Source organism: Serratia sp. BFP-2025 (genome assembly GCF_050880365.1).
Lineage (GTDB): Bacteria > Pseudomonadota > Gammaproteobacteria > Enterobacterales > Enterobacteriaceae > Serratia > Serratia surfactantfaciens.
In genome coordinates this window covers 2,394,000-2,508,902 of sequence record NZ_JBPAFV010000001.1, presented here as the reverse complement: position 1 = coordinate 2,508,902, position 114,903 = coordinate 2,394,000, and the positions used below count along the sequence as shown (strand labels likewise).

At 57.3% G+C, this 114,903-nt stretch carries 104 protein-coding genes, 1 pseudogene and 1 other annotated feature (2 of these 106 running past the window's edge); of the genes and pseudogenes, 58 read left to right on the top strand and 47 right to left on the bottom strand.

What is annotated here, in order from left to right:
* From ACRAWE_RS11975 to ACRAWE_RS11895, 17 genes and pseudogenes are all read left to right on the top strand, one after another.
* Positions 1-37, top strand: partial view of a glycosyltransferase family 4 protein gene (locus ACRAWE_RS11975; protein ID WP_432525388.1) — the end only. The gene continues 1,121 nt to the left of window position 1, outside the view; the window shows 37 of its 1,158 coding nt (coding positions 1,122-1,158); its start codon lies beyond the left edge, outside the window; the stop codon is at positions 35-37.
* A 72-nt stretch (positions 38-109) separates the two neighbouring features.
* The gene (wbaP, locus tag ACRAWE_RS11970) at positions 110-1,543 is read left to right on the top strand and encodes an undecaprenyl-phosphate galactose phosphotransferase WbaP (RefSeq protein WP_432525387.1); all 1,434 of its coding nucleotides are present in this window, start codon (positions 110-112) and stop codon (positions 1,541-1,543) included.
* An 800-nt stretch (positions 1,544-2,343) separates the two neighbouring features.
* Positions 2,344-5,340, top strand: a complete 2,997-nt coding sequence (locus tag ACRAWE_RS11965) for a beta strand repeat-containing protein (protein ID WP_432525386.1) — start codon at positions 2,344-2,346, stop codon at positions 5,338-5,340.
* 380 nt (positions 5,341-5,720) lie between these two features.
* A complete protein-coding gene (locus ACRAWE_RS11960; protein ID WP_432525385.1) occupies positions 5,721-7,487 on the top strand; it encodes a type I secretion system permease/ATPase in 1,767 nt (588 codons plus the stop codon).
* A gap of 54 nt (positions 7,488-7,541) precedes the next feature.
* Positions 7,542-8,873 (top strand): HlyD family type I secretion periplasmic adaptor subunit, encoded by a 1,332-nt coding sequence (locus ACRAWE_RS11955; RefSeq protein WP_154746826.1) that lies wholly within the window; start codon positions 7,542-7,544, stop codon positions 8,871-8,873.
* Positions 8,874-8,875: 2 nt separating this feature from the next.
* The gene (locus ACRAWE_RS11950; protein ID WP_432525384.1) at positions 8,876-10,252 is read left to right on the top strand and encodes a TolC family outer membrane protein; all 1,377 of its coding nucleotides are present in this window, start codon (positions 8,876-8,878) and stop codon (positions 10,250-10,252) included.
* Positions 10,253-10,420: 168 nt separating this feature from the next.
* Positions 10,421-11,522 (top strand): annotated as a pseudogene (locus ACRAWE_RS11945) (IS3 family transposase).
* A 187-nt stretch (positions 11,523-11,709) separates the two neighbouring features.
* A complete protein-coding gene (galE, locus tag ACRAWE_RS11940; protein ID WP_432525383.1) occupies positions 11,710-12,729 on the top strand; it encodes a UDP-glucose 4-epimerase GalE in 1,020 nt (339 codons plus the stop codon).
* A gap of 371 nt (positions 12,730-13,100) precedes the next feature.
* Positions 13,101-13,634, top strand: coding sequence for a dTDP-4-dehydrorhamnose 3,5-epimerase (gene rfbC / locus ACRAWE_RS11935; RefSeq protein ID WP_432525382.1), 534 nt, complete (start codon positions 13,101-13,103; stop codon positions 13,632-13,634).
* Positions 13,634-14,494: a dTDP-4-dehydrorhamnose reductase gene (rfbD, locus tag ACRAWE_RS11930; protein ID WP_432525381.1), complete on the top strand. Its 861-nt coding sequence runs from the start codon at positions 13,634-13,636 to the stop codon at positions 14,492-14,494. The genes rfbC and rfbD overlap by 1 nt, the downstream gene beginning before the upstream one ends.
* A 165-nt stretch (positions 14,495-14,659) precedes the next feature.
* Positions 14,660-15,502, top strand: a complete 843-nt coding sequence (locus ACRAWE_RS11925; protein WP_432525380.1) for a glycosyltransferase — start codon at positions 14,660-14,662, stop codon at positions 15,500-15,502.
* Between the two features lie 121 nt (positions 15,503-15,623).
* Positions 15,624-16,457: an ABC transporter permease gene (locus ACRAWE_RS11920; RefSeq protein ID WP_049205867.1), complete on the top strand. Its 834-nt coding sequence runs from the start codon at positions 15,624-15,626 to the stop codon at positions 16,455-16,457.
* Positions 16,447-17,763, top strand: a complete 1,317-nt coding sequence (locus ACRAWE_RS11915; protein WP_432525379.1) for an ABC transporter ATP-binding protein — start codon at positions 16,447-16,449, stop codon at positions 17,761-17,763. The genes ACRAWE_RS11920 and ACRAWE_RS11915 overlap by 11 nt, the downstream gene beginning before the upstream one ends.
* An 8-nt stretch (positions 17,764-17,771) precedes the next feature.
* Positions 17,772-21,146 carry a GT99 family glycosyltransferase N-terminal domain-containing protein gene (locus ACRAWE_RS11910; RefSeq protein ID WP_432525378.1) on the top strand — a complete coding sequence of 1,125 codons (3,375 nt, stop codon included), beginning with the start codon at positions 17,772-17,774 and terminating at the stop codon, positions 21,144-21,146.
* 221 nt (positions 21,147-21,367) lie between these two features.
* Positions 21,368-22,774, top strand: coding sequence for an NADP-dependent phosphogluconate dehydrogenase (gndA, locus tag ACRAWE_RS11905; protein ID WP_004938815.1), 1,407 nt, complete (start codon positions 21,368-21,370; stop codon positions 22,772-22,774).
* A 515-nt stretch (positions 22,775-23,289) separates the two neighbouring features.
* A complete protein-coding gene (locus ACRAWE_RS11900) occupies positions 23,290-24,366 on the top strand; it encodes a mannose-1-phosphate guanylyltransferase/mannose-6-phosphate isomerase (RefSeq protein WP_432525377.1) in 1,077 nt (358 codons plus the stop codon).
* 161 nt (positions 24,367-24,527) lie between these two features.
* The gene (locus tag ACRAWE_RS11895) at positions 24,528-25,901 is read left to right on the top strand and encodes a phosphomannomutase CpsG (RefSeq protein ID WP_432525376.1); all 1,374 of its coding nucleotides are present in this window, start codon (positions 24,528-24,530) and stop codon (positions 25,899-25,901) included.
* 31 nt (positions 25,902-25,932) lie between these two features.
* Here ACRAWE_RS11895 and hisIE read toward each other — a convergent pair whose 3' ends face one another.
* From hisIE to hisL, 9 genes are all read right to left on the bottom strand, one after another.
* A complete protein-coding gene (hisIE, locus tag ACRAWE_RS11890; protein WP_072627992.1) occupies positions 25,933-26,547 on the bottom strand; it encodes a bifunctional phosphoribosyl-AMP cyclohydrolase/phosphoribosyl-ATP diphosphatase HisIE in 615 nt (204 codons plus the stop codon).
* Positions 26,541-27,317 (bottom strand): imidazole glycerol phosphate synthase subunit HisF, encoded by a 777-nt coding sequence (gene hisF, locus ACRAWE_RS11885; protein ID WP_019454372.1) that lies wholly within the window; start codon positions 27,315-27,317, stop codon positions 26,541-26,543. Before hisF ends, hisIE begins: the two co-directional genes overlap by 7 nt.
* Positions 27,299-28,036: a 1-(5-phosphoribosyl)-5-[(5-phosphoribosylamino)methylideneamino]imidazole-4-carboxamide isomerase gene (gene hisA / locus ACRAWE_RS11880; protein WP_432525375.1), complete on the bottom strand. Its 738-nt coding sequence runs from the start codon at positions 28,034-28,036 to the stop codon at positions 27,299-27,301. Before hisA ends, hisF begins: the two co-directional genes overlap by 19 nt.
* Positions 28,037-28,041: 5 nt before the next feature.
* Positions 28,042-28,632 carry an imidazole glycerol phosphate synthase subunit HisH gene (hisH, locus tag ACRAWE_RS11875; protein WP_063919082.1) on the bottom strand — a complete coding sequence of 197 codons (591 nt, stop codon included), beginning with the start codon at positions 28,630-28,632 and terminating at the stop codon, positions 28,042-28,044.
* The gene (hisB, locus tag ACRAWE_RS11870) at positions 28,632-29,699 is read right to left on the bottom strand and encodes a bifunctional histidinol-phosphatase/imidazoleglycerol-phosphate dehydratase HisB (RefSeq protein ID WP_019454369.1); all 1,068 of its coding nucleotides are present in this window, start codon (positions 29,697-29,699) and stop codon (positions 28,632-28,634) included. Before hisB ends, hisH begins: the two co-directional genes overlap by 1 nt.
* Positions 29,696-30,784 carry a histidinol-phosphate transaminase gene (hisC, locus tag ACRAWE_RS11865; protein WP_432525374.1) on the bottom strand — a complete coding sequence of 363 codons (1,089 nt, stop codon included), beginning with the start codon at positions 30,782-30,784 and terminating at the stop codon, positions 29,696-29,698. The genes hisB and hisC overlap by 4 nt, the downstream gene beginning before the upstream one ends.
* Complete coding sequence (hisD, locus tag ACRAWE_RS11860; protein WP_063919083.1) at positions 30,781-32,088, bottom strand: histidinol dehydrogenase; 1,308 nt, start codon at positions 32,086-32,088, stop codon at positions 30,781-30,783. Before hisD ends, hisC begins: the two co-directional genes overlap by 4 nt.
* 4 nt (positions 32,089-32,092) lie before the next feature.
* Positions 32,093-32,992 (bottom strand): ATP phosphoribosyltransferase, encoded by a 900-nt coding sequence (gene hisG, locus ACRAWE_RS11855; protein ID WP_015377256.1) that lies wholly within the window; start codon positions 32,990-32,992, stop codon positions 32,093-32,095.
* A 71-nt stretch (positions 32,993-33,063) separates the two neighbouring features.
* Positions 33,064-33,190 (bottom strand) — a sequence feature (His leader region).
* Positions 33,166-33,213 carry a his operon leader peptide gene (gene hisL / locus ACRAWE_RS11850; protein WP_100396937.1) on the bottom strand — a complete coding sequence of 16 codons (48 nt, stop codon included), beginning with the start codon at positions 33,211-33,213 and terminating at the stop codon, positions 33,166-33,168. Its footprint overlaps the feature before it by 25 nt.
* Before the next feature lie 229 nt (positions 33,214-33,442).
* On the opposite strand from hisL, the gene ACRAWE_RS11845 reads away from it, so the two are divergent.
* Positions 33,443-34,267, top strand: a complete 825-nt coding sequence (locus tag ACRAWE_RS11845) for an SDR family oxidoreductase (RefSeq protein WP_019454365.1) — start codon at positions 33,443-33,445, stop codon at positions 34,265-34,267.
* Here the strand turns inward: ACRAWE_RS11845 and ACRAWE_RS11840 are convergent.
* Positions 34,264-35,187, bottom strand: a complete 924-nt coding sequence (locus ACRAWE_RS11840; RefSeq protein ID WP_019454364.1) for a LysR family transcriptional regulator — start codon at positions 35,185-35,187, stop codon at positions 34,264-34,266. The genes ACRAWE_RS11845 and ACRAWE_RS11840 overlap by 4 nt on opposite strands.
* 248 nt (positions 35,188-35,435) lie before the next feature.
* On the opposite strand from ACRAWE_RS11840, the gene speB reads away from it, so the two are divergent.
* From speB to ACRAWE_RS11825, 3 genes are all read left to right on the top strand, one after another.
* The gene (gene speB / locus ACRAWE_RS11835) at positions 35,436-36,368 is read left to right on the top strand and encodes an agmatinase (protein ID WP_019454363.1); all 933 of its coding nucleotides are present in this window, start codon (positions 35,436-35,438) and stop codon (positions 36,366-36,368) included.
* Positions 36,369-36,445: 77 nt separating this feature from the next.
* Complete coding sequence (locus ACRAWE_RS11830; RefSeq protein WP_154746841.1) at positions 36,446-37,831, top strand: sodium:solute symporter; 1,386 nt, start codon at positions 36,446-36,448, stop codon at positions 37,829-37,831.
* 104 nt (positions 37,832-37,935) lie between these two features.
* A complete protein-coding gene (locus ACRAWE_RS11825) occupies positions 37,936-38,745 on the top strand; it encodes a nitrilase family protein (protein WP_198635503.1) in 810 nt (269 codons plus the stop codon).
* A 63-nt stretch (positions 38,746-38,808) separates the two neighbouring features.
* On the opposite strand, the gene corA is transcribed toward ACRAWE_RS11825, so the two are convergent.
* Both corA and ACRAWE_RS11815 read right to left on the bottom strand, forming a co-directional pair.
* Positions 38,809-39,792: a magnesium/cobalt transporter CorA gene (corA, locus tag ACRAWE_RS11820; protein WP_025920995.1), complete on the bottom strand. Its 984-nt coding sequence runs from the start codon at positions 39,790-39,792 to the stop codon at positions 38,809-38,811.
* Between the two features lie 11 nt (positions 39,793-39,803).
* On the bottom strand, positions 39,804-40,223 hold the full coding sequence (locus tag ACRAWE_RS11815; protein WP_432525373.1) for a GNAT family N-acetyltransferase: 420 nt from the start codon (positions 40,221-40,223) through the stop codon (positions 39,804-39,806).
* A 131-nt stretch (positions 40,224-40,354) separates the two neighbouring features.
* Here ACRAWE_RS11815 and ACRAWE_RS11810 point away from each other — a divergent pair, with 131 nt between their 5' ends.
* Complete coding sequence (locus ACRAWE_RS11810) at positions 40,355-41,455, top strand: PQQ-dependent sugar dehydrogenase (protein ID WP_432525372.1); 1,101 nt, start codon at positions 40,355-40,357, stop codon at positions 41,453-41,455.
* Between the two features lie 13 nt (positions 41,456-41,468).
* Here the strand turns inward: ACRAWE_RS11810 and ACRAWE_RS11805 are convergent, their stop codons facing one another.
* Positions 41,469-42,089 (bottom strand): glutathione S-transferase family protein, encoded by a 621-nt coding sequence (locus ACRAWE_RS11805; RefSeq protein WP_432525371.1) that lies wholly within the window; start codon positions 42,087-42,089, stop codon positions 41,469-41,471.
* Positions 42,090-42,178: 89 nt separating this feature from the next.
* A complete protein-coding gene (locus ACRAWE_RS11800; protein WP_019454614.1) occupies positions 42,179-42,835 on the bottom strand; it encodes an HAD family hydrolase in 657 nt (218 codons plus the stop codon).
* A 290-nt stretch (positions 42,836-43,125) separates the two neighbouring features.
* Between ACRAWE_RS11800 and ACRAWE_RS11795 the strand changes: the two genes are divergently transcribed.
* The gene (locus tag ACRAWE_RS11795; protein ID WP_432525370.1) at positions 43,126-44,148 is read left to right on the top strand and encodes an isopenicillin N synthase family dioxygenase; all 1,023 of its coding nucleotides are present in this window, start codon (positions 43,126-43,128) and stop codon (positions 44,146-44,148) included.
* Positions 44,149-44,208: 60 nt separating this feature from the next.
* On the opposite strand, the gene ACRAWE_RS11790 is transcribed toward ACRAWE_RS11795, so the two are convergent.
* Both ACRAWE_RS11790 and ACRAWE_RS11785 read right to left on the bottom strand, forming a co-directional pair.
* Positions 44,209-45,354: a trans-sulfuration enzyme family protein gene (locus ACRAWE_RS11790; RefSeq protein ID WP_432525369.1), complete on the bottom strand. Its 1,146-nt coding sequence runs from the start codon at positions 45,352-45,354 to the stop codon at positions 44,209-44,211.
* Positions 45,355-45,366: 12 nt separating this feature from the next.
* Positions 45,367-46,734, bottom strand: a complete 1,368-nt coding sequence (locus tag ACRAWE_RS11785; protein ID WP_211129951.1) for a pyridoxal-phosphate dependent enzyme — start codon at positions 46,732-46,734, stop codon at positions 45,367-45,369.
* Positions 46,735-47,200: 466 nt separating this feature from the next.
* On the opposite strand from ACRAWE_RS11785, the gene ACRAWE_RS11780 reads away from it, so the two are divergent.
* On the top strand, positions 47,201-48,406 hold the full coding sequence (locus ACRAWE_RS11780) for a serine hydrolase (RefSeq protein ID WP_074054639.1): 1,206 nt from the start codon (positions 47,201-47,203) through the stop codon (positions 48,404-48,406).
* A gap of 101 nt (positions 48,407-48,507) precedes the next feature.
* On the opposite strand, the gene ACRAWE_RS11775 is transcribed toward ACRAWE_RS11780, so the two are convergent.
* The 3 genes from ACRAWE_RS11775 to ACRAWE_RS11765 form a co-directional block, all read right to left on the bottom strand.
* Positions 48,508-48,999, bottom strand: coding sequence for a fimbrial protein (locus ACRAWE_RS11775; RefSeq protein WP_232094020.1), 492 nt, complete (start codon positions 48,997-48,999; stop codon positions 48,508-48,510).
* Positions 49,000-49,018: 19 nt separating this feature from the next.
* The gene (locus ACRAWE_RS11770) at positions 49,019-49,837 is read right to left on the bottom strand and encodes a fimbrial protein (protein ID WP_060421857.1); all 819 of its coding nucleotides are present in this window, start codon (positions 49,835-49,837) and stop codon (positions 49,019-49,021) included.
* 233 nt (positions 49,838-50,070) lie between these two features.
* On the bottom strand, positions 50,071-50,400 hold the full coding sequence (locus tag ACRAWE_RS11765) for a hypothetical protein (protein ID WP_019454607.1): 330 nt from the start codon (positions 50,398-50,400) through the stop codon (positions 50,071-50,073).
* A gap of 665 nt (positions 50,401-51,065) precedes the next feature.
* On the opposite strand from ACRAWE_RS11765, the gene ACRAWE_RS11760 reads away from it, so the two are divergent.
* The 9 genes from ACRAWE_RS11760 (at position 51,066) to ACRAWE_RS11720 (ending at position 59,444) form a co-directional block, all read left to right on the top strand.
* On the top strand, positions 51,066-51,587 hold the full coding sequence (locus ACRAWE_RS11760; RefSeq protein ID WP_019454606.1) for a fimbrial protein: 522 nt from the start codon (positions 51,066-51,068) through the stop codon (positions 51,585-51,587).
* A 78-nt stretch (positions 51,588-51,665) separates the two neighbouring features.
* Positions 51,666-52,202, top strand: coding sequence for a fimbrial protein (locus ACRAWE_RS11755; RefSeq protein ID WP_019454605.1), 537 nt, complete (start codon positions 51,666-51,668; stop codon positions 52,200-52,202).
* Positions 52,203-52,248: 46 nt separating this feature from the next.
* Complete coding sequence (locus ACRAWE_RS11750; RefSeq protein ID WP_084799120.1) at positions 52,249-54,783, top strand: outer membrane usher protein; 2,535 nt, start codon at positions 52,249-52,251, stop codon at positions 54,781-54,783.
* A gap of 81 nt (positions 54,784-54,864) precedes the next feature.
* Positions 54,865-55,629, top strand: a complete 765-nt coding sequence (locus tag ACRAWE_RS11745; protein WP_063919096.1) for a fimbria/pilus periplasmic chaperone — start codon at positions 54,865-54,867, stop codon at positions 55,627-55,629.
* Between the two features lie 74 nt (positions 55,630-55,703).
* Positions 55,704-56,342: a fimbrial protein gene (locus ACRAWE_RS11740; protein ID WP_019454602.1), complete on the top strand. Its 639-nt coding sequence runs from the start codon at positions 55,704-55,706 to the stop codon at positions 56,340-56,342.
* A 50-nt stretch (positions 56,343-56,392) separates the two neighbouring features.
* Positions 56,393-56,947, top strand: a complete 555-nt coding sequence (locus tag ACRAWE_RS11735; protein WP_432525368.1) for a fimbrial protein — start codon at positions 56,393-56,395, stop codon at positions 56,945-56,947.
* Between the two features lie 24 nt (positions 56,948-56,971).
* The gene (locus ACRAWE_RS11730; RefSeq protein ID WP_019454600.1) at positions 56,972-57,394 is read left to right on the top strand and encodes a hypothetical protein; all 423 of its coding nucleotides are present in this window, start codon (positions 56,972-56,974) and stop codon (positions 57,392-57,394) included.
* The gene (locus ACRAWE_RS11725) at positions 57,391-58,782 is read left to right on the top strand and encodes an FKBP-type peptidyl-prolyl cis-trans isomerase N-terminal domain-containing protein (RefSeq protein WP_432525367.1); all 1,392 of its coding nucleotides are present in this window, start codon (positions 57,391-57,393) and stop codon (positions 58,780-58,782) included. The genes ACRAWE_RS11730 and ACRAWE_RS11725 overlap by 4 nt, the downstream gene beginning before the upstream one ends.
* Complete coding sequence (locus ACRAWE_RS11720) at positions 58,779-59,444, top strand: LuxR C-terminal-related transcriptional regulator (protein ID WP_432525365.1); 666 nt, start codon at positions 58,779-58,781, stop codon at positions 59,442-59,444. The genes ACRAWE_RS11725 and ACRAWE_RS11720 overlap by 4 nt, the downstream gene beginning before the upstream one ends.
* A gap of 55 nt (positions 59,445-59,499) precedes the next feature.
* Here ACRAWE_RS11720 and ACRAWE_RS11715 read toward each other — a convergent pair whose 3' ends face one another.
* The 4 genes from ACRAWE_RS11715 to deoC all read right to left on the bottom strand — a co-directional run bounded on the left by ACRAWE_RS11715 (position 59,500) and on the right by deoC (position 64,837).
* On the bottom strand, positions 59,500-60,867 hold the full coding sequence (locus ACRAWE_RS11715) for an L-serine ammonia-lyase (RefSeq protein WP_004938700.1): 1,368 nt from the start codon (positions 60,865-60,867) through the stop codon (positions 59,500-59,502).
* Positions 60,868-60,960: 93 nt separating this feature from the next.
* Positions 60,961-62,259 carry an HAAAP family serine/threonine permease gene (locus ACRAWE_RS11710; RefSeq protein WP_004938697.1) on the bottom strand — a complete coding sequence of 433 codons (1,299 nt, stop codon included), beginning with the start codon at positions 62,257-62,259 and terminating at the stop codon, positions 60,961-60,963.
* Between the two features lie 980 nt (positions 62,260-63,239).
* On the bottom strand, positions 63,240-64,004 hold the full coding sequence (gene deoR / locus ACRAWE_RS11705) for a DNA-binding transcriptional repressor DeoR (protein WP_019454597.1): 765 nt from the start codon (positions 64,002-64,004) through the stop codon (positions 63,240-63,242).
* Positions 64,005-64,156: 152 nt separating this feature from the next.
* Entirely contained in the window at positions 64,157-64,837 is a 681-nt protein-coding gene (deoC, locus tag ACRAWE_RS11700) for a deoxyribose-phosphate aldolase (protein WP_019454596.1), read from the bottom strand.
* A gap of 216 nt (positions 64,838-65,053) precedes the next feature.
* Here deoC and ACRAWE_RS11695 point away from each other — a divergent pair, with 216 nt between their 5' ends.
* A complete protein-coding gene (locus ACRAWE_RS11695) occupies positions 65,054-65,890 on the top strand; it encodes a hypothetical protein (RefSeq protein WP_019454595.1) in 837 nt (278 codons plus the stop codon).
* A gap of 39 nt (positions 65,891-65,929) precedes the next feature.
* Here ACRAWE_RS11695 and ybjG read toward each other — a convergent pair whose 3' ends face one another.
* Both ybjG and ACRAWE_RS11685 read right to left on the bottom strand, forming a co-directional pair.
* Positions 65,930-66,535 carry an undecaprenyl-diphosphate phosphatase gene (ybjG, locus tag ACRAWE_RS11690; RefSeq protein ID WP_197667416.1) on the bottom strand — a complete coding sequence of 202 codons (606 nt, stop codon included), beginning with the start codon at positions 66,533-66,535 and terminating at the stop codon, positions 65,930-65,932.
* A gap of 5 nt (positions 66,536-66,540) precedes the next feature.
* A complete protein-coding gene (locus ACRAWE_RS11685; protein WP_211129956.1) occupies positions 66,541-67,275 on the bottom strand; it encodes a phosphatase PAP2 family protein in 735 nt (244 codons plus the stop codon).
* 145 nt (positions 67,276-67,420) lie between these two features.
* On the opposite strand from ACRAWE_RS11685, the gene ACRAWE_RS11680 reads away from it, so the two are divergent.
* The 6 genes from ACRAWE_RS11680 to ACRAWE_RS11655 all read left to right on the top strand — a co-directional run bounded on the left by ACRAWE_RS11680 (position 67,421) and on the right by ACRAWE_RS11655 (position 72,807).
* Positions 67,421-68,266, top strand: coding sequence for a 5'-methylthioadenosine/S-adenosylhomocysteine nucleosidase (locus tag ACRAWE_RS11680; protein ID WP_432525583.1), 846 nt, complete (start codon positions 67,421-67,423; stop codon positions 68,264-68,266).
* 141 nt (positions 68,267-68,407) lie between these two features.
* Positions 68,408-68,920 (top strand): serine protease inhibitor ecotin, encoded by a 513-nt coding sequence (gene eco / locus ACRAWE_RS11675; protein WP_004938683.1) that lies wholly within the window; start codon positions 68,408-68,410, stop codon positions 68,918-68,920.
* Between the two features lie 414 nt (positions 68,921-69,334).
* Entirely contained in the window at positions 69,335-70,816 is a 1,482-nt protein-coding gene (locus tag ACRAWE_RS11670; protein ID WP_211129957.1) for a phospholipase, read from the top strand.
* On the top strand, positions 70,813-71,586 hold the full coding sequence (locus ACRAWE_RS11665; protein WP_211129958.1) for an ankyrin repeat domain-containing protein: 774 nt from the start codon (positions 70,813-70,815) through the stop codon (positions 71,584-71,586). Before ACRAWE_RS11670 ends, ACRAWE_RS11665 begins: the two co-directional genes overlap by 4 nt.
* An 89-nt stretch (positions 71,587-71,675) precedes the next feature.
* A complete protein-coding gene (locus ACRAWE_RS11660) occupies positions 71,676-72,419 on the top strand; it encodes an ankyrin repeat domain-containing protein (protein WP_432525364.1) in 744 nt (247 codons plus the stop codon).
* A 253-nt stretch (positions 72,420-72,672) separates the two neighbouring features.
* Positions 72,673-72,807 (top strand): hypothetical protein, encoded by a 135-nt coding sequence (locus ACRAWE_RS11655; protein WP_258165302.1) that lies wholly within the window; start codon positions 72,673-72,675, stop codon positions 72,805-72,807.
* An 88-nt stretch (positions 72,808-72,895) separates the two neighbouring features.
* Here the strand turns inward: ACRAWE_RS11655 and ACRAWE_RS11650 are convergent, their stop codons facing one another.
* Entirely contained in the window at positions 72,896-74,584 is a 1,689-nt protein-coding gene (locus tag ACRAWE_RS11650; RefSeq protein ID WP_004938680.1) for an aspartate:alanine antiporter, read from the bottom strand.
* A gap of 294 nt (positions 74,585-74,878) precedes the next feature.
* On the opposite strand from ACRAWE_RS11650, the gene ACRAWE_RS11645 reads away from it, so the two are divergent.
* On the top strand, positions 74,879-75,268 hold the full coding sequence (locus tag ACRAWE_RS11645; RefSeq protein ID WP_063919105.1) for an inner membrane protein YbjM: 390 nt from the start codon (positions 74,879-74,881) through the stop codon (positions 75,266-75,268).
* A gap of 39 nt (positions 75,269-75,307) precedes the next feature.
* Here the strand turns inward: ACRAWE_RS11645 and ACRAWE_RS11640 are convergent, their stop codons facing one another.
* The gene (locus ACRAWE_RS11640) at positions 75,308-75,571 is read right to left on the bottom strand and encodes a GrxA family glutaredoxin (protein WP_004938676.1); all 264 of its coding nucleotides are present in this window, start codon (positions 75,569-75,571) and stop codon (positions 75,308-75,310) included.
* A gap of 231 nt (positions 75,572-75,802) precedes the next feature.
* Here ACRAWE_RS11640 and ACRAWE_RS11635 point away from each other — a divergent pair, with 231 nt between their 5' ends.
* The 9 genes from ACRAWE_RS11635 to rlmC all read left to right on the top strand — a co-directional run bounded on the left by ACRAWE_RS11635 (position 75,803) and on the right by rlmC (position 84,077).
* Positions 75,803-76,117, top strand: a complete 315-nt coding sequence (locus tag ACRAWE_RS11635) for a YbjC family protein (RefSeq protein ID WP_074054628.1) — start codon at positions 75,803-75,805, stop codon at positions 76,115-76,117.
* A gap of 56 nt (positions 76,118-76,173) precedes the next feature.
* Positions 76,174-77,076 (top strand): 30S ribosomal protein S6--L-glutamate ligase, encoded by a 903-nt coding sequence (rimK, locus tag ACRAWE_RS11630; RefSeq protein WP_063919107.1) that lies wholly within the window; start codon positions 76,174-76,176, stop codon positions 77,074-77,076.
* A gap of 135 nt (positions 77,077-77,211) precedes the next feature.
* Entirely contained in the window at positions 77,212-77,691 is a 480-nt protein-coding gene (locus tag ACRAWE_RS11625) for a YbjN domain-containing protein (protein WP_019454584.1), read from the top strand.
* Positions 77,692-78,098: 407 nt separating this feature from the next.
* Positions 78,099-79,208: a spermidine/putrescine ABC transporter substrate-binding protein PotF gene (gene potF / locus ACRAWE_RS11620; RefSeq protein WP_432525363.1), complete on the top strand. Its 1,110-nt coding sequence runs from the start codon at positions 78,099-78,101 to the stop codon at positions 79,206-79,208.
* A 122-nt stretch (positions 79,209-79,330) separates the two neighbouring features.
* On the top strand, positions 79,331-80,464 hold the full coding sequence (gene potG, locus ACRAWE_RS11615) for a putrescine ABC transporter ATP-binding subunit PotG (protein ID WP_063919108.1): 1,134 nt from the start codon (positions 79,331-79,333) through the stop codon (positions 80,462-80,464).
* A 24-nt stretch (positions 80,465-80,488) separates the two neighbouring features.
* Positions 80,489-81,451 carry a putrescine ABC transporter permease PotH gene (gene potH, locus ACRAWE_RS11610; RefSeq protein ID WP_019454581.1) on the top strand — a complete coding sequence of 321 codons (963 nt, stop codon included), beginning with the start codon at positions 80,489-80,491 and terminating at the stop codon, positions 81,449-81,451.
* Positions 81,448-82,293, top strand: a complete 846-nt coding sequence (potI, locus tag ACRAWE_RS11605; RefSeq protein WP_019454580.1) for a putrescine ABC transporter permease PotI — start codon at positions 81,448-81,450, stop codon at positions 82,291-82,293. Before potH ends, potI begins: the two co-directional genes overlap by 4 nt.
* Positions 82,294-82,397: 104 nt before the next feature.
* Positions 82,398-82,877 (top strand): YbjO family protein, encoded by a 480-nt coding sequence (locus ACRAWE_RS11600; RefSeq protein WP_025159686.1) that lies wholly within the window; start codon positions 82,398-82,400, stop codon positions 82,875-82,877.
* 69 nt (positions 82,878-82,946) lie between these two features.
* Positions 82,947-84,077 (top strand): 23S rRNA (uracil(747)-C(5))-methyltransferase RlmC, encoded by a 1,131-nt coding sequence (gene rlmC / locus ACRAWE_RS11595; protein WP_025159685.1) that lies wholly within the window; start codon positions 82,947-82,949, stop codon positions 84,075-84,077.
* Positions 84,078-84,108: 31 nt separating this feature from the next.
* On the opposite strand, the gene artJ (ACRAWE_RS11590) is transcribed toward rlmC, so the two are convergent.
* The 6 genes from artJ (ACRAWE_RS11590) to ACRAWE_RS11565 form a co-directional block, all read right to left on the bottom strand.
* Entirely contained in the window at positions 84,109-84,843 is a 735-nt protein-coding gene (artJ, locus tag ACRAWE_RS11590) for an arginine ABC transporter substrate-binding protein (RefSeq protein ID WP_015377297.1), read from the bottom strand.
* A 199-nt stretch (positions 84,844-85,042) separates the two neighbouring features.
* Positions 85,043-85,711 (bottom strand): arginine ABC transporter permease ArtM, encoded by a 669-nt coding sequence (gene artM, locus ACRAWE_RS11585; RefSeq protein WP_019454577.1) that lies wholly within the window; start codon positions 85,709-85,711, stop codon positions 85,043-85,045.
* The gene (artQ, locus tag ACRAWE_RS11580) at positions 85,711-86,427 is read right to left on the bottom strand and encodes an arginine ABC transporter permease ArtQ (RefSeq protein ID WP_025159684.1); all 717 of its coding nucleotides are present in this window, start codon (positions 86,425-86,427) and stop codon (positions 85,711-85,713) included. Before artQ ends, artM begins: the two co-directional genes overlap by 1 nt.
* 9 nt (positions 86,428-86,436) lie before the next feature.
* On the bottom strand, positions 86,437-87,168 hold the full coding sequence (gene artJ / locus ACRAWE_RS11575) for an arginine ABC transporter substrate-binding protein (RefSeq protein WP_004928409.1): 732 nt from the start codon (positions 87,166-87,168) through the stop codon (positions 86,437-86,439).
* A gap of 32 nt (positions 87,169-87,200) precedes the next feature.
* Positions 87,201-87,929, bottom strand: coding sequence for an arginine ABC transporter ATP-binding protein ArtP (gene artP, locus ACRAWE_RS11570; protein ID WP_139285539.1), 729 nt, complete (start codon positions 87,927-87,929; stop codon positions 87,201-87,203).
* Positions 87,930-88,192: 263 nt separating this feature from the next.
* Positions 88,193-88,735, bottom strand: coding sequence for a lipoprotein (locus ACRAWE_RS11565; RefSeq protein WP_019454574.1), 543 nt, complete (start codon positions 88,733-88,735; stop codon positions 88,193-88,195).
* A gap of 159 nt (positions 88,736-88,894) precedes the next feature.
* Between ACRAWE_RS11565 and ACRAWE_RS11560 the strand changes: the two genes are divergently transcribed.
* Positions 88,895-89,218, top strand: coding sequence for a heavy metal-binding domain-containing protein (locus tag ACRAWE_RS11560; RefSeq protein WP_004928400.1), 324 nt, complete (start codon positions 88,895-88,897; stop codon positions 89,216-89,218).
* Positions 89,219-89,267: 49 nt separating this feature from the next.
* Here the strand turns inward: ACRAWE_RS11560 and ACRAWE_RS11555 are convergent, their stop codons facing one another.
* Entirely contained in the window at positions 89,268-90,794 is a 1,527-nt protein-coding gene (locus tag ACRAWE_RS11555; RefSeq protein ID WP_432525362.1) for a DUF3300 domain-containing protein, read from the bottom strand.
* A 187-nt stretch (positions 90,795-90,981) separates the two neighbouring features.
* On the opposite strand from ACRAWE_RS11555, the gene ACRAWE_RS11550 reads away from it, so the two are divergent.
* Entirely contained in the window at positions 90,982-91,818 is an 837-nt protein-coding gene (locus ACRAWE_RS11550) for an N-acetylmuramoyl-L-alanine amidase (RefSeq protein WP_432525361.1), read from the top strand.
* On the opposite strand, the gene ACRAWE_RS11545 is transcribed toward ACRAWE_RS11550, so the two are convergent.
* Both ACRAWE_RS11545 and ACRAWE_RS11540 read right to left on the bottom strand, forming a co-directional pair.
* A complete protein-coding gene (locus ACRAWE_RS11545) occupies positions 91,819-92,829 on the bottom strand; it encodes an NAD-dependent epimerase/dehydratase family protein (protein WP_004928393.1) in 1,011 nt (336 codons plus the stop codon). It lies immediately after the preceding gene.
* Between the two features lie 158 nt (positions 92,830-92,987).
* Positions 92,988-94,427, bottom strand: coding sequence for a DUF2867 domain-containing protein (locus tag ACRAWE_RS11540; RefSeq protein ID WP_211130023.1), 1,440 nt, complete (start codon positions 94,425-94,427; stop codon positions 92,988-92,990).
* Positions 94,428-94,577: 150 nt separating this feature from the next.
* Between ACRAWE_RS11540 and ACRAWE_RS11535 the strand changes: the two genes are divergently transcribed.
* On the top strand, positions 94,578-94,925 hold the full coding sequence (locus ACRAWE_RS11535; RefSeq protein ID WP_019454570.1) for a DUF1294 domain-containing protein: 348 nt from the start codon (positions 94,578-94,580) through the stop codon (positions 94,923-94,925).
* 28 nt (positions 94,926-94,953) lie between these two features.
* Here ACRAWE_RS11535 and ltaE read toward each other — a convergent pair whose 3' ends face one another.
* The 5 genes from ltaE to ACRAWE_RS11510 form a co-directional block, all read right to left on the bottom strand.
* Positions 94,954-95,970 (bottom strand): low-specificity L-threonine aldolase, encoded by a 1,017-nt coding sequence (gene ltaE, locus ACRAWE_RS11530; RefSeq protein WP_063919114.1) that lies wholly within the window; start codon positions 95,968-95,970, stop codon positions 94,954-94,956.
* Positions 95,971-96,045: 75 nt separating this feature from the next.
* Complete coding sequence (gene poxB / locus ACRAWE_RS11525) at positions 96,046-97,767, bottom strand: ubiquinone-dependent pyruvate dehydrogenase (RefSeq protein ID WP_019454568.1); 1,722 nt, start codon at positions 97,765-97,767, stop codon at positions 96,046-96,048.
* Between the two features lie 199 nt (positions 97,768-97,966).
* The gene (gene hcr, locus ACRAWE_RS11520; protein ID WP_432525360.1) at positions 97,967-98,968 is read right to left on the bottom strand and encodes an NADH oxidoreductase; all 1,002 of its coding nucleotides are present in this window, start codon (positions 98,966-98,968) and stop codon (positions 97,967-97,969) included.
* Positions 98,969-99,023: 55 nt separating this feature from the next.
* Positions 99,024-100,673 carry a hydroxylamine reductase gene (gene hcp, locus ACRAWE_RS11515; protein WP_197667423.1) on the bottom strand — a complete coding sequence of 550 codons (1,650 nt, stop codon included), beginning with the start codon at positions 100,671-100,673 and terminating at the stop codon, positions 99,024-99,026.
* Between the two features lie 180 nt (positions 100,674-100,853).
* Positions 100,854-101,750, bottom strand: a complete 897-nt coding sequence (locus tag ACRAWE_RS11510; RefSeq protein WP_211130021.1) for a lysine exporter LysO family protein — start codon at positions 101,748-101,750, stop codon at positions 100,854-100,856.
* Positions 101,751-101,937: 187 nt separating this feature from the next.
* Here ACRAWE_RS11510 and ACRAWE_RS11505 point away from each other — a divergent pair, with 187 nt between their 5' ends.
* Positions 101,938-103,596, top strand: a complete 1,659-nt coding sequence (locus ACRAWE_RS11505; RefSeq protein WP_019454564.1) for an ATP-dependent endonuclease — start codon at positions 101,938-101,940, stop codon at positions 103,594-103,596.
* A 14-nt stretch (positions 103,597-103,610) separates the two neighbouring features.
* Here ACRAWE_RS11505 and ACRAWE_RS11500 read toward each other — a convergent pair whose 3' ends face one another.
* Together ACRAWE_RS11500 and ACRAWE_RS11495 are read right to left on the bottom strand one after the other, a co-directional pair.
* The gene (locus ACRAWE_RS11500; RefSeq protein ID WP_432525359.1) at positions 103,611-104,564 is read right to left on the bottom strand and encodes a VirK/YbjX family protein; all 954 of its coding nucleotides are present in this window, start codon (positions 104,562-104,564) and stop codon (positions 103,611-103,613) included.
* A 237-nt stretch (positions 104,565-104,801) separates the two neighbouring features.
* Positions 104,802-105,779, bottom strand: coding sequence for an acyltransferase family protein (locus tag ACRAWE_RS11495; protein WP_432525358.1), 978 nt, complete (start codon positions 105,777-105,779; stop codon positions 104,802-104,804).
* Between the two features lie 183 nt (positions 105,780-105,962).
* Between ACRAWE_RS11495 and macA the strand changes: the two genes are divergently transcribed.
* Both macA and macB read left to right on the top strand, forming a co-directional pair.
* The gene (gene macA / locus ACRAWE_RS11490; protein ID WP_432525357.1) at positions 105,963-107,072 is read left to right on the top strand and encodes a macrolide transporter subunit MacA; all 1,110 of its coding nucleotides are present in this window, start codon (positions 105,963-105,965) and stop codon (positions 107,070-107,072) included.
* Positions 107,072-109,018 carry a macrolide ABC transporter ATP-binding protein/permease MacB gene (macB, locus tag ACRAWE_RS11485; protein WP_309531075.1) on the top strand — a complete coding sequence of 649 codons (1,947 nt, stop codon included), beginning with the start codon at positions 107,072-107,074 and terminating at the stop codon, positions 109,016-109,018. Before macA ends, macB begins: the two co-directional genes overlap by 1 nt.
* Before the next feature lie 87 nt (positions 109,019-109,105).
* Here the strand turns inward: macB and cspD are convergent, their stop codons facing one another.
* Positions 109,106-109,327, bottom strand: coding sequence for a cold shock-like protein CspD (gene cspD, locus ACRAWE_RS11480; protein ID WP_004928349.1), 222 nt, complete (start codon positions 109,325-109,327; stop codon positions 109,106-109,108).
* Positions 109,328-109,682: 355 nt separating this feature from the next.
* Here cspD and clpS point away from each other — a divergent pair, with 355 nt between their 5' ends.
* Both clpS and clpA read left to right on the top strand, forming a co-directional pair.
* On the top strand, positions 109,683-110,003 hold the full coding sequence (gene clpS / locus ACRAWE_RS11475) for an ATP-dependent Clp protease adapter ClpS (RefSeq protein ID WP_004928347.1): 321 nt from the start codon (positions 109,683-109,685) through the stop codon (positions 110,001-110,003).
* 27 nt (positions 110,004-110,030) lie between these two features.
* Positions 110,031-112,310, top strand: coding sequence for an ATP-dependent Clp protease ATP-binding subunit ClpA (clpA, locus tag ACRAWE_RS11470; RefSeq protein ID WP_004928343.1), 2,280 nt, complete (start codon positions 110,031-110,033; stop codon positions 112,308-112,310).
* Between the two features lie 205 nt (positions 112,311-112,515).
* Here clpA and infA read toward each other — a convergent pair whose 3' ends face one another.
* From infA to cydC, 3 genes are all read right to left on the bottom strand, one after another.
* The gene (gene infA, locus ACRAWE_RS11465; RefSeq protein ID WP_002211347.1) at positions 112,516-112,734 is read right to left on the bottom strand and encodes a translation initiation factor IF-1; all 219 of its coding nucleotides are present in this window, start codon (positions 112,732-112,734) and stop codon (positions 112,516-112,518) included.
* Between the two features lie 105 nt (positions 112,735-112,839).
* Positions 112,840-113,565: a leucyl/phenylalanyl-tRNA--protein transferase gene (gene aat / locus ACRAWE_RS11460; RefSeq protein ID WP_019454560.1), complete on the bottom strand. Its 726-nt coding sequence runs from the start codon at positions 113,563-113,565 to the stop codon at positions 112,840-112,842.
* Positions 113,566-113,594: 29 nt separating this feature from the next.
* Positions 113,595-114,903, bottom strand: partial view of a heme ABC transporter ATP-binding protein/permease CydC gene (gene cydC, locus ACRAWE_RS11455; protein WP_211130018.1) — the 3' portion only. It continues 431 nt past the right edge of the window; only the last 1,309 of its 1,740 coding nucleotides appear in the window; the start codon falls outside the window, past its right edge — the gene reads right to left on this strand; the stop codon is at positions 113,595-113,597.

Below are 114,903 nucleotides of genomic sequence, written 5' to 3'. Positions count from 1 at the left end.
GCTATTATTTAATGAAAATAAAATGATTGTTTACTAATGGTTTTGGTTAAAGATTCTTATTAATAGCGAATAAGATTGTTTTTCAAATTAGTTATGGATGGAAAACCCAATGTCAAATAGCCATGGGAATGTTAAAGGTTTTATTTCTAAGTTTGCATTAATTTTATCTGATTTGATTTTTTTTAATGTTTCAATATATATCTCTTACTTTCTTATCTATAGATTTTTAGATGATCCAGGTATTTATCTTTTATCTGATGGATATGGCGTTAGAGTCCTGGTACATTTTATTCTCTCTCTGATTTGTATTTTTTGGTTCCTGACTAGATTACGGCATTATACCTACAGAAAACCTTTTTGGTTTGAATTGAAAGAAACTGTTCGTACGTTGCTTATCTTTGCAGTTTTAGATCTTTCATTAGTTGCTTTCTCTAAGTGGAATTTCTCGCGTTATATCTGGATGTCTACCTGGCTACTGATTATCTTCCTTGTTCCATTAGGTCGAATCATAACTAAGCACTTGTTGAATAAGCTTAATTTATGGAAAAAGAATACTATCATTATAGGCTCTGGAAAGAATGCCATGGAGGCTTATGCAGCATTGCAAAGTGAAGAGGTACTTGGATTTGATGTGACTGCTTTTTATTGTACTGATGTCTCAAACAATAATATCGCAGTAAATGTTCCTGTAATTGAAACGGAAGAAAGGTTGTGGGAGATTGCTGATGTTGAAAATACGCAGTTTATTGTGGCACTTGAATATGAGCAAAATACGCTTCGTGACTGGTGGTTGAAGAATCTTGTTAAACACAATTGTCGATCTGTCTCGGTTATTCCTACGTTGAGAGGTGTCCCATTATATGGGACAGATATGTCATTTATTTTTAGCCATGAAGTTATGATTTTGCGTGTTAATAATAACCTTGCTAAACGCTCATCAAGAATCGTTAAGCGCCTCTTTGATATAGTTGGTTCATTTTCTATTATTCTCGCATTGTCACCGGTTTTAATTTTTCTTGCTTATAAAGTATCTCGAGATGGTGGGAAGGCTATTTATGGGCATGAACGTATTGGACAATATGGCGTTAAATTTAAATGCTTGAAGTTTAGATCAATGGTCGTAAATTCTCAGGAGGTTTTGAAAAATCTCTTGGAAAATGATGCCGATGCTCGCGCAGAATGGGATAAAGATTTTAAATTAAAAAATGATCCTAGAATTACAAAAATAGGTCATTTTATTAGGAAGACAAGCTTGGATGAATTACCGCAGTTGTGGAATGTGTTAAAGGGAGAAATGAGTTTAGTTGGCCCACGGCCGGTTATTGAAGCGGAGCTTGAACGCTACGCTGGTGACGTAGATTATTACTTAATGGCAAAGCCTGGTATGACAGGGCTTTGGCAGGTTAGCGGACGTAATGATATTGATTATGATACGAGGGTATATTTCGATGCTTGGTATGTGAAAAATTGGGCATTATGGAATGATATTGCTATTCTTTTTAAGACTATAGGTGTAGTTTTGAAGCGAGATGGTGCTTACTAATCAATTTCTTTTCATTTTATCTATGCTTGAAGAAGGCCAGCTTTAAAAGTTTTTCAGTCAAAGCTGGCTCTTAATCATGCTGTCGTTTTGCTTGAGTGCATTTGACGCAACGTTGAATATAAAGCGTTGCGTCCTCCTTTCTATGATCTTTATTCCCCTATCCTATCCTATCCTATCCTATCCTATCCTATCCTATCCTATCCTATTCTTTTCTCTATATCCCTTCTTGATTTTTACTTTTCGATATGATGAATTTTATTCATATGGCTTATTTAAAATTTTATTCACTATCTCTTGGTTTGTAGCTCCACGAGTTTTAAAGCATTAAAATAAATTTTCTCCTCGTGATAAAGTTTTTTGGAGGCTTTAGGGTCTTCCTATCTGATGGCTTATAACTCCTTGTGTTTTATCGAGTTACTGAGTTTGAACTGCTGTCTAAGTAGTATCGGATTGACTGATATATCTGTTGATAATCGGATGTGCTCTATATTCTAATTATGGCTTAGTATTAATAAACTTTAGATGTTGAAATGCGAATTGTTTGCACCCTAACGTTAATTTTTTTTATTTATATCTTTTGATTCCTTGCTAATTCTTTGTTCTTATTGGCTTTTTGTTTTTCTAATAAAATTCCTATTCACTTGACAGTATCGTGTTTTTGAACTTTTCTTTATATGCGAAGTAAGGGGGTTTTCGCACGTTATTCAATTATGCGGTTACAATTTATCGCTAACGCCAGGTTTTAAATCGGGTTTTGATTTTGCCTAGCTAAAACCATTTTATTTTTTAAGGATACGATTATGGCTTCTCTAGTGTACCAGAAAGAGGCGGCAGCGCTTCTTTTAGCTGTGCTTGGACAAAATGCATCGCCAAGCGTGTTTGACACTGTTGGTAATCAAATAGAGAAAGGGCAAACTACCGCTCAAGCATACATCTCCAGTCTTTTATCCTCCAGTGCTGGACAGGCACTCTATGCATCAAAAACAGACGTTGAAATTTTACAGAGTATCTACACAGCAGCTTATGGTAGCTCACCGACGACCGCGCAGCTACAGGCGATTCTTGCTGGGAGCACCTTGAATGATGCCATATCAAACGCCGTTAACTCTTTGCTGAATTACAGTGGTTTTGATAGCGGAACGCTGGCGTCCCAGAGCAACTTCGATGCGCAACTCAATAATGTGCTATTCCCGGGTACCAGCGCAGCTGGGTCCGGTCCTGGCGTGTCGGATGCATTGGCACTCTATTATCTGGCCGGCATTGATCCTGTCACCAGTACGGTTATTACACTGGCTACTCAGATAAATACGTCTGCGCAATCCTTCTCGCAAGTAGCCAATAAATTTGTTACCGACCGAGCAGCGCTCAATTCGTTATCAAACACAGATTTTATCAATAAGGTGTTTAATGAAGCCTACGAACGAGCGCCAAGTAACAGTGAGTTCTCCGCTCTGAGTGCAATTCTTAGCGGGGGCGGCACTAAAGGTGATGTGCTAGTCAGTATCATTACTGGATTGCGCGGCACCGTAGGTTCCGGTGATACTACGGCGCAGCAATTCTTCCTGAATGAAACTCAGCCTGATGGTGCCGGCCAACTGGCTGGTTTGGCTGCTCGTGAACAGGTTGCTTCCATCTATCTTGCTGTACCTCAACGTGATGTTGATGCGCAAGGCTTGGACGACTGGAGCAATTATCTGGGTAAGCACGGTAACACTTTTACTTCACTGACCACAAAACTGTTGACCTCTGTTGAGTTCCAGAAGAAAGGTGCTCAATTGACCGGCACTGACTTCATTCAGCACGTATATACTGGCGTTCACGGTGTTGCTGCTACACCAGCGCAAATTGCACTGTATAGCGGGTTAACCGACAAAGGCGCGATTACGACTGCGATCATTAATGACCTGCGCAACTCAACTGCCACTGACGCCACTACTGTAACTCAGCAGCATGGCTTCGAATATGACATCGGTACTAGCCTGCTGTATAAAACCGCTGCATCTCTGACTGCAACGGCTGCTGGCGGCAACGCGACAGGAACTGTCAACACTGGCGCTTCCCACCAAATTAGCAACGCCGAAACCGCAGTACTGACGAATGTTCAACTGAACGCCAATGCTGCCAGCCTGGTCAACCTGAAGTTCGCCGATCATCTGGCTAACCTGACCATTAACGGCACCAGCGCTGCAACGGTCAACCTGTCTGACAACGGCGTCAACCCAGGGGTTGCTGTCACCGTTAACAACGGCAATGTGATTCTGAACGCCAGTTCGGGTGCAGATAACGTGGTTGTTACTTCGGCGGCTAACATCGCGACCGGTACCGCACAGTTTAACCTCGGCGCCGGCAACGACAGCCTGCACTGGGCGGGTAATGGGGTTGCCGGCGGGGCGAACACCGTTGCCAATACCGTCAAGGCAGACGGCGGTACCGGCACCGATTCTATCTCTGCCAACTTCATCACCAAGACCGTAGTAACCAACCAGAACGCCCTGGGCGTGCGTACCAGTACGGTGACCAGCAACGCCAACAACTTCTCGAACTTCGAGCAGATTGATCTGACCGGCTACATCGGTAAGTCTGTCGGTACGCTGATTACGACACCGCTGATTGGTTCGCCGACTACCACTACCGTCACTACGCCAACCAACACCTTCGACTTCGGCCTGACCAACGGCACGTCCACGGTGGAAGGCACTACCGGCGGTACGGTCACCCAAAACGCGGCGGCGACCAACCTGGGGGCGCAAGGTTTCGTGATTTCCGGGCTGGCTAACGTCAACGTCATCAACGCCGCCGGCGGTAACGCCGCGCAGCTGGAAGTGAAAGGGGACGCGACCTCCGCCAGTACGCTGAACTTCACCTTCGTGCAGAACGCCACCGATCACTTCAACATCAACTTCGATGCGGTGAGTTCGGCCAACGTGAATGCCGGCGCCATCAGCCTGAACAGCAGCAGCAGCGCCCTGCTGGGCACTGCGCTGACAACGGTGAACGTGGCTTCCGGCGGTACAGGTTCGTTTAACAACATTCTGTCTCTGGCCGGTACCAATGCGCAGGTTCAGACTGTTAATGTGACTGGCGATCATGCGTTGAATCTGACGCTGGGCAGCGGTTTCAGTAACGTGCGTGATGTTAACGCTTCGACCAATACCGGCGGTTTGAACCTGGATTCAAGCCATGCGGGTACTGGTGACGGTATCATCGTGCAGCTGTTGAACGCCTTGCCATTGAGCGCGGTTACCACCGCGTTGCTGACCCCGTTGTTGAACACCTTGGGCCTGAACGGTTATCAACTGACGGTTGAAGGGACGTCGACAGCCGACAGCTTCAACGTACTGGGCAACACCACGTTGACCGGCGGTGCCGGGGCGAATATCTACGATCTGAAATCCAGTAACACGCAGGCGGGGGTCACCATCACCGACTTTAGCACCGCGAAGGACAAGATCGTTGATGCTGCTTCCGGGCTGACCCTGTCCAATACCGGTACTGCGGTGGCGGATTACGGTACTCGCGCTTCAGATACGTTGGATGCACTGTTGGGCTCGTTGGTTGGCGGTCTGACCACCGGCGTTGTCGGCCTGTTGGGCGGCATCCTGGGCCTGAGCAATCCAAACTCGCTGACGGCGAAGGTGGGCGTGGCTTCGGTGGTGTTCAGCGGTACCGGTAACAATGCTGACTCCTATGTGATTATTGATAACAACAATAACCACACGCTGGATGCCAACGACACGGTTATTTACCTGACTGGCCAGAACCACCAGCAATTGGTGGATACTCTGCACTACGCCTAAGGGTAAAGTTGCAATAACCAATAATTCCCCATGGGACTATTGGGGATTAAATAATGCGGGGGCGTAACCCCCCGCATGTTTAATTTTGTGAGCGGCATCATCCTCTCTAAGTTATTCCATTTCGTTATCTTCCTCTCTTATTTTTGATCTCCTGTATCTCATTGTTTTGTCATGGTTTATTTCATCTTTTTGACCGTCTTTTTTTTTATGGCCAACCTTGCCGATTTTCACTTTCTCAACCTATAGTTAACGAAAGTATCTGCAGTCTCGGGCATTTTTTTGGGGTGAGTCTTCCCGGGGTAAATTCTTTTTTAGGAATTTCTTTAGGGGAGGGGTCAATGCGGATTGGACTGACAGTGCACATGATGTAAGGGCAGAACGTGAATCAATTTATCCCGCGCAACGAAATTGCGGATGTTATACGGACGCGCAGTAAAGTCTTCTGGACCGTTGGTATTTTCACGGCGTTTATTAACCTGTTAATGCTGGTTCCTTCCATTTACATGCTCCAGGTTTATGACCGGGTGCTCCCTTCGCGTAATGAAATCACGCTGTTAATGCTGACGCTGATCATGCTGGGTATGTTTGGCATGATGTCCTTGCTTGAATACGTGCGCAGCATGGTGGTGATCCGCATCGGCAGCCAGCTGGATATGCGCCTCAATACGCGCATCTATACGGCGGCTTACGAGGCGAATCTAAAGAACGGCTCTTCCGATGCCGGCCAGATGTTGAGCGATCTGACCAACGTGCGCCAGTTTTTGACCGGAAGCGCGCTATTTGCCTTCTTCGATGCGCCCTGGTTCCCGATCTATCTGCTGGTGATTTTCCTGTTTAACCCTTGGCTGGGGTTGTTCGCCCTGGTGGGTTCCTTGCTGTTGATCGCCCTGGCGGTGATCAACGAAGTGGTGTCGAAGAAGCCGTTGGCGGATGCCAGCCGCCTTTCTATTATGTCGAGCAGTCTGGCCAGCACCAACCTGCGCAATGCCGAAGTGATCGAAGCGCTGGGCATGTTGCCTAATCTGAAAGGACGCTGGTTCGGTCTGCATCAGCGCTTCCTGAACAGCCAACGCATCGCCAGCGAGCGGGCGTCGCGGGTGACGTCGATCACCAAGTTTGTGCGTCTGTCGCTCCAGTCGTTGGTTTTGGGGCTTGGGGGCTGGCTGGCGATCGATGGGCACATCACGCCGGGCATGATGATCGCCGGTTCGATTTTGATGGGGCGCACGCTGGCGCCGATCGAGCAGGTGATCAACGTTTGGAAAAGTTGGAGTTCCGCCAAGCTGGCATACCAGCGCCTGGTGCGCTTGCTGGAGCAGCATCCTCCGCGCGGTACCGGCATGTCGTTGCCGCGTCCGGAAGGGGTGATCTCCGTTGAAGGGGTGACCGCCACGCCGCCCGGTTCGAAGGGAAGTGCGGTGTTGCATAACGTCAGCTTTGCCATTCAGCCGGGAGACGTGCTGGGGATTATTGGGCCAAGCGCCTCCGGCAAGTCAACGCTGGCGCGCCTGTTGGTCGGTATCTGGCCAGTCAGCGAAGGCATTGTGCGGCTCGACAACGCCGATATCTATCAGTGGAACAAGGACGAACTGGGGCCTTTCATCGGTTATCTGCCGCAAGATATTGAACTGTTCGCCGGCAGCATCGCAGAGAACATCGCCCGCTTCAACGAACTGGACTCGGAGAAAGTGATCGAGGCCGCCAAGTTGGCTGGGGTGCATGAGCTGATTCTGCGCTTCCCTAATGGCTATGATTCGGTGATCGGCAGCGGTGGCGCCGGGCTTTCCGGTGGTCAGAAACAGCGTATCGGTTTGGCGCGCGCGCTGTATGGCGATCCTTCTCTTATCGTGCTGGATGAACCCAACTCCAATCTGGACGATGCCGGCGAGCGGGCGTTGAACCAGGCCATTACGTTCCTTAAACAGCGGAATAAGACGGTGATTCTGATTACTCACCGTACCAATCTACTGGCGATGACCAATAAGCTGTTGCTGTTGGTTAACGGGAACGTCAATGCGTTTGGCCCTACGCAGCAAGTACTGCAGGCGTTGGCGAATGCGCAAAAAGCGCAGGTGCCTCCGCAGGCGGTGCGCGCGGTGAACTCCGAGCCGGATGAAGGCGATATTCCTAAAACTCAAATTAATTAAGCCGTGAACTTGTCTGGCGGCGCCGTTGCGTCGCCGACAGTCAAAGGAGTTGGTATGTCTACGCATATTGGCGAGCCGAATGACTCGTACTCAGAACAGATCCCGCTGGATGAGCGTCGTTATACCCGCCTCGGGTGGTTGGCGCTGGGAGTGGGCGTGTTCGGCTTCTTAGCCTGGGCGGCGTTTGCGCCTCTGGATAAAGGGGTCGCTTCGCCGGGATCGGTAACCGTTTCCGGCAACCGTAAAACGGTGCAGGCGCCGGCCAGTGGCATCATCAAAAATATCGTGGTGAAAGACGGCGATAAGGTGAAAGCCGGCGAAGTCCTGGTGCAGTTGAGCCAGGTGCAGGCGCAGGCGCAGGTCGATTCTCTGCGCGATCAGTACTACACCACGCTGGCGACCGAAGGGCGTTTGCTCGCTGAACGGGATGGTCTGAGCACGGTCACTTTTTCCCCCATCTTCACCAAGATCAAGGATCAGCCGCGCGTCGCGGAGATCATCGCGCTGCAGACGCAGCTGTTCGCCTCCCGCCGCCAAGGGCTGCAGAGTGAAATCGACGGTTACAAGCAGTCGATGGACGGGATCCGTTTCCAGTTGAAAGGTCTGCAGGATTCGCGCGCCAACAAACAGATCCAACTCTCCAGCCTGCGTGAGCAGATGAACAGCATGAAACAACTGGCGGCGGACGGTTACCTGCCGCGTAACCGCTACCTGGAAATTCAGCGCCAGTTCGCCGAGGTGAACAGCAGCATCGATGAAACCGTCGGGCGAATTGGCCAATTGCAAAAGCAGCTGCAGGAATCTCAACAGCGTATCGATCAGCGTTTCGCCGACTATCAGCGCGAGGTCAGAACGCAGCTGGCGCAAACCCAAATGGACGCCAGCGAGTTCCGCAACAAACTGCAAATGGCCGATTTCGATCTGGGCAACACCGCCATCACCTCACCGGTGGACGGCACCGTGGTCGGATTGAATATCTTCACTCAGGGGGGCGTCGTGGGAGCGGGTGACCACCTGATGGACGTGGTACCCAGTCAGGCGACATTGGTGGTGGATTCTCGTCTGAAAGTCGACCTGATCGACAAGGTGTACAACGGGTTGCCGGTGGATCTGATGTTTACCGCCTTCAACCAAAATAAAACCCCGAAAATTCCGGGAACGGTCACCTTGGTTTCCGCCGACCGTCTGGTCGACAAAACCAATGGCGAACCTTACTACCAGATGCAGGTCACGGTCTCGCCGGAGGGCATGAAAATGCTCAGCGGTGAGGACATCAAGCCGGGGATGCCGGTGGAGGTGTTCGTGAAAACGGGGTCGCGCTCGCTGCTGAGCTATCTGTTTAAACCTATTTTGGATCGCGCTCATACTTCATTAACCGAGGAATAATTTTGATTCAATCAAAACGACAGGCTGCCGGTCTGGTTATCGGCACCCTATTGTTTGCGATGTCTGCGCCGGTTTATTCGATAGGGATTTTAGACGCATATTCGCTGGCATTAGAAAAGGACCCGACCTTCCGGGCGGCTATAAAAGAGAAAGAAGCGGGAGATGAAAACGAAAATATCGGCAGGGCGGGGTTGCTGCCGAAGGTATCGCTGAACTACCAGAATTCGCCGCGCAACTGGCAAACGCAGAAGTACCCGCAGAGCGACTTCTTTGGCAACATTACTGAAGCGACGCGGCGTCAGCAGTACCGCAGCTATTCCAGCTCGGTGACGTTGACGCAGCCGTTGTTCGATTACGAAGCCTATGCGCGCTATAAAGGCGGCGTGGCGCAGACGCTGATGTCGGACGAACGCTATCGCGGCAAACTGCTCGATCTGGCAGTGAGGGTGGTCAATGCCTATGTCGAAGTGGCCTATTCCAAAGATCAGATTGCCTTGGCCGAGGCGCAAAAGGCGGCTTATAAAGAGCAGTTGGCGTTGAACGACCGGCTGATGAGCGCGGGTGAGGGGACGCTGACCGACGTTTCCGAAACGCAGGCGCGCTACAGCCTGGCTGAAGCGCAGGTGATCGAAGCGCGCGATGCGTTGGATGCCGCGCAGCGTGAGTTGGAAGTGATCATCGGGGTACCGCTGAATCAACTGGATGAGCTGCAGGCCTTGCGGCCGGGCAAATTCCAGGTGGCACCGCTGATCCCGTCGAAGTTCGACGAGTGGCAAAAGATAGCTCTGGAGAATAACCCGATACTGGCCGCGTCGCGACACGGCGTCGATGCGGCGAAATACGAGGTAGAGAGAAACCGCGCCGGCTTTATGCCGAACGTGCAACTCTATGCTTCGCATTCGGAGAACGATTCCAGCAGCGACAACACGGTTAACCAGAAATACCGCACCGACAGCATCGGGGTACAGGTGAGTCTGCCGATTTACTCCGGCGGCGGCGTGGCGGCCTCAACGCGGCAGGCGGCGGCACGTTACGGCCAGGCGATGGCCGAGATGGATACGCAAGTGGGGTCGACGCTGAACGATCTGCGCAAGCAGTTCAATCTGTGCATCAGCAGCCGTGCCAAGCTGGCGGCCTACGAGCTGGCGGTGAAGTCGGCGACTACCCAGGTGACGGCGACCCGGCAGAGCGTATTGGCGGGGCAGCGCGTCAACGTCGATGTGCTCAACGCCGAACAGCAGCTCTATAGCGCCCAGCGCGATCTGGCTTCTGCCAAGTACACCTACATCAAGTCCTGGATTACCCTGCTGAGCGATTCCGGTACGCTGGACGAGAAGGATGTATTGCGTGTGGCGCAGTATTTCGCCCGCAGTCGCTAACAACATATTCACTATGAGCATTAATCTGAAAGAGCAGCACTACGCTGCTCTTTTTTGCGTTAATACCTTATGTTATCGACCGGTGCTTCTGTAAGCATCCCGGTAAAGCGGGCCATTCACTTTTAGAGATCTTCCGACATACTGATTATGTCCTCTGAGGAGATCACCGTGCGTAAAGCCCGATTCACCGAACACCAGATCATTGCTGTTCTGAAGTCCGTCGAGGCCGGACTTACCGTTAAGGATGTCTGCCGCAAGGCCGGGGTCTCTGAGGCCTCGTATTACAACTGGAAAGCGAAGTTTGGAGGTATGTAAGCCTCCGATATCAAAAGATGAAAGATCTGGAGGATGAAAACCGTCGGCTGAAACAGATGTTTGCGGACCTGAGTCTCGAGAGCCGTACACTGAAAGACGTTATTGAAAAAAAGCTTTAAAACCAGCGATAAAGCGTGAGCTGGTCAGCTATCTGACCGCGCAGTTTGCCATGAGCTTACGTTAGGCATGCAGGATATTGTCGCTGAGCAGGACGGTATTTCGTTATCAGCCGGATACGCGACGTGATGGGCCTGTCATTATGGCACTGACCGTGGCGGCTGAACGCTATCCGCGATACGGATTTAAAACGCTTTTTCAGGTGCTGCGCAGGCAAGGCAACAAACAGTTGGAACCATAAGCGCGTTCACCGGATTTACTGCCTGCTGAAACTGAATTTTCGCCATAAGAGAAAACAGCGCCTGCCGGTGCATAATCCTGTTCCACTGGCGACGCCAGAGGCGATGGACCAGAGCTGGTCCATCGATTTTATGCACGATGCGCTGGTGTGCGGCAGACGCTTCCGGACTTTCAACGTGGTGGATGATTTTAACCGCGAAGCATTGGCGATCGAAATTGACCTGAATATTCCGGCGCCGCGGGTCGTGAGAGTGCTGGAGAGGATCGTGGTAAACCGCGGATATCCGCTGAAGCTCGCTCGGAGCTGGTCTTGCCGACGCTGGCACAATGGGCAGAAGAGCATGGAGTGATGCTGGAATTTATCAGGCCCGGCAAGCCAACGCAGAATGCCTTTATCGAACGGTTCAACCGAACATACAGAACAGAAATACTGGATTTTTATCTGTTCAGAACACTGAATGAAGCACGGGAAATTACAGAGTGCTGGCAGGCTGAATATAGCGGCGAGTGCCCCCATGAATCCCTGAATAACCTGACACCGGAAGAGTGCCGGCTGATGGCTGAACCCCCGGAAACCTCAAAAAGTGCGTGGAACTAAAACAGGTGTACTTGCGGACTGTTTACTTACCAGCCAAAACCAAGTGCACCAAGGGAACTCTGGGGACAAATAGATGGTCAATTATGATTGAAAAGGCGTGCGTGAGTCCAAGTTTCATTTAGAATCAATTGATTGCTTAAAGAAGACGGTTCATCTTTAGCGCCAGGGGCGCGAGTAAGGAGTTTTTATGGCGGTTTTAGTCACCGGTGGCGCCGGCTACATCGGTTCTCACACTGTTCTGGCTTTGTTGGAACACGGCGAAAATGTTGTGGTGTTAGATAATTTATCGAACTCTTCTGATGAGTCTCTGCGTCGTGTTGAGAAACTCGCGGGCAGAAGTGCTCAGTTCTACCAAGGTGATATCTTGGATGCTGAGTGTCTGCATCATATCTTTGAGGCTCACGACATCTCGGCCGTGATCCATTTTGCTGGGCTAAAGGCTGTCGGAGAGTCGACGCGCAAGCCGCTAGAGTATTATCAGAACAATGTCACTGGCACGTTGATATTGTTGGAGGAGATGCGTCGTGCGGGGGTCCATAAGTTTATCTTTAGTTCTTCTGCCACGGTGTACGGTACTCCAGAAGAAGTTCCTTTGACTGAGACGTCACGCGTTGGCGGTACAACGAATCCTTACGGCACGTCTAAGTTGATGGTAGAACAAATTCTGCAAGACTTTGCTAAAGCAGAACCGCAATTCTCCATTACCGCCTTACGTTACTTCAATCCGGTCGGTGCGCACGAATCTGGCATGATCGGTGAAGATCCAAATGGTATACCTAACAATCTGATGCCTTATATTGCTCAGGTGGCGATTGGAAAACTGGAAAAACTGTCAATCTTTGGTGACGACTATCCGACTCAGGATGGCACGGGCGTCAGAGACTATATTCATGTCATGGATTTAGCTGAAGGTCACCTCAAGGCAATTGAACACATCGATGAACACCAGGGCTTTAAGGTCTATAATCTGGGGACTGGGGTAGGGTATTCGGTGTTGGAGATGCTACGCGCGTTTGAAAAGGCTTCGGGACGCAATGTGGCTTATCAAATCGTACCACGGCGAGAGGGGGACATTGCAGAGTGCTGGTCCGCTCCAGGATTGGCGTTCAAAGATTTGGGGTGGAAGGCTACCCGCGATTTGGATGCCATGATGCGTGATGCGTGGAATTGGCAGAAGAATAATCCTCAGGGCTATCGGCACGGTTGATAGCGAAGTTCGTTAATGACAAAATATGGCATAATGTAAATTAATTGTAACCAACGAGGGCTCAGTTGGCCGTTTATATGTTGGTTGCAATTTAAATGTGTTTAATAACAATGCATTGCCATGGTTTTACCTTCAATGAACCACATAAATTTTGACTATTTTTTGTGGATGAGTGTCGGATATTTTGATTAATTGTGCTAATCTCCGATACCTTCGTCAACGGTGCGTTCATTGAACTATCCATAATTTATTCTCGTTTAGTTTCTGTTCGAAAACTGGGCGAGTGGGTAGTGATAGACTGCCGGAGAGGCATGTTCAGATGGCCATCCTTTGGGCCTCTGAGGTGAGCGTATTAGTTAGCAGGTTACCTAATGAAAGTGATTGAGACACCAGTCGCAGGTGTGAAGTTGATTGAGCCGAAAGTGTTCGGTGATCATCGTGGTTTTTTCGTCGAAACGTTTCAAAAAAACCGCTATCAAGCAATGTTAGATATCGATGTGGATTTTGTTCAGGACAACCATTCGCGTTCTTCTAAAGGAGTATTGCGTGGTTTGCATTTCCAGCGAACCAAACCCCAAGGCAAGCTAGTCCGAGTTGTGCGTGGAGAGGTCTATGATGTTGTAGTGGATATCAGGGGCGATTCGCCGACGTTCAAAAAGTGGGTTGGTGTTCACTTGTCGGAACATAACCACCACCAACTTTGGGTTCCGCCAGGTCTTGCACATGGTTTCTTAGTGATTTCAGACATTGCTGATTTCGAATACAAGTGCACAGAGTACTATGATCCTGCTAGCGAAGCATGCTTGCTTTGGAATGATCCCGAAATTGGCATTGATTGGCCAGTCGATGAGCCGTTGCTATCGCCAAAGGATCTACAAGGTAAATTACTTAGAGAGCTTTTTTAATGCGTGTACTTTTGACAGGTTCTATGGGGCAACTGGGGCGCTGTTTCAGCGATAGGTTTCCTACCGATTGGAGCCTGCTAGCACTGGACAGCAAGCAACTTGACATCAGTGATTCTGATGCGATTGAGCAAGCGGTGACAGAATTTGGGCCCGATGTTATTGTGAACGCCGCTGCTTACACTGCCGTTGATAAGGCTGAATCTGAACCAGATGCAGCTAAAGCAATCAATACATACGGCCCTGGCTACCTGGCATCTGCTGCCGCTGCACGAAATATTCCTTTTGTACATGTATCAACCGACTATGTTTTTGATGGCCGTTCGGAGGAGCCTTACTGCGAAGATGCGCCCTGCTCGCCACAAAATATTTATGGTAAAACCAAGCTTGAAGGTGAGATGGCCGCGTTGAAGGCTAACCCAAAAACTATTGTAATAAGAACGGCTTGGGTATTCAGCGAGTACGGCAATAACTTTGTTAAAACGATGTTGCGCGTGGGGACGCAAAGGGATGAACTTGGCGTGGTAAGCGATCAGCTAGGCTGCCCGACTTATGCCGGTGATATCGCTGATGTCATTATCGCCATGCTGCAAGAACCAGGTGAATACGGTGTCTATCACTTTTGTGGGGATTCTGTGGTTTCTTGGTATGAGTTTGCGCAGATAATTTTCCAACAGGCCACTGAGAGTGGGCTATACCCACATCAGGTTAGAGTGAATCCGATTACTACGCAAGAGTATCCTACACCTGCGTCCCGGCCCGTATACTCTGTTCTTAACACTGATAAGATCTGCGCGTTGAATCTTAAACCTAGCGCTTGGCGCCAGCAGCTACATGCTGTGATCCACAAACTGTTGCAGTAGTGGAACTTGGTTTGCATGGAACCAAAGGGGATAATTTTATCCCCTTTGATGTTTTTGTTTTTTGGTGACGGTTTTCGTTCCAATTGACGAATGATAAAACATCAGCCATTAGCGTATTGTAACCACCTGTTTTTAAATGATTATTGGTTAGGAACTTCATACGGCATGTTTTCAAAACAAAAACAATACCAAATTGTTGCTTCAATCGTATTGTATAACCATAGCTATGCCCAACTAGAAGATACGTTACTTTCTCTACTTAGCGAAAAATGTGTTCAAAAAATAGTTTTGGTTGATAACGGTGGTTGCGAATGGGCTGCAAAACTAGATAATCATCGCATTAGTTATATTTGTGCGGAAGCCAATAACGGTTTTGGCTACGGCCATAATCTGGCAATGAAGCGTTATCTGAATGAATGTGAATATTTTTTGATTTGTAATCCAGATATCAGTTTTATCTCGGGGGCGCTCGAGAGCCTCTACAATTTTGCGCGGGACCAAAAACACCGCTTTGTTTCCCCTCGCATTCAATATAGCGATGGGCGATTTCAATACAGTTGCCGCTTGCTGCCTACACCTGCAAATTTGTTTCTTCGGCGTTTTTTCCCTAAATGGGGAGCAAAACTGGATGTCACTTATGAAATCCAGCGTGCTGATTATACTAAATCCTTCGCAGTTCCTTCTGTTTCTGGTTGTTTTATGCTGGTTGAATCCACTTTGTTAGCGAACTTGGGGGGATTTGATGAACGGTATTTTATGTATTTAGAAGATGTGGATTTGTGCCGCCGGGCTTTGTCAATGAGCGATATTGTCTACTTCCCTGGCGCTACGATCATCCATGTTTTTGGTAAAGGTTCTTATAAAAACCTTAATTTGTTCATTTATCACATGAAATCAGTTGTCTCATATTTCAATAAATGGGGATGGTGGCACGACCCACAAAGATCCAAGGTGAATGCTGGCTGTTTGAAGACGATTCCCATGACTTCTCCTGAAATCAAGCGGTAATATGGTTGAAGATGAGGTCTACGTTTTATGAGTTCAATTACATCTAAGGTATTGATTATGTTTGTTATGACTGGATGCAATTTCGAAGCGCAAAGTGTTGGTATGGCAGCGGGGTGGGGCAATGAGTAACCCTCATAAATCGCAACCCCTGTCACCCCTGGCTCTGATCCGTAACATTTGGGGATTCAAATCGCTGATCTTGCAAATGACAAAACGTGAGGTTGTTGGGCGATACAAAGGTTCCACGATGGGACTAGCATGGTCGTTTCTCAATCCTCTGTTTATGTTGACGGTCTATACATTTGTTTTTTCAGTTGTTTTTAAAGCCCGTTGGTCCGTCGGTGGAGATGAAAGCCGTACGCAGTTTGCCGTGATCCTCTTTGTTGGTATGATTGTGCATGGTTTTTTTGCCGAGGTGGTTAATCGGGCACCGCAGATTATCCTGGGGAATACCAACTATGTGAAGAAAGTGGTTTTTCCTTTGGAAACGTTGCCTGTGATTGGGTTATGCGCTGCGTTGTTCCATACTCTGATCAGCTTGGTCGTTCTGCTATGTGCATTCTTTTTGTTTAACGGCTTTCTGCACTGGACCGTCGTTTTTATACCGTTAGTTTTCTTGCCGCTGGTCGTTTTTTGCCTTGGATTGGCGTGGATATTGGCATCCCTTGGTGTTTTTATACGCGATGTTGGGCAGACGACTGTAATTATCACGACGGTTATGATGTTTTTGTCACCAGTCTTTTTCCCTATCACGTCCTTACCGGAAAAATATCGCATTTGGATAATGCTTAATCCCTTAACATTTATTATTGAGCAATCACGGAATGTCTTAATTTGGGGGCGTTTGCCGGAATGGCAAGGTTTGGCTGTTTACACCCTGGCGGCATCATTGGTTGCATGGTTCGGTTTTGTATTCTTCCAGAAAACCAGAAAGGGGTTTGCTGATGTCCTCTAATGAAATCGCGATCCAAGTGACTGCATTGAGCAAATGTTATCAGATTTATGATCGCCCGCGAGATCGTTTAAAACAGTTTTTTGCTCCAAGGTTACAACGTGTAGTGCGACGTGAGTCTCGCCGCTATTTCCGCGAGTTTTGGGCACTTCGCGATGTCTCATTCTCTATTAAGAAAGGTGAGACCGTAGGTATTATCGGGCGAAATGGTGCAGGTAAGTCAACGTTATTACAGATGATATGCGGAACGCTGACGCCAACTCAGGGAGAAATACAAGTCAATGGCCGTATTGCGGCCCTACTTGAGTTAGGTGCAGGGTTCAATCCTGAGTTTACGGGGCGCGATAATGTCTACCTTAATGGTTCTGTTCTAGGTTTTTCCCGTGAACAGATCGATGAGCGTTTCCAGGAAATTACGGACTTTGCAGATATTGGCGAATTTATAGATCAACCCGTTAAAACATACTCAAGCGGAATGTACATTCGCCTGGCTTTTGCTGTCCAAGCCTGTGTCGAACCTGAAATTCTTATCGTGGACGAGGCGTTAGCCGTAGGCGATATCGGTTTTCAATATAAATGCTATAAACGCATGGAGGCCCTTCGTGCTAAGGGCGTCACTATTATCATGGTGACTCACTCTACCGGTAGTATTCTGGAATACGCTGACCGTTGTTTGGTTATGAACAATGGGGAGTTAGTAGGCGACACCTATGATGTGCTGGCTGCTGTTCTGGCTTATGAGAAAGGAATGCTGTTGTCGCAAGCCGTGAAACGAGAGAATACGGGCAAGATCTCCTCGTCTGTTGTGATGAATCAATCTGACTTACAGAGTTTGCAACAGGGGCAGCTGAATGCCGAAGTAGGAGAAAAGCGATTTGGCAGTGCTCGAGCGATTATTCAAAATCTCGAAGTGATAAAATCGGATGGTACTTCGCTCTCTGATAAGCCTTTGGTACGTTCTGGTGATGAACTGACCTTAGATTTTACCATCCTTGCTTCAGAAGAGATTCGAGATGTGGCTTTGGGCATTTCCATTTCTAAAGCGCAGGGTGGGGATATTTGGGGTGACAGCAACATTGGAGCGGGTAAACCTTTAATCCTCAAGGCTGGTGAGCAGCATGTGATTTATAAGGTTAAATTACCAATTAACTCAGGAGATTATCTGGTTCATTGCGGCTTGGCATCCCTGCAAGGCGGCGAGCGAGAAGAGTTGGATCAACGCAGACCAATGATGAGATTGAAATTTTGGTCCTCTCGTGAACTCGGGGGAGTTGTTTATGCCCCTCTCAGCGTTTTAAGCGAGGAGTAATTAGAGCAATGATTGCTGTATTCTTACCGCCATATCCGTTTAGGGGAGTGAAAGCGCCCTATTTATGGATATTTTATCGCCTGCTTAACTCATTGCAGGAACGTTCACTTTTTATCGCCGGTAATGATTACTTGTTGTCTCCGGAAGAGTGGCGTCAGTCAGAACGATGGGAATTTGATGTACCTACAATGAATAATTTGGGTTACAGCATTCCGTCTGACGAGTTATTGGCCAGCCATGATTATTGCCATTTGAGAGATAGTGTATTTGAGAGTTTATTAGACTCTTCAAACCACAATCCGATGTTGGCGTTCAAGAAAATGCTGACCCAGCGAATCCCCGAGCTTGAAGCTGAGTTGCTAAACCACCTGCAGGGCTACGAGCCTGGAAAAATAGAGGGAATATTGTCAATCTGCAATTGCCCTTCTCTGGAGGCCGTTGCCGAGTCTTTGTCTATTCCTGTTATGCACTTTGAAGTGGGGCCGTTGAGAATGCCCTCTTATTATAGTACAGGGTATTTGGATTTCTCAGGTGTCAACGGTCACACAGAAGCAGAGAAACGCTATTTGGCGGTTCAGGAACAGTGCCAGGTCGATCTTTCCATAGAGGAGTTGCATCGTTATTTCCTACGTGTGCCGTATACTCATGAGCAGCAGTGTGATGCCGATCTGGGCATCGCATTACAGGTTGAGGATGATTCAAATCTTGTTGCTTATGGCGAGGAATTCACTAATCTGACGTTGCTTTCATATGCGCGTACACGTTATCCAAAGAAAAAATTATTAATTCGCACTCATCCTGGTAGTAAGTTCCAGCTCAAGGAAGGGGACTACGAAATCGACACTTCGCCGACCAGCCTGTCTTTTGTTCAGCGTTGTCGCGAGATTTTAACGATTAATTCTAGTGTGGGATTAGAAGGGATTTTCGCTGGTATACCAACGACAGTCGTTGGTGATAGTTCATATAAGTATGTAACCTTGGCTGACGATGAACGAGAAAGAACCAATCGTTTGGCATTCTATCTATTCTCATACTTAGTTCCATTCGAATTGATTTTTGATATCGATTATCTGCGATTCCGTTTATCTCGGCCAAGTGAAGAGGCGATAGTCGGTCGCCATATTGAATATTATTCTACTGAGAAGGAAGGATTGATAAAAATGCAGGGGTTGACTCTGGGTGAGTTGTTATCAAAGCAGGTTAAGCAAGAAAATGAGAAGCAGGATGATATGCAACAAAAAATTCGTGTTGCGGAACATCATCTGATGATCGATAACGAAGAAAAACAGGCGATGATTTCTTCAATGCAAGAGCAATTGCTGTTGCTTCAGGAAACGCTTATAAAACAGCGAGAGCAACAGCTGGTTACTCAGCAATTGCTGGAGAATGCGCAGAAAGAAGTTCTTCTTTTAAATGATAATAATGTTGAAGACGAACCTCTTAAATTAAAAGTTGAAGAACTGAGTCAACAGCTTAGTGAAAGTCAGTCCGACATGAATAATATGAGAAAAAGTCTGTCGTGGCGACTAACGGTACCTGTCCGCATGCTTGGCCGAGCCATTCGCGGTGAGTTTGGGGTAATCAGGGATATATCCAGACACTATATGCGACAGCATACAGGGACAAAGCCGACCTCATTGCTTGGGAAAAGTTGGCAAGCGTTTCGTGCAAGCCCGCATCCTTATAAGGCTTTGCTGCGCAAAACTAAAGTGGCAGGTAAATTATTGCTAACTGGCCGTTTCGGTGAGTTGCGCAGCAGTCTTCTGCGTGTGGCGAAGAATACCGCTAATACGCCGATGCCGTTAGTAAATATAGATACCGACCATATTGTTATTCTCACTACCAGACATACATTGTTTGTGGCTCATTTGCTTGAGAAAACGCTTGTAGAGGTGGGGCGTGGTGTTACCATAATTGAAGCCTACTCAGCGGCGGCAGACAGTGGACAACTGCATATTGTTATTTGCCCTCAGATTTTTGCTGAGTTGCCGCAAAATTTCGTAGCGTTCCAAATGGAACAGTCTATTAATCCGCGCTGGTTTACTCCAGAATATTTTGCGATTCTCGAACGAGCAATGGCAATATTTGACTATTCTCTGACTAATATTAACTATCTATTAGAACATGGTATCCCTTATCAGAAATTGTTTTACCTTCCAATTGCTTCATTTGCAGATTATAGCTCGAAATTGACTCAAAAAGGTCATAAGTTGAACGGCAATGAGAAGCAAATTGACGTTCTGTTCTATGGTGATACGAATTGTGAGCGTCGTCGTCATTATCTTGAACAATTGGGACAACGTTTTAATATTCATATTGCCTCAGGTGTATTCGGCGATGAGCTGACCCGGCTGGTGAAAAATGCCAAACTGGTTATTAACCTGCATTACTATGAGAATGCTTTGCTTGAGACCACGCGTATTTACGAAGTGCTATCACTAGGAACGCCGATTGTTAGTGAAGAAAGTGTGGATATTGCGGAGCACACATCGCTCTTTGATGTTATTGACTTTGCGCCTATTGGCGATATTGACGCCATGGCGAAAAAAATTGATCGTCTCTTGAACGATCAAGAATATCATGCTACTCGTAAGAAAAATATTGCGTTGTTCACTCATAGCGACAACAACTTTGAAGGTTATTTCAAGCGCTATCTTTTGGCGAATGATTTGATTGACTTCGAAACTTATAAAAATGGCGTTGACTTTATCCCGGCGATAGAGGCGGATATTCCAAAACTCTGCCTTTCGCTGACGGAAACACCGGTACGGAAGCAAGATTTCCTCAGTAAACCTACCCATGGCTTCAAGGTCATCGAGGGGGTTCGACACCGTATTGGCTGGATCGGATGTGGCATGAGCTATAAATACATGTTGTCCGTGCTTGCCGATCGCAATACCGAAATGGCTATGATCTGCGAGGACGATGCGTTATTCCCTGACGATTTTGACATTAAACTTGAGAAGATTGTTGCTTATCTGGAACGCAGCGATTGGGATTGGCACATTTTCTCGGGCATCATTGCGCATTTGAATGAAGATACGGAGATTCTGGCTGTCGAGGAGGTCGATGGTATTGAGTATATTTATATCAATCGCATGACAAGCACTGTGATGAATATTTACTCACGCCGTGGGATCGAGGCCGTTAGCCTTTGGGATGAACGTAACGTTGATGCTCAAACCAATACCATCGATCGCTATTTGGAGTCGGTGCCAAATCTGGTTGTGGTGACCACTCTACCTTTCCAGGTTGGGCATGCTGAGGATCAAACCTCCACGTTGTGGGGGTTCGTAAATACTCAATATCTGGATATGATCAGCGAAAGTGAGCGTTTATTGAAGGAAAAAGTCGACGCGTTCAAGGCGGCCAAGGCACAGTGATTAACGCCCTGTTTTTTGTACTGATTGACTGATCCGCAGACCACGGCACCTTAGGGTGTCGTGGTTTTTTGTGGGGAGGATATCAATATATTGCGACATAATGTGACCTATCGCACCAATCACTACCCACCCGGCTCAATCCTGAGTTAACATGTGTGCCACATCACAAAACCTGCTGGCCGACGTTGCCGGCAGGGTCATCCTCAGACAGGAGTTCCTAAATGTCCAAGCAACAAATCGGCGTTGTCGGCATGGCGGTAATGGGCCGCAACCTCGCGCTGAACATCGAGAGCCGTGGTTACACCGTTTCCATTTTCAACCGTTCTGGCGACAAAACTGACGAAGTGATCGCTGAGAACCCAGGCAAGAATCTGGCGCCGTATTACACCGTTGAAGAGTTTGTTGAATCGCTGGAAAAACCGCGCCGCATCCTGCTGATGGTGAAAGCGGGCGAAGCAACGGATAAAACCATTGCCTCGCTGACTCCGCACCTGGACAAGGGCGATATCCTGATCGACGGCGGCAACACCTACTATCAGGACACCATCCGTCGTAACCGCGAACTGTCCGACCAGGGCTTCAACTTCATCGGCACCGGCGTTTCCGGCGGTGAAGAGGGCGCGCTGAAAGGGCCTTCCATCATGCCTGGCGGCCAGAAAGAAGCGTACGAGCTGGTGGCGCCAATCCTGGAGAAAATCGCGGCGGTCGCGGAAGGCGAGCCTTGCGTAACCTACATCGGCGCAGACGGTGCCGGCCACTATGTGAAGATGGTGCACAACGGCATCGAATACGGCGACATGCAGCTGATTGCTGAAGCCTATTCTCTGCTGAAGCAGGCGCTGAATCTGAGCAACGAACAGCTGGCCGAAACCTTCGCCGAGTGGAACAAGGGTGAGCTGAACAGCTACCTGATCGACATCACCAAAGACATCTTCACCAAGAAAGACGAAGAGGGTAAATACCTGGTCGATGTGATCTTGGACGAAGCCGCTAATAAAGGCACCGGCAAGTGGACCAGCCAGAGCTCGCTGGATCTGGGCGAACCGCTGTCGCTGATCACCGAGTCGGTGTTCGCGCGCTACCTGTCCTCGCTGAAAGACCAGCGCGTTGCCGCCTCTAAAGTGCTGACCGGCCCGAAAGTGGCGCCGTTCACCGGCGACAAGGCCGAGTTCATCGAGAAAGTGCGTCGTGCGCTGTATCTGGGCAAGATCGTGTCCTACGCGCAGGGCTTCTCTCAACTGAAAGCCGCCTCTAAAGAGAACAACTGGGATCTGCACTACGGCGAAATCGCCAAGATCTTCCGCGCCGGCTGCATCATCCGCGCCCAGTTCCTGCAGAAGATCACCGACGCCTACGCGGCGGACGCCGATATCGCCAACCTGTTGCTGGCGCCATACTTCAAGCAAATTGCCGACGAGTACCAGCAGGCACTGCGTGACGTGGTGGCTTACGCCGTACAGAACGGTATCCCTACGCCGACCTTCTCCGCCGCGATCGCCTACTACGACAGCTACCGCTCCGCAGTGCTGCCGGCGAACCTGATCCAGGCGCAGCGCGACTACTTCGGTGCGCATACCTACAAACGTATCGACAAGGAAGGCGTGTTCCATACCGAATGGATGGAGTAATCCCTTCTCGTTTCTGAAAAAGCCGCCGTCAGGCGGCTTTTTTTTTTGCTAAGACATCGAAAAATATGCATAACGCCCTCTCTACGCTGGGATGCGCGATCCCTTCCTTTAATCTGGCACTATTCTTAATTTTTATTTTTTCATAATAAGATCCGTATCGTATTATTTAGAATGATGAAGGTGTTTTTTTTGATTGAGCTTGCCGAAACACTTATCTTTGCTAATATAATTCCTAATCATGTTTCTCGATTTTTTTAGCTCATTCCATCTACGTTTTTGCTAATCGCCTTTGTGTTGATTTATTTGGTTTTTTTTGTCTCTTTGACTACTTGTAGACATAGGGGGAAACATAGGTCGCTAAACTTCTATGAGGCTATTAAGTTCATAGTGGGGTTTGATTTTTCTTGTAAAGAATAAGGAAATTCTTAATTTTCGGCAATCTGCTAGCAATAGGCATTGGGTACTTAACCTGATCACTATGCGCAATGCATCTGTTTCTGGGGTAATCCTAGTTTATGGTGAACTTAATCCCTGTCATTCTGGCCGGTGGGAACGGCAGCCGCCTATGGCCTTTATCAAGAGAAGCATTCCCCAAGCAATTTCTTACGCTTGACGGTAGCAAGCATAGTCTGCTGCAGCAAACGCTACTGCGTTTAGATGGGTTACAAGGGGTTGAGATCGCGGCACCGATTGTCATTTGCAATGAAGAGCACCGTTTTTTGGTGGCGGAACAACTGCAAGAGATCGATTGTTTGGACTCGCGCATCATTCTGGAGCCCGCCGGACGTAATACAGCGCCCGCGGTTGCTTTGGCTGCTCAGTATGTTCTACAAAATGAACCAGATAGTATGTTGCTGGTGTTGGCTGCCGATCACCTGATTACACAATTGGGCGCTTTTCATGATGCGTTGAACAGGGCAATCGAGTTTTCATTATGCGGCCGTTTGGTGACTTTTGGTATCATTCCTCAGCACCCTGAAACGGGCTACGGATATATCAAGCGTGGAGCGCCGCTCTCCCCTTACTGTTTTAACGTCGAGCGTTTTGTCGAGAAACCCGGTTTTCAAAAAGCGCAAACATACTTAGAAAGTGGCGATTACTGCTGGAATAGCGGCATGTTCATGTTTACAGCTAAGAAGTATTTGTGTGAACTGAATCGCTTTCGTCCTGATATTTTTCAAAAGTCACTGTTCGCGATGCAAGCCAGTCGACTTGAGCTCAACTTCATCCACATTGACGAAGAAACGTTTCTCCGTTGCCCCTGTGAGTCTATCGATTATGCGGTGATGGAGAATACTGCTGATGCGGTAGTTATGCCGGTTGATATCGGTTGGAGTGATGTCGGCTCTTGGGGAACTCTATGGGATTTGACTGAAAAAGATGCTCAAGGTAATGTCCATCGTGGCAATGTTATCGCGATTAACTCATTGAATAACTACGTTTCTTCAGGTAATAAACTGGTCGCCACGCTAGGAATAAACAACTTGGTTATAATACAAACTGACGATGCGTTATTGGTTGCCGCTCGTGAAGCAGTGCAAGACGTCAAACAGCTAGTGGGTGAGCTAAAGGCGCGAAAACTGCCGTTTTGATACCCGTGTAAAAATTTCGGGCATGAACCCATAGCAAAGATTCCCCCATAAGCGAGATAGTGATAAATGTAAGCAAGGCCGTACCAGTAATTGCGACCCCATCGCATTAAGCTCCAAGAAGGCGACAGAGCGTAAAGATACAAATAACAGAAGAATGTGACATGACTGAGTTAACTTGTTTTAAGGCTTACGATATTCGTGGTCAGTTGGGGAGTGAGCTGAATGATGAAATCGCTTATCGAATTGGCAGAGCTTATGGTGAGTATTTACTACCTAAAGCCGTAGTTTTGGGGCACGATGCCCGTTTGAGCAGTGAAAGCCTCAAACAATCATTGGCCAATGGCTTGCGAGATGCTGGTGCCAGTGTGATTGATATCGGTCAGTGTGGGGCAGAAGAACTCTATTTTGCTACCGCCTTTTTGTCTGCTGACGGAGGGATTGAAGTCACGGGTAGCCATAACCCTAAAAATTATAATGGTATGAAGTTGGTGTGTAAAGATGCGCGACCAATCAGCAGTGATTCAGGGTTGCTGGATATTAAGGCGTTAGCGGAAAAAGAATCTTTCCCACGCACTGAGCTTGCTCGCGGCGGCTATCAACAAGCAGATATCTTGGATAGCTACGTCGACCATATTTTGTCTTTTGTTGACTTCGCGCATTTCAAACCGCTGAAGCTATTGGTGAACTCAGGGCATGGTACTGCCGGTCGAGTCATAGATGCTATTGAACTTCGTTTTCAGCAGCATAAGGTACCGCTGGAATTCATCAAGATTCAACATGAGCCCGATGGCAATTTTCCGCGAGGGGTTCCTAATCCGCTTTTACCTGAGCGCCGCCAAGACACGGTGGAGGCGATACTGCGCTATGGTGTGGATATGGGGATCGCTTTTGATGGCGATGCGGATCGCTGTTTTCTGTTTGATAGCAAAGGTCATTTTATCGAGGGTTACTATATTGTCGGTTTGTTGGCTGAGGCGTTTCTAGCCAGGCGGACAGGAGAGAAAGTCGTTCACGATCCGCGACTAAGTTGGAATACCGTGGAGATCGTTGAGAAAGCTGGCGGTATTCCTGTGATGTCGAAAACTGGGCACGCTTTCATCAAAGAACGAATGCGGGCTGAAGATGCAGTCTATGGTGGTGAGATGAGTGCCCACCATTATTTCCGCGACTTCTATTACTGCGATAGCGGCATGATCCCTTGGTTAATGGTCGCCGAGATCATGTCTCTGAAAGGTCGCTCGTTGGAACAGCTGGTTGCGGAACGTATCCGTGCCTATCCTTCTTCGGGTGAAATTAACATCGTCCGAGTTCCTGCGACATCCGCGCTTGATATGATCGAGCGACATTATCGAGATCAGGCCTTAGAGGTTGATAAGACGGATGGGATCAGCATGACCTTTGCCGACTGGCGGTTCAATTTGCGAGCGTCAAACACCGAACCTTTGCTTCGCCTCAACGTTGAATCGCGAGGTAACCGAGGCTTAATGGAGAGTAAAACAGAGGAAATTCTCGCGCTAGTAAACAGCCGAATATAAGGCTTCCCATTATCAGGGAAGCCTGTGTGCACTATTTCTGATGCCGCTCGCGCAGCCGGCCGATCACCGCGCTCAGATCCAGATCCTGGTCCTGCAGCAGCACCAGCAGGTGATAGATCAGGTCCGAGGCTTCGTTGGTCAGCTCTTCGCGATCATTGACCGTGGCGGCCAGCGCGGTTTCCACGCCTTCCTCCCCAACCTTCTGCGCGATGCGCTTGGTGCCGCTGGCGTACAGGCTGGCGGTGTACGAGCTGTCCGGGCTGGCGTGCTTGCGCTCCGCCAGCAGCTGTTCCAGCTGATAGAGGAACGTCCAGTCGCTGGCAGCCGGGTGGAAGCAGCTGCTGTTGCCCAGGTGGCAGGTCGGGCCGATCGGGTTGGCCAATACCAGCAGCGTGTCGTTATCGCAGTCCGGCGTGATGCTGACCACCTTGAGGAAGTGGCCGGAGCTTTCACCCTTGGTCCACAGGCGCTGCTTGGTGCGTGAGAAGAAGGTGACGTTGCCGCTCTGCTCGGTGGTCGCCAGCGCTTCCGGCGTCATGTAGCCCAGCATCAGCACTTCGCCGGAAACGGCATGTTGCACGATGGCGGGCATCAGGCCGTCGGTTTTTTCCCAGTCCAGCTGGTTTCTTTGTTGTTCTGTCAGCACACGCGAATCTCCACGCCTTGTTCAACCAGGAACCTTTTCAGTTCGCCGATATTGATGATTTGTTTGTGGAACACCGACGCTGCCAGCGCGCCGTCGACGTCCGCATCGCGGAACGCCTCAAGGAAGTGTTCCATGGTGCCCGCGCCGCCGGAGGCGATCAGCGGCACCTTGCAAGCCTCGCGTACCAGGCGCAGTTGCTGCAGATCGTAACCGTTGCGCACGCCGTCCTGATTCATCATGTTCAGCACGATCTCACCGGCGCCGCGGCGCTGCACTTCCTGCACCCAGTCGAGGGTTTCCCACTGGGTGATGCGGGTGCGGCTCTCATCGCCGGTATATTGGTTGACGTGATACTTGCCGGTTTCACTGTCAAACCAGGTATCGATGCCCACCACGATGCACTGCACGCCGAAGCGATCCGCCAGGCGGCTAATCAGCTCGGGATCGGCCAGTGCCGGGGAGTTGATGGAAATCTTGTCGGCGCCGAAAGACAGGATCTGGCTGGCATCCTCGGCGCTTTTAATGCCGCCGGCGACGCAGAACGGAATATCAATCACCTCCGCCACGCGCGATACCCAGCTTTTGTCCACCACCCGGCCGTCGCTCGAGGCGGTGATATCGTAAAATACCAGCTCGTCCGCACCTTCTTGCGCATAGCGCTGCGCCAGCGGCACGATGTCGCCGATGATTTCGTGGTTGCGGAACTGCACGCCTTTCACCACTTGCCCGTCTTTAACATCCAGGCACGGGATTATCCGTTTTGCCAGCATGCGATCGCCTCCTCAACGCTAAATTTACCTTCCAGCAGGGCGCGCCCCACGATCACGCCGGCAACGCCGCTGCCGCGCAGTTGGGCGATGTCGTCCAGATTGCCGATGCCGCCCGAAGCCTGAAAGGCCACTTGCGGATAGCGGCGGCTAATCTCCTGATACAGAGCCACGTTGGAGCCGGCCAGCGTGCCATCGCGCGAAATGTCGGTGCACAGCACGTGCTTAAGGCCGTAGGGCAGGAACTGCTCCACCACCTGTTCCAGCGTGGCGTTGGAATCTTCCTGCCAGCCGCTGATGGCCACGCGTTTTACGCCCTGCGCATCGATGCGCACATCCAGCGCCAGCACCAGTGCGTCGGCGCCATAGCGCTCGAACCAGCTTTGCACCAACTGCGGCTGTTTCACCGCGGTGGAGCCGATCACCACGCGCGTGGCGCCGGCCTCCAGCAGAGCGCTGACGTCCTGCTCGTTGCGGATGCCGCCGCCGACCTGCACCGGCACGTCAACCCCCGCCAGCAGCTTGCGCAGCAGCGGGATCTGGCGCGCGGCCGGATCCTTGGCGCCGGTCAGATCGACCAGGTGCAGCACCTGCGCGCCCTGTTGTTGATAGTCCTGCAGGCGCAGCAGCGGATCGTTGCCGTAGTCGCGCTGTTGGCCGTAATCGCCCTGGTGCAAACGCACCACGTTGCCGTCGATCAAATCCAAAGCCGGAATAATCATGCTGCCTACATCTCCAGAAAGTTTTTCAACAGTTGCGCACCGGCCGCTCCAGAACGTTCTGGATGAAACTGCACGCCGAAGAAGTTGTCTTTTTGCACGGCGGCGGTGAAGGGCTCGCCGTAGTTCGCCTGAGCGATGGTGCTGGAGCATATCGGCATCGCATAGCTGTGAACGAAATAGAAGTAGGCACCGTCATCGATGCCGCGGAACAGATGGTGGCCCGCCTGCGCAGACACCTGGTTCCAGCCCATGTGCGGCAGCGGCAGGCCGAAGTCGGTCATCTGCTTCACCGGCGTATCGATGAGGCCGAGCGTGGTTACGCCGCCGTTCTCCTCGCTGCTGGTCGCCAGCAGCTGCATGCCGAGACAAATGCCCAGCACCGGCTGAGTGCAGGCCTTGATCAGCTCGATCAGATCGCGCTCGCGCAGCTGATCCATCGCCGCCTGCGCGGTGCCGACGCCCGGCAGGAACAGCTTGTCGGCGCGCAGTACGATCTCCGGATCGCGGCTCACCTCCGGCTGATAACCCAGGCGCCGCACCGCGTAGGTGACGGAGGCCAGGTTGGCGCAGCCGGTATCCAAAATCACCACGTTCATCACAGCACTCCTTTCGAGCTCGGCAGGGTATTGCCTTCGACGCGGATCGCCTGGCGCAGCGTGCGGCCAAACACTTTGAACAGGCTCTCGACCCGGTGGTGGTCGTTTTTGCCCTTGGTCTTCAGGTGCAGAGTACAGCCCATGGTATAGGAGAGCGAACGGAAGAAGTGCTCGACCATTTCAGTGCTGAGATCGCCGACGCGCTGATAGTTGAACTCGGCCTTGTACTCCAGGTGCGGGCGGCCGGAGATATCCAGCGCGCAGCGCGCCAGGCATTCGTCCATCGGCAGCACGAAGCCGAAGCGGGCGATGCCGCGCTTGTCGCCCAGCGCCTTGTTCAGCGCTTCACCCAGCGCCAGACCGGTGTCCTCTACCGTGTGGTGATCGTCGATATACAGGTCGCCTTTGACGTCGATCTCCATGCGAAATCCGCCGTGGGTGGCGATCTGATCCAGCATGTGGTCGAAGAAGCCGACGCCGGTTTTGATCTTGCTGCCGCCTTCGCGATCCAGCCAGACGTTGACGTCGATTTGCGTCTCTTTGGTCACGCGGTTAACCCGCGCGTGACGATCGCGCAGGGTCAGCTGGCGCACGATCTCTTTCCAGCCCAGCACGCCGCGCTGGTAGCGCAGCCCCTGAATGCCCATGTTTTCCGCCAGCTGCACGTCGGTCGGCCGATCGCCGATCACGTAGCTGCGGGCGGCATCCAACACGCCGGGTTCGAGATATCCCTTCACCAGCGCGGTTTTCGGCTTGCGGCAGTCGCAGTTGTCCGCCGGCAGGTGCGGGCAGATCAGCACATCGGCGAACTGAATGCCCTGCGAGCTGAGGATCTGCATCATCAGGTTGTGCGGCGGATCGAAGGTTTCCTGCGGGAAACTGGCGGTGCCGAGCCCATCCTGATTGGTGATCATCACCAGCTGATACCCCGCCTGCTGTAGCGCCAGCAGAGAAGGGATCACGTCCGGCTCGAGCGCCAGCTTGTCCAGGCGGTCAACCTGGAAATCTTCCGGTGGCTCGGCGATCAGCGTGCCGTCACGATCGATAAAGAGGATTTTTTGGCTCACATTGGCTCCTGGCGAGTCTGGTTGGCGCCGGGCAGGGCGGACAAGGCGTCCACCACGCGTTGACATTCGTCGCGGGTGCCTATGGTGATGCGCAGGCAGCCGGACAACCCGGGCTGTTTGTTTTGGTCTCGTAAGATAATGCCCTGATCCCACAAGCTTTTAAACACATTACTTGAGGCGGTGAAGCGGGCCAGCAGGTAATTGCTGTCGCTGGCGAAAACCTGCTCGACGCAGGCGCATTTTTCCAGCTGTTGCTGCAGCCAGCTGCGGGTGGCTGCGATGTCGGTGACGCGCTGACGCATGGTGCGGATGCCCTCTTCGCTCAGCGCCTGTGCGGCGATATCCGCCACCGGCGTCGAAAGCGGGTAAGGCGCGATCACCTTCAGCAGCAGGGCGATCAGATCTTCGTTGGCGAGCGTAAAGCCGCAGCGCAGGCCGGCCAGCGCAAAGGCTTTCGACAGCGTGCGCAGGATCGCCAGGTGCGGATAGTCGCTCAGCCAGCCGGTCACCGAAGCCTGCGGACAAAATTCGATATAGGCTTCGTCCACCGCGACGATCGCCTTGCCTTTGGCCAGCTCCAGCAGGCTGCGCAGAGAGTCCGGGTCGATTAGGTTGCCGGTCGGGTTGTTCGGGCTGCAGACGTAGATCAACTTCACGTTGTCCAGGCTGTCTGCGATGGCCGGCAGATCCAGCTGCCAGTCCTCTTTGGCGGCCACGGTACGGCGCTCCACGCCAAAGGTTTCGGCGCTGACGGCGTACATGCCGTAGGTCGGTGGGCAGAACAGAATGGCGTCTTTACCCGGCTCGCAGAAGGCGCGGATCAGCAGCTCAATGCCCTCGTCGGCGCCGCGGCTGACCAGCACCTGTTCTTTCTTCACCCCGGCGTAGGCGGCGTAGCGTTCGATCACCTGCGCCGGCTGGCACTCCGGATAGCGGTTGAAGGTTTGCGCGGTCAGCTGGAATTCCGGCGCGATCGGGTATTCGTTGGCGTTGAGCCACACATCGCCCTTACCGCCGAGGCGGCGCGCCGATTGATAAGGGGTCAGCTCGCGAACGTTAGCGCGCGCCAGTTTTTCGATGCTCATGCTTGCTCCTTCAGGGCGGCGACGCGCAGGGTCACGGCGTTCTTGTGGGCGATCAGCTGCTCGGCGGCAGCCAGCGTTTCAATGGTGGCGGCCAGGTTGCTGAAACCCTGCGGCGTCAGCTCCTGCACCGTCATGCGTTTTTGGAAGTCGGCCAGTCCCAGGCTGGAGCAGGTGGCGGTGTAGCCGTAGGTCGGCAGCACGTGGTTGGTGCCGGAGGCGTAATCGCCGGCGGACTCCGGCGACCAGTCGCCGAGGAACACCGAACCGGCGCTGGTGATGCCGTCCACCAACTCGCGTGCATTGCGGGTCTGAATGATCAGGTGCTCCGGGCCGTAGCGATTGCTGATTGTTACGCACTCTGCCAGATCGCGTGCCACGATCAGGCGGCTGCTTGCCAGCGCCTGGCGGGCGGTGTCGGCGCGCGGCAGCTCGGCCAGCTGGCTTTCCACCGCTTCGGCTACCGCCTGCGCCATCGCCGCGTCCGGCGTCAGCAAGATCACCTGAGAATCCGGGCCGTGTTCGGCCTGCGACAGCAGATCCGAAGCGACGAACGCCGGGGTGGCGCCGGCGTCGGCGATCACCAGCACTTCCGAAGGGCCGGCCGGCATGTCGATGGCCGCACCGTCGAGGCGTTGGCTGATCTGCCGCTTGGCTTCGGTCACGAAGGCGTTGCCCGGCCCGAAGATCTTCGCCACGCGCGGCACGCTTTCGGTGCCGAACGCCAGGGCGGCGATCGCCTGCGCGCCCCCGACCTGAAACACTTCCTGCACGCCGCACAGCTGCGCCGCATACAGGATCTCATCGGCGATCGGCGGCGGCGAGCACAGCACCACCCGGCGGCAACCGGCGATGCGCGCCGGCGTCGCCAGCATCAGCACGGTGGAGAACAGCGGCGCCGATCCGCCGGGAATATACAGGCCGACCGAGTCGATGGGGCGGGTCACCTGTTGGCAGCGCACGCCAGGCTGCGTTTCGACGTCTACCGGCGGCAACCGTTGCGCGTTGTGGAAGGTTTCCACGTTGGCGACGGCCACTGCCATCGCCTGTTTGATGTCATCGCCCAGTCGGGCGCAGGCGGCGGCGATCTGCTCGTCGCTGACGCGCAGCGCGGCGACCTGCGCCTTGTCGAAACGGGCGCTGTAGTCGCGCAGCGCCCGATCGCCGTTGGCCTTCACGTTGTCGAGGATCTCACTCACCGTGCGGGTGATGCTGTCGGAAGCGGCGATGGCCGGGCGCATCAGCAGCTCGGCCTGGCGTTCGGCACTGCACGTTGCCCAATCGATCGGCGTGTTGAAGGTCGACATGGCGTTACTCCATCATCTTTTCAATCGGCAGCACCAGAATCGAGCTGGCGCCGAGCGCTTTCAGTTTTTCCATGGTTTCCCAGAACAGGGTTTCGCTGCTGACCATGTGCATCGCCACGCGGTTCTGCGCACCGGCCAGCGGCAGAATGGTCGGGCGTTCGGCACCCGGCAGCAGCGCGACGATCTCGTCCAGCTTCTCGCTCGGCGCGTGCAGCATGATGTATTTGGATTCGCGCGCCTGGATCACGCCCTGAATACGGGTCATCAGGCGGTCGATCAGCTGCTGTTTGGCTTCCGGCATTTCGCCGTCGCGCTGGATAAGACAAGCTTTGGAGCGGTAGATCACCTCCACTTCGCGCAGGCCGTTGGCTTCCAGCGTGGCGCCGGTAGAGACCAGATCGCAGATGGCGTCGGCCAGACCGGCGCGCGGCGCCACCTCTACCGAGCCGTTCAACAGACAGGATTTGAAGCGCACGCCCTGTTTGTCGAGGTATTGCTTCAGCAGGTGTGGGTAAGAGGTGGCGATGCGGGCGTCCTGCAGGCTTTGCGGGCCGGCGTATTCGGCGTCGAGCGGGGTGGCCAGCGACAGGCGGCAGCCGCCGAAATCGAGGCGGCGCAGGGTGAAGTAACGCGGGTCTTCACCCTGGGCGCGGCGGCTGAGCAGCTCTTCTTCCAGCACGTTCTCGCCGATGATGCCCAGATCGACCACGCCGTCCATCACCAGGCCTGGAATGTCGTCGTCGCGCACGCGCAGGATGTCGATCGGCATGTTCTCGGCGAAGGCGATCAGACGCTGCTGCTGCAGGTTGATCTTGATGCCGCAGCGCGCCAGCAGCTCCTGGGATTCATCGCTCAGGCGGCCCGACTTCTGCATTGCGATCCGTAAACGTGTCTTGTCCAGCATGGTAACCTCTGTTTAATCTGTAATTTTATGAATTTATTGTAAAAACTATTCTTTTCTGTCTGTCCGGAGCCAAAAAAAAACCCTCGGAAGAAATCTTCCGAGGGCTCTCTCTTGCGTTCTGCGCGCCACTGGAAGATTAACAAACCGTCTTCCAGCACTCATCGCCTGAAAGACTAGTCAGGGTGATGGTGATGATGGTGGTTGAACTGAACGCGTGTCATGGTGTTTTCTCTCAGCAAAAGTCGGTAAAAAACCGTATGCCAATTAAGCTAAACTATCCGCTGTCCGCCGTGCAACTCTTTTTTATCGTCATAAATTTAATTTATTGAAACAGGTTGGGTTATTAGCCATAGACGGCTTTACCTAACCTTAAGCCGGGCAGATTGTATCGCCGCGCGCAGTGGCGTAGCCTTAGAAGTAGAGCGCTGCATTCTTCAGGAGAGGAAGAGGATGAAAAAGGTAGCCATTATTGGCCTGGGTTGGTTGGGCATGCCGCTGGCGTTGTCGCTGATGGGCCGCGGGTACGATGTGGTCGGCAGCAAAACCACGCCGGACGGCGTCGAGGCCGCGCGCATGAGCGGTATCGAATGTTATCAGTTGGAGCTGACGCCGGAGTTGGTCTGCGATGCGGACGATCTGGAATCGCTGTTGCGCGTGGATGCGCTGGTGGTGACGCTGCCCGCGCGCCGCACCGTCGAAGGCAGCGAGAACTATTTCAATGCGGTGCGCATGCTGGTGGACAGCGCGATGGCCTTCGGCGTGCCGCGGGTAATCTTCACCAGTTCCACCTCGGTATACGGCGAAACGGCCGGCACGCTGCGCGAAGAGTCGCCGCTGCGGCCGGTCTCGCCGTCGGGCCGGGTCTTGGCCGAATTGGAACGTTGGCTGCATGAGTTGCCGAACACCTCGGTGGACATTCTGCGGCTGGCGGGGCTGGTGGGCGCCGATCGTCACCCCGGCCGCTTCCTGGCGGGTAAACTCGACGTGAAGGGCGGTTCGCAGGGGGTGAATCTGGTGCATCAGGACGACGTGATCGCCGCTATCCAACTGCTGCTGAAGCTGCCGAAGGGCGGCCATGTGTACAACCTGTGTGCACCGCGTCATCCGGCCAAACGCGAGTTCTATCCGGCGCTGGCCGAGCAGCTGCACCTGGAGCCGCCACAATTCGCCGATGAAGCGGAGCAGGATGAGCGGCTGGTGGACGGCAATCGCATCTGCAATGAGCTGGGCTTCGAGTACCAGTATCCCGACCCGGCGCGCATGCCGGTCAGTTAAACGTCATCATGCCCCGCAAATGCGGGGTTTTTTTCGCCAGCGCGCACCAAATCCTCCAGCAGCGCGTTCAGCGCCTCGTCGGGCTCGACGGGGCGGCTGACCAGGCTGAGTACGGCGCGGTATGAGAGCGCCGCGCCGCCCAGCTGCCGCAGCAGCCCCTGTTCCACCCAGCGCGCCGCGTAGTGGGTGGGCAGATAGCCAAGACAGGTGCCGCTCAACACCAGATGGGCGACGCTCTCCATATGATGAGCCACCGCAGCCAGGTGGGGCGGCGCGATCGGGCATAACTGCTGCGCCAGCAGGTAGCCACGCTTAACCCAGCGCGCGTTTTCGATCTGCTCCCGCTCGGGGCTTTCCACTGCGAACAGCGGGTGATCCGCGCTGCAATAGATCGCCTGCGTCTCCTCCAGCCACGGCTGATAGCGCAGCGCCTCCAACTGCTGACCGAAGTAGCCGATGCCCAGATCGAGCTGCCGGTGCAGCAGCCCCTGTTCAATCTCGCTCGGTGAACAGATGCGGCACTGCAGCTGCACGTCCTGATGCCGGCGTTGAAAGTGTTTGATGGCCTGGCTGAACGGATTGCCCGGTAGCGAGACCAGATTATCCACCAGCCCAATCTGCAGATCGCCGGTCAACAGGCCGTTCAGCGACTGGCTGACCCGGGTGAAGTCGCGGGCGGCGTTGAACAACGAGCGGCAGGCGATCAGCATGCGTTCGCCCTTGGGCGTCAGCCGGAAGCCGGAGCGGCCGCGCTGGCACAGGCGAAAACCCAGCCGGGTTTCCAACGAAGCCAGGTGAGTGCTGATGGTGGACTGATTCATCATCAGCGTTTCCTGCGCGGCGCTGACGCCCTGGGCTTCCGCCACCGCAACAAACACCCGCAGCAGTTTCAGATCGATATCGCTTAGGTTGGTGAGCATCTGCCCTCCGCAGAGCATCTGCCGGTTAACTCATTTTTAACATTGCAAAAATGGGTACGGCGCTGAAGGTATGGCCTTCCTTATGGCATGAAGTTGAAATAAAAATCAATACTTCAATAGGTTAGTTACATCGCGTTTTTCGATGTTTACATGCAAAAGCGGGAATGGTAGTCGAGGCGGCCAACGGGGTAGTCTGCGAATGTTGCTTAAATGTTTCAATCTATCGCAGACTACGACAAGGAAACGCCATGCTGAACCAACCCCAAAGCGGCAACGACATGCCGCGCTTTGCCGGTATCCCCACCATGATGCGCCTGCCCGCCGCCGAACAGGCGCGCGGTCTGAACGCCGCCTTTGTCGGCATTCCGCTGGATATCGGCACCTCCAACCGCAGCGGTACCCGCTATGGCCCGCGCCAGATCCGCCAGGAGTCGGTAATGATCCGCCCCTACAACATGGGCACCGGCTCCGCCCCGTTCGAACGGCTGCAGGTGGCCGATCTGGGGGATGTCGCCATCAACCCCTACAGCCTGGCGGACAGCGTGCAGCGCATCGAGGCGGCTTATCACGAGATCCTGGCGCACGGTTGCACGCCGTTGACGCTCGGCGGCGATCACACCCTGACGCTGCCGGTGCTGCGCGCCATTGCCCGTCGGCATGGCCCGGTGGGGCTGATCCACGTCGATGCGCATTCCGACACCAACGAGGAGATGTTCGGCGAGCGGCTGGCGCACGGCACCACCTTCCGCCGCGCGTTTGAGGAAGGACTCTTGGCGCCGGAAAAGGTGGTGCAGATCGGTCTGCGCGGCAGCGGCTATGCGGCCGACGACTTCGACTGGTCGCGTCGCCAGGGCTTCCGCGTCGTGCCGGCCGAAGCCTGTTGGCACCGGTCGCTGACGCCGCTGATGGCCGAGATCCGCGAACAGATGGGCGACGCGCCGGTTTACCTCAGCTTCGATATCGACGGGCTGGATCCGGCCTTTGCACCGGGCACCGGCACGCCGGAGGTCGGCGGGCTGTCGGTCTGGCAGGGGCTGGAGATCGTGCGCGGCTGCCATGGGCTGAACCTGATCGGCGGCGATGTCGTGGAGGTGTCGCCGCCTTACGATCGCTCCGGCAACACCGCGCTGCTGGCGGCCAACCTGCTGTTTGAAATGCTGTGCGTGCTGCCGGTCCGCTGAGGCCGGCGCACTGACCCTACCGGCGGAGCGGTTGCGTCGGGCCCCCTGATAACAATAACAACGGTGTGGAGGTACCCATGAATCTCGATCTGCTGGTTGTGGTGTTTTACTTTCTGGTGATAGGCGCGGTGGGGTGGATGGGCATTCGCCGCGCCAATTCCAAAGAGGCGTATCTGGTCGCCGGGCGCAACCTGGGGCCAGGACTGTATCTGGGCACGCTGTCGGCGGTGGTGCTCGGCGGCGCGTCGACCATCGGCAGCGTCAAACTCGGCTACACCTACGGCATCTCCGGCGTCTGGCTGTGCGGCGCGCTCGGGCTGGGCATCGTGGTGCTGAGCCTGGTGCTGGCCAAGCCGCTGCTCAAGCTGAAGCTATATACCGTCAGCCAGGTGCTGTCGCGGCGCTATCATCCGGCGGCGCGCGTCACCAGCGGCGCGATCATGCTGGCATATGACCTGATGGTGGCGGTGACTTCGATCATCGCCATCGGCAGCGTGATGCAGGTGATGTTCGGCCTGTCGTTCGCCGCGTCGATTCTGCTCGGCGGCGGGCTGGTGGTGCTGTATTCGACGCTGGGCGGTATGTGGTCGCTGACGCTGACCGACATCATTCAGTTCATCATCATGACCGTCGGCATGATGCTGGTGCTGATGCCGATGAGCATCGTCAAGGCCGGCGGCTGGGAAGCGTTCGCCAGCCAACTGCCCGCCGGTTACTACCAGCTGTCGTCGATCGGGCTGGACACCATTCTGGTGTTCTTTCTGATCTACTTCTTCGGCATTCTGATCGGCCAGGACATCTGGCAGCGGGTGTTCACTGCCCGCAGCGCCAACGTGGCGCGCTTCGCCGGGCTGGGGGCGGGCGTCTACTGCGTGCTGTACGGCGTGACCGGCGCGCTGATCGGCATGGCCGGCAAGATCGTGCTGCCGTCGCTCAGCAATACCGATGGCGCCTTTGCCGCCATCGCGCAAGCGGTGTTGCCGGTCGGCGTCAGCGGGCTGGTGGCCGCGGCGGCACTGGCGGCGCTGATGTCCACCGCCAGCGCTTGCCTGCTGGCATCCTCCACCATCGCGCTGGAAGACGTGCTGCCGGCCATTCGCCGCAAACCGTCCGGCGGGCTGGCCGCCGGGCGCTTTGCCACGCTTTTCATGGGCGCGGTCATGCTGGGGCTGGCGTTTGTGGTGCGCGACGTGCTGGCGGCGCTGACGCTGGCTTATAACCTGCTGGTGGGCGGCATGCTAATCCCGCTGGTGGGGGCGATCTTCTGGCCGCGAGCCACCAGCGTCGGCGCCATCGCCAGCATGCTGACCGGCAGCCTGTGTGTGGTGGGGCTGATGGTCTGGCATGGCATCGACGCCAACAGCCCGATCTACGGCGGCCTGTTGGGCGGCGGCGTCGCCTTTGTGCTGGGCAGCCTGCTGAGCCGCCCTGCGCCGCAGCTGCAGGCTCAAACTGAACGCTGAGGCGCGATCCGGGCTTTTATCACGGCGCCTTTACTGATTTACTGAAGAGCAGGGCGCATCGCCGCCCTGTCGGTATAACGGTGAGGGTAAGGAGAAGGTGAGTCATGGGTAAAATCAGCGTCGCATGCTGCCAGTTAGCGCTGCGGGTAGGGGAAGCAGAGCATAATCGGGCGCTGTCCGCTCAGGCGATCCGTCATGCGGCGCAGCGCGGCGCCAACGTCATCGTGCTGCCGGAGCTGGTGAACAGCGGTTATGTGTTTCGCGATAAGGCGGAGGCGCTGACGTTGGCCGAGGCCGACGACGGGCCAAGCGTCAGCTTGTGGGCTGCCCTGGCGTGCGAATGGGATGTGGCGATCGTCGCCGGTTTCTGCGAGCGGCTGCCCGATGGCGGGGTGGCCAACAGCGCGGCGTTGATCGATGCGCAAGGCGTGAGGGCGATTTATCGCAAGGTTCACCTGTGGCATGAGGAGAGCACGATCTTTACCCCCGGCGATCGGCCGCCGCCGGTCGTCGAGACGCGCTTTGGCCGGTTGGCGGTGATGATCTGCTACGATCTTGAATTCCCTGAGTGGGTGCGGCTGCCGGCGCTGGCCGGTGCTCAGCTGCTGTGCGCACCGGTCAACTGGCCGCTGGCGCCGCGGCCACAGGGCGAACGGCCGGCGGAGATGGTGAAGGCGCAGGCCAACGCCGCCGTCAATCGGCTGTTCATCGCGGTGTGCGATCGCTGCGAAACGGAACGCGGCGTCGAGTGGATCGGCGGCTCGGCGATCGTCGACGCCGACGGTTACCCGTTGACGCAGAGCCTGGCTGGCGAAGGTATGGTGCTGGCGGAAATGGATATCAGTACGGCTGATGACAAGCGCATCGGCCGCTACAATCATGTGCATTGCGATCGGCGGCCGCTACTGTATTGAAGCGGCGGGGCGGGCTGCCCCGCCGAGGTTTTTGGCCGACGGGAACCGCCGCTGTTTTGGCGCTTACAGCCAGCCTGATTTCTTCAGCTTCTGATACAGGAAAATGCAGCCGACGGCGGTCACTCCCAGCGTGGCGTGATAGGCCCACGGGAATTTCAGTTCCGGCATGTCGGCGAAGTTCATCCCGTACAGGCTGAAGATCACCGTCGGGATAGCCAAAATCGCCCCCCAGCCCGCCAGCCGTTTCACCACTTCGTTCTGTTTGACCGTCACCAGCGCCAGATTGACGTGCATGGCGTTGGTCAGCATTTCGCGCATGTCGTCGATGTTGCTGACCACCTGATGCGCATGATCCTGCACGTCGCGCACGTAGGCGCGCAGCTCTTTCGGGATCACTTCTTCGTGCAGACGGATCAGCTGGTTGCAGATTTCATCCATCGGCAGCGCGGCGTTGCGCAGCGCCAGCAGGTGGCGGCGCAGAGTATAGACGTTCTCAATCGCCGCCTGATCGAACTCCGACTGGAACATGTTGGCTTCGATGTTCTCGATGGTGCTCTCGAAGCGCGCCACCACACTGCGGTAGTTATCCACCACGAAGTCCAGCACCGAATAAAGCGCGAAGCCCGGCCCGCGGCACATCTGCTTGTGATTCTCTTCCGCCTTGGCGCGGATCGGCGCATAGCTGGGCGAAGCGCCGTGGCGCACCGTCACCAGAAAGTTTTTGCCGACGAAGAAGTGCGTCTCGCCGTATTCGATTTCGTCGTTCTCGCCCCATTGCGCGGTTTTCACCACGATGAACAGCGAGTCGCCATAGGTCTCCAGCTTCGGCCGCTGGTGTGCGCACAGCGCGTCTTCGATCGCCAGGTCATGAAGCCCGAACTCTTCCTGCACCTTGCGCATAAACGCCGGCTCCGGCTGCCGGAGCCCCAGCCAGATGAAAGTGTCCGGTTGTTTGACCACCTCGCTGATATCGTCGATGGTCACTTCGCCCAGCCGTTGGCCGGCTTTGTACGCCACGCAGTTCACCACCATGCTTTTGCTGTCCATCGGTCCGTCCATTAATCAGTCAGGGTTTTGGTGAGAAAATAGCACTCATGTTCCACCGGATAATCTTTCAACGTCATTTGCAGTTGATAGCCGAGCTTTTCGTAAAACGGTCGCGCCTGGAAGCTGAAGGTGTCCAGACGGGCGTAGCGGCAGCCGCGCGCCTTCGCCTCTTGTTCGGCGGCGCGCATCAATCGGCCGCCCAGGCCGCTGCCGCGTTGGGAGTCCGCCACCCACAGCCACTCGACGCTCAGCCAGTTGCCCCAGGTTTCGGCGGTCAGCCCGCCGATCACCGTGCCGGCCTCGTCGCGCGCATAGACGCTGAGCGGCTTGCGGTGACGGGCATCGATATGCGGCAGGTTGTAAGCGCGCAGGCCTTGCCTGATCGCATCAAGGGTTTGTTCGTCGATCGCGTCGGTAACGGTAATGTCCATTTTTCCTCCTGGGTGATGCGTTAACTTAAGCACACTACGGCTAAAAGGCAACCTGTTGAAATGTAATGTAAACGACCATTCCGACTGGGTGAGCTACACTAAACGGGTCATTTTATCCTCAGGAGGACGCCATGCCCCGATTGACTCTGCTGGCCGGGTTGCTGCTGTGCAGCGGCCTGCTGCACGCCGCGCCGACGGTCAGCCAACTGCAGGACGGCCTGGAACACCCGTGGTCGCTGGCCTTTTTGCCGGCGGAGCAAGGTCTGCTTATCACCGAACGGCCCGGCCGTCTGCGGCTGTGGCAGCAGGGCAAGGGCCTGTCGCCGCCGATCGTCGGCGTGCCGCAGGTCTACGCCGAGGGGCAGGGCGGCCTGCTTGAAGTGTTGCCGGCCCCCGACTTCAGCGCCAGTCGCCGGGTATATCTCAGCTTCGCCGAACCGGGCGAGGGCGGCAAAGCCGGTACGGCGGTCGGCTATGGCCGCCTGAGCGACGATGGCCGGCGGCTGGAAAACTTTAAGGTGATCTTCCGTCAGCAGCCCAAGCTGTCGGTCGGCAATCATTTTGGCGGCAAGCTGGCGTTCGACAGGCAGGGCTATCTGTTCATCGCGCTGGGTGAAAACAACCAGCGGCCGACGGCGCAAGAGACCGGCAAATTGCAGGGCAAACTGGTGCGGCTGACCGCCGAAGGCGCGGTACCGCCGGATAACCCCTGGGTCGGCCAGGCCGGCAAACGGCCGGAGGTTTGGTCTTACGGCCACCGCAATCCGCAAGGGCTGGCGTTGAACCCGTGGAGCGGCGCGATCTGGGAACATGAGCACGGCCCGCGCGGCGGCGATGAGCTCAATATCCCGCTGCCGGGTAAAAACTACGGCTGGCCGCTGGCCACCTACGGCATCAACTATTCCGGCCAACCGATACCGGAGGCCAAAGGGGAACGGGTGCCCGGCACCGAACAGCCGCTGCACTACTGGCGAGTCTCGCCCGGCCTCAGCGGCATGGCGTTTTATGACGGCCAACGCTTCCCCGCCTGGCGGCACTCGCTGTTCATCGGCGCGCTGGCGCAAAAGGAACTGATTCGCCTGACGCTGGAGGGCGACCAGGTGGTGGCGGAAGAGCGGCTGTTGGGCGATCGCGGCGAACGCATCCGCGAGGTGCGCAGCGGGCCGGATGGCTACCTGTATCTGCTGACGGACGAACGGAATGGCAAGCTGCTGAAGGTCGGGGCGTCGTAGCGCCCCGCATCGATTAGGTGAGCGCGCTCATTACGCCACGCTGATAGGCCGGGCGAGCGCGCAGCTGCTGATACCAGCGCTCCATGTTCGGCCGTGAGCGACGGGCGATCGGCATTTCGAACCAGGCGTAGGCGAAGCTGCCGAGCGGAATATCGCCGAAGCCGAACGCTTCGCCGGAGAGGTAGGGCTGGCGCGCCAGCGTCTGTTCGATGACGTCGAAGTGTTTTTCCAGCGTGGCGATCGCCGCATCGATTTTCGCCATGTCGCGCAGCTCGGGCGCGGTGCGCACCAGGCCCCAAAAGACGATGGTGAAGGCCGGGACGATGGTTGAGGTGGTCCAGTCCATCCATTTCTCGGCGGCGGCGCGCGCCTGCAGATCCTGCGGATAGAACGTCGCATCGCCGAATTTCGCCGCCAGGTAGCGCACGATGGTGTTGGATTCCCACAGTACGAAGTCATCGTCCTGCAGCAGCGGCACCAGGCCGTTCGGGTTCAGCGCGCGGTAGCTCTCTTCGTTTACCTTACCGAACGCGCCGCCGGCGTTGATGTGGGTGAAGCTCAGCTCCAGTTCGGCGGCGCACCACAGCACCTTCCTGACGTTGTTCGAATTCTCACGACCCCAAATGGTCAGCATTGGATAGCTCCGTTAGCGGATTAAGGACCCTTAATACCTACGCCACAACGCGCTTTTTGTCACACCGCAGGGCACTTTTTGTCTGCCGTTCAGCGTTCCCAACGGCACACTTCCCAGCCGCGTTCCACCGCCAGCGCGTTCAACTCGCTGTCGGGGTTGATTACCGTGGCGCTATCGACGAATTGCAGCATCGCCTTGTCGTTGAGGGAGTCGCTGTAGCCGTGGCTGTGCTCGAATTTCAGATGTGGATGCTGCGCCAGCCAGTGCTGCAGGCGGATCACCTTGCCCTGCTGATAGGTCATGGTGCCGTAAGTGTTGCCGGTAAAGCGGCCATCGCTGATTTCCACGCCAATCGCCAGCGCATCGTCGGCGCCGAGCTGTTCGGCTATCGGCGCCACCAGATGCTCGCCGGTGGCGGAGATCACCAGAATGCAGTCGCCGCGCTCGCGGTGCCACTGCAGGCGTTCACGGGCGGCGGGGTAGACGCGCGGCAGGATGTCGCGCCGGATGTAACGCTGCACCCAGCCGGCCACGGTTTGCACGCTCAGGCCGGTCAACGGTGCCAGCGTAGCCTGCATATAGTCCTCCATCGACAGCTTGCCCTGATAATAGAGCTGCATCAGCTGCTGCTCCTGCAGTTCAAGCTCCGCCGGCGCGAATCCCTGGCCGACCAGCCAGCGGATCCACAGGCTGGCGCTGTCATCGTCAATCAGGGTTTCATCCAGGTCGAATAAGGCTAAATCCATCAGTATTTCTCCGGCAGGCAGGGTATGAGGTCGTTTACAGGATAGCGGATAGCGCACGTCGCCAGCCAGCGGCGTCGGCGAAATTGCGCAGAGCATAAGAAACATTGATGACGCTTTTGCGACAGTTTGTTGAACGTTTGCATAACTTAGAACGCAACAATATTGGCCGCCCCGGCGAACGCGGTGCTAACTAGAAGACCAATGCAGCCACCCGCTGGGGGGAGTGACCATGTTGATTATTCGCCTGTATGGCAGCCCGATCGTGATCGGGGAAGACGAGGAACCGCAAGATGACGCACCTGACGACGCTGAAAACGCTGCCGCTGCTGGATCTTTCGCAGCTTGACGGCGATGCGCGCCAGCGGCGCGCCTTTCTTGACGATTTGCGCGCGGCGGCGCGCGACGTCGGTTTTTTCTATCTGCGTGGTCACGGCGTGGACGGCGCGTTGAATGCGCGGTTGCAGCACGCCGCGCGGCAATTTTTCGCCCTGCCGGAAGCCGACAAGCTGGCGGTGCAGATGGTGCGCTCACCGCATTTTCGCGGTTATAACCGGGCGGCGGCGGAGCTCACGCTCGGCCAGCCGGACTGGCGCGAGCAGTTCGATATCGGCGCCGAACGTCCGGCGCTGACGCTGGCTGACGACACCCCGCGTTGGGCGCGCCTGCAGGGGCCAAATCAGTGGCCGGCGGCGCTGCCGGCGCTGAAACCGCTGCTGCTGCAGTGGCAGCAGGCGATGACCGCCATGTCGTTGCGGCTGCTGCGCGCTTTCGCGCTGGCGCTGTCACTGCCGGAGCAGGCTTTCGATCGCTTGTACGGCGATAAGCCCAACGAACACATCAAACTGATTCGCTACCCGGGGCGGGACGCTACCGGCAGCGCACAGGGCGTCGGCGCACACAAGGACTCGGGTTTTCTCAGCTTCTTGCTGCAGGATGCGCAAAAAGGGCTGCAGGTGGAGGTCAGTGAGGGGCGATGGATAGACGCACAGCCGCGTGAAGACACTTTCGTGGTGAACATCGGCGAGCTGCTGGAACTGGCGACCAACGGTTATCTGCGCGCCACGGTGCACCGGGTGGAAACGCCGCCGGCGGGGCGTGACAGATTATCGATCGCGTTCTTCCTCGGCGCGCGTCTGGACGCGGTGGTGCCGCTGTATCAACTGCCGCCGCAGCTGGCGGCGCAGGCGCGCGGCCCGGCCAGCGATCCGCTCAACCCGCTGCTGCGCGATGTCGGTTACAACTACCTGAAAGAGCGCATCCGCTCCCACCCCGATGTAGCGCATCGCTTTTATCAGGACGTTATCGGCCTCTGAATATCAGGCATAAAAAAGCCCGGCATGGCGGCCGGGCTGAGAGGTGCGCTGATGCAGCGGTTATTCCGCCAGCGCTTGCTGCAGATCGGCGATCAGATCTTCCACATCTTCAATCCCTACCGACAGGCGTACCAGCTGTGGCGTGATGCCGGTTTGCAGGCGCTGTTCCAGCGGAATGGAGGCGTGCGTCATGCTGAATGGCTGGCTGATCAGGCTTTCCACGCCGCCCAGGCTTTCCGCCAGGGTGAACAGGCGCGAACGCTTGATGACCCGGCGCGCATAGGCGTCGTCGCCTTTCAACCGTACCGAGATCATGCCGCCGAAGCGCGTCATCTGGCGCGCCGCCAGCTCGTGCTGCGGATGGCTCGGCAGGCCGGGATAGTAGACGTTTTCCACCTGCGGCTGGCTCTCCAGCCATTGAGCGATGCGCAGCGCGCTGTCGCTGTGGCGCTGCATGCGCAGCGCCAGGGTACGAATGCCGCGCAGCGTCAGGAAGCTGCTGAACGGATCGAGAATACCGCCGACCGCGTTTTGCAGGAAGCCGAGCTGTTCCGCCAGCGCCGGGTTATCGCCCACCGCCGCGACGCCGGCCACCACGTCGGAGTGGCCGTTGAGGTATTTGGTGGCGGAGTGCACCACCACGTCAAAGCCCAGATCCAGCGGGCGTTGCAGATACGGCGAGGCGAAGGTGTTGTCCGCCACGCTGATAAGTTGATGCTTTTTGGCGATCGCGGCGATGGCGCTCAGATCCGCCAGTTTCAGCAATGGGTTGGTCGGGGTTTCCACCCAGATCATTTTGGTATCCGGTTCGATCGCCTGTTCCAGCCCGGCGAGATCCGCCGGTGACACGTAGGTGACGCGCAGGCCGGCGGTGCGGCTGCGCACCTTTTCCAGCAGGCGATAGGTGCCGCCGTACAGGTCGTCCACCGCGATCAGGTGGCTGTCCTTGTCGAGCAGCTCCAGCACCGTGGAGCAGGCCGACAGACCGGAGGCGAAGGCGTAACCGCGGCTGCCGCCTTCCAGTTCGGCGATGGCGCTTTCCAGCGCGGTGCGCGTCGGGTTGGCGCTGCGGGAATACTCATAGCCGGTATGCTCGCCCGGCGCCGGTTGGGCGTAGGTAGAGGTGGCGTAAATCGCCGGCATCACTGCGCCGGTCGCATCCGGGGTGTAACCGGCGTGAACGGTCAACGTATCAAACTTGGCCATAATGGGTCCTTATTAACGTAATTTTTGGCGCCAGGCGTTAAGCACGTCTGTGCGGGTAATCAGGCCGAGGAAGCGCTCGCCGTCGAGCACCACCGCGACGTGGCCATGGTTGAAGGTGGCCTGCAGTTCCTGATAGCCGGCTTCCTTTTGCAGCGTATTGACCCGCTTGGTCATCGCGCTGCTGGCCGGCAGGCTGAAGTGGGCGGCGTCGGCCTGGACGGCATTCAGCAGATCCCACTCATCGATCAAACCGACCACCCGATCGCCTTCCAGCACCGGCAGCTGCGAGATGTCGTACAGCCGCATGCGGGCGTGTACGATCGCCAGCGTGTCGTCCGGCGCGGCGGAAACGGCGGCGCCCTCGTCGTGGCGGTAGGCGATCAGATCGCGCAGATCGCCGTGCTGCGGCTTGCTCAGTAAGCCCTGTTCCAGCATCCAGTGATCGTTATACATTTTAGACAGATATTTGTTGCCGCTGTCGCAGACGAAGGTCACCACTCGCTTGGGTTCGGTCTGTGCGCGGCAGTAACGCAATGCGGCGGCCAGCAGGGTGCCGGTGGACGATCCTGCCAGCACGCCTTCCTTGCGCAGCAGGTCGCGCGCGGTGGTGAAGGCTTCGGCGTCGCCGATGCGGTAAGCGTTGCGCACCTGGTTAAAGTCGCTGAGCGGTGGGACGAAGTCTTCGCCGATGCCTTCCACCAGCCAACTGCCCGCTTCGCCGACTTGGCCGTTGTCGAGATAGTCCGCCAGAATAGAGCCGGCAGGGTCGGCCAGCACGAATTCCGTCTGCGGCGATACTTCGGCGAAATAGCGGCTCAGCCCGCCCAGTGTGCCGCCGGAACCGACTCCGACCACGATGGCGTCTACGTCATGTTCCATCTGTCGCCACAGTTCGGGCGCCGTGGTGGTGGTATGGGCCGCCGGGTTGGCCGGATTATTGAACTGGTCGATATAAAAAGCGCCGGGGATCTCTTCCGCCAGGCGTTTAGCGTAATCCTGATAGTAAGCCGGATGCCCCTTGCCGACGTCCGAGCGGGTCAACAGCACTTCCACGCCCAGCGCGCGCAGGTGGAAGATCTTCTCGCGGCTCATCTTGTCCGGCACCACCAGCAGTAGCTTATAGCCTTTCAATGCCGCCACCAGCGCCAATCCCAGGCCGGTATTGCCGGCGGTGGCTTCGATGATGGTGCCGCCCGGCTGCAGTTTGCCGTCGCGCTCGGCCTGTTCGATCATCGACAGCGCCACGCGGTCTTTGATCGAACCGCCGGGGTTTTGATTCTCCAGCTTGACGAACAGCCGGCACGGGCCGGTATCGAACTGGGTCAGTTCCAGCATCGGGGTATTGCCAATCATCTCGATGACGGAATGGGGGATCGCCATGACTCATCTCCAGGATTATTCGGTATAAAAGTCTCTGTGTGGATGATAGCGCTGAGGATAAGCGCTTTAAAAAGAACAAATAACGGTTTTATATGCCATTATGGAATATATTAATCTTTTTTAGACGTATGGATGCGCAGATGTTTAGCGGTGCAGATGCTTGGCCGTGTAGCCGTGAGTAGGCGGAGAAATAGACGGTGCGGCGCTTTTTTGAGCGATAAGCGGGGGCCTGCGTACAGTTATGTAAAAATGCTGAAAATTCACGCTAAACCCTGCAAAAATAAGATAAATCACATAAACTCACAGCAAGGGCATTTTCGGTGCGTTGCGTTACCCATTACGGGCGCCGCAGGGGGTTGCGGCCGGCACGCGCGCACCGGGCCACTCTCGCTGGTTGGCTTAAAACGTGAACATGTTTGAAAGTTAACGCTATTTCAATGGTTTGAATGGACACTCTGGCGACGTCATGATGAAAAAAAACTTATCCACTTCCCTGAAAAAACTGACCTTCAGCGTAGGCATCCTGTTGCTGGCCGCACCGGCCGTGCACGCGGCCGAGCCGCCGGCGCCGCCGCAGGTAGACGCCAAGGCCTTCATTCTGATGGATTACAACAGTGGCAAGGTGCTGACCGAAGGTAACTCCGACACCCGCCTCGATCCCGCCAGCCTGACCAAGATCATGTCCAGCTACGTGATCGGGCAGGCGATCAAGGCCGGCAAGATCAAGCCGGAAGACATGGTCACCGTCGGCAAAGACGCCTGGGCGCCCGGTAACCCGGCGCTGCGCGGTTCTTCGCTGATGTTCATCAAGCCGGGCGATCAGGTGCCGGTGCTGGAGCTGAATAAGGGCATCGTGATTCAGTCGGGCAACGACGCCAGCATCGCGCTGGCGGACTACGTGGCGGGCAGCCAGGATTCGTTCGTCGGCCTGATGAACAACTACGCCAAGTCTCTGGGCCTGCAGAATACCCACTTCCTGACGGTGCATGGCCTGGATGCGGAAGGGCAGTACAGCACCGCGCGCGACATGGCGCTGCTGAGCCAGGCGCTGATCCGCGACGTGCCGGACGAATACGCGCTGCATAAAGAGAAAGAGTTCACCTTTAACAAGATCCGCCAGATTAACCGCAACCGTCTGCTGTGGAGCAGCAACCTGAACGTCGACGGTATCAAGACCGGTTACACCAGCGGCGCCGGTCACAACCTGGTGGCGTCGGCCACCGACGGCCCGATGCGCCTGATCTCGGTCGTGCTGGGCGCGCCGAGCGATCGCGTGCGCTTCAGCGAAAGCGAAAAGCTGCTGACCTGGGGCTTCCGCTTCTATGAAACCGCAACGCCGATCAAGGCCGATAAACCGTTCGTTACCCAGAAGGTATGGTTCGGCGACGTCAGCGAAGTGCCGCTCGGCGTGGCGAAAGACGCCTCGGTCACCATTCCGAAAGGACAGATGAAAAACCTGAAGGCCAGCTACAAACTGACCCAACCGACGCTGGAAGCGCCGCTGGCGAAAAATCAGGTGGTCGGCACCATCGACTTCCAACTGGACGGAAAAACCATCGAGCAGCACCCGCTGGTGGTGATGCAAGAGGTGAAAGAGGGCAACTTCTTCAGCCGCATCTGGGATATGGTGATGATGAAGCTGAGCCAGTGGTTCGGCGGGATCTTCGGCTAAATACCCTGATGTGAGGAGCGCGCCTCAGGCGCACGATCCTTGACCAAGCCGCAACGGAGACGTTGCGGCTTTTTTTTCGCGAGTTGCTGAGATGCGGGTGTTTAAAAGTAGTCCACCAGCATGGTGGCGCCGCTGGTGAAATCACCTTCTGCCAGGGAGACGGCGCTGTTTTTTACCGGCACCGCATCAAGCGTCGGTGGATTGGCGTAATCGATGTTCAGCGGTGTATTGATGGCGAAGGCCTTGCCGTTGGCCAACAGCTTGATGCCCAAGCCATTAACGCTGCTGGTTAACACGCTGCCATCGAAGGCCGCCGCGCTGCCCATGATCTTCATTTTCAGCTGGCGGCTGTTATCCAGAAACTCGCATTTGATGCTGTAATCGATGCGTTGCATATAGCGAGTGCCGTCGATGCGCTTGATGCCGACCTTGCCGAAGTCGATATCGATGGTGCGACCGTCGTTGATCACGCAAGGCGGGGGCGCCACCACGGTGGCGGTGATGTTGACCTTGGTACCTTGGTCGGCGGCCTGAGCGGCGGCGCTCATCAGGCTTAGCGCCCACAGCAGAGCGCAGCTCTTTTTCCTCGTCATGTTCATCCTGGCTCCCGTCTCAAGGTGCGCTGAAAATCAGCGTGGCCGAACCCGACAGCGGGCCGGTGGCGATGCTGGTGTAAGGAACATTGTTCTTCACCGGCACAAAGGTCACGGTATCGTTGCCCAGACCGTTGACGATACGCGTTCTGAAGGCATTATTGGGCTTTACCACCGCGCCGTTGTACACCATGGCCACGCCGACGTTGGGGTTGCTGGTCTTGATAAAATCGCTGGAGAAACCGCTGGCGTCGCTGACCATGCGGATCAGAATATCCTGCGTCGCGCTCTGATCGTCGCATTGGTAGCTGAGCGCTTTGTCCTGTTTTATCTGGGCGTCGCTGGCGCTTTGAGTCAGAAAGTCCTGGCGGATCTGACCAAAGTCGACATTAATTTGCTGGCCGTTGTTGATGGTGCAACTGGTGGTGACGAAGTAGGCGTCGTTGTCGGCGATCAGGCGCCAGCGATAAACGCCGCACTGCGGGCAACCCGGCTGATCGTTGGTCTGAATAAAGTTGATTTGGCCGATGACGTCGCCCTTGTTCACCTTGATGTCCGGCGTTGGGAAACGGTTCAACACGATATAGACCCGGATGGCGACCGACTGGGTCTGTAACCCGGTAAGGCTGAGTACGCTGATACCTGATGGCACCGGAGAGTTGTAATCGCTGCCGTTGATGGTGGTACCGCTGCCGATGGTGCCAAAAATCGCACTGTTCATCGACAGCGCCGGACTGTCGGTTTTGAGATAGTCATACCAGCTCGCGACGTCGTTTTTACAGGTGACCTGGCTGACGTTGACGATTTCGTTTTTGCCATAAGAAAGCTGTGGCCCGATGCGTACCCGGACGTCAACCGGCGTGGTCGAGCCCCCGGGTGGAATCAGTCCGCCATCGGACGTGCGGCAGGTAAATGCGTTGGCATTGCCAAGCAGCAGGAAGAAAGATAATGCCAGGCAGCAGCGTAAAAATAGCAGGGCTGTTTTTATCACGATAATATCCCAATATATATAAATAGTGTGCGGCGTTACTCCGCAATGAAATATTGCCAATCAGGCCGGCTACGCCATATTTATTCCGTTAAAGAAGAATGGGGTGTATCTCTGTTGGATCTGTCGTCGTTATCCCCGCTCAACAATGCGGTGGGATACCACCTCAATGAGTTGTTGATGGAACCGTCCGTCACAATCACTTTTTGCCGGGCGACAAGATCCAGCAGCAGCCGCCGAGCCCGGTAAACACCGACGTTGACGGCATTGGCCAGTTGCCGCGTCGACAGCCATTGCTGCTGTGGCGGCAGCCCGGCGACGGGGCACTTGCGGGGTGACTGTGCGAATAATGTTTGCAGCAGATCATGCTGCAATTGCCGTATTTCCTTTTGTTTCGGAGATAACGCTTCCATAGCACTTCCTCTGTATTCCGATTGCCGTATTCCTAAGAAAAAACAAACTTTCGCTGCCTACCAACAACGAGGTAAAACGCGAACAAAGAAAATTCCTATCTATTTATCAGGATTGAAAAAAAAGGCGTTGCCCGCCCCGTTTTTACCTATGCCTAGGCAGGGGTGGCGTCACGCTGAAACCTAAAATTTTGGTTTATTATATTCACAAAGCGCCACTTTGCGATCTGATTACTTGGGAATCAGAGAAAAACAGGATATTGCTCTATAAAAGTATCTTTTACGATCTATGAGCCTAAAAATAACAGTAAATTAACTTCAATTAGGAAATAAATTGCGAATGTTCGCCTTGATCAAAAAAAGCCTTTTTTTGCTGAGAGGCATTTGCCAGAATATTCATCGCCGAACAAGAAGGGCGGATTAGAAAGTATTGGCCTCGGCTTGTTGTGATTTCGTTTATTTTTGAATGGCGATCTCATTAATGAGTGGGCTGCTGCGAACTTGCCGTTATCGACGAGTTTATTGTCGGTTTCCTTGGGTTTTGGCAGTTAACCAACCAGCAAGATGCTAAAGAATCAGGGCTGCGCACATATAAGCGCGAGCGGGTTTCCTGTTGCTCTTTTTCTTGATTGGAATATGCATTTTTTCTTATAAGGAATATAGGTTCTATGAAACTTAACAAAATCATGATGGCTGCAGTGATTGCATTTGGCGCAAGTTCTTTTGCACAGGCAGCCGATCAGGGACACGGTAAGGTCACCTTCACGGGCTCTATTATTGATGCGCCATGCTCTATTGCGCCTGAGTCGATCGATCAGACCGTAGATCTGGGCCAGGTTTCCAACGTGGCGTTGAAAAACGGCGGCAAATCCAACCCGCGTCCGTTTGAAATCAAACTGGAGCAGTGCGACATCACCACGCTGAAAACCGTTAAAACCACCTTCAGCGGCGTAGCGTCGTCTACCGACAAGGATCTGCTGGGTATCGCGGGCACCGCCAGCGGCGCCGGCGTCGCTATCACTTACGGTGGTCAGCCGATCAAACTGGGTGAGGCAACGACCGCGCAAACCCTGAACACCGGCAACAACACCCTGCATTTCGCTGCCTACCTGCAGGGCGAAGGCGCTTCCGCCGCCATCGTTCCGGGCGACTTCACTGCCGTAGCCGATTTCACCCTGGCTTATCAGTAAGTGAGTCTGAAGGCTTAATCAACCAGGCATGGGGTGCGCCGCATGCCTGGTGAATCTCCCTGTCAAAGGAATGTCGCGATGTTTTTACCAAGGAATCGAGCGGGTGCCGTTCTTTTGGCGTCGTTGGCGTTTGCGCCCGGCTATGCAACTTCCGCCGCGCAGGGGTGGGGCAAAGTCAACATGCACGGCGCCATTATCGACACCGCCTGCGCCATTGCCGCCGGCAGCCGCGATCAGACGATCGATATGGACACTATTCCTCTCGGGCAGATCATTCGTGACGGCCAGGGGATGACCAAACCTTTCAGTATCGAATTGGTCAATTGCATTTTGGAACGGCCGGAAAACAAGCCTGATTGGAAATTCTTTCAGGTCACGTTTGATGGTTATGCGGAAGGCGCTCTGTTTGGCGTACAGGGCGATGCGCGCGGCATCGCATTAAAGATAAAAGACAGCAGCGGCACGGTGGTTATTCCAGGGAAACCTTTGCCGATGGAGGGAGTAATACCGGGAAACCGAGTGCTGAATTATTCCATGACCTTGATGCCGAATCACCAGCCGTTGAAGGTGGGAGCGTATTTTTCCACAGTGCGTTTTAAGCTGGATTATTTTTGATTTTTTCTCGTACTGACGGTTAATTCGTTATTGAAAGGACTTTATTATGCTTTCACCGGCAGGGAAGTTATTTCGTCTTCAGGCCTTGGGGCTTTGCGTTGCCCTTTCTCTGGGAAATCCCATCGCGTTGGTTTATGCCGCCGACGTTATTCAATTCAATACCGACGTATTGGACATCAACGATCGTAAAAATATCGATCTGAGCCAATTCACGCGCAGCGGCTACATCATGCCGGGCGTTTATACCATGGTGGTGCACGTCAATAAGAACGATCTGGCGGAACAGCCGGTGACGTTTATGGCGCCCGAGAACGATCCTAAAGGCAGCGAAGCCTGTCTTTCGCCTGAGCTGGTCAACCAACTGGGGCTGAAAGAAAAGCTGCTGGGCTCGCTGAACTGGACGCACGGCGGCCGCTGTCTCGATGCCTCCAGCTTGTCTGGCATGGAGGCGCGCGGCGATCTTGCCAGCTCCTCGCTGTATCTCAATATTCCTCAGGCCTATCTGGAGTACAGCTCGGAAAACTGGGATCCGCCTTCGCGTTGGGATGACGGTATTCCCGGGCTGCTGTTTGACTATAACGTCAACGCCCAAACGCAAAAACATCAGAAAGGCGGCAGCAGTTACAGCCTGAGCGGCAACGGCACCGGCGGCGCCAACCTGGGCGCCTGGCGTCTGCGCGCCGACTGGCAGGCCAACCTTAACCATCAGACCGGCTCATCTGAGCCGACCGACAAACAGTTCGACTGGAGCCGCTATTACGCCTACCGGGCGATCCCGGCGCTGCGTTCGCGGTTGACGATGGGTGAGGATTACCTGAACTCCGACATTTTCGACAGCTTGCGCTTTACCGGTGTCAGTCTGCGATCCGACGACAGCATGTTGCCGCCCAACCTGCGCGGCTATGCGCCGGAAGTGACGGGCGTGGCGAAGACCAACGCCAAGGTAGTGGTCAGCCAGCAGGGGCGCGTGCTGTATGAAACGCAGGTGGCGGCGGGGCCGTTCCGCATTCAGGACATCAACGATGCGGTTTCCGGCGAGCTGGACGTGCGCGTCGAAGAGCAAGACGGCAGCGTGCAGGAGTTCAAGATGAACACCGCCAACATCCCTTATCTGACGCGGCCGGGTACGGTGCGCTACAAGCTGGCGACGGGCAAGCCCTCGGAGTGGGGCCACCATCTGCGCGGGCCGATGTTCGGCACCGGCGAGTTCTCCTGGGGGATCAGCAACGGCTGGTCGCTGTACGGCGGGGGCATCGCCGGCGGCGATTACAACGCACTGTCGCTGGGGATTGGGCGCGATCTGATGGCGCTGGGGGCGCTGTCGTTCGACGCCACGCAGTCGCGTGCGCGTTTGCCGCAGGATGGCACGTTGACCGGCGGTTCGTACCGGCTGAGCTATTCGAAGAACTTCGATGAATACGACAGCCAGGTCACCTTCGCCGGTTACCGCTTCTCCCAGGAAGACTTCATGAGCATGGGAGACTACCTGGATGCGCGTTACGAGGGCGGCCGCAGCGGCAAGAGCAAGGAGATGTACACCATCACCTTCAACAAGCAGTTCCGCGAGCTGGGGCTCAGTACCTATCTCAACTACAGCCACCAAACCTACTGGGATCGGGCGCCGAACGATCGTTACAACCTGATGGTATCGCGCTACTTCGACATCGGCGATTTCAAGAACGTCAGCGTGTCGCTGTCGGCCTATCGCAATCGCTACAACGAGCGCAACGACGACGGGATGTATCTGTCGCTGTCGCTGCCCTGGGGCAGCGCGGGCACGCTCAGTTACAACATGACGCTCGATCGCGAAGAGAACGCCCACCGGGTCGGTTACTACAACCGGGTCGATGAACACAACAACTATCAGATCAGCGCGGGCGCCGCACGCAGCGGGGCGACGGCCAGCGGTTATTACAGCCATCAGGGTGACATGGCGCAGATCAACGCCAACGCCAGCTATCAGGCCGGTCGCTACAGCGCCGTCGGCATCGGCGCGCAGGGCGGCCTGACGATGGCGGCGGAAGGGGCGGTGCTGCACCGCGTCAATACGCCGGGCGGCACGCGCCTGCTGCTCGATACCGAAGGCGTCGCCGGCGTACCGGTGCGCGGCTACGGCAGTACGGTGCTGACCAACCGTTACGGCAAGGCGGTGGTGGCGGATGTAAACAGCTACTACCGCAACAAGGCCAGCATCGATCTCAACAGCCTGAGCGACAACGTCGAGGCGACGCGCTCCGTGGTGCAGGCCACGTTGACCGAGGGGGCCATCGGCTACCGCAAGTTCGAGGTAATTGCCGGCGAGAAGGCGATGGCGATCGTCAAACTGGCGGATGGCAGCGAACCGCCGTTCGGCGCCACGGTGCTGAATGCCCGCAAACAGGAGACCGGCATCATCAATGACGGCGGCAGCGTTTACCTGTCCGGCCTCAACCCCGGCGAGCGCATGAGTGTGCACTGGAACGGCGCGGCGCAGTGTGAAATCCAGCTGCCGGCGCCGCTGCCGGCCGAAATGCTGATGAACACGTTGCTGCTGCCTTGCCGTCCTCTCGCCGGCAACAAGCCGGCGGCTGACGCCAACTGACATACACCCGGCGGAGTGCGCTCCGCCGCTAAACCGCCGGGGCGGGCTTGTCCGCCGCCGGCCGACTGGAACCGTGAAGACATGATGAATCTGACTATGACCAGAAAAACCGTTTTCCTTGTGGGCCCGCTCGCCGCCGCGTTGATGGCCGGCGTGGTCAGCCTGCCCGCTCAGGCGGCTATTGCGCTGGATCGCACGCGTGTGATTTTCGACGGCGACCTGAAAACGGTCAGTCTCAACATCAGTAACCAGAACAAACAGTTGCCGTATTTGGCGCAGGGATGGATCGAAGACGATCGCGGCAACAAGATCCAAAGCCCCTTCACCGTGCTGCCTCCGGTGCAACGGGTAGAGCCGGGCAAACCGAGCCAGGTGAAGATCCAATCGTTGCCGGCGGCGCGTCAGCTGCCGCAGGACCGGGAGACGCTGTATTACTTCAACCTGCGGGAAATCCCGCCGCGCAGCAATAAGCCGAACACGCTGCAGATAGCGTTGCAGACCCGCATCAAAATGTTTTATCGCCCGGCGGCGCTCGCCCCGAAGAAGAATGCGGCGCCGTGGCAGGAGCAGCTGACGCTGACCCGGCAGGGTGACAAGTATGTGGTGAATAACCCGACCCCTTATTACGTGACGATCGTTGAGGCGAGCGCCGGCAAGGGCGGCAAAGGGGCGGCCGGCTTTGAACCGTTGATGGTGGCGCCGAAGGCCAGCGCCCCGCTGAACGTGCCTGCCGCGAGCCTCGGCAACGGTCCGTCGCTGGCGTACATCAACGATTACGGCGGGCGGCCGCAGTTGAACTTCCGCTGCGCCGGCAGTGCCTGCCAGGTCGTGCCGGTCGCCAAATGACGAGCCGCGCGCAAGCAGGGAAGACCGAGTCATGAACACAGCGGAGTGAACGAATCATGCAACGAAAGATCCCCATGCTGTTGGGAAAGGCCTATGAACGTCATCAGCGACGCACTATCGGCCTGACGGTGTTGGCCGCGCTGATGGTACCGCTGACGGCGGGCACGATGCTGATGCTGATGCCGCCGGCCCGCGCGGTGGACAACTGGGACGTGGAGGGCGCGAACGGCACGCTCCACGTTTACGGCGCCTTGACGGAAAGCGCCTGCAGTCTGGAAATGACCACCGCTCGTCAGGAAGTGTGGCTGGGGGAGACGGGAACGGCGCACTTCCAGCGCCCGGGCGATCGCGGCACGCCGGTGGCGTTCGAGTTGACGCTGAAAGACTGTCTGCGCGCGCCGGCGAGCAGCCGTGACGCCTGGACCGGGGTGTTGGCCTGGAGCGGCAGCCAGCCTGCGGTATCCGTGGCGTTTGCCGCACCGACGGATGACGACGCGCCGGGGTTGATCAGGGTTGCCGGCGTCACCGGGTTGGGGTTGCAGCTGGCGGATGCCAGCGGCCTGCCGGTGCGCCTTGGTGCACGTAACAAACCGGTATTGCTGACGCCGGGGCAGAACACCCTGACGTATACGGTGACGCCGGTACGCACCCCGGCGACGCTGAGCGCCGGCGCCTACCGCGCGGCGATCGATTTCCGCCTTTATTACGATTAATACGCCGCTTGCGCCGGACCGGCGCAAGCATAACCAAAGGGAGTGGAGTTATGCGCGCGACAGAGACGAACCGGCGCCGGAGCGCGCTGTTGGGGGCCGGCATGGTCATGGCGGCCAGCATGATGGCTCAGCCGGCGGCCGCGGCGGAAAACATGCGCTTTCACGGTACGCTGGTGGCTGAGCCGTGCGTCATTCAGCCGGGAGATGAGGATATCCAACTGGATTTCGGCACCATCGTCGACAAATACCTGTATCTGAACACCCGCACCCATAGCCAAACCTTCGCGTTGCACCTGACCGAGTGCGATCTCAGCCTGGGCAATACGGTAGCCATCACGTTTACCGGCACCGAGAACATCAAGCTGCCAGGCCTGTTGGCGCTGGATGCCGGCAGCCTGGCCTCGGGGATCGGCATCGGGCTGGAGGACAGCAGCGGCAAGGCGCTGCCGCTCAATCGCGCCAGCGATAAATTCCGCCTGAATGCCGGCAACACCACGCTTACGCTGCAGGCCTATGTGCAGGGGGAGCCGGAAGCCATCCAAACGAAGTCCATCGGCCGCGGCACCTTCAGCGCGGTGGCCACTTTTACGTTGGAATACGAATAAGCGTCTACAAGGACAAAAAACGCAATGATGATAAAGCCCCTCAATCGCGCCCTGCGCCTGGGTTTGCTGTGCCTGTTGGCGCTGAGCGCCGCCGCCTGTCAAAGCCAAAAGTCGGGCAAGCCCGCCGTGAACGCCAAAAATCAGACTGTGCAAGCGCCGTCGGAAGAGGCTTTGCGCAAGCAGCGTGAGGCCGAGCAGCTGCAGCAGTGCCAGCAGCAACTGGGCGCATTGCGCGCGATCGACGAGAAACAGTATCAGCGCTATAAGCAGGCCTTCGACAGCCTGATGAGCGGCGCTTCGCAGTACGCCAGCCTGCGCGCCCGGGTAAACGGCGACACGCAGGAGACGGTGGATGCGCTGTATCGCTACAAGGTCAGCTATCTGTGCGCCGGGGTGAATCAGGCGGTGTTGAGTGGCTTGGCGGATCGCGGGGAGCAGGTTAAATGAGGCTGCGTCTGCTGGGCTGCGCCGTTTTGCTATTCATCGGCGTCGCGCAGGCGGACGACGGCGTGCCGGCGCTGCTGCAGTTTGCCGAGCAGTATCAACGGCAGAACACCGAACCGGCGAGCGAAGAAAAAGCGGCGCCGGCCGAACGCGAATCGGGGCAAAAAAAGCGTGAACCCGCGAAGCGCCCGTCGGACAACAATAAGCCAGCCTCACCGGCTAAAGCTTTTACGCTGAGCCAGGAATCATTGGCGCGTGATCAACAGCTGGCGCGCCAGCGAATGGAACTGACGATGCTGCGTCAGGAACTCGCTGCGCTGCGGGAGAGGCAAGCGACGCCATCCACCGCGACGCTGCCCGACACGTCATTGCTTCGGCAGTGGATCGCCGGGTTGGGCGCCGCCTGGCGCGGCTCACCCGATGCGCAGCGCGCCGAAGCGCTGCTGCGTCAGGCGACGCAGGAAACCGCCCAAACCCAAGCGGCGGCGGCGCAGGCCGAACGGCGCGCTGCCGAGCTGGAGTCTGCGGCACAGGCATCGGCACAGACGCTTGCACAACGCCAACGCGAGCACCAGGAGGAGCTGCACGCTTTGCGCGCCGCGTTGGAAGCGAGTGAGCAGAAGCGGGCCGGAGAGCAGAAGGTGACCCAGCAGACGCGCGAAGCGCTGTTGGCGCTGCGTAAGCGGCTGCAATGGGAGATAACGCCGGAGCAGTTGAAGGATGAAAGGAAGCGCTTGTCCTATGCGGCGGGCAGTGCGCTGGGGCGGGACATTCAGGGGGTAATGACGGAGCGCCAAGGTTGGGGCGTACCGGTGGATCGCGACAGCCTGTTGGCGGGCGTCATCGATAGCGTGTCGGGGCGTTTACAGCTGCCGCCGAATGAACTGACTGCGTTGACGGCGCAGGCGGACGCCGCCGCGGTGGCCGCGCGCGAGAAACGCGTTAACGAGCAGCAGCGGCGTGATGAAGATTATCTGGCGCAGTTCCGTCAACAAAAGGGCGTAAAGCCATCGGCGATGGGCTTCTGGTATCGGGTGGATTACGCCGGGGAGGGCGCGCTGGCGCCAACGGCGGTGGTCGATGTGGTCGTGAAAGAGACGTTGACCGACGGTACGGTGATCCAGGATATGGAACTGAGCGGCAAGGTGCTGTCGCAACCGCTTTCCGAGTATCCGCCGCTGTTCCGGGAGGCGATAAGTCATCTGCACAACCACGGATCGCTGACGATGGTCGTGCCGCCCGCGCTGGCCTACGGCGAAACCGGCTATCCGCCGAAAGTGCCCCCCAACGCCACCATGGTTTATGAATTGCGTATCGACAACAGTCAGGCGCCGGCAAAGGGCGTCCAGGCGGTTAAACGGGGAGCCGGAACGGCGGGAGGGCAGGGATGAACACGATGATAAAAATCGCGCTATTTGATGAGAATCGTTACTTCAGCGCCGGTTGGCAAGAGGCGCTGGCGCTGCATTTCAGCACTTACGGCAAGCGCATGCTGTTATTGGATGCGCAGCAGGTTCACGAAGCCGATCTGGTGTTCTGCTATTTTCCTCCCGGCGTGCAAAGCTGTTTTTGTCACTTCTCGGAGGCGCAGCCTGCGGGGCGAAAAACGCTGTATTTCTCGTTGCGAACGCCGGAAGGACGGCATAAACGCACCGTCGGCAACCGATGCGCGCTGGAGGCCGGTATCATCTACCACGATATGCCGCTGGTATCGGCGCTGTATCAGGTGAGCGCCGAACTGGAGCGGCACCGCAAATGGCCGAGCAGGCTGAGCTGTGGCGCGAACTGCGTATGCCAACACCGGGACCTGACGCTGCGCGAACAGGAGATCATGCGCTGTATGACGCGGGAAATGGGGGTAACGCAAATCGCACGGCTGCTGGACATCAGCGTGAAAACCGTCAGCAACCACAAGATGAGCGTGATGCGCAAGATGGGGTTCCGGCGTAATGCCGAGCTTTACGGTTGGCTGCGGCACAGCGCGCGCCCTGGCGCCGTGGGGGCTCGAGCCGGCACAGCGCCGGGCGTTGCGGCAGGGAAGGGGCGGCATTGAGACGGCGCCGGCCAAATCGGGCCGGCCGGCGCTGTTAAGAGCCTCGCTGTCGCGATCAGTTGCAGGCCACGACCTTGATCGCCAGACCGCCCTGTGACGTTTCACGGTATTTGGCGTTCATGTCTTTACCGGTCTCGTACATGGTTTCGATCACCTTATCCAGGCAAACCCGAGGCTCGCTGGTGCGGCGCATCGCCATGCGCGCGGCGTTGACCGCCTTGACGGCGGAAATGGCGTTGCGTTCAATGCATGGCACCTGAACCTGGCCGGCGAGCGGATCGCAGGTCAGCCCCAAATGGTGTTCCATGGCGATCTCCGCCGCGATGCATACCTGCGCCGGGCTGCCGCCCAGCAGCTCGGTCAATCCCGCCGCCGCCATCGAACAGGCCACGCCGACTTCCCCCTGACAGCCCACTTCGGCGCCGGAGATCGAGGCGTTCATTTTGTACAATGCGCCAATCACGCCGGACGCCAGGAAGTAGCGGGTGTAGGAGTTGGCGTTCACCGGGCGGATGAACTTGTCGTAGTAGGCCAGCACCGCAGGGATGATGCCACACGCGCCGTTGGTCGGGGCGGTGACCACGCGGCCGCCGGCGGCGTTCTCTTCGTTGACCGCCAACGCGAACATGTTGATCCAATCGACCACGTTCATCGGGTCGATATTGTTCTTGTCTCCGGTCACCAGAATGCGGCGCAGCGCGGCGGCGCGGCGCGGCACTTTCATCGGGCCGGGCAGCAGACCTTCGGTATTGATGCCGCGCTCGATACCGGCGCTCATCACCTGCCAGACGTCGGCGAAGTGCGCGTCGATATCCGCCTTGCTGCGCAGCGCCAGCTCGTTCTGCATCACCAGGCCGGACAACGACAGCCCGGTCTCTTTACAATGTTGCTGCAGATCGTGTGCCGATTTGAACGGGTAGGGCACCGGCGTTGCACCTTCGGCAGACTGGCCAAAGTGTTCTTCGTCGACGATGAAACCGCCGCCGATCGAGTAATAGGTTTTGCTGTGCAGCAGGCGTTCACCGGCAAAGGCACGGATGCGCATGCCGTTTTCATGCAGCGGCAGATTGTCGCTGTGGAAGTTCATGCCGCCGTGCAGCGGGAAATCCACCTCGTGGTGGCCGTTGGCCAACGGCAGGCGGCCGCGCTGTTCGACGTCGCGGATAAAGCCCGGAATGCTGTCGATGTCCACATCGTGCGGCAGGTTGCCGGCCAGGCCCATAATGATGGCGATGTCGGTGTGGTGACCTTTGCCGGTCAACGACAGCGAACCGTACACGTCGACCACCACGCGGGTGGTGTCCTGCAGCTGTTGGTGGGCGATCAGATCGTCGACGAACTGTTTGCCGGCCTTCATCGGGCCGACGGTGTGGGAGCTGGATGGGCCGATGCCAATTTTGAAAATATCGAAAACGCTGACCATGGTCTCGCCTCCTTCTTCAGGTTTCAGGCGGTTAATACGGGAAATGGGGGCAGTGCGGGAGGGCCGGCGCGCAGCGGCGCCGGCCGGACGTGATTAGCCGAGCAGGCTGAACACGATTGCAGAGATGGCGATCAGACCCATCACAACCACGAATACGTTGCTGATGTGGCCGCTGTACTTGCGCATGGCAGGCACTTTACGGATGGCGTACATCGGCATCAGGAACAGCAGCATGGCGATGATTGGGCCGCCCAGGGTTTCGATCATGCCCAGGATGCTTGGGTTCAGAGTAGCGACGATCCAGGTGGTCACCAGCATGAAGATGGCGGTCATGCGGTTCAGCTTGGCGGTGCTGACAGTTTTGCCGCGGCTCTTCATCGATTTGGCGACCAGGCCGTTGAAGCCTTCACGGGCGCCCAGGTAGTGGCCCAGGAACGATTTGGTGATGGCGACGAAGGCGATAACCGGCGCGATGTACTCGATCATCGGGTTGTTAAAGTGGTTAGCCAGGTAAGACAGAATCGAGATGTTCTGCGCCTTGGCTTCCGCCAGGTTTTCCGGCGTCAGGCTCAGCACGCAGCTGAACACGAAGAACATCACGGTCAGCACCATCATGATGTGCGCGTAAGCCAGAATGCGTGAGCATTTCTTCTCGGCGTCTGCGCCGTACTCTTCGCGTTTGGCGACGGCGAAGGCGGAGATGATCGGCGAGTGGTTGAAGGAGAACACCATTACCGGGATCGCCAGCCACAGGGTCATGATCAGGCCGTGACCCATGCCGGTACCGCTGCCGGACAGCGACACGTTTTCGAAGATGGCGCCGGTCCAGTTAGGGATAAGATAGACGGCCAGCAGCATCAGCACCGCGACAAACGGGAAGACCAGGATGCTCATGGTTTTCACGATGGCTTGCTCGCCGAAGCGCACGATGGTCATCAGGCCGACGATCAGAATCAGCGACAGGATGGCGCGCGGCGGCGAGGTCATGCCCAACTGGTGGGTGATGAAGCTGTCGACGGTGTTGGTGATCGCCACGCTGTAAACCAGCAGAATAGGGTAGATGGCGAAGAAGTACAGCAGGGTAATCAGTTTACCGGCGGTGATGCCGAAGTGCTCTTCCACCACGGCGGTGATGTCTTCACCAGGATTTTTGCCGGACAGCACGAAACGGCACAGGCCGCGGTGGGCAAAGAAAGTCATCGGGAAAGCGATGATGGCCATGATGATAAGAGGAATCAAACCGCCGATGCCGGCGTTGATTGGCAAGAACAGAACGCCTGCGCCGATGGCGGTGCCGTACAGGCCCAACATCCACATGGTATCCGTTTTACGCCAGGTACTGCTGGAGCCCGAGGCCGCAGAGGCAATTGTGCCGGTCTGTGTAGTGTCCATAAATATCTCCGAAGTGAACACGAATTTAAAATTAAAAGGCAAAACTTAAGGTTAAACCGTCAAACGTCCTATTCAGGCAACGCTTGCGGTAAGAATCAGGTGTTGCTTGCGGGGATGTTTTGGCGTCCCCCTGGTTGTTTATTGTGTTCATTACCAAGGCACCGCGCCGGGTAATTCACTAAAGACTTTTCACCGTCACGGGGTGATAAAAGTCGTTACCGCTGCCGACAGGTCTTTGCCTGTCGATTTTTGTTGGCGGCAAGATAACGATTTACAGTAGAAACAACCGTGATCCTGCTCTCAAATGCGCAATATGTGCAGTTATCCGCTTTTTAATCGATTTTTCGCGCATTTGTTGCACATTTGTGTAAGATTTTGTGCTGAGAACGCTCTCATAAAAATTTCTGCGATTATGCGGTTTGTACAATAATTGGCCGTATAAAGCGCTGTGCTCAGCAGCAAGCCGAGCAATATATTTTATGCGTGGTTTTGGATCTAGCGAAAAACCCGGATTAAGCAGTTTTAGTGACGCAGATCACATTGTGTTTTTAAGTAAAATATTGTCTATATTTTTGTTTTTAAATGTTTTTATTTAAAAATCACCGCTAATAACGAAGGGAAATTACTTACGTGGTTAGCGGATAAAAATGCGTAACCATTCATCATATAAATAACAGATAACTAACAGCTATTGGCGATATTTGCTGCAATCGCTTAAACCGCTGTTTAATTAAACAATCCGGCCTTTGGCGTTATTTATCATATAAAAGCCATAAATAGTCGTTAATTCACCCAGCCGACGGCGGGTTTAGCCTGCCAGAAAATAATCACTCGGGTGACCTGTTGCATTTTATTAACCTGATGTTGCGTGCGGATAAGCGAAAAACGCGAATCGATTGCGCATTATTTGTTCATTTTCGGGCGGGGAAAAGGGTGTGTTTCAGCGGTGCGCCGCCGGCATTGGCGGCGCTGAAGGCGTGTTAATAGCGGGCAGCGATGGCGTTATCGTTGAAGAACGCCATGAAGTCGGCGTCCGGTTGGCGATCGGTGATCACCCGATCGAACTGCGTCAATGGGCCGATGCAGGCCGGTTTGGTTTTGCCGAACTTGCTGTGATCCGCCACCAGGATCTTTTGCTGTGCCATCGCCATGGCGCGATGTTTCATCTCCAGTTCGTCGAAGTTGAAGCAGGTGGCGCCGTGCTGCAGGCTGAGGCCAGCGGCGGAGATAAAGGCGATGTTCGGGCAGATGTGATCGAACTCGTTGCGACCGCCGACGCTGGAAAAGATGTAGTTGTTCGGTTTGAACTCGCCGCCGCACAGGATCACCTTGCAGTTCGGTTTGTCCTGCAGCGCCAGGAAGGTGTTCAGCGAATGGCACACGGCGGTGAAAGTCAGTTCGTCAGCAATGGCGTCGATGATCGCCGGGGTGGTGGTGCCGCAGTCGAAAAACACCGTGTCGTTTTCATTGATCAGCGGCGCCGCCAGCAGGCCGATGCGTCGCTTTTCCGTCACCTGTTTGGCTTTTTGATCGGAAACGAAGTAGTTGGTTACGCCGTTGCTGCGCGGATCGGCCACCACGTAACCGCCCAGCAGCACCACTGCGGCCGGCTCGGCGCTCAGATCGCGGCGAATGGTCATCTCCGAGACCCCCAGCAGCACGGCGGCTTCTTTCAGGTGGATCTTGTCAGCGCGTTTTAACGCCTGAACTAGCCGGTTGATACGTTCTTCGCGCCGCGTTTCCATAGATCCGTCTTCCCACAGGTTGTAGAGGTAAAAGGCGTGCCGCCGTTTCCGGCGTTGAACACAACAATGCGGGCCAATATCGGGCCGCGTCAGCCGCCCGTATTGTCCCGCATCGAATGGTATAGGCTGCGCCCGTCAAGGCGCGCCGACGATCAGTAGCTGCCTGCCGCCGCCTGAGCGCCGGAGACGATGGCGACGCCGGAGCTGGTGCCGATACGCGTGGCGCCGGCTTTGATCATCTTCTCGGCGGTAGCGCGATCGCGCACGGCGCCGGAGGCTTTCACGCCCATTTCGCTGCCCACAGTCTCGCGCATCAGTTTGACGTGCTCTTCCCGAGCGCCGCCGGTGCTGAAGCCGGTGGAGGTTTTAACGAAGGCCACATCGAGTTCGCGACACATTTCACAAACCTGGACGATCTGCGCATCGCTGAGCAGGCAAGTCTCCAATATTACCTTCAACGGGATCGCCGCGCAAACCTCGCGCACGGCGGCGATGTCGGCTTTCACTTCGTCCAGCAGGCCGCTCTTCAGCCAGCCGACGTTGATCACCATGTCGATCTCTTGTGCGCCGGCGGCGATCGCCGCTTTGGCTTCAAAGGCTTTGGCGACGGTCAGGCCGGCACCCAGCGGGAAACCGATCACCGAGCAGACTTTTACGGTGCTTTCTTGCAGCAGCTGGGCTGCCAGCGGCACGTAGCCGGAGTTGACGCATACCGCATAGAAGTTGTGCTGCTGCGCTTCTTCGCACAGTTTGGCGATCTGCAGTTCGGTAGCGTCCATTGCCAGCAGGGTGTGGTCAACGTAGCTGGCGTAATCGATGTTTTCGGTGGTCATCGCGATTCCTTAGTGAGGTTAAGACAGTAAGCTGGATGAAACATGTGAAAATAATAACATTCCGATGTCGATAAACCTAGCGATGTTTCAAAAATGTCGACCCGATCGTCGCTATCAGGCTGTTATGCGTATAACTTAAAGGCGGGTTATTTGTTATTAAAATAACATTTCAGGTGTGCTCGCGGTCTGAGCGGGCGAAACGTTGAGGGAAAAAAGATGAAGATCAATATCGATCTGGCTCCTGAAGCTTTCGGAACACAGCGGCAGGAACTGTTCCGCAATGCGGACTTCGCGGTGAGCGCGCAACGCTGTACTGCTCGTGGGCCGACGCTGACATTGGCGAATCGCCGTGGCGCGCTGACGGTCTTGCCCTATCAAGGCCTTGCGATCTGGGACGCCGAGTTTGACGGCTACTCGCTGAAGTCGGGCCGGCGCAGCGTGCGGGGCGGTGGAAGAAAACGCGATGATACCGCCGCGTTCTGCCCCGCCTGGCCTCATCAGGACGGTGCGCCGCTCCAGATGCAACGCGTGTGGCTGCAGCTGGCGGGCGACGAGCTGACGCTGCGCGGCGAGGGGGAGCGGCCGGGCGCATGCTGGCGCATTAGCCCGGCGTTGCGTTTAGCGGCGCAGAGTGCGCAGTTCACCATTGAGATGCAGGTCACCAACCTGGCCGATCGGCCGCAGCCGCTGCAGTATGTGTGCCGCCTCAATTACGATTGCATTCCCGATGCGGTGTTCCGCCAGAATCTGCCGACGCCGGCTCTGTTGGGCGATGCGCTCGGGCGGGAGCTGCTGTGCTCCGACGATCTGTCGCGCTACGTGGATCAGGCCGAGTTCTTCATGCTGGCGCCGCAAGGCCGGCGCTATGTGACGCGCTTCGCCACCGGGCAATTCAACTATGGTCTTCGACGCATCGCCGTTCAGGGCAACCGGCAGTTGCTCTCCTTTATCCAGCCGGCGAACTGTCGCCCGAATGCGCCGGAAGGAGAGGCGGGGGTGATGCTGGGAGCGGGAAAAACGCGGGCGTTCTGCGTGACCACCGGCGTGGTGTGAAAGAGACAGGGGCAGTAATACCCCTGTCATGTTGTGCGATTACTCTTTTACCCAGCCGCGGCGAATGGCGAAGGCGAACAGGAAACGATACAGGCGCGACAGCTTGTCGGCGATGACATCGCCGAACAGATTCCACACCAGTTGGGCAAACAAGCAGCCGACCATGCCGAGCAGGAAACCGCCGACCATATCCAGCGGCCAGTGCACGCCGAGGTAAACGCGCGACCAGGCGATGCCGGCGGCGACGATCATCAGCAGCACGCCGGACCAGACGCGGTGCCAGAACAGGAACGCCAGCGCAAAGGTAAAGATGGCGGTGCCGTGATCGCTCGGGAACGAGCTGTCCGGTGCGTGCGGCAGGAAGGTATAGCCGACGCCGGCGACGAACGGACGCTCATGCGGCAGCAGCGCACCGATGGTGGCGGCGGCGAGCATGGCGAACAGCAGCGCGATAGTGGTTTTCGCCACCACCTGGCGTTGCGATACCAGCTGGTTTTGCGGCCCCCACAGCCACAGGCCGACGATCAGCAGCGGCACGATGATGATCAGGTCGCGCGCCAAAAAGGTGGCGAAATCGATCATCCATTCAGGAGACGCCGGGGTCGCATTGATCCAGGCGAAAAGAAAATGGTTCAACTGTTCCATAACCGTTACCTCGTCTTGCGGCGCCAATAGCCGCTAACCGTCCAATAAATAGCCAACTGGCTTAACCAAACCCACCAACCTGCCCACAGGTTATGGGTAAGAAAATGTGCGCCGCGCATGATCTGGCCAAAGCCCATCAACATGCCGAGCGCAATGCCGCCGCACCAGCACCACCATGCCAGGCGCGGACGTTGCGGATAAAACAGGAAAAACAACGCCATGATCGCGAAACCGCTCGAGGCGTGCCCGCCGGGGAAACAGCGGCCGGGGCCTGGCAGCGCCGGCTGCGCGCCAAACAGCGGGAAGGACATCGCCTTACCGCCGTATTCGATCAGATCCCACGGGCAGGAGTGCGCGCTGGTGGCCTTGAGAATACCCACCACCAGAGGACCGATGCCGATAAGCAGCATGGTCACGATCAGGCGCGCGCTGCGGCGATAGATACCCCAAAACAGCGTCAGCACCGCCCCAACAATCACAATCTGCTTCAACAGACGGTGGTTGATCAGATCCAGCCAATAATTGTTTTGCCACGGGAAATGCCCGCTGGTGGCATCGAACCAATAGTTGCTGATCGCCCAGTCCAGCTGTTCGTTGCGGGAGAGCCACAGGAACACCAGGCCGCTGAGCAGCAGGCCAAAAGCCTGCCAACGGTAAAAGGATGTCGGCAGGGAGTAAAGGGCGGTTGTCTTAATTTGCGGTGCCGTTGAGGATTGATTTAATGACGATTCTGGATTCACGCGCAGGCTCGGTGACAGGATTGAATGACGCCACTGTAATAATTCTGTCTTAAGAAAACCTTAGTCCGCCGGTAAGAAAACCCTATCCGACGCTACCGCCTTCGGCTAAGGTAATCGTTTGCTTTTTCGGGATGAGAGTGTGGTGATGAAGAATAAAGCGCGTGTCTTACTGTTGGCGGCCGCCGGTGCGGCCTTTTCTCCGCTGAGCTTTGGCCAACCTGCGGCCACCGGGCCGATCGTGGTGCAGGGCGCAATGCCAGTGGAAGCGGAACGTTTCGCCCAGCGGCTGGAGAACCCGCGTGAGGAGCAGATCGGCGGCTGGCGCTTTTGGCACGGCACCGTAGACGGCTACCCGGTGGTGGTGTCGGAGACCCTGAAGGGCATGTCCAATGCGGCGGCGGCCACGGCGATCGCCGCCACGCAGTTCCATCCGGTGGCGATCATCAACCAGGGCACTGCCGGCGGTCACGATCCGGCCCTTAAGGTGTATGACATCGTGCTGGGCAAATATTCGGTCAATCTTGGGGCGTTCAAAACGCCGGTCAAGGCGTTGGGGGAAGGCAGCGACTCGCGGCAGTGGCAGCCGATGGATCTGTTGGCTTCCGAGGGCAGTGCCGGTGAGGACCAAAAGGCGCACAGCCTGCGTCAGTTTCCCGCCGACCCCAAACTGTTGGCGATTGCGCAAAGCGTTAAGAGCGATTACCGACAGGGCAAAGTAGTGGAAGGGGTGATCGGTTCGGCCGACGTGTGGAACAGCGAGCTGGATCGCATTCGCTATTTCCATGACAGCTACCGGACGTCGGTCGAAGAGATGGAGACCGCCTCCGCTGCGCAGATAGCCGCCGAGTTCAAGGTGCCGTTCGTCGGCATTCGCGTGTTGTCCAACAACATCACCAATCAGGGCAAATACGATCCGCAAACCGGGCTGGCGTGCCAGGATTACGTCTATCAGGTGGTGAAGGCCTATATCGCTCAACTGAAGACACACTGAGCCATTGCTCCAGATAATCGACGATACCAGGCGATTGTCACTATTTATCGCCTATTGTAAAGAAGATTAAACCTGTGGCGAGCTTGGCGGTAGTGTATTAGTTTATAGGCGGATTATTTGACAAAAAGTGTAGGGATAAACATGAACAAGGCATCCGTTGTATTTTCCGGCCTGCTGATGGCCGTTTCCGCCAGCGCCATGGCGGCTACCTCTGGCGATGATGCGGATATCAGCAAACAGCCGCTGGAAAAGGTCGCGCCTTACCCGAAAGCCGAGAAAGGCATGAACCGCCAGGTGATCTACCTGCCGAAGCAAGAGCACGAAGAGAACTATAAGGTCGAGCTGCTGATCGGCAAGACGCTGGAAGTGGACTGCAACCGTCATATGATTGGCGGCACCCTGGAGACCAAAACGTTGTCTGGCTGGGGCTACGACTACCTGGTGCTGGAGAAGCTGTCCGAGCCGGCCTCGACCATGATGGCCTGCCCGGATAACACCAAGACCAAGAAATTCATCGCCGCTAACCTGGGCGACGCCGCGATGCAGCGCTACAACAGCCGCCTGCCGATCGTGGTGTATGCGCCGAAAGACGCGGAAGTGAAATACCGCATCTGGAAAGCGGAAGACACCGTAAGCCAGGCCGAGCAGAAATAACCGCCGCCTGACGCCGCTCCGCTAACCATCCCCGGTTGGTGGAGCCTTTCTCCTTCCTGTCTCCTTATCATTCCCGTATCGTTGACACTCGACTGATTGCTTTCGGACGTGGCTTTTAGCCGCGACCTGACAACGAAATACGCAAGTGAATACCTCTTCACAAGGGCGCTGGAAGCACGCCGCTGCACGGATGGGAGAGGATGCGTGCGTATAGAAATAGAGCAAAGAAATCTTTACTGAATTGTGATAATTTTGCCCATACCCTATTCAGGAGTGACACAGAAGATAAGGATATCCAATGCGTTATCGTTCGCTAACGCTCGACGAGCACTGTAACAACTGCACACCTGCCGAGTTGCGCAATGAGGGGGCGCCGGTGCCGGCTACGGAACCCTGCGAGTGGGCAGGCACCGTATGAAACTGATTCATTTCTCCTCTGAACACACGGCGCCGGAAAGCTTTTGCCGGATACTCAACCCGACAGCAGCGCGGCATGAGCTGGAACGGCATTATCTGTTCGGCGGCGCGGCCGGCATTTCGATAAGCAGCCGGTATCCGATTACCCGCAATACTCAATCCGGTATTGGCGTCACCGGTTATCGTGAGGATGCGGCGGTGAAGCGCAGCGTTCTCGATGATATCAACCGGGGCGGCTTGCTGGCGATTGATGAGGGAATGGGCGCCTGGACGCCGACGAAATATGCCTTTTACGTCGATGCGGAAGGCCGATTACAGCGCTATCCAGGCAGCTCTCTTCCCGCCTTTTATCCTACCGGGCGCGTGATAGCCCGCTATGAAGAAATGGTCAGCCGCTATGGCCACCGGGCAAAACCGACGGTCCTGCCGGCGAGGCAGAATACGACCCGTAATCCCCCGCTGCAACAAGCCATCGCGACCGCAATGGCAACCGTTGCCGCCACGGTGCAGGCTATCCGTCCGATGACCAAGGCAGAACGCTGGCAAGAACGCCAGTATCTGATAGGGCGAGGCAACCGCAGCATTTATCCGGATGCGCGCATGGCGGCACAGCGCCTGGCGGAGAACAACGTTGCCGTCGAAAAGGCGAAACTGGCTGAGAATGTTTACAAGACCACTAACCCGCTCAAGGACACGATCGATATCCCCGAAGGCTGGAAGGATATCAGTAACAATGATGGGGCGCTGGGTAAACTCGGTTTAAGCAAAGATATGCTCTATGACGATGAGGATACACCGGGCTTTCTGGCTCGGGTTTATCAGCCAGATGAGAGGGTCTTTGGTAAAGCGATGAATCCGACGGTAGTGTTCCGCGGATCGCGTGCGCCCGAGTTTCCGGAGGGAATAAGCAAGGCTGCCCAGAAAGCGTTATTGAACGGCGATTTGTCAGGGATTAAAAACCTGAGTGACTGGTCAAATAACGGCGCTCAGGGGTTGGGGTTTAATTCGGAATACTACAAACAAGCCGTTATAATTGGCGATAAAATTTCGAAAGTATCAAATATTGACGTTGCAGGTCATTCATTAGGCGGTGGCATGGCTTCCGCGACTTCCATGGCCAGCGGCAAACCGGCTTGGACGTTTAATGCAGCAGGCCTGAATGCGGGAACCGTCGAAAAATACGGCGGTTCGATAATAGGCAGCGCCGATAATATTCAGGCGTATCGCGTAAAAGGGGAGCTGTTGACCAAGCTGCAGGAGGTTGATTTGTGGGAGGATGCCAAAGACCTCAAATTTTATCCGCCTGCGGTGATGGCGAAAGAACGGCTGTCCATGTTGGCACCTGACGCTGTGGGAATAAAGCACACGCTTCCCGGTGGAACAGGCTCACTGCTGGACAAGCACGGTATAGACCAGGCGATACAATGCATTGAAAATGAAAAAGACGATGACATTGCCACAATCAAGGGAAGAATATGAAAAAAATCATACTCATTATCACGATGGTAGTGTCTACGCTCATCATGCAGGGGTGCAAAAAAGGTATGGATTTACAACCACAGGATTATTTTGAAGGGACGCAGCTGGACATCGCCAACATCATCTACGAGGGTGACAGGCAAAAGCTGGATAAGGTTTTACCGACGGTAAGCAAAGAAACGTTAAACCGGCCTGCCAAGGCGGAGATGACGTTGCTATTCTGGGCGATAAATAACGCTATCTTTGACAAGAACACGCCAGAGCGACTCAAGATCATTACGGATCTGGTCAAGGCGGGTGCAGACCCATTGCAGCCAAGGCCGGAAGGGAGAAGCAGTCCCGCTGAGTATGTTATGAAAGCAGATAAGGGAATCTGGATAAAATCTATGTTAGATGGAGGGCTATCTCCTAATGCAAAAGATAAAATTAACAATAAACCCATTATATTTAAAAGTATTCTCGCGAAGAATACAGAGACATTAGAGGTCATGTTGGAGCATGGCGCTGATATAAATATAAGAAATTCACTGGGTGATACGTTACTCATCGATGCTTTAGATTATCGCTCCTATGACCACGTCATTCTTCTATTAGAAAAAGGCGCCGATAGCGATATAAGAGGCAACTCGGGTTGGACGATGGGCAATCAACTGCAACGGATGATTAATAGAAGTCAGGACGGCAGCGAGGCGAAAGCGTCTCTTGAGCGCATCAAAGACGAGCTAATTAAGCGTGGTGGGAAATGGCCGCCTGCTCCTGTCAGTCAATAAGTCGTTCTCAGTATCCCAAGGGTGTAGAGGGATACTGATACGGTAATAAAGCTAAGTTGGTCCGTGGTTATGTTAAAAATGGAGATGGCATGAGGCACAGCGCTCTTATCATTATCATGTTGCTGTCGATGCTCATGATGCAGGGATGCGAACAAGGTAGGGATCTACAGCCACAAGATTATTTTGAAGGGACACAGTTGGCTATCGCAAAAGTTATCTACGAAGGCGAGAGACAGAAGCTGAATGCGATGTTACCGACGGTAAGCAAAGAGACGTTAAACCGGCCGGGCAAGGCGGAGATGACGTTGCTATTCTGGGCGATAAATAACGCTATCTTTGACAAGAACACGCCAGAGCGGCTCAAGATCATTACGGATCTGGTCAAGGCGGGAGCAGACCCACTGCAGCCAAGAGCTGAGGGGAGGAGTAGCCCAGCTGAATTTGTTATGAAGGCGAATAAAGGCGTATGGATACAAGCTATGTTAGAGGGCGGACTTTCTCCAAATGCCAGGGATAAGGTTCATAATCAGCCCATTATATTTGAAAGTTTTGATGCGGCGAACACCGAAACATTAAAGATGTTAATTGCATACCAAGTTGATGTTGACATCAAAGGCGCGATGAACAGAACGCCATTAATTAATGCGTTGTATAACAGTTGCCCAGATCACATTGAGGTTCTTTTGGCTCATGGGGCTAATCCGTTAGCCGAAGATGACTTTAATGACAGCTTCCTCTCTCTGATTTCTGCGGAGATAGATAAAGGGGATAAGAGCAATGCGTATATAAAAAAGCTAATTAAAATTAAAGAAAAAGTAAAACAGGTGAATTAGTTCGCCTCGGCTCTCATGGGGGACAATGCTGGTCTTCTTCCGGTGCAGTACCATGACGTGATGACATACAGGAAGATGACGGGATGAGCCACCAAAGAGCACCCAGCCGACAGCGACGAGAGCGCTGTTGTTAAGTACCGTTTGTGACGCCATCTCTTTGAACAGTGGCGAACCCACAAGCAGCGTTTCTATGTTGAAACTTGCACATTGATGGGGATGCTGGCGTAAGCGACACCCAGAGGCAGGATGCTTTATGTCTGACGACGAGGCAGCGACAGCAGGTATGTGGGCTGTTTCAGGCAACAAAAAACCCGATAATCTTGAACCTAAAAGGCGGGATTATCGGGCTCCACAAAATGGGGACATCAAAGAAAAGCAGTGGCACTAATTCAGACTGCGGCCCCAAACGAAAGTTCTGACCGGCGACAAAAAAATCAAAATATTTTTATCGCCGATCCATCTCTCCCGCTAATCGATCAGCCGAGTATGCCCGGCCATAGCACCACGATGAGTGAACCCGCCAGCGTTAACAGCACGTTAGCGATGGCGTAGGTGCCGGCGTAGCCCAACGCCGGGATGTTGCTGCGCGCGGTATCGCTGATAATTTCCATCGCCGGCGCGCAGGTGCGGGCACCCATGATGGCGCCAAACAGCAGGGCGCGGTTCATGCGCAGTACGTAGGCGCCGAACAAGAAGCAGATAATCACCGGCACCAGGCTGACGATCAGCCCGGCGATCAGCATCTGGCCGCCGACCGCGCCCAGGCTGTGGCCGATGCCCGCGCCGGCGCTCAGGCCCACGCCCGCCATAAACACCATCAGGCCGAACTCTTTCACCATGTTCAGCGCGCCCTGCGGAATGTAGCCGAAGGTCGGGTGGTTGGCGCGCAGGAAGCCGAGCATGATGCCGGACATCAGCAGACCGGCGGCGTTGCCGATGCCGAACGAGAAGTTGCTGAACTGAATGGTGATCTGGCCGATCAGCAGGCCGATGATGAAGAAGGCACAGAACGCCAGCAGGTCGGTCACCTGGCTGTGGATCGAGATAAAGCCAATCTTCTCCGCCACGCTCTTCACCCGGCGCGCGTCGCCGCTCACCTGCAGCACGTCGCCTTTGTTGAGCACGATGCTGTCATCGATGGGCATTTCGATCTGGCTGCGGATCACGCGGTTGAGGAAGCAGCCGTGGTCGGTCAGCTTCAGCTGGCTCAGGCGCTTGTTCACTGCGTTGCTGTTCTTCACCACGATCTCTTCGGTGACGATGCGCATGTCGAGCAGATCGCGATCGAACACTTCCTTGCCGTTGCGGAAGCTCGGATCCAGCCGCGCGTGGGCATCCGGGTAGCCGACCAGCGAAATCTCATCGCCTACCTGCAGCACCGCGTCGCCGTCCGGGTTGGCCAGAATGCCGTTGCGGCGGATGCGTTCGATGTAGCAGCCGGTCTGGCGATAGATGCCCAGCTCGCGCAGGTTCTTGCCGTCGGCCCAGGCCACCAGCTCGGGGCCGACGCGGTAGGCGCGGATCACCGGCAGGTAGACCTTGCGTTGGCTGTCGGTGTCCAGGCCGCGCTCGCGGGCGATCTGTTGGGCGGAGGTGGACAGATCCTGGTGCTGCAGCTTCGGCAGATAACGCGCGCCGAAGATCAGGCTGACCAGACCGATCAGGTAGGTGAGGGCATAGCCGAGGCTCAGATGATCCTGCGCCGCCAGCAGCGCCGGGCCGTTGACGATGGTGTTGCGCAGCGTATCGCCGGCGCCCACCAGCACTGGGGTCGAGGTCATCGAGCCGGCCAACATGCCGGCGGTCAGGCCGATGTCCCAGTGGAACAGCTTGCCGAGACCGATGGCGATCACCATCGCCGAGCCGACCATCACCAGCGCCAGCATCAGGTAATTTTTACCGTCGCGGAAGAAAATCGAGAAAAAGTTGGGCCCGGCTTCCACGCCGACGCAGAAAATAAACAGCATGAAGCCGAGATTCAGCGCCTCGGTGTTAATGGCGAAGTGTTGCTGGCCGAGCAGCAGCGAAACCACCAAAACGCCAATGGAATTACCGAGTTGGACGGAGCCCAGACGGAGTTTACCGAGGCACAGCCCCAGTGCGAGTACCACGAACAGTAACAGAATGTAGTTACCGTTTAACAAACTAGCGACGTTTATGTTCACGGAGGATAACTTATTGTTTACCAGTAAGTGCTTGATATAGATAACTATAAGAGATAAATTCAGCCTTAAAACGACGTCATAAATCACCACCAGCGTAAGGCGAAGCGAACCATCGTTCGGCGGCGTTCATTCTAGACGCTATGACCGATGACAGCCAGCACAGAAAGCTGATTTCCTGCGCCGCCGTGCGCATTTAACTCTCTTTTGACCAAGGAAAAAATTCGGTTCAGCGTCACCGCACGGGTGACCGGACTGATTTCTATTGATGCAGTAATTGGGCGGGGGAGAATTCGCATGACGAGTTATAGATATTGGCTGGGCATTCTCAGCTGTTTTCTGTTGTTCAGCCTGGTGTTTCTCGGCCAGCAAACCGGCCTGTTCGGCAGCACGGATCATGAGCACCACGGCGAAACCGGCCTGCTGCTGTTCGTTATCCCCGGTGCGATCGCCAGCTATCTGTCGAGCCGCAAGCGGCTGCTTTGCCCGCTGCTGGGCGCGCTGTATGCATTGCCACTGTGCCTGGTGATCCGCCACTTCTGGCTGACGCCGTCCTCTTCGTTCTGGCAGGAGCTGGCTTACGCCACCAGCGCGGTGTTCTGGTGCGTGTTTGGCGCGATGCTGATGCTGTTCGCCCTCGGTCTGTTGCAGGCGCTGCAACAGCTGCACCGGCGGCAGCGGCAATAAAAAAAGGCGCGTTAAGCGCCTCTTTCGTCGTTCAAGAACTTACTGGAACAGGTTCAGGTGTTCTTTCGCGTAAGCTTCGAAATCAGTGCAACCGCCGATGTGCTTCTCATCCAGGAAGATCTGCGGCACGGTTTCAACCGGTTTGCCGACGGTTTTTTCCAGATCGGCCTTAGTGATGCCTTCCGCGTGGATGTCAACGTAACGGAAGTTGAAATCGTCGCGTTCTTCAGTCAGTTTTTCCGCCAGCTCTTTAGCGCGGACACAATAAGGACAGCCAGGACGCCCGAAGATTACTGCAAACATGCAACGCTCCTTAGATTGGATTTTCAATAAATTATTCGCGATCGCAACGACATCCCGTCACCGAAAAAGTCATTACCCGCATCAGATGGCGCCTACTATGCCCGTTGAAGCCATGAAAAAAAAGCAGGAATTACCTGTTAATCTGATTCATGTAACCAATTAGTCCACCGGGGCTGTCGCCGTTGACGGGAATTCACTACACTGGGGGCAGACCTTCTGGAGAAGAAAAATATGCGTTCATTCGGAGACTTACCGCGTCCGGTGCTGGTGTTGGAAGGGCTGGGCATCGTGATGTTGGTGCTGGCCTACCTCAGCATTCATGGCCACCTGCAGTTGCCGGGCTGGCTGGCGTCGCAGCAGGCGGCGGTCGGCATGATTTTCCTCGGCGTGGCGCTGATGGTGCCGGCGGCGGCGTTTCTGGTATGGCGCGTGGTGCAGGGCTTCGGGCCACTGATGCGCGGCGGCCTGCCGCCGGAAAACGATCGCCGCAGGCCGCATGATACGGACGCATCGAAAAAACATCAGGACAGCGATCCGCGCGCCTGAACGCCGCGGCCGCTAACCCGCCTGCGGGGCAGGCGTTGGCCTTTTTGGAGTGACGAGTGAAAATTGCCATTCTTTCTCGCGACGGAACGCTGTACTCATGCAAGCGGCTGCGTGAAGCGGCGGAAGATCGCGGGCACAGCATCGATATCATCGATCCGCTCTCCTGTTATATGAACATCAATCCGGCGGCGCCGACCATCCACTACCGCGGCCGCCAGCTGGAACGCTATGACGCGGTGATCCCGCGCATCGGCTCCGCCATCACCTTTTACGGCACCGCAGTGCTGCGCCAGTTCGAGCTGCTCGGCAGCTATCCGTTAAACGAATCCGTAGCCATTACCCGCGCCCGCGACAAATTGCGCTCGCTGCAGTTGCTGGCGCGGCAGGGCATCGATCTGCCGATCACCGGCTTCGCCCATTCACCAGACGATACCGGCGATCTCATTGAGCTGGTCGGCGGCGCGCCGCTGGTGGTCAAGCTGGTGGAAGGCACGCAGGGCATCGGGGTGGTGCTGGCGGAAACCCGGCAGGCGGCGGAAAGCGTGATCGACGCCTTTCGCGGGCTGAATGCCCACATTCTGGTGCAGGAGTACGTGCGCGAGGCGCAGGGGCGCGACGTGCGCTGCCTGGTGGTGGGCGGCCGGGTGGTGGCCGCCATTGAGCGCCAGGCCAAGCCGGGCGAATTTCGTTCCAACCTGCACCGCGGCGGCACCGCGCGCAAAGTGACCATCACCGCCAGGGAGCGGGCGATCGCGGTCAAAGCGGCGAGCACGCTGGGGCTGGACGTCGCCGGGGTGGATATCCTGCGCGCCGAGCGCGGCCCGCTGGTGATGGAGGTCAATGCTTCACCGGGGCTGGAAGGGGTAGAAACCACCACCGGGCTGGACATCGCCGGCATGATGATCGACTACATCGAGCAGCGCGGTCGGCCGGGATTCCGCCTGAAATCGGGCGGTTGACGGGGTGGGCGGCGCGCTTTTCCCGCCGTGCAATATCTGAAATAGTGAATTAAGCCGCATTGATCGTGGCGTATCGGGTGAATATTCCGTAAGCTATGCGCCTTTTCACGTTTTGAATATTGTGAGGCTGGCTATATGGATTCACTCATTGTCCCCGATTTGGCGCTGTTGCGGCGCTGGCTGGATCAGTCGGGCATTTCTTTCTTTGAGTGCGATTCCTGCCAGGCGCTGCACCTGCCGCACATGCAGAACTTCGACGGCGTGTTCGACGCCAAGATTGATCTGGTGGACAACGTCATTCTGTTCTCCGCGTTGGCCGAGGTGAAGCCGACCGCGCTGATCCCGCTGGTGGCGGATCTGAGCCAGATCAACGCCAGTTCGCTCACTATCAAGGCGTTTGTCGACATTCAGGACGACAACCTGCCGAAGCTGATCGTCTGCCAGTCGCTGAGCGTGGCGGTCGGCGTCACCTACGAGCAGTTCACCCACTTCATGCAGCAGGGCGAAGAGCAGGTCTCGATGGTGATCCTCGAGGCACGAGCGAACGATCTGCTGTTTATGGGGGACGAAGAAGAGATCCCCGCTGGCGCCGTACGCCAGCCGATGCTGCACTGATCCTCGCCGTACATTAAGCATGCCGCTGTTTCCGGCGGCATGCTGCCGTTATTTCCCTCCGCAATAAGATATTCTGCACTTTGGCCTTTGCCGCCCGATCTTTCTCGCCGTTTACGCCGCTAATGGCGTATCACATAGAGAAAAACTGCATAAAAAATCGATAAAAGGCGTTTTTTCCTCCAGGGGCTGGCGGGTTCAGGCCGCAGCGGCTATGCTGCTGATTCTGCTAAGGGCTTGCGATTTCCCTTGTGACCACGCGAGCAGGGCAGTGCAAAAAGGCGTATGCAATCATATGCATAGCCATTCAGTTCGCGGTTGCAACGATTGCGCTCAATCAGGAAAGGTTTTGTATCGCTGCAGATACAAGTTCAATTCTATGATTCACCCTGTTTTGGAGGAAGTTACGGATGGTCACCCAACGTAAAAAGTGGTTATCGGGTGTGGTTGCCGGCCTGCTGATGGCCGCGTCCGTCACGGCGTCAGCCGAAGAGAAAACGCTGCACGTGTATAACTGGTCCGACTATATCGCGCCGGATACCCTGGCCAAATTCCAGAAGGAAACCGGTATCAAGGTGGTGTACGACGTCTTTGACTCCAACGAAGTGTTGGAAGGCAAACTCATGGCGGGCAGCACCGGTTACGATTTGGTCGTCCCTTCATCCAACTTCCTCGAGCGTCAGTCGCAGGCCGGCATCTTCGAGCCGCTCGACAAGAGCAAGATCCCCAACTACAAAAATCTCGATCCCGAGATGCTGAAGCTGGTGGCGCATAACGACAAAGACAACAAATACGGTATTCCGTACATGATGGTGACCACCGGCATCGGCTATAACGTCGATAAGGTGAAAGCGGCGCTGGGCAAAGACGCGCCGGCCAACAGTTGGGATCTGATCTTCAAGCCGGAAAACCTCGAGAAGCTCAAGAGCTGCGGCGTTTCCTTCCTCGATGCGCCGAGCGAGGTCTACGCCACGGTGCTGCATTACCTGGGCAAGGATCCCAACAGCACCAACGCGGCGGACTACACCGGCGCGGCCAACGATCTGCTGCTGAAGCTTCGACCTAACATTCGCTATTTCCACTCTTCGCAGTACATCAACGATCTGGCGAACGGCGACATCTGCGTGGCCATTGGCTGGTCCGGCGACGTGATGCAGGCGGCCAACCGTGCCAAAGAGGCGAAAAACGGCGTGAACGTCGCCTACGCAATCCCGAAAGAGGGCGCATTGACCTATTTTGACATGTTCGCCATGCCGGCGGACGCCAAGAATAAGGACGCCGCCTATCAGTTCCTGAACTTCCTGCTGAAGCCGGACGTGATGGCGGACATCAGCAACCATGTTTACTACGCCAACGCCGTGAAGGACGCGACGCCGCTGGTGAGCGCCGAAGTGCGCGATAACCCGAACGTCTATCCGCCGGCCGACATCCGCGCCAAGCTGTTCACGCTCAACGTGCAGTCGCCGAAGCTGGATCGTGTCATTACCCGCGCATGGACTAAAGTTAAAAGCGGGAAGTGATGATGGGGAATATCCCCTGAATATCGGTAAACCGGCAGGCGGGCACCCCCCGCCTGCATCGCCGTTTTGGGCCACGGCGCGCGCCGTGGTGTTGTAGCGCTTTACGCCGGAGAGCACCCCGATTGAACGACGCCATTCCTCGTCCTCAAACCAAGTCGCAGAAGGTTTTCACCCCTCTGCTGGAAATTCGTAACCTCACCAAAACGTTCGACGGGCAGAACGCGGTCGAAGACGTCAGCCTCACCATCTATAAAGGCGAGATCTTTGCGTTACTCGGCCCGTCCGGCTGCGGCAAGTCCACCTTGCTGCGCATGCTGGCCGGCTTTGAGCAGCCGTCGGAAGGGCAGATCGTGCTCGACGGGCAGGACATGTCGCATGTGCCGCCGTACCAGCGGCCGATCAACATGATGTTCCAATCCTATGCGCTGTTCCCGCACATGACGGTGGAGCAGAACATCGCCTTCGGCCTGAAGCAGGACAAAATGCCACGGGCGGAGATCGCCGAGCGGGTGGCGGAAATGCTGGCGCTGGTGCACATGCAAGAGTTCGCCAAACGCAAGCCGCACCAGCTTTCCGGCGGCCAGCGGCAGCGGGTGGCGCTGGCGCGCAGCCTGGCCAAGCGGCCGAAGCTGCTGTTGCTGGATGAGCCGATGGGCGCATTGGACAAGAAGCTGCGCGATCGCATGCAGCTGGAAGTGACCGACATTCTGGAGCGCGTCGGCGTGACCTGCGTGATGGTAACCCACGATCAGGAGGAGGCGATGACCATGGCGGGGCGCATCGCCATCATGAACCGCGGCAAGTTCGTGCAGATCGGTGAGCCGGAAGAGATCTACGAGCATCCGAACAGCCGCTTCAGCGCCGAATTCATCGGCTCGGTCAACGTCTTCGACTGTGTGCTGCTGGAGCGCCACGACGACGCGCTGATCCTGCAAAGCCCCGGGTTGCGCCATGCGATCAAGGTCGATCCGGACGCTTCGGTGGTGGACGGCGTGCCGATCCAGGTGGCGCTGCGGCCGGAAAAGATCCTGCTGTGCGAACAGGTGCCGGAAGACGGCTGCAACTTCGCAGTGGGGGAAGTGGCGCACATTTCTTACCTGGGCGATCTGTCCATCTACCACGTGAAATTGCACAGCGGCCAGATCATCAGCGCCCAGCTGCAAAACGGCCACCGTTTTCGCAAAGGGATGCCTACCTGGGGCGATGAAGTGCGTTTGTGTTGGGAAACCGACAGCTGCGTAGTGTTGACGGTGTAGTGGAGCCGGTGAGGAGTAACCCGTATGACCCTGCTTTCTGAACGCACGCCGGAACCGCCGGCCAAAACGCCCGGCGGCCTCAAGGCGCTGTTCCACCGCCTGCTGATGGCCCACGGCCGCAAGCTGGTGATCGCACTGCCGTATTTATGGCTGACGCTGCTGTTTATGCTGCCGTTCCTGATCGTGTTCAAGATCAGCCTGGCGGATCTGGCGCTGGCGGTGCCGCCCTACACCGAGCTGCTGAGCTGGGCGGACGGCAAGCTGAACATCGCGCTTAACTTCGCCAACTACCTGCAGCTGACCGACGATCCGCTGTATATCGACGCCTACCTGCAGTCGCTGCGCGTGGCGGCGGTCTCGACGCTGTGCTGCCTGATCATCGGCTATCCGCTGGCCTGGGCGGTGGCCCACAGCAAGGCCTCGACCCGCAATATTCTGCTGCTGCTGGTGATCCTGCCTTCCTGGACCTCGTTCCTGATCCGCGTTTACGCCTGGATGGGCATTCTGAAAAACAACGGCACGCTGAATAACTTCCTGATGTGGTTAGGGGTGATCGATCAGCCGCTGGTGATCCTGCACACCAATCTGGCGGTGTATATCGGCATTGTCTATTCCTACCTGCCGTTTATGGTGTTGCCGATCTACACGGCGTTGATCCGGCTGGATTACTCGCTGGTAGAGGCATCGCTGGATCTGGGCGCCCGGCCGCTGAAAACCTTCTTCAGCGTGATCGTGCCGCTGACGCGCGGCGGCATCATCGCCGGTTCGATGCTGGTGTTCATTCCGGCGGTGGGCGAGTTCGTGATCCCGGAACTGCTCGGCGGGCCAGACAGCATCATGATCGGCCGCGTGCTGTGGCAGGAGTTCTTCAATAACCGCGACTGGCCGGTGGCCTCGGCGGTCGCCACCGTCATGCTGGTGCTGCTGATCGTGCCAATTTTGTGGTTCCACAAGCATCAGAACAAGGAAATGGGGGGGCAGGAATGAACAACTTGCCGGTAGTGCGTTCACCGTGGCGCATCGCCATCCTGACGATCGGCTTTACCTTCCTGTATGCGCCGATGCTGATGTTGGTGATCTACTCTTTTAACAGCTCCAAGCTGGTGACGGTGTGGGCCGGCTGGTCCACGCGCTGGTATACCGAACTGTTCCACGATTCGGCGATGATTAGCGCGGTGGGGCTTAGCCTGACCATCGCCGCCGCTTCCGCTACCGCTGCGGTGGTATTGGGCGCTATTGCCGCCGTGGTGATGGTGCGTTTCGGCCGCTTTCGCGGTTCAACCGGCTTCGCGTTTATGCTGACCGCGCCGCTGGTCATGCCGGACGTGATCACCGGCCTGTCGCTGCTGCTGCTGTTCGTGGCGATGGGGCACGCTTTCGGTTGGCCGTCGGAACGCGGCATGTTCACCATCTGGCTGGCGCATGTCACCTTCTGTACCGCTTACGTAGCGGTGGTCATCAGCTCGCGCCTGCGTGAGGTGGATCGCTCAATTGAAGAGGCGGCGATGGATCTGGGGGCGACGCCGCTGAAGGTGTTCTTCGTCATCACCTTGCCGATGATCGCGCCGGCGCTGATCTCCGGCTGGATGCTGGCGTTCACCCTGTCGCTGGATGACCTGGTGATCGCCAGCTTCGTCTCCGGCCCGGGCGCCACCACGCTGCCGATGCTGGTGTTCTCCAGCGTGCGCATGGGGGTGAACCCGGAAATTAACGCGTTGGCCAGTTTGATCCTGCTGGTGGTGGGCATTATCGGCCTGATCGCCTGGTGGTTTATGGCGCGCTCGGAAAAACAACGATCGCGCGAATTGCAGCGGGCGGCCCGTAGCTGAATCGTAACAAACCTGCTATTTTTGCAATCAATAAGTATTGCAACTAACTACCTGACTTTACATGCGCCACCTGTATTGGTGGCGCGTCGTAGCGGAACACGGATATGTCAGACATGCTGAAAAGCGGGCAGGGAATGAGATCGACTGCAGATGCGCCGGTGCCGGTGATGGTGGCGGGTACTGCCATGGTCGCGATCAAGTGCATCAGCGTGGTGCTGTTGTTGGGCGAACTGGGTGTCGATGGCGCGCAGGAGTTCGTCAACACCAGCGCGCAGGCGTGGGATTCCACCTTTATCTTTCTAGCCGGCCTGATGCTGCTGTGCCTGCAAATCAGCTGCGGTTTTGCGGTGATGCGCGGTCGCAACTGGGGGCGCTGGGCTTATGTGGCCTGCCAGTGCATCGTGGTGCTTTACCTGCTGTTGGCCACTATCGGCAGCGTCTTCCCCGAGGTATTCACCGTGGAAGGGGAAACCAGCGGCCAAATCCTGCACGTTCTGATCCTGCAAAAAATCCCCGACGTGGTGATCCTGGCGCTGCTGTTCGTTCCTGCCGCCAGCCGCCGCTTCTTCGCCGCGCGCAAGTGAGATTTTAGGCGCGCGGAGTGGTAAACTCTGCGCCCTTAATTCGTCATCCTGAACTTCACGGTAACCTTCATGCATTGCGCTTTGTATACGGCGGGCACCTGCCGTTCCTGTCAGTGGCTGGAAAAGCCCTATCCGCAACAACTGGCCGACAAACAGCATCACCTGCAATCGCTGCTGGCCGGGCGCGACGTCGCGCAGTGGCTGCAGCCGGCGGCGGGGGAGCTGAGCGCATTTCGCAATAAGGCCAAGATGGTGGTCAGCGGCAGCGTAGAGCGCCCGCTGCTCGGCATGCTGCACCGCGACGGCACGCCGGTCGATCTAAGCGACTGCCCGCTGTACCCCGCCGGCTTTGCGCCGATGTTTGCGGTACTGAAAAGCTTTATCGCCCGGGCGGGCCTGACGCCGTATAACGTGGCGCGTAAACGCGGCGAGCTGAAATACCTGTTGTTGACCGAAAGCACGTTAGACGGCGGCGTGATGCTGCGCTTCGTGTTGCGCTCGGAAACCAAACTGGCGCAGCTGCGCGCCGCGCTGCCGTGGCTGCAGCAGCAGTTGCCGCAGCTCAAGGTGATCTCCGCCAATATTCAGCCGGTGCATATGGCGATCATGGAAGGGGAGCGCGAGATTGCGCTGACCGAACAGCAGGCGCTGGAGGAACAGTTCAATCAGGTGCCGCTGTTCATCCGTCCGCAAAGTTTCTTCCAGACCAACCCGCAGGTGGCCGCCGAGCTCTATGCCACCGCCCGCGACTGGGTGCGCGCACTGGGCATCGACAGCATGTGGGATCTGTTTTGCGGCGTCGGCGGTTTCGGCTTGCACTGCGCGCAGCCGCAAACGCGCCTGACCGGCATCGAAATCAGCGCGGAAGCGATCGCCTGCGCGCGCCAATCGGCGCAGCGGTTGGGGTTGCAGCACGTTGATTTTCAGGCCCTCGATTCCACCCGCTTCGCCACCGCCGAAGGCCAGGTGCCGCAGCTGGTGCTGGTCAACCCGCCGCGGCGCGGCATCGGCCAGGCACTGTGCGATTATTTGAGCCGGATGGCGCCGGAATATATTCTCTATTCCAGCTGCAACGCCGAGAGCATGGCGAAAGATATCGAGATGTTGCCGGGCTACCGCATCGAACGGGTGCAGCTGTTCGACATGTTCCCGCATACCGCGCACTACGAAGTGCTGACGCTGCTGGTGCGGCGTTTATAAAACATAAGGCCCGGCTAACCGGGCCTTATGCTTACTGCGGGAACCACTTGTCGTTGATGGCCTTATAGGTGCCGTCGGCCTTGATGGCGTCCAGCGCGGCGTTCAGCTTGGCCAGCAGCGCCTGGTTGTCCGGGCGCACCGCGATGCCGAGACCGGTGCCGAAGTACTGCGCATCGGTGATGTGTTCGCCGACCGGCGCCAGCTGCGGATTGGTTTTCAGCCACTCGTTCACCACGGCGGTGTCGCCGAACACGCCGTCGATGCGGCCGTTTTTCAGCTCCAGAATGGCGTTCTGGTAGCTGTCGTAAGAGACGGTGTTAATCTCCGGGTGCTTGTCCTGCATGTATTTCTGGTGGGTGGTGCCGTTTTCCATGCCGAGCTTTTTGCCTTTCAGATCCGCCAGCGAGCTGAACTTGCCTTTTTGCGCGATCACGATCGCCGAGTTGGCGTAGTAAGGCTGGGTGAAGGCGACCTGTTTGCTGCGCTCCGGCGTGATATCCATGCCGGAAATCACCGCATCGTATTTCTTGAATTTCAGCGCGGCGATCAGGCTGTCGAACGCCTGGTTGGTGAAGGTGCACTGCGCCTGCATCTGTTTGCACAACGCGTTGGCCAGATCGATATCGAAACCGACGATCTGGTTATTGGCGTCCAGCGATTCGAACGGCGGGTAGGTGGCGGAGGCGGCGAAGCGGATGGTTTCGGCCGCGGTGGCGTTAAAGGTCATCCCGGCCAACATCGTCGCGGCAAGCAGCAGTTTTTTCATGCGTAGAGCTCCTGTCTGGATCCTGAAAGTGATTATTCGCTATCGTTTGTTTTTACTGGTAATCGCCAGAGGTTTTTACATGTGCGTCTGCTGATAACCCTGCCATTGAGTGAATTAAAATGCAATATAAATGATTAAATATTGCCATGGGGATAAAAAAAGCCCCGCTCAGTAGCGGGGCTTAGGGGGGGAGGTGGCCTCAGTTACGGCGCTCAAACGCCAGCGCGCGGCGTTCCACCAGGCGCATCAGCAGCGTCAGCAGGCCGTTGACGCACAGGTACACCAGGCCGGCGGCGCCGAACACCATCACGTCGTAGGTGCGGCCGTACATCAGCTGACTGTAGCCCATCACTTCCATCAGCGTGATGGTGTAAGCCAGCGAGGTGCTTTTGAACACCAGCACCACTTCGTTGGAGTAAGACGACAGCGCGCGTTTGAAGGCGAACGGCAACAGAATGCGCAAGGTCTGCCGGCGCGACATGCCCAGCGCCTCGCACGACTGCCACTGCCCGGCGGGAATGGCGCGCACCGCGCCGTAGAACAGCTGCGTGGTATAGGCCGCGCTATTCAGCGCCAGCGCAATCATCGCGCACAGCCAGGGCTGCGACAGCAAGTTCCACAGCCACGGGTAGTCGCGGATCGCCGGAAACTGCCCGGGGCCGTAGTAGATCAGGAAGATCTGCACCAGCAGCGGCGTGCCGGTGAACAGCGTTACATAGGCTTTGACCAGCGGCGTCAGGATCGGCGTTTTCAGCGTCAGGATCACCGTCAGCAGCAGCGACAGCGCCAGCGCGACGATCAACGCGGCGACGGTCAGCGTCAGGCTGGTGTGCAACCCCTTGAGGATTTCCGGCAAGTATTCAAACATCAGACCGGCCCCCGCTCAAAGCGCGTGGCGCGCAGCTCAATGCGTTTGATGACGTATTGGCTGAACAGCGTCACCAGCAGGTAGATGGCCGCCGCGATCACATACCAGGTAAAAGGCTCCTGGGTGCGGGTGGCGATGCTCTTGGTTTGCAGCATCAGATCGTTCACGCTGATCAGTGACACCAGCGCGGTGTCTTTCAGCAGCACCAGCCACTGATTGCCGAGGCCGGGCAGGGCGTGGCGCCACATCTGCGGCATGATCAGGCGGAAGAAGATCGCCGCCTTGCCGAGCCCCAGCGCCTGGCCGGATTCCCATTGCCCCTGCGGTACCGCTTTGAGCGCGCCGCGCAGCGTCTGCGAGGCGTAGGCGGAATAGAGCAGGGCCAGAGCGATCACCCCGCACAGGAACGGGCTGACTTCGAAATTGTCGATCGCCAACTGAATCGGCAGCTGGAACAGACCGAGGTTGAGGGTAAAGCCGTCGGAGAGCATCAGCAGCAGCTGCGACGAGCCGAAATAGATAAACAGCACCACCAGGATTTCCGGCAGGCCGCGCAACACGGTCACCCAGGCGGTGCCGAGCCAGCTGACCGCTTTCCAGCGGGACGATTCCCATACGGCGAACAGCATCGCCAGAATCAGCCCGAGGATCAGGGCGCAAACGGCAAGGCCGACGGTCATGCCGGCGGCGCTTGCTAAAGGTTGTAATTCATTCATTTGGGCGTATTACTGCTGGAACCATTTTTTGTAGATGGTTTCATAGGTCCCATCCTGCTTGATCTTGTCCAGAGCGGCGTTGAACTTGCCCTGCAGATCGGTGTTCTTCTGGCGCACCGCGATGCCAAGGCCGGTGCCGAAGTAATCTTTGTCGGTCACTTTAGCGCCCACTGCCGCTAGCGCGTCATTCTGCTTCAGCCACTCGTTGACCACTGCCGTATCGCCGAACACCGCATCAACGCGGCCGTTCTTCAGATCCAAAATGGCGTTCTGGTAGCTGTCGTAAGGCACGGTGGTGATTTCCGGGTGCTTGTCGGTCAGGTATTTCTGGTGGGTGGTGCCGTTTTGCACGCCCACTTTTTTGCCTTTCAGCGCCGCCACGTCGGCGATTTTGCCTTTCTGCGCGATGAACAGCGCCGAGTTATCGTAGTAAGGCTTGGTGAACAGCACCTGCTTCTCACGCTCCGGCGTAATGTCCATACCGGCCATCACCGCATCGAAACGCTTGAACTTCAGGCTCGGGATCAGGCTGTCGAACGCCTGGTTGGTGAAGGTGCACTCGGCCTGCATTTCTTTGCACAGCGCGTTGGCCAGATCGACATCAAAGCCCTGAATCTTGTTGCCGGCGTCAATAAATTCAAACGGAGGATAGGAGGCTTCGGTAGCGAAACGGATAGTTTCGGCTGCGGAGGCGGAAACGCTGATGCCAGCCAGAACGGCGGCGATTATTAGTTTTTTCATCGCAAACTCCCCAAATTACAGCAAGTTAATTGTTAGTGTGATAAGTAATTAGCAAACTCGGTGGTCCGCGGCTGCGTGAAGTGGCTGCTGTCGCCTTGCTCCACTACGTGGCCGTTTTCCATGTACACCACGCGGCTGGCGGTTTTGCGTGCCACTTCCACTTCGTGGGTGACGATCACCTGAGTGATGCCGGTGCCGGCCAGTTCGCGAATGATGCTGACGATCTGGGCGGTGATTTCCGGATCCAGCGCCGCGGTCGGTTCATCGAACAGCAGCACCTGCGGTTCCATCATCAGGGCGCGGGCGATCGCCACGCGCTGCTGCTGGCCGCCGGAAAGGTGCAGCGGGAAGCGATCGGCGAAGTCGGTCAGGCGCAGACGCTTGAGCAGCTTGTCGGCGCGCTCCATCGCCTGAGCCTTGGTCAGCCCCAGCACGCGGCAAGGCGCTTCGATCAGGTTCTGCACCACGGTGAGGTGAGGCCACAGGTTGTATTGCTGGAACACCATGCCGACATTTTGACGCAGTTCGCGAATGGCTTTCTCGCCCGGCGCCTGCCTGAAGTCGAATTGGTTGCCGGCGATCTGCAATTGGCCCGAACGCGGCATTTCCAGCAGGTTCAGCACCCGCAGCAATGAACTTTTCCCGGCGCCGCTTGGGCCAAGCAGCACCAGGGTTTCCCCGGCTGGACAATCCAGCGTGATGTCAAACAGCGCCTGGTGAGCGCCGTAATAGCAATTGATACCGTTAAGTTGAATACTCATGCGCCAGAATTGAATAGACATTGATGCCGCAAATGTTAACTTCCACAGAATACTTATGCAATCTTTGTGCGTTAAAATTTATGAGTGTGCGGCGGGACAGTAAAAGATTAGCACAAGATACCGCGACTCAAGCCGAGGGAGGGGATTTGTGGCGCAGGCTGTGAGATCGGTAGCGAAATTTTTTCTCTTGGACGAAATTTGAGCGGAAGACAAGGGGGACGGGTGACCGACGCGGCAAGCCCGCGTCGGCCGGGGAAGGCGGGTTACTGGTTTTCCAGCACCTGACGCACGCTGCCGTTGGTGGCGTGCGCTGGAACATTCAGGTAGCGAATATCATCAACCACCCAGCAGGTGCCTTCGCGCACCATCAGTACTTCGTCTTGCCAGTTCACGGTGCTGTTGGCGTCTTTCTGGTAGCTCAGGTCAACGCGCAGCGGGATATTCTTCGCATCGGTGTTAGGAATGGTCGAGGCGCTGGCGACGGATGCGCTGCTCGGCCCCTGTGCATTGCCGGAGAACAGATCGCCGGTTATCTGATGTTTGCCCGGATTCTGGCCGGCGCTGACCAGATCCTGATACAGCACTTTGCTCAGATAAGGTTGCAGCTGCGCCAGGCGGTTGCTGTCCGGCAGGCCGGTGCCCTGCTGGATGCGCAGGTCATAGAACTTTTGTGCGACCGTATCCGGGCCGCCTTCCACACAGCTGCCGCTGCGGGTGCCGATATCCTTGTATGCCGGTTCCACCGTGGTACAGGCACTCAGCAACAGCGCTAAGGGTAAAACAGCCGCAATCGTTTTTGTTTTCATCTTATTACCTTATGTGAAAGTCTCTACCATGAAGACCGATAGCTTACAGTATAAATGCGTTTTTTGGCCTTGCATTCGTACTGCGTGCCATTGATTAAGCGAACATAACGCCAATCTTCTGGTCATAGATACGTTGAATTAATCAAACAAGGAATTCTGATGCAGCTTTCAACTACCCCGACCCTGGAAGGGTTCACCATTACCGAATACTGCGGCGTCGTCACCGGTGAAGCGATTCTCGGCGCCAACATTTTCCGTGATTTTTTCGCCGGCGTGCGCGACATCGTCGGCGGCCGTTCGGGCGCGTATGAGAAAGAGCTGCGCAAGGCGCGCCTGATCGCGTTCGAAGAGCTGGAAGATCAGGCGAAAGAGCTGGGCGCCAACGCGGTGGTGGGTATTGATATCGATTATGAAACCGTTGGCAAAGACGGCAGCATGCTGATGGTGACCGTCAGCGGCACCGCGGTGAAAGTCAGCCGCTAACGCCATTCTCCGCGCCCCGGCCGTTGCGCCGGGGCGACATCCCGTTGGTTTATCCCTCTTTATGCGGCGGCTCGACGATCGGGCGGTGTTCCTGCGGCTTTACCGGTGCAGATTCCTGGCGATGCGGCATCTGTTGAACGGTCGGCTGATGAATCTGCGGCGCCGGTGCCGGATGCGGCATGACGCGCTCTTGCGGCACCGGCGCTGGGCGAACCACCGCCGGATGCAGCGTTGCGGCCGGCTCATGCACTACCGGCTGCACGACGTGCGGCGCCGCCTGAACCTGTGGCCGCACGGTGGATTGATGCACTGGCGCGGCGGTCTGCATCGGATGCGTCTGTACCGGCGCTGAATGCACGGCCATCGGTTGCTGCGCGTGAGGTGCTGCCGGCGCGGCATGCGTGAACGTCGGCATGCTCATCGGTTGCTGCACATGGGGCGCGTTGACCGGTTGTTGCACGTGTGGGGCGGCAGCCACCGGCTGAGTATGCGCAAAGTTCGGCATGGTCATCGGCGCGTGGGCCGCAGGCGCGACGCGCGGCTGTTGCGGCGCAGCGTTAGGCACCGGTTGGCTGAAACGCGGCGTGGGCGCGGCGGTGGTATTGTAGTTGTTCACCGTGCTGGTGGTGCTGCGATTCACATTGTTCACGTTGTTATATTGGTTGATGTTGGTGACGCGATTCACCACGGTGGTGGAATGCGACACGTAGGGCGCATTGCGGTAGACCACCGGCTGGCGCCGATCGTCCCAGCGCATATCCCAGTTGTGCCAGCCGCTATTGTGTTGGTTGAGCAAAGAGGCGACCGCGATGCCAACGCCGAAGCTGATCACGCCGGCTGCCAGCATATCGCCGCCGCTGTAACCTGAAGGCTGATATTGATAGCTTGGATAAGCTTGGATCGGCGTGCCGTAGGCCTCCCAGGGATCGTAATGCGGAACGTAAACCGTATCCGGTTGGCTGGGCTCGATGACGATGGTTTCGCCCGGCGCCGACACCACGCTCTGGCGATAGGACTGCTGCTCAACGTAACGGGTCGTCGGCGCTACGACGATGCGCTGCTGTGGGGTGTTTTTCAACGTGCCCTGGCTGGCCGCTCGTTGACGCATCACCTGAATGGCGTTCATCACGTCCGTAGGATCGTTGAGGTAGGCGCTGCCCAGAGCGGTGGTCCAGGGGATGTTTTTCGCCATCTGATCGAGCACGTCGGGGAATTGCACCAGGCCGCGCACGCTGGGATCCCAGGGTTGAGCATCCGCCGCCGAGCTGAGCGCCGCCGGTTGCAGCCCGCGGTTTTGCGCCAGCCAGGCATCCGCAGCGCTGATTTGGTCAGGATAGCCCGCGCCGGCCAACACTTGCGCCAGCAGCTTGTCGGGGAACAGCGCCACCGGGCTGACCAACTGGTACAGCTGGTCTGCGGTCAGTGGCGTATAGGCCGGCGCACTGGCACTGGCGGCGGGAGCGGCAGGGGGCGGAGTGCCCCCACCCATCGCGCCGGCGACTTTTTGCTGATCGCAGCCGCTGAGCGGCAGCATGGCGGCACAGAGCAACCAGGACAGATAGCGTGGTGTGAACATGTTCGACTCCGCTCTTTCAGCGTAGATGATACTTTGAGACTATCATGGGCGTGAGAGCTCGCCAGTTGGGAGAAACACTCGCTTGCACATCGGCGCTTTCTGTCATTATTTCTCGATTAGCGTGATGATTGGATACAGGTTAATCGCGTCGCGTTACACCTTTCACGGACACAAATCAGGAGGATAAGTGAAAATTTGGCCAGGGATCATCGCCGCCGCGCTGTTGGCGGGGTGCCAAAATCCGCAGCAGGACACGCTCGTCGATCGCGGCGCTTACCAACTCGAGACGCTGCACCAGGCGCAGGGCGCCGATCAGCGCATTCGTTTTTTGGTGATGCACTACACGGCGGAAGACTTCCATTCATCGCTGAAAACGCTGACCGACGAACACGTCAGCGCGCACTACCTGTTGCCGGCGCATCCGCAGCGCGAACACGGCAAACCGACGGTGTACCGGCTGGTGCCGGAAGCGATGCGCGCCTGGCATGCCGGCGCCAGCGCCTGGCGCGGCCGCAGCAGCCTCAACGACACCTCGATCGGCATCGAAATCGTCAACAAGGGGTTCACCCGCGGCATGCTGTTGACCCATTGGCAGCCTTATACGGCGGAGCAGATCGCCGTGCTGATCCCGCTGAGCCGCGACATCATCCAACGCTATGGTATCCAGCCGCAGGACGTGGTGGGGCACAGCGACATCGCACCGCAGCGCAAACAGGATCCCGGCCCGCTGTTCCCCTGGCGGCAATTGGCGCAGGCCGGCATCGGCGCCTGGCCGGACGAACGAGACGTGCAGCGTTTGCTGGCGGGGCGCGATCGCCATGCGCCGGTGCCGATGGCGCCGCTGCTCGATAGGCTGGCGCGTTACGGCTACGCGGTTGATTCGTCATGGGATGAGCGGCAGCAGCGCAATGTGTTGGCGGCGTTTCAGATGCATTTCCGGCCCGACGATGTTCGCGGTGAGCCGGATGCAGAGAGTGAAGCGATTATCGATGCGCTGCTGTTGAAGTATGGCGCGTGGCGTTGATTACAGGCCGTGCAGTTTGCCGTGATCTTTCAGCCAGCGGGCGGTGCGCGCGATGCCCTCTTCCAGCGAGACGATCGGCTGATAGCCCAGCTCTTGTTGCGCACGGGTGGTATCGAGCGTGAGGTCGAAGTTGAGTTTGGCGACGCCGTAGTGGGTCAGCACCGGCTCCTTTTCGCTTTTGCTGCCCAGACGCTCCATGCCGCGCGCCATCATGTCGAGCATCGGATAGGGCACGGAGCGAATGCGGCATTTCATGCCCAGATCGTCGATCAGCTGCTGCACCACGGTGCGCAGCGGGCGCGGCTGCTGGTTGGTGATGTTGTAGGCGCGGCCGGACGGCGTATCTTCTTTTAACGTCGCCAGCCACATGGCGTGCACCGCATTCTCCAGATAGGTCATGTCCACCATCGCCGCGCCGCCGCGCGGCAGCAGCAGGTTGCCGTAGCGTTTGATCATCTGCAGCAGCCGCGGCAGCATCACCTTGTCGTGCGGCCCGAACAACCCCTGCGGGCGCAGAATGGTGAAATGGGTTTGTGGATTGGACAACGCCAGTTGCTGGATCACCTGCTCGCCGGCGGCCTTGCTGCGCGCGAACTCATTGGCGTAGCGCTGCGGGCGGAAATCTTCGGTCACGTTGCGGTGATGGTGGTAATCGAAATAGATCGCCGGGGAAGAGATGTGAATGAACTGCGCTACGCCGTAGGCTGCCGCCCATTCACCAAGGCGGCGAGTGGCGCGCACGTTAGCCAGTTCGAAGGCTTCTTCGGTGCCCCAGGGCGAGGTAAAGCTGGAGCAGTGCCACAGCACGTCGACGTCCGCCAACATCGCCTTGGCCTGCGAAGAGATCAGGTTGGTGAGATCGGCATGAATGAACTCCGCGCCCATTTTTTCCAGCAGGCCGCCCATCGCCTGGTTGCGACCGGTGGCGCGCACTTTGATGCCCTGGCGGCGCAGATATTCAACGGCGTTACGGCCTAATCCACTGGTTGCACCGGTGACCAATACCTTCATAACGGACTCTATTCTCACCCAAAATCGGAAGACCGGCGGGCGCTTGCGGCGCTCCCAGCAAATAAGATGCCATTCTTCCGTGATTTCGTGCGCTATGCAATCGGAAAGCCCCGAAGCACAGCGGCAAACTGTGCGGTTGATCGACAAATGAGCGCCGTTCAGCGGCGTTGGCGGTCCAGGCCCTCGGCAAGCTCGGCGATGCGTTTCGCCATGCCGCGAAAAATAAACAGATGCGCGGGCATCATGGCGAACCAATACAGCAGCCCGCTGAAGCCGGCCGGGTGCCACCAGGCACGCACGTCCAGCGTGCGGCGATCGCCGTGATCGGTGATGGTGAAGCTTAGCCGCCCCAGGCCGGGCGCCTTCATGCCAAACAGCAGCGCCAGCTGCCGCAGCGGCTTCAGGGTAATCACTTTCCAGCCGTCGATTTCGTCGCCCAGCGCCAGGGCCGCGCGCGCCGGGCGGCCATAGACCACGCCGTTGCCGATCATGTCGTCCATGCGCGCGCGGATCCGCCACAGGATATTGGCGTAGAAATAGCCTTCTTCTCCTCCCAGCTGCTGCACCGTTTGCCACAGGGCCTGGCTGGAGGCGGCGGTATCCAGCGAGCAACCGGCCTGTTTGGGGTAGTAGCCGTAGCCGGGGCGCCAGCGCGCCTGCGCCGCCGGATCGTAGCCCCAGTCGGCGGAGTCGACCACTTCCAGCTCGCGCTGCAGCGTGGTGGTGACCGCCTGATCAAAGGTGTGCAGCCGTTGTGGGATCAGGGCCTGCAATGGCCGGCCATCGGCGGGCAGATCGTGCTTCAGTCCCTGGATCAGCGCGCGGGCGATCGGCGTCGGCACCGAGGTGATCAGGCTGATGAACCACACCGAAATCAGCCGCGTCGGCAAGGGGATCGGGATCAGCCAGCGCCGTTTGCCGCTGATGGCGATAAAGCGTTTGAACATGTCCTGATAGCTGAGGTATTCCGGCCCGGCGACGTCGAAGATGCGGTGTTCCTGCGCCGGATGCGCCAGCAGATCGGCCAGATAAACCAGCAGGTTCTCCAGCGCCACCGGCGACGATTTCGAACGCACCCAGCGCGGCGGCGTCAGCACCGGCAGGTTATAGACCATATCGCGCATCACTTCGAACGCCGCCGAGCCGGGGCCAACGATGATGCCGGCGCGCAGCTCGGTGACCGGTACGCCGCTTTGGCGCAGGATCTCTCCGGTCAGGCGGCGTGCCGCCAGGTGCGGCGAACTGTCGTCGTTCGGCTGCAGCGCGCCAAGGAAGATCACCTGCTTGACGCAGGCATTGCGCAGTGCGTCGCGCAGATTTTCCGCCGCCTGACGTTCCTTTTCGATAAAGTCGTCGCCGTCGCCCATCGCGTGCACCAGATAGTACAGCGTATCTATCTCCCACAGCGCCGCGCTCAGGGTTTCCGGGCGGTACAGATCGGCATACAGGCAGTTGACCTGTGGCCAGTTCTGCTCCTGCAGCCACTCGATGCGCCGCGCGGCGGCGGTAATCTGGTGCCCTTGTTCGATCAGGTGCGGGATCAGGTTCTGGCCTATATAGCCACTGGCTCCAAGAACCAGTACGCGTTGGGGTGTCATCGTGCCGCCTTGTGCGGTGAAAGAGTCGCAGAACGACAGGATGCCAAATTCAGGGTTTAAATGCACTTTCTGTATGGGTATAAGCCGGTTGCATCCGCCGTAGCGCAGGTTCACACTACGCGCCCCTTATCGAATGAAAAACCGGATGCCATGAAACTCAATGTGATTTGTTACGCCCTGCTGGGCCTGGCGCTGATCGCCAGCCTGTTCTCGCCGCATCCGGTGTGGATGTGGCTGCTGTCGGCCAATCTGCTGACGTTTCTGATCTATGGCGGCGATAAGCTGGCGGCGCGCAAGGGGTGGCGGCGGGTGCCGGAGGCGACGCTGTTGCTGTTCGGCGCGCTGGGCGGGTGGTTGGGCGCACTGGCGGCGCAGCAGCTGTTTCGCCACAAGACCCAGAAACAGCCGTTTAAAACCTGGTTTATTCTCAGCGTGGCGCTCAACCTGGCGGCGGTGCTGGGGCTGTGGTACTGGGTTTACGGCCGCTGGATTTTCTGATGCGGGGCGCGCCGTGCGCCCCGAAGGATCAGGCGTGCTGCTGCAGGAACTCCCGCCACAGCTCGACCACCCGCTGCAGGTCCTGGCGGCTGACGTCGAGGTGGGTCAGAATGCGCGTCAGCGGGCCGCTGCTGATCAGCACGCCGCGTTCGCGCATCCACGGGCCGAATTTGGCCGCCAGCTCAGGAGATTGGCGCAGATACAGCACGTTGGTCTGCGCGCCGGGTTCGGCGATCTCCACGCCGATCTGCCGCAGCTGTTGCTCCAGCCAGGCCGCGTTGTCATGGTCTTCGCGCAGCCGCGCGACGTTATGCTCCAAGGCGTAAAGACCGGCCGCCGCCAGAATGCCGGCCTGACGCAGCCCGCCGCCGGTCATTTTGCGCCAGCGCAGCGCGCGTTGAATGAAGGTTTCGCTGCCGCACAGCAGCGATCCGACCGGCGCGCCTAATCCCTTCGACAGGCAAATGGTGAAGGTGTCGCAGTATTGTACGATCTCTTTCAGCGGCAGGTTCAGCGCTACGGCGGCGTTGAAGATGCGCGCGCCGTCGATATGCAGCGCCAGCTGGCGCTCGCGGGTAAACTGCCACGCCTGCTGCAGGTAGGCCTGCGGCAAGACTCTGCCGCTGATGGTGTTTTCCAGGCTCAGCAGCCGGGTGCGGGCGAAGTGGATGTCGTCGGGTTTAATGGCGGCGGCGAGCTTGTCCAGCGGCAGCGTGCCGTCCGCGTCGGCCTCGATCGGCTGCGGCTGGATGCTGCCCAGCACCGCCGCGCCGCCGGCTTCGTATTTATAGTTGTGCGCCTGCTGGCCGACCAGATACTCGTCGCCGCGCTGGCAGTGGCTCAGCAGCGCCACCAGATTGGCCTGGGTGCCGCTGGGCAGAAACAGCGCCGCTTCTTTGCCTGACAGGCGCACCGCCTCGGCCTCCAGTGCGTTGACCGTCGGGTCATCGCCGTAGACGTCGTCGCCGACCTCTGCCTGAGCCATCGCCTGGCGCATGGCGGCGCTGGGGCGGGTAACGGTGTCGCTGCGTAGATCGATAAGCATAGGGTTCCTGGAATGTAAGGGAGAGGAAAAGGGCACATGGCATCATATACCCTTTATTTTATCGGGGCAGCTTGCTTAACGCAGCCAGTTGGTTTTCGCCAGCTCGACCACTTCATCGCCGCGGCCGTTGATGATGGCGCGCAGCATGTACAGGCTGAAGCCTTTCGCCTGTTCGAACTTGATCTGCGGCGGCATCGCCAACTCTTGCTTGGCGGTGACCACGTCCAGCAGCGCCGGGCCGGGATGCGCCAACATCTCCTGCAGCGCGCCATCCAGTTCCGAGGCTTTTTCCACGCGGATGCCCTTGATGCCGGCGGCGTTGGCGATTGCCGCAAAGTCCGGGTTATGCAGATCGGTGCCATCGGTCAGGTAGCCGCCGGCCTTCATCTCCATCGCCACGAACCCCAGCACGCTGTTGTTGAACACCACGATCTTCACCGGCAGCTTGAGCTGCGCCAGCGACAGGAAGTCCCCCATCAGCATGGTGAAACCGCCGTCGCCGCACATGGCGATCACCTGTTTATCCGGCGCGGTGGCCTGGGCGCCGATCGCCTGCGGCATGGCGTTGGCCATCGAACCGTGGTTGAACGAACCGAGCAGGCGACGCTTGCCGTTCATTTTCACGTAGCGCGCGGCCCATACCGTCGGCGTGCCGACGTCGCAGGTGAAGATGGCGTCCTCGCTGGCGTAGTGGCTGAGCTGCTGCGCCAGATACTGCGGGTGGATCGGTTGGTCGTCGTTGGCGGTCGCCAGCCCGTCGAGATCCTGGCGCGCGTTGCGGTAGTGCTCCAGCGCCTTGTCGAGGAACGCCCGGTCGCGCTTCTGCTCCAGCTGCGGCAGCAGGGCGGTGAGCGTGGTGTGGATGTCGCCCACCAGCGCCATATTGACCGGGCAGTGCGCGCCGATGCTGCCGGGGTTGATGTCGATCTGAATGATGTTGGCGTTGGTGGGGTAGAACGCGCGATAGGGGAACTGGGTGCCGAGCAGCACCAGCGTGTCGGCGTTCATCATGGCGTGGTAGCCGGAGGAAAAGCCGATCAGCCCGGTCATGCCGACGCTGTAGGGGTTATCCCATTCGATATGTTCTTTGCCGCGCAGCGCATGCACTACCGGCGCCTGCAGCAGTTCGGCCAGCTTAACCACTTCATCGTGCGCGCCGGCACAGCCGCTGCCGCACATCAGGGTGATGTTCTTCGCCTTATTCAGCGTTTCCGCCAGCTTGTTCAGCTCGCTCATCGGCGGCTGCACCAGCGGCAGCGCCGGGGTATGCCAGGTCAGGGTCGCGTCTTCCGGCGCCATGCGCAGCGCCACGTCGCCCGGCAAGACCACCACCGAGACGCCGCGGTTGAGGATCGCCTTGCGCATGGCGATCTCCAGCACGCGCGGCAGCTGTTCCGGGTTGGAAACCAGTTCGCAATAGTGGCTGCATTCGCGGAACAGCTCCTGCGGATGCGTTTCCTGGAAGTAGCCGCTGCCGATTTCGCTGGAAGGGATATGCGCGGCGATCGCCAGCACCGGCACATGGTTGCGGTGGCAGTCGAACAGGCCGTTGATCAGGTGCAGGTTGCCGGGGCCGCAGGAACCGGCGCACACCGCCAACTGGCCGGTGAGCTGGGCTTCGGCGCCGGCGGCGAAGGCGGCCACCTCTTCATGGCGGGTGCCCAGCCATTCGATGGTGCCCATGCGGTGCAGGCTGTCGCTAAGGCCGTTGAGCGAATCGCCGGTCACGCCCCAAATGCGTTTTACGCCGGCTTGGTCCAGCGTTTTGGCGATCAGTGTGGCTACGGTTTGCTTCATGGTTCCCCCAAACATGGTTTGAAAAACAATGTGTACTCGATCCGGTGAGTGTCAGCAGAACAACTGCAAGCATAGCTTACCGGCGTTGGACGAGATGCGGTCAGGAAGGGTAAAGAGCGTAGGACGGAGGAAAGTGTAACCGGGCGGGGATGGGGGAACTTGCCGATAAATGCCCCATCGCGGCGATGGGGCCAGGGGATCACGCCAGCGTGACGTCGCCCTGCAGCTGGCAACTGCAGGCCAGCACGTAGCCCTGCGCTACCTCTTCCGCGCTCAGCGTCATGGTGCTGGTGGTGGTGTAGTCGCCCTCGAGGATACGGGTTTTGCACGAGCCGCACACCCCGGCGCGGCAGGCGGCGTTGACCGGCAGGGCGTTGGCCTCCATCGCCGCCAGCAGCGTGCTGCCGACCGGCACGCGGAACTCGCGCAGCGGGCGGGCGGCGCGCAGCGTCAGTCCTTCAGCCGCGTCGCTCTGCGCCGCCGGCGTGTGGAACTGCTCTTTATGGAAGCGCTCGGCCGGCACGCCGAGCTGACGGCACAGCTGCTCCACCTGGTCCATATAGGGCGCGGGGCCGCAGGTCATCACCGTGCGTTCGGCGATATCCGGCGCCGCCTGCCGCAGCGCCTGTTCATTGATGCGGCCGCTGAGGTAGCCGGGTTGCAGATCCTGCTCGGCCATCAGCGTCAGGCGCAGCTGCGGATGGGCGGCGCACAGCGCGCGCCATTGATCGGCGAAGATCGTGTCGGCGGGAGTGCGCACGTTAAAGATCACGGCGATATCGCAGGCCGGGCGGTTAGCGGTCAGCCAGCGGCACATCGAGACGATCGGCGTCACGCCGCAGCCGGCGGCCAGCATCAGGTAACGATCGGCCGGGTGGCGTTCGCAGCTGAATTCGCCCTGCGCGTCGGACAGCCACAGGGTGTTGCCGGGCTTGACCTCTTGCGTCAGCCAGCGCGATCCGACGCCGTCCGGCAGGCAGCGCACGCTGATACTGAGAAAGCGGCTCTGGCCGGGCGAGGAGGAGAGCGTATAAGCGCGCAGCGTCTCCTCGCTGTTACGGATGCTGACCAGCGCAAACTGGCCGGCCTGGTAAGGGTAGAAAACGTCGCAGATCAGGTTCAGCGTCCAGACGTCGGCGGTTTCACACTGGATGGAATGCACCTGCATGCGGTTCGGGCAAAGCGGAGTGGGTTGAGTCATCGGGCACCTCAAAAAGCAAAGGGGCCGGCGCAAGCGGCCCCATAACGTAACGGCATCAGGCGAGCAGCGCGGCGATATCCTGCTCGACGGTGGTGATCGGACGCAGGCCGAATTTCTCGTTGAGGATCGCCATCAGGTTATCGGTCAGGAAGCCCGGCGCGGTCGGGCCGGTGACGATGTTTTTCACCCCCAGCGACAGCAGCGTCAGCAGAATGACGATCGCCTTCTGTTCAAACCACGACAGCACCAGGCTGAGCGGCAGCTCGTTGACGCTGCAGCCGAGGGTGTCGGCCAGCTTGACCGCTAGCATGATGGCGGAGTAAGCGTCGTTGCACTGGCCGACGTCCAGCAGGCGCGGCAACCCCTCCAGCGTGCCGAAGTCCAGCTTGTTGAAGCGGTACTTGCCGCAAGCCAGCGTCATGATCAGGCAGTCTTGCGGCACGCTGCGGGCGAAGTCGGTGAAGTAGCTGCGTTCGTCGCGGCTGCCGTCGCAGCCGCCGACCAGGAAGACGTGGCGCAGTTTCTTTTGCGACACCAGGTCAATTACCGTGTCGGCGGCGTTAAGCAGTGTCTGGCGACCGAAGCCGACGGTGATCAGATGCTCAATCTCGGTATAAGGGAAGCCGTTCATGCCTTGCGCCTGGCGGATCACGGCGCCGAAGTCATCGCCTTCCAGATGGTTGACGCCCGGCCAGCCGACGATGCTGCGGGTCCAGATGCGGTCGCCGTAATTGCCGACGTTAGGATCGATGATGCAGTTGGAGGTCATCACGATCGGGCCGGGGAATTTGGCGAACTCGGTCTGCTGGTTCTGCCAGCCGCTGCCGTAGTTGCCCACCAGGTGCTTGAATTTTTTCAGTTCCGGATAGCCGTGCGCCGGCAGCATTTCACCGTGGGTGTAGACGTTGACGTTTTGCCCTTCAGTTTGCTCGAGCAGCATGCGCAGATCTTTCAGATCGTGGCCGGAAATCAGAATGGCTTTCCCGGCTACCGGGCGCACGTTGACCGCGCTAGGCTGCGGATCGCCGTAGGCCTGGGTTTCACCGCGATCGAGGATCGCCATCACGTTGAAGTTCATCTTGCCGATGCCCATGGCGTTGTTCAGCAGGGTGTCGACGTCGCGCGGCCGGGTGCCGAGCCAGGCCATAAAGGCGTGGTAGTCGGCATAGAGTTGCTCGTCGAACTGGCCGAGCACGTGCGCGTGTTCCATATAGGCCGCTGCGCCTTTCAGGCCATACAGGCAAAGCATGCGCAAGCCGTGTACGTCGTCGCCCACCTCGGCTTTGTCGTCGTTGAGGGCAAACTGCGCCGCCTGTTGCAGCAGCGCAGGCATATCGTCACCGGCCAGCTGCAGCGCCGCCATCGGATGCTCGACGCGCACGCCGGCGTCCAGCAGCCGGCAACGGGCGGCCAGCGAGTCGCGCAGCAGCAGGGTTTCCCGCGCGTAGCCGATGATGCGCTGGGAGTCGAAGTTGACGTTGGTCAGGGTGGAGAAGAAGGCGCGCGGGGCGAAGCTGTCGATCTCGTGGTCGACGATGCCCAGAGAACGCGCCTGCAGCGCCCAGGCGGAGAGACCCTGCAGCGCCGCCACCAGCAGATCCTGCAGATCGGAGGTTTCCGCCGTTTTGCCGCACATGCCCTGAGCATACGAGCAGCCGTTGCCTGCCGGGGTACGAATGGTTTGTTCACATTGCACACAGAACATAGTCGCTTCCTTTTATTTTTAAAGTTGCATTTATAATGCTTGTTTAAAAGCATAGATCGGCGATTGGGGTTGCAAAAGGCTTTTGTGCGACTAGTGCGGGTAAGATTGATTTAGCGCAATTTTGCCGTGCGGATGGGAATTATTACCTATTGGGGGCCGGTCGGCCCCCCGGGGAAAGGATCAGGAGAACAGAGCGATCAGCACCGGTGCCAGCAGGCTCAGCAGGAAGCCGTGCACGATGGCGGGCGGCACCATGTCCAGCCCGCCGCTGCGCTGCAGCACCGGCAGGGTGAAGTCCATCGAGGTGGCGCCGCACAGGCCGAGGGCGGTGGAGCGGCTGCGGCGCACCAGCGTCGGGATCAGCATGATCGCCACCAGCTCGCGCGCCAGATCGTTGAAGAACGCGGCGCTGCCCATCACCGGGCCGTAGGCGTCGGTGATCAGAATGCCGGACAGCGAGTACCAGCCGAAGCCGGAGGCCATCGCCAGCCCGGCCTTCACCGGTAACCCCAGCAGCTGAGCCGCCAGTGCGCCGCCGGCCAGCGACGCAACGGCCACCACCAGCGCCACCAGCGTGCCACGGCGGTTAAGTACGATCTGGCGCAGCGTCATGCCGCTGTTGCGCAGCTGGATGCCAACCAATAGAAGCAGGAAGATCAGCGCATATTCGCTGCCTTTATGGGCGAACTGCAGCCATGACCACTGCGTCAGGCCGAGCAGGAAGCCGCCGAGCACCACGCCGCACAGCTTGAGCGACTCCAGCGCCATGTGCACGCGCGAAGGCAGTTTTTCCTGTTTATGGCTACTGCGCCACGGCATGCGCCGCTCCAGCAGCGCCAGCAGCAGCAGGTTGGCGCAGAGAATGCAGAAGAAGAACACCGCGCTGTACTGGAAGATTAACACCAGGTTGCTGCTGAGGTTTTCCATAAACGCCAGGCTGATGCCCATGAAAAACAGGATCACGTACACCATCCAGCTCAGCAGCCGGTTGATCAGCACCAGCAGCGGACGATGGCGCAAGGGTATGAGGTAACCGACAATCAGCGGTAACAGAATAATCAGCAGTCCTGAGTACATGGTGCAGCTTGTGTCCTTGAGTATTGAAGCGCGCCGAATGGCGGCGAGGAGCACACGCTAACCAAAAGCCCGGCCGGAGTAAAGCGGCAGATTTGACGTTGGCCGCTTGACCTGCAAGGGGTTTTTTGACCATGCTCTGTGAAAGTCACCTCATTGAAGAGCTGGCGACACGCACGGGAGGCGGCGGATGTTCTTGGAGCGTATCGAAATTGTAGGTTTTCGTGGCATTAATCGGCTGTCGCTGATGCTGGACGACAACACGCTGTTGCTTGGCGAAAACGCCTGGGGTAAATCCAGCCTGCTGGATGCGCTGACGCTGTTGCTGGCGCCGGAGCAGAAACTGTATCGTTTTGAAGCGCACGACTTCCATTTCCCGCCGGGTGAAGAGGCGGCCAAAGAGCGCCATCTGCAGGTGGTGTTCACCTTTTGCGAGAAAGACATCGGCCATGCGCACCTGCCGCGCTATCGCCATCTGACGCCGCTGTGGGTCAAGGGCGAAGATGGCCTGAGCCGTATTCATTACCGCTGCGAGGGCGAGCTGGCCGACGACGGCACGGTGTGTACCTGGCGCGGTTTTCTCGATGCCGACGGCAACGCCTTTCAACTGCACCATATTGAACAGCTGGCCCACGCCATCATCCGCATCCACCCAGTATTGCGCCTGCGTGACGCGCGTTTTATTCGCCGCTTGCGCCCCAGCAGCCTCGGCGATGAACGCAAACCTGATACGCAGGCGCTGGCGCAGCAGCTGGATCAGCTGACGCGCGAGCTGGTGCGCAATCCGCAGAAGCTGACCAACAGCGAGCTGCGCCAGGGGCTGGCGGCCATGCAGCAGCTGCTGGAGCACTATTTCGCCGAGCAGAGTTCGCAGGTGGCGCGGCCGCGTCGTCGCGGCGGCGAACCGGAGCAGGACGCCTGGCGCGCGCTGGACGGCATCAACCGTATGGTGGCCGAACCGAACAGCCGCAGCATGCGTCTGATCCTGCTGGGGATGTTTTCTACCCTGCTGCAGGCCAAGGGCGACGTCAAGCTGGATCCTCATGCCCGGCCGCTGCTGCTGGTGGAGGACCCGGAAACTCGCCTGCATCCGATTATGCTGTCGGTGGCCTGGGGGCTACTCAATCAGCTGCCGTTGCAGCGCATCACCACCACCAACTCCAGCGAACTGGTGTCGCTGGTGCCGGTGGAACACGTATGCCGGCTGGTGCGCGAGTCGGGGCGGGTCGCGACCTATCGTCTCGGGCCGCGCGGGCTCAGCGCCGAAGACGGGCGGCGCATCGCGTTTCACATCCGTTTCAATCGGCCGTCGTCGCTGTTCGCCCGCTGCTGGCTGCTGGTGGAGGGCGAGACCGAAGTGTGGCTGCTGAACGAGCTGGCGCGCCAGTGCGGCTACCATTTCGAGGCGGAAGGGGTGAGGGTCATCGAATTCGCCCAGTGCGGCCTGAAGCCGCTGCTGCGCTTCGCCCGCCGCATGGGCATCGAATGGCATGCGCTGGTGGACGGCGACGAGGCGGGTAAAAAGTACGCCAACACCGTGCGCAGCCTACTGGACAATCATGAAGACAACGAGCGCGATCGGCTGACCGCGCTGCCGGCGCCGGACATGGAGCACTTTATGTTCCGCGAAGGGTTCGGCCCGGTCTATCACCGGATGGCGTCGGTGCCGCTCAACGCGCAGATGCCGGTGCGCAAGGTGATCCTGAAAGCGGTCCACCACTCCTCGAAGCCGGATCTGGCGATCGAGGTTGCGATGCAGGCCGGCGAATGGGGCACCGATTCGGTGCCGCCGCTGCTGAAAAAAATGTTCTCACGGGTGATCTGGCTGGCGCGCGGCCGGGCGGACTGACGGCCCGCCGGGCGTTATCGGGCGCAGAAATGCGCCGCCAATCCCTGTTCCAGCTCGTCCAGCAACTGATAGCGGCGGCGATATTCGGCGCGTTTTTTGCTGGCAATCTCTTCGACCGGCTTGCGGGCAATGCGCTCGGGCAGCAGGAAATAGCCGCTATCGAGCGGTTTGGCACCCATCGATAGCCAAAACTGATCGTAATCGGCGTGCAGTTTGTCTTTCTTTTTACTTTGGTAACGCCAGTTTTGATAGATATGGGTGGCGTTGCCGACCGCCACGATCTGGCGGATGCCGAGGTGCCGCGCCAGCGTGCAGATGCCTTCCAGCACCAGCCGTTTGGGGAACAGGCCATGACACTCTTTGGTGGTGTGCTGGATCTCGGCGTGAGGCACGTCATGGTTCGCGCCCTGCAGGCCGCCGATGAACAGCGTCGGCTGCTGCTGATAATGCATCAGCGCGAAGGTGATCTCCGCCAGCATCACGCCGTTGGCGTTGCGCAGCAGCAGCGTGGCTTCCCCTTCCTTATTCAGCTTGTCGATCGCCGCCAGCTCCAGCGTGATCGGCACTTCGTTCTTGCCCATCGCGCTGGCCAGCACGAAAGGCTGTGGGCTGAGGTGGCCGAGACGCATCTTCAGCGGCATGCGCTGTACGATGAGATCGTAGTGATCGCGCAGGGCGAACAGACATTCGATCTTGTTCATGTTGGCCGCCAGGTACGGGCGATGCAGTTTGCACGGCAGGTTCGGCTGCGCGCTCAGGATCTCTTCCAGCAGCGGGTTGCTGGCCAGAGTGCTGAGCAGGCCGCTGGTGGTGCGCCAGTTGAGCAGCGAACGGCCGAGAAACTTCAGGCGAAACGAGGTTTTTTTCCAGGCATTGCTCGGCGCCTTCTCGCCATTGATCAGCGCCGTCATCAGTTGCCAGCCGTTAAGCGGCTGGGCGGAGGCGAGTGGGTAGCTGAGCTGTGACATGATGAAATCCTTGGCTGTGTTGAATGGCACTATTTCATCAAGGCTTCACTAAACGGGAGTTCAATGCCGAACTGTAACCAAGCGTGTCTCCACATTGTGTTGAGCTAAGGTTTAGGTATATGCAGCAGTGACCCGTAGCATTCCTGATGGAAGATGGCTGTGTGGTTGAGAGATAAGTTGTAAACGTCCCCAAGCCGTGAGAGTTCTAAATGATACCTCAAGCATGGGGAAGTGAATTTAACTTTTTGTTTTTTGAGGGTAAATTACAGATGATGTGTATTTTAGTTTCTTTATAACGTGTATAATAGCAACCAGTAAGATAACTTGAATGATAAAGCTGAGAATGAAATTAGTCACACTGATTTTTTCTAATGCTTTAGTCACTATGGAGTTTGCAAAATAATTAAATCCCACTATAGGTAAAGTATTTTTACCAAACCAGATTAAGGCCTTGTTAGTTATAAACTCGGAAATAGATATGATAAATGCGGTTCCTGCTAAAGCGCCAAGAATATTTAATATAATTGTGTAGCCTTCCCCATATTGGTTTGCTGACATGTCAACAGACTGATTGCTCAGTGAGAAGCACGTGATGAAAACGATAAATAATGGGGCTGCTAATGTTTTTTTCGACTTAAGTATATTGTAAATGCTTCCTTTAATTAAAATGCCAATGCAAAAGAAAAACAATGAAGATATGGAAACAAATGCGTTAAACGGTATGAACACAAAACTATTTGATGTTATTATAATGAAAGTGAGTGATAGGGTGGAGAGATAAATAAATGACGCGTTTACCTTTGAAAAGAAAGCCGATATCAGTTCTGTTATAAATATGGAATACAAAAACCAAATTGGAGTGCAATTGAATGTATGATCGGCGGTAGGGTATCCTAAAAATGTTCCTTGAGCTTTAAATAAAAAGTCACTGAATTGTATCTTACCCAGTGCTAACATTGCCATGAACGGTAAGCCGCAAATAGTACCCATGAACCATGCAGGAATGATCAGTCTTCGGAACTTCGACTTTATATAACCTGGGAGGTTATCACGTGATTTTTGCGTGCTAAAAAGATATCCCGAAACAATGAAGAAAAGTGGCATATGAAATAAATAGATGGCTTTTTTAATTTCATCTGGCAAATTACTTACATGGCCTAAGACAACAAAAATTATCGCCAGACCTCTTATTGAATCGAGTGATTCATCTCGCATTTATTACCCCTCAGTTAACACTACGTTGTAAGTCCAATGATAAAGTAACTTTCTAAATTCGCGCTACAAATTTTAGTCCTTAAAACAGAAGTTTGTTGTAAGTATGTTGAGAACAGAGATAATAGTATCTCTGCTGACAATTATCTTTATTTTTTTGTTTAAATTTCAATTTGTTGGGGACATATGGGGCGTGTTGGAAACAAGGTATACAGAGTCTTGATTTGTGTGTTGCTGCTTGTTGCCGCGGCGGCCGTTTGGCACTTCCGCCATCCGGCGCCAATCGATTTCAAAACAGTGAAAGCCACTCAGCGCGATCTACAGCAGAACGTGTTGGCGACCGGTCAACTGGACGCGGTGCGCAAGGTTGATGTCGGCGCGCAGGTTAGCGGCCAGTTGGAAAAGCTGTATGTCGAGATCGGCGACAAGGTGAAGAAAGGCCAGTTGCTGGGGGTCATCGATCCGCAACAGGCGCAGAACAGCATTCGCGAAGGGGAAGCGACGCTGCGCGAACTGCATGCCCAACTGCTGCAGGCGCAGGCCGAGCAGCAGCTGGCGGCGGTCACGCTGCAACGCAACCAGGCGCTGGCCAAGCTGCAGGCGGTATCGCGCCAGGATCTGGATCAGGCGGCGACGCAACTGGCGGTGAAGAAAGCGCAGGTGGGCACCATCAATGCGCAGATCGCCCGCAACCAGGCCAGCCTGGATACCGCCAAGATCAACCTCGCCTACACCCGCATCGAAGCGCCGATGGATGGCGACGTGGTGCAGATCACCACGCTGCAGGGCCAGACGGTGATCGCGGCGCAGCAGGCGCCGAATATTCTGACGCTGGCGGATCTCGGCACCATGCTGGTGAAAGCGCAGGTATCGGAGGCCGACGTCATTAACCTCAAGCCGGGCCAGCAGGCCTGGTTCACGGTGCTGGGCGATCCGACCCGGCGCTTCGACGGCGTGCTGAAAGACATTCAGCCGACGCCGGAAAAGGTCAACAACGCCATCTTCTATTATGCGCGTTTCGAAGTGCCCAACCCTGAGAGGCTGTTGCGCTTGCAAATGACGGCGCAGGTGCATATTCAACTGGCCGGCGTCAAACAGGCATTGGTGATCCCGCTGGCTGCGCTGGGCGATCAGATCGCCGACAATCGCTACCACGTCTCGGTGCTGAAACAGGGCAAGGAAGAGAAGCGCGAAGTGGCCATCGGCCTGCGCAACAATATCGACGTGCAGATCCTCAGCGGGCTCGAGGCGGGTGATGAGGTGATCGTCAGCCGTGGCGGCGTGGAGGCCGGCTGATGGCGGCGCTGTTGCAGCTGAACGGCATTCGCCGTAGCTACCGTTCCGGCGAGCAGACGGTGGAGGTGCTGAAGGGGATCAGCCTGAGCATCGACGCCGGTGAAATGGTGGCGATCATGGGGGCCTCCGGCTCCGGAAAATCGACGCTGATGAACATTCTCGGCTGTCTGGACAAGCCGAGCGCCGGCGTGTATCGGGTAGCCGGGCAGGATGTGGCGACGCTGAGCGACGATGCGCTGGCGCAGCTGCGGCGCGAGCATTTCGGCTTTATCTTTCAGCGCTATCATCTGCTGCCGCATCTGAGCGCGGCGCACAACGTCGAAGTGCCGGCGGTGTACGCCGGGCTGGGCAAAGCGGCGCGGCGCGAAAGGGCGGTAGCGCTGTTGCGGCGTCTGGGGCTGGGGGAGCGCGTCAACTATCGGCCGAGCCAGCTTTCCGGCGGCCAGCAGCAGCGCGTCAGCATCGCCCGCGCGCTGATGAACGGCGGGCAGGTGATCCTGGCGGATGAGCCGACCGGCGCGCTCGACAGCCATTCCGGCGAAGAGGTGATGGCGATCCTCAAGCAGCTGTGCGCCCAGGGCCACACGGTGATCCTGGTGACTCACGATCCGGCGGTGGCGCGCCAGGCTGAACGGATCATCGAAATCCGCGACGGCGAGATCATTGCCGATTCGCGGCCGGCACCGCAGGAGAATGCGCAGGCCAAGCCGCTGGCGCTGGCCGCCGCGGCGCCTTCCTGGCGGCAGATGGGCGGCCGCTTCCGCGAAGCGCTGGTCATGGCCTGGCGCGCGATGGCGGCCAACAAGATGCGCACCGCGCTGACCATGCTCGGCATCATTATCGGTATCGCCTCGGTGGTCTCAATCCTGGTCATCGGCGACGCCGCCAAGCAGATGGTGCTGGCGGACATCAAATCGATCGGCACCAACACCGTCGACATATACCCCGGCAAGGATTTCGGCGACGACGATCCGACCTACCGGCAATCGTTGAAATACGGCGATCTCGATGCGCTGCGCGAGCAGCCTTACATCAGCGCGCTGTCGCCGAGCATCAGCAGCAGCATGCGGCTGCGGCTGGGCAACGTCGACGCGGCGGCCAACGTCAACGGCGTCAGCGAGCAGTTCTTCCGCGTGTACGGCATGAGTTTTACCCAGGGCGTCGGCATCGATCCGATGCAGGTGCAATCGCAGGCGCAGACGGTGGTGATCGACGCCAATACCCAACGGCGGCTGTTCCCGCACCAGAAGAACGTGGTGGGTGAGGTGATCCTGGTCGGCAACATGCCGGCGACGGTGGTCGGCGTGGCGAAGGAGAAGCAGTCGATGTTCGGCAGCAGCAAAACGCTGAACGTATGGGTGCCTTACAGCACCATGGCTAACCGGCTGATGGGCAACAGCTATTTCGATTCGATCACCGTGCGCATCCGCGACGGTTACGACAGCAGGGAAGCGGAGCAACAGCTGTCGCGTCTGTTGACGCTGCGCCACGGCAAGAAGGATTTCTTTACCTATAACATGGACAGCCTGGTGCAAACCGCAGAGAAAACCACCCGCACGCTGCAGCTGTTCCTGACGCTGGTGGCGGTGATTTCGCTGGTGGTCGGCGGCATCGGCGTGATGAACATCATGCTGGTGTCGGTGACCGAGCGCACGCGCGAGATCGGCATCCGCATGGCGGTGGGCGCCCGTTCCGGTGACGTGCTGCAGCAGTTCCTGATCGAGGCGGTCTTGGTCTGCCTGGTGGGGGGCGCGCTGGGGATTACGCTGTCGTTCGCCATCGGTCTGGCGGTGCAGTTGGTGCTGCCGGGTTGGCAGATCAGCTTCCCGCCGGCGGCGTTGCTGAGCGCCTTCCTCTGCTCCACCGGCATCGGTGTGGTGTTCGGCTATCTGCCGGCGCGCAACGCCGCGCGGCTGAATCCTATCGATGCGCTGGCGCGCGAGTAAGTCAAGGGCATAAAAAATGCCAGTCACACGGCGGCTGGCATTTTTATCGCAGTCACGGTCAGTGCAGCGCGACGCTGCGGGAAGCGTTTAGGACAGCGCCTCGCTTTCCACCGGCACAATAAGACTGGCATGGTTGCCTTTGGGCCCTTGATGCACGTCGAAGCTGACCTGCTGGCCCGCCTTCAACGTTCTGTAACCATCCATCTTGATTGTGGAATAATGCGCGAAAATATCTTCGCCACCGCCGGCTGGGCAGATGAAGCCAAAACCTTTGGCGTTGTTAAACCATTTAACAGTACCCGTCTCCATGCTTTTACATCCCTCGCAACGCTATTTTAAGTGAGATGAATAACTGATTTCGCACTCGCCATGGGCAAGTAGCAGCGTGGACAAGGGGTGGTTAAAAGACCACCAGCCACGAATTTACACTCTAGAGCAAATGATCGGGGCGTCAAGCGATCGGCTTTTGTCGATGGGGAGCAGTTCACCAAAGTTTGAAGCAGGTAACGCTATTGCCACGATTCAGTCACAATTGGCCCGTTTTTTTGCGCACGTTACAGTGCGGCGGGACGATGCCGAAGATGATAAAATAGTAACTATCCCCACTTTGAATAACCGAAACCTGTCCCCATATCAGAGGACAGAGCAGAGAAGATGAGCAGCGATGGGCAATAACAACGATTGGCTAAATTTTGAACACTTGGCCGAAGAAAAACAAATCGATGCGGTAAAACCGCCGTCTATGTATAAAGTTATACTTAACAACGACGATTACACACCGATGGAATTTGTGATTGACGTTCTGCAAAAGTTCTTTTCTTATGATATTGAACGCGCAACGCAACTGATGCTCACGGTCCACTATCAAGGCAAGGCGATCTGTGGTGTTTTTACCGCCGAGGTGGCGGAAACCAAAGTCGTCCATGTGAACCGGTACGCAAGGGAGAACGAGCATCCGTTGCTTTGTACGCTGGAAAAAGCCTGAATAAGGCAATCTATTGGGGAGGTGCTTATGCTCAATCAAGAACTGGAACTCAGTCTCAACATGGCTTTCGCCAGGGCGCGTGAGCACAGACACGAGTTTATGACCGTGGAGCACCTGTTGCTGGCGTTGCTGAGCAACCCTGCCGCGCGAGAAGCGCTTGAGGCATGTACGGTGGATCTGGCCGCGTTGCGCCAGGAGCTGGAAGCCTTCATCGAACAAACCACACCGACGCTGCCCGCCGGCGAAGAGGAGCGCGACACTCAGCCGACGCTCAGCTTCCAGCGCGTGCTGCAGCGCGCGGTCTTCCATGTGCAATCTTCCGGCCGCAGCGAAGTCTCCGGCGCCAACGTGTTGGTGGCCATCTTCAGCGAGCAGGAGTCGCAGGCGGCTTATCTGCTGCGCAAGCACGACGTCAGCCGTCTCGACGTGGTGAACTTCATTTCACATGGCACGCGTAAAGACGAGCCGGGCCAAGCGCCGAATGCGGAAAACCCGGTGAACGAAGAGCAGTCCGGAGGGGAAGACCGTATGGAAAACTTCACCACCAACCTCAATCAGTTGGCCCGTGTGGGCGGCATCGATCCGTTGATCGGCCGCGATCGTGAGCTGGAGCGCGCGATTCAGGTGCTGTGCCGCCGTCGTAAAAATAACCCGCTGCTGGTCGGCGAATCCGGCGTCGGCAAGACCGCCATCGCCGAAGGCCTGGCCTGGCGCATCGTGCAGGGCGACGTGCCGGAAGTGATGGCAGACTGCACGCTGTATTCGCTGGATATCGGTTCACTGCTGGCCGGCACCAAATATCGCGGCGACTTCGAGAAGCGCTTCAAGGCGCTACTCAAGCAGCTGGAGCAGGATCAGAACAGCATCCTGTTCATCGATGAAATTCACACCATCATCGGCGCCGGTGCGGCTTCCGGTGGGCAGGTGGATGCTGCCAATCTGATCAAACCGCTGCTGTCGAGCGGCAAGATCCGGGTGATCGGCTCGACGACCTACCAGGAGTTCAGCAACATCTTCGAAAAGGATCGCGCTCTGGCGCGCCGCTTCCAGAAGATCGACATCACCGAGCCGACGGCGGAAGAGACCGTTCAGATCATCAACGGCCTGAAGGCCAAGTATGAAGCGCACCATGACGTGCGTTATACCGCCAAGGCGATCCGCGCCGCGGTGGAGCTGTCGGTGAAATACATCAACGATCGTCATCTGCCGGACAAGGCGATCGACGTGATCGACGAAGCGGGCGCCCGTAGCCGGTTGATGCCGGCCAGCAAGCGCAAGAAAACCGTCAACGTGGCCGATATCGAATCCGTGGTGGCGCGCATCGCCCGCATCCCGGAAAAAACCGTGTCGGCCAGCGATCGCGACGTGCTGAGAAACCTGGGCGATCGCTTGAAGATGCTGGTATTCGGTCAGGATCAGGCGATCGAAGCGCTGACCGAAGCGATCAAGATGAGCCGCGCCGGTCTGGGCCACGAGCGCAAGCCGGTCGGTTCCTTCCTGTTCGCCGGGCCGACCGGGGTCGGGAAAACCGAGGTTACCGTGCAGCTGGCCAAGGCGATGGATATCGAGCTGCTGCGTTTCGACATGTCCGAGTATATGGAGCGGCATACCGTCAGCCGTCTGATCGGCGCGCCTCCGGGCTACGTCGGTTACGATCAGGGCGGGCTGCTGACCGATGCGGTGATCAAGCATCCGCATGCGGTGGTGCTGCTCGATGAGATCGAGAAGGCGCACCCGGACGTGTTCAACCTGCTGCTGCAGGTGATGGACAACGGTACGCTGACCGATAACAACGGCCGCAAGGCGGACTTCCGCAACGTGATCCTGGTGATGACCACCAACGCCGGGGTGCGGGAAACCGAACGCAAGTCGATCGGTCTGGTGCAGCAGGACAACAGCACCGACGCGATGGAAGAGATCAAGAAGGTGTTTACGCCAGAGTTCCGCAACCGTCTGGACAACATCATCTGGTTCAACCATCTGTCTACCGAGGTGATCCAGCAGGTGGTCGACAAGTTTATCGTCGAACTGCAGGCGCAGCTGGATGCGAAGGGCGTCTCGCTGGAAGTGAGCGACGAAGCGCGCGATTGGCTGTCGGTGAAGGGTTACGACCGTGCGATGGGCGCTCGTCCGATGGCGCGCGTCATGCAGGAAAACCTGAAGAAACCGTTGGCCAACGAGTTGTTGTTCGGTTCGCTGGTGGACGGCGGTTCCGTGAAGGTCGAGTTGGACAAGGACAAAAAACAGCTGACTTACCACTTCCTCAGCGCCGCCAAACGCAAGGCAGACGAGGGTGCGGTGCACTAAGGCCGCCTTCAGGCAAAGAAAAAGCGATGCTTCGGCATCGCTTTTTTTATGGGTGAGATTCACCGTACAACAGAAACGAGTGAGCCCTCTCAGTTTACCTGCGCACCTGCAACCCGTTGTTTAACGTCGCTGCGGGGGTAAACGGAAAGGGCTCCCGAGGGATTACATCCTCGATGCCGCCAGCGTGTGGCGCGCGGTGAGCCGATTAACGGCTACGGAAGACAATGCGGCCTTTGCTCAGGTCGTACGGGGTCAGCTCTACAGTGACTTTGTCGCCCGTCAGGATGCGGATATAGTTTTTACGCATTTTACCGGAGATGTGTGCGGTTACCACGTGCCCGTTTTCCAATTCAACGCGGAACATGGTGTTCGGCAGCGTATCAAGAACGGTGCCCTGCATTTCAATATTGTCTTCTTTGGCCATCGAATCCTCTAGGTTTAACTACCTTAGTTTTTAACCGGCAAGATAATGCCGAAAAACCCCCATTATGTAAAGATGTGTCGGTGAACATTGCACCGTTTCCACCAATTAGTTTGCTGGGGAGGGCGGTTCAACCGGCTGTGGGGATATGACTTGCGCTTCCCAGCACGCCGGCGCCAGGGGCCGCCGTTGAAGGGTGCTGAGCTGCTGCAAAAATTGACGGCGCGGAATTTCACGCGCGCCAAGGCGGGCAGTGTGAGCGTTCAGCACCTGGCAGTCAATCAATTCCCCGCCATAAGCGGCAAAATGGCGGCAAAAGGCCATTAATGCGCATTTGGAGGCGTTAGTGACGCGGCTGAACATCGATTCGCCGCAGAACAACGCGCCCTGCGCCACGCCGTACATGCCGCCAACCAATTGATCATCCTGCCATACCTCCACCGAGTGGGCGTAGCCGAGACGGTGCAGGTGCAGATAGGCGCGCTGCACCTCCGGGCCGATCCAGGTGCCTTCGTCCGGGCGATGGGCGCAGGCGGCGATCACTGCGGCGAAGTCGTGATTGAGCGTGATGCGAAACGGGTCGTGGCGCAGAAAGCGTTTCAGGCTGCGGTTGAGATGAAACTCGGCCGGGAACAGCACCGCGCGCGGATCGGGCGACCACCACAATATCGCTTCCCCCGGCGAGTACCAGGGGAAGATGCCGCGCTCGTAGGCCGCCAGCAGCCGCGGCGCCGTGAGGTCGCCGCCGATCGCCAGCAGGCCGTTAGGATCGCGTAGGGCGCCCTCAGGCGAGGGAAACGCCAGCGACTGCGGGGAGAGCTTAACGATGCGCATACAGGGCCTCTGTGTCCTCTACGGGCCGATTACGGCGCCAGGTTGCTGATACGGTTGCGAAAGCGGGCATAGCGGCCCTGCTGGCTCATCAGGGTGGCGTGATCGCCCTGTTCGACAATCTGGCCGTCGTCCATCACGCAAATGCGATCGAGATGCTCCAGACCATACAGGCGGTGCGTCACCAGAATCAGCGTCTTGCCCTGACAATGCTGGCGCAGCAGCGCCAGAATCTGCTGCTCGGTCTCGGCGTCCAACCCTTCGGTGGGTTCGTCAAGCAGTAGCAGCGGGGCTGGGTGCAGCAGCGCGCGGGCGATGCCCAAACGGCGCTGTTCACCGCCGGACAACTGGCGGCCGCCTTCGCCCAGCCAGGCGTTCAGCCCGCCGTCACTGTCCAGCAGTTTGCCCAGCCCCACCTGCTGCAACACCTCGCTCAGGCGAGCGTCGTCGGCATCCGGTGCGGCCAGCCGCAGGTTTTCCCGCAGCGTATCGCTGAAGATGTGCACCCGCTGGCTGACGACCGTGGTCATCCGGCGCAGCGTGGTTTCATCATAATCCTCCAGCGGTTCGCCGTTGAGCAGAATTTTTCCTCCGTCGGTGCGCCATGCGCGGGTCAGCAGCTGCAGCAGGGTGGACTTGCCGCAGCCGGTGCGGCCGAGTAAGGCGATGTGTTCGCCGGCTGCGACTTCGAGCGTAACGTCGCGCAGCACCGGCTGCGGCTGATCGGGGTAGGTGAAGCTCAACTGCTGCAGGCTGAGCAGCGCCCGATCGGCGGCGGCCGGACCGGCGGCCGGGAAGGTCACTTCCGGCTGGCGATCGATAATCTGTTTGACCCGCGTGGCGGAGGCGATCACCTGGCCGAGGTGCTGGAAGGCGCCGGCGACCGGCATCAGCGCTTCGAACGACGCCAGCGCGGCGAAGACAAACAGCGCGATCAGCGCGCCGGGCTCGGCATCGCCGCCGATGCCGGCGGCGGTCAGCCACAGCAGCAGCGTCACCGTCAGCCCGCTGGCGAGGATCATCAGCGCCTGCGCCTTGCCGCTCAGCGAGGCCTGCTGCCACTGGCGGCGTTGCCACAGCTGCTCGGTGGCGTTCAGCGTCTGGCGGAAGTCGTTGACGGCGCCGAACACCACCAGCTCCGCCTGCCCCTGTAGCCAGGCGGTCAGCTCGGTGCGGTATTGGCCGCGCAGGGCGGTGAGTTGGCCACCGATCGGTTTGCCGGCGCGATAGAATACCGGCGGCACCAGCAGCAACAGCAGCAACAGAATGCCGCCCAGCGTCAGGGCGAGCGCGGGATCCAGCCAGCTCAGGCCGTAGGTGACCACCAGGATCACCGCCGCC

Excerpts from the sequence above, each read along its gene's own strand:
- ACRAWE_RS11790 (WP_432525369.1), bottom strand. The coding sequence starts at position 45,354 with ATGGCCAAGTTTGATACGTTGACCGTTCACGCCGGTTACACCCCGGAT.
- hisF (WP_019454372.1), bottom strand. The coding sequence starts at position 27,317 with ATGCTGGCAAAACGGATAATCCCGTGCCTGGATGTTAAAGACGGGCAA.
- hisC (WP_432525374.1), bottom strand. The coding sequence starts at position 30,784 with ATGAGCATCGAAAAACTGGCGCGCGCTAACGTTCGCGAGCTGACCCCT.
- aat (WP_019454560.1), bottom strand. The coding sequence starts at position 113,565 with ATGCGCATCGTTAAGCTCTCCCCGCAGTCGCTGGCGTTTCCCTCGCCT.
- ACRAWE_RS11785 (WP_211129951.1), bottom strand. The coding sequence starts at position 46,734 with ATGGCGATCCCCCATTCCGTCATCGAGATGATTGGCAATACCCCGATG.
- ACRAWE_RS11665 (WP_211129958.1), top strand. The coding sequence starts at position 70,813 with ATGAAAAAAATCATACTCATTATCACGATGGTAGTGTCTACGCTCATC.
- ACRAWE_RS11795 (WP_432525370.1), top strand. The coding sequence starts at position 43,126 with ATGACGCACCTGACGACGCTGAAAACGCTGCCGCTGCTGGATCTTTCG.
- ACRAWE_RS11655 (WP_258165302.1), top strand. The coding sequence starts at position 72,673 with ATGTCTGACGACGAGGCAGCGACAGCAGGTATGTGGGCTGTTTCAGGC.
- deoR (WP_019454597.1), bottom strand. The coding sequence starts at position 64,004 with ATGGAAACGCGGCGCGAAGAACGTATCAACCGGCTAGTTCAGGCGTTA.
- eco (WP_004938683.1), top strand. The coding sequence starts at position 68,408 with ATGAACAAGGCATCCGTTGTATTTTCCGGCCTGCTGATGGCCGTTTCC.
- ACRAWE_RS11900 (WP_432525377.1), top strand. The coding sequence starts at position 23,290 with ATGGTGAACTTAATCCCTGTCATTCTGGCCGGTGGGAACGGCAGCCGC.
- ACRAWE_RS11680 (WP_432525583.1), top strand. The coding sequence starts at position 67,421 with ATGAAGAATAAAGCGCGTGTCTTACTGTTGGCGGCCGCCGGTGCGGCC.
- ACRAWE_RS11710 (WP_004938697.1), bottom strand. The coding sequence starts at position 62,259 with ATGGACACTACACAGACCGGCACAATTGCCTCTGCGGCCTCGGGCTCC.
- clpS (WP_004928347.1), top strand. The coding sequence starts at position 109,683 with ATGGGCAATAACAACGATTGGCTAAATTTTGAACACTTGGCCGAAGAA.
- ACRAWE_RS11825 (WP_198635503.1), top strand. The coding sequence starts at position 37,936 with ATGGGTAAAATCAGCGTCGCATGCTGCCAGTTAGCGCTGCGGGTAGGG.
- ACRAWE_RS11510 (WP_211130021.1), bottom strand. The coding sequence starts at position 101,750 with ATGTACTCAGGACTGCTGATTATTCTGTTACCGCTGATTGTCGGTTAC.
- ACRAWE_RS11735 (WP_432525368.1), top strand. The coding sequence starts at position 56,393 with ATGCGCGCGACAGAGACGAACCGGCGCCGGAGCGCGCTGTTGGGGGCC.
- ACRAWE_RS11560 (WP_004928400.1), top strand. The coding sequence starts at position 88,895 with ATGCAGCTTTCAACTACCCCGACCCTGGAAGGGTTCACCATTACCGAA.
- ACRAWE_RS11845 (WP_019454365.1), top strand. The coding sequence starts at position 33,443 with ATGAAAAAGGTAGCCATTATTGGCCTGGGTTGGTTGGGCATGCCGCTG.
- speB (WP_019454363.1), top strand. The coding sequence starts at position 35,436 with ATGCTGAACCAACCCCAAAGCGGCAACGACATGCCGCGCTTTGCCGGT.
- artQ (WP_025159684.1), bottom strand. The coding sequence starts at position 86,427 with ATGAATGAATTACAACCTTTAGCAAGCGCCGCCGGCATGACCGTCGGC.
- ACRAWE_RS11715 (WP_004938700.1), bottom strand. The coding sequence starts at position 60,867 with ATGGTCAGCGTTTTCGATATTTTCAAAATTGGCATCGGCCCATCCAGC.
- ACRAWE_RS11840 (WP_019454364.1), bottom strand. The coding sequence starts at position 35,187 with ATGCTCACCAACCTAAGCGATATCGATCTGAAACTGCTGCGGGTGTTT.
- ACRAWE_RS11565 (WP_019454574.1), bottom strand. The coding sequence starts at position 88,735 with ATGAAAACAAAAACGATTGCGGCTGTTTTACCCTTAGCGCTGTTGCTG.
- ACRAWE_RS11545 (WP_004928393.1), bottom strand. The coding sequence starts at position 92,829 with ATGAAGGTATTGGTCACCGGTGCAACCAGTGGATTAGGCCGTAACGCC.
- ACRAWE_RS11740 (WP_019454602.1), top strand. The coding sequence starts at position 55,704 with ATGCTGTTGGGAAAGGCCTATGAACGTCATCAGCGACGCACTATCGGC.
- ACRAWE_RS11920 (WP_049205867.1), top strand. The coding sequence starts at position 15,624 with ATGAGTAACCCTCATAAATCGCAACCCCTGTCACCCCTGGCTCTGATC.
- ACRAWE_RS11555 (WP_432525362.1), bottom strand. The coding sequence starts at position 90,794 with ATGTTCACACCACGCTATCTGTCCTGGTTGCTCTGTGCCGCCATGCTG.
- gndA (WP_004938815.1), top strand. The coding sequence starts at position 21,368 with ATGTCCAAGCAACAAATCGGCGTTGTCGGCATGGCGGTAATGGGCCGC.
- ACRAWE_RS11805 (WP_432525371.1), bottom strand. The coding sequence starts at position 42,089 with ATGCTGACCATTTGGGGTCGTGAGAATTCGAACAACGTCAGGAAGGTG.
- rfbC (WP_432525382.1), top strand. The coding sequence starts at position 13,101 with ATGAAAGTGATTGAGACACCAGTCGCAGGTGTGAAGTTGATTGAGCCG.
- clpA (WP_004928343.1), top strand. The coding sequence starts at position 110,031 with ATGCTCAATCAAGAACTGGAACTCAGTCTCAACATGGCTTTCGCCAGG.
- ACRAWE_RS11730 (WP_019454600.1), top strand. The coding sequence starts at position 56,972 with ATGATGATAAAGCCCCTCAATCGCGCCCTGCGCCTGGGTTTGCTGTGC.
- ACRAWE_RS11725 (WP_432525367.1), top strand. The coding sequence starts at position 57,391 with ATGAGGCTGCGTCTGCTGGGCTGCGCCGTTTTGCTATTCATCGGCGTC.
- ACRAWE_RS11765 (WP_019454607.1), bottom strand. The coding sequence starts at position 50,400 with ATGGAAGCGTTATCTCCGAAACAAAAGGAAATACGGCAATTGCAGCAT.
- rfbD (WP_432525381.1), top strand. The coding sequence starts at position 13,634 with ATGCGTGTACTTTTGACAGGTTCTATGGGGCAACTGGGGCGCTGTTTC.
- hisD (WP_063919083.1), bottom strand. The coding sequence starts at position 32,088 with ATGTCGACCTTCAACACGCCGATCGATTGGGCAACGTGCAGTGCCGAA.
- ACRAWE_RS11500 (WP_432525359.1), bottom strand. The coding sequence starts at position 104,564 with ATGTCACAGCTCAGCTACCCACTCGCCTCCGCCCAGCCGCTTAACGGC.
- ACRAWE_RS11750 (WP_084799120.1), top strand. The coding sequence starts at position 52,249 with ATGCTTTCACCGGCAGGGAAGTTATTTCGTCTTCAGGCCTTGGGGCTT.
- ACRAWE_RS11925 (WP_432525380.1), top strand. The coding sequence starts at position 14,660 with ATGTTTTCAAAACAAAAACAATACCAAATTGTTGCTTCAATCGTATTG.
- ybjG (WP_197667416.1), bottom strand. The coding sequence starts at position 66,535 with ATGGAACAGTTGAACCATTTTCTTTTCGCCTGGATCAATGCGACCCCG.
- rlmC (WP_025159685.1), top strand. The coding sequence starts at position 82,947 with ATGCATTGCGCTTTGTATACGGCGGGCACCTGCCGTTCCTGTCAGTGG.
- ACRAWE_RS11535 (WP_019454570.1), top strand. The coding sequence starts at position 94,578 with ATGAAACTCAATGTGATTTGTTACGCCCTGCTGGGCCTGGCGCTGATC.
- ACRAWE_RS11755 (WP_019454605.1), top strand. The coding sequence starts at position 51,666 with ATGTTTTTACCAAGGAATCGAGCGGGTGCCGTTCTTTTGGCGTCGTTG.
- ACRAWE_RS11600 (WP_025159686.1), top strand. The coding sequence starts at position 82,398 with ATGTCAGACATGCTGAAAAGCGGGCAGGGAATGAGATCGACTGCAGAT.
- potI (WP_019454580.1), top strand. The coding sequence starts at position 81,448 with ATGAACAACTTGCCGGTAGTGCGTTCACCGTGGCGCATCGCCATCCTG.
- deoC (WP_019454596.1), bottom strand. The coding sequence starts at position 64,837 with ATGACCACCGAAAACATCGATTACGCCAGCTACGTTGACCACACCCTG.
- corA (WP_025920995.1), bottom strand. The coding sequence starts at position 39,792 with ATGGACAGCAAAAGCATGGTGGTGAACTGCGTGGCGTACAAAGCCGGC.
- cspD (WP_004928349.1), bottom strand. The coding sequence starts at position 109,327 with ATGGAGACGGGTACTGTTAAATGGTTTAACAACGCCAAAGGTTTTGGC.
- ACRAWE_RS11660 (WP_432525364.1), top strand. The coding sequence starts at position 71,676 with ATGAGGCACAGCGCTCTTATCATTATCATGTTGCTGTCGATGCTCATG.
- ACRAWE_RS11895 (WP_432525376.1), top strand. The coding sequence starts at position 24,528 with ATGACTGAGTTAACTTGTTTTAAGGCTTACGATATTCGTGGTCAGTTG.
- ACRAWE_RS11830 (WP_154746841.1), top strand. The coding sequence starts at position 36,446 with ATGAATCTCGATCTGCTGGTTGTGGTGTTTTACTTTCTGGTGATAGGC.
- artJ (WP_015377297.1), bottom strand. The coding sequence starts at position 84,843 with ATGAAAAAACTGCTGCTTGCCGCGACGATGTTGGCCGGGATGACCTTT.
- ACRAWE_RS11965 (WP_432525386.1), top strand. The coding sequence starts at position 2,344 with ATGGCTTCTCTAGTGTACCAGAAAGAGGCGGCAGCGCTTCTTTTAGCT.
- wbaP (WP_432525387.1), top strand. The coding sequence starts at position 110 with ATGTCAAATAGCCATGGGAATGTTAAAGGTTTTATTTCTAAGTTTGCA.
- ACRAWE_RS11780 (WP_074054639.1), top strand. The coding sequence starts at position 47,201 with ATGATGAAAAAAAACTTATCCACTTCCCTGAAAAAACTGACCTTCAGC.
- potH (WP_019454581.1), top strand. The coding sequence starts at position 80,489 with ATGACCCTGCTTTCTGAACGCACGCCGGAACCGCCGGCCAAAACGCCC.
- artP (WP_139285539.1), bottom strand. The coding sequence starts at position 87,929 with ATGAGTATTCAACTTAACGGTATCAATTGCTATTACGGCGCTCACCAG.
- hcr (WP_432525360.1), bottom strand. The coding sequence starts at position 98,968 with ATGACTCAACCCACTCCGCTTTGCCCGAACCGCATGCAGGTGCATTCC.
- ACRAWE_RS11695 (WP_019454595.1), top strand. The coding sequence starts at position 65,054 with ATGAAGATCAATATCGATCTGGCTCCTGAAGCTTTCGGAACACAGCGG.
- ACRAWE_RS11760 (WP_019454606.1), top strand. The coding sequence starts at position 51,066 with ATGAAACTTAACAAAATCATGATGGCTGCAGTGATTGCATTTGGCGCA.
- ACRAWE_RS11910 (WP_432525378.1), top strand. The coding sequence starts at position 17,772 with ATGATTGCTGTATTCTTACCGCCATATCCGTTTAGGGGAGTGAAAGCG.
- ACRAWE_RS11495 (WP_432525358.1), bottom strand. The coding sequence starts at position 105,779 with ATGCGAGATGAATCACTCGATTCAATAAGAGGTCTGGCGATAATTTTT.
- ACRAWE_RS11505 (WP_019454564.1), top strand. The coding sequence starts at position 101,938 with ATGTTCTTGGAGCGTATCGAAATTGTAGGTTTTCGTGGCATTAATCGG.
- ACRAWE_RS11775 (WP_232094020.1), bottom strand. The coding sequence starts at position 48,999 with ATGACGAGGAAAAAGAGCTGCGCTCTGCTGTGGGCGCTAAGCCTGATG.
- hisG (WP_015377256.1), bottom strand. The coding sequence starts at position 32,992 with ATGCTGGACAAGACACGTTTACGGATCGCAATGCAGAAGTCGGGCCGC.
- ACRAWE_RS11635 (WP_074054628.1), top strand. The coding sequence starts at position 75,803 with ATGCGTTCATTCGGAGACTTACCGCGTCCGGTGCTGGTGTTGGAAGGG.
- ACRAWE_RS11745 (WP_063919096.1), top strand. The coding sequence starts at position 54,865 with ATGATGAATCTGACTATGACCAGAAAAACCGTTTTCCTTGTGGGCCCG.
- ACRAWE_RS11915 (WP_432525379.1), top strand. The coding sequence starts at position 16,447 with ATGTCCTCTAATGAAATCGCGATCCAAGTGACTGCATTGAGCAAATGT.
- ACRAWE_RS11810 (WP_432525372.1), top strand. The coding sequence starts at position 40,355 with ATGCCCCGATTGACTCTGCTGGCCGGGTTGCTGCTGTGCAGCGGCCTG.
- ACRAWE_RS11815 (WP_432525373.1), bottom strand. The coding sequence starts at position 40,223 with ATGGACATTACCGTTACCGACGCGATCGACGAACAAACCCTTGATGCG.
- ACRAWE_RS11645 (WP_063919105.1), top strand. The coding sequence starts at position 74,879 with ATGACGAGTTATAGATATTGGCTGGGCATTCTCAGCTGTTTTCTGTTG.
- hisA (WP_432525375.1), bottom strand. The coding sequence starts at position 28,036 with ATGATTATTCCGGCTTTGGATTTGATCGACGGCAACGTGGTGCGTTTG.
- ACRAWE_RS11640 (WP_004938676.1), bottom strand. The coding sequence starts at position 75,571 with ATGTTTGCAGTAATCTTCGGGCGTCCTGGCTGTCCTTATTGTGTCCGC.
- ACRAWE_RS11625 (WP_019454584.1), top strand. The coding sequence starts at position 77,212 with ATGGATTCACTCATTGTCCCCGATTTGGCGCTGTTGCGGCGCTGGCTG.
- infA (WP_002211347.1), bottom strand. The coding sequence starts at position 112,734 with ATGGCCAAAGAAGACAATATTGAAATGCAGGGCACCGTTCTTGATACG.
- hcp (WP_197667423.1), bottom strand. The coding sequence starts at position 100,673 with ATGTTCTGTGTGCAATGTGAACAAACCATTCGTACCCCGGCAGGCAAC.
- ACRAWE_RS11670 (WP_211129957.1), top strand. The coding sequence starts at position 69,335 with ATGAAACTGATTCATTTCTCCTCTGAACACACGGCGCCGGAAAGCTTT.
- poxB (WP_019454568.1), bottom strand. The coding sequence starts at position 97,767 with ATGAAGCAAACCGTAGCCACACTGATCGCCAAAACGCTGGACCAAGCC.
- ACRAWE_RS11720 (WP_432525365.1), top strand. The coding sequence starts at position 58,779 with ATGAACACGATGATAAAAATCGCGCTATTTGATGAGAATCGTTACTTC.
- artM (WP_019454577.1), bottom strand. The coding sequence starts at position 85,711 with ATGTTTGAATACTTGCCGGAAATCCTCAAGGGGTTGCACACCAGCCTG.
- hisH (WP_063919082.1), bottom strand. The coding sequence starts at position 28,632 with ATGAACGTGGTGATTTTGGATACCGGCTGCGCCAACCTGGCCTCCGTC.
- ltaE (WP_063919114.1), bottom strand. The coding sequence starts at position 95,970 with ATGCTTATCGATCTACGCAGCGACACCGTTACCCGCCCCAGCGCCGCC.
- galE (WP_432525383.1), top strand. The coding sequence starts at position 11,710 with ATGGCGGTTTTAGTCACCGGTGGCGCCGGCTACATCGGTTCTCACACT.
- ACRAWE_RS11955 (WP_154746826.1), top strand. The coding sequence starts at position 7,542 with ATGTCTACGCATATTGGCGAGCCGAATGACTCGTACTCAGAACAGATC.
- artJ (WP_004928409.1), bottom strand. The coding sequence starts at position 87,168 with ATGAAAAAACTAATAATCGCCGCCGTTCTGGCTGGCATCAGCGTTTCC.
- macA (WP_432525357.1), top strand. The coding sequence starts at position 105,963 with ATGGGGCGTGTTGGAAACAAGGTATACAGAGTCTTGATTTGTGTGTTG.
- macB (WP_309531075.1), top strand. The coding sequence starts at position 107,072 with ATGGCGGCGCTGTTGCAGCTGAACGGCATTCGCCGTAGCTACCGTTCC.
- ACRAWE_RS11800 (WP_019454614.1), bottom strand. The coding sequence starts at position 42,835 with ATGGATTTAGCCTTATTCGACCTGGATGAAACCCTGATTGACGATGAC.
- potF (WP_432525363.1), top strand. The coding sequence starts at position 78,099 with ATGGTCACCCAACGTAAAAAGTGGTTATCGGGTGTGGTTGCCGGCCTG.
- ACRAWE_RS11540 (WP_211130023.1), bottom strand. The coding sequence starts at position 94,427 with ATGACACCCCAACGCGTACTGGTTCTTGGAGCCAGTGGCTATATAGGC.